The 115,343-nt window shown below is 64.2% G+C and carries 103 protein-coding genes and 1 riboswitch (1 of these 104 only partly in view); of the genes, 53 read left to right on the forward strand and 50 right to left on the reverse strand.

All coding sequences use genetic code 11. The annotated features are described in order from the left end of the window. The first annotated feature begins 233 nt into the window (after positions 1-233). On the forward strand, positions 234-2,105 hold the full coding sequence (locus GQA94_RS00315) for a di-heme-cytochrome C peroxidase (protein ID WP_158186179.1): 1,872 nt from the start codon (positions 234-236) through the stop codon (positions 2,103-2,105). A 21-nt stretch (positions 2,106-2,126) separates the two neighbouring features. Then, the gene (locus GQA94_RS00320) at positions 2,127-3,266 is read left to right on the forward strand and encodes a catalase family protein (protein ID WP_158186180.1); all 1,140 of its coding nucleotides are present in this window, start codon (positions 2,127-2,129) and stop codon (positions 3,264-3,266) included. Positions 3,267-3,318: 52 nt separating this feature from the next. On the opposite strand, the gene GQA94_RS00325 is transcribed toward GQA94_RS00320, so the two are convergent. From GQA94_RS00325 to GQA94_RS00350, 6 genes are all read right to left on the reverse strand, one after another. Continuing rightward, the gene (locus tag GQA94_RS00325) at positions 3,319-4,053 is read right to left on the reverse strand and encodes a sulfite exporter TauE/SafE family protein (RefSeq protein ID WP_158186181.1); all 735 of its coding nucleotides are present in this window, start codon (positions 4,051-4,053) and stop codon (positions 3,319-3,321) included. Between the two features lie 213 nt (positions 4,054-4,266). Then, positions 4,267-5,418 carry an ABC transporter substrate-binding protein gene (locus GQA94_RS00330; RefSeq protein WP_158186182.1) on the reverse strand — a complete coding sequence of 384 codons (1,152 nt, stop codon included), beginning with the start codon at positions 5,416-5,418 and terminating at the stop codon, positions 4,267-4,269. A 28-nt stretch (positions 5,419-5,446) separates the two neighbouring features. Next, complete coding sequence (locus tag GQA94_RS00335; RefSeq protein WP_158186183.1) at positions 5,447-6,154, reverse strand: ABC transporter ATP-binding protein; 708 nt, start codon at positions 6,152-6,154, stop codon at positions 5,447-5,449. After that, positions 6,141-6,908: an ABC transporter ATP-binding protein gene (locus tag GQA94_RS00340; protein WP_158186184.1), complete on the reverse strand. Its 768-nt coding sequence runs from the start codon at positions 6,906-6,908 to the stop codon at positions 6,141-6,143. Before GQA94_RS00340 ends, GQA94_RS00335 begins: the two co-directional genes overlap by 14 nt. Then, complete coding sequence (locus GQA94_RS00345) at positions 6,901-7,929, reverse strand: branched-chain amino acid ABC transporter permease (protein ID WP_158186185.1); 1,029 nt, start codon at positions 7,927-7,929, stop codon at positions 6,901-6,903. The genes GQA94_RS00340 and GQA94_RS00345 overlap by 8 nt, the downstream gene beginning before the upstream one ends. Next, positions 7,929-8,792, reverse strand: coding sequence for a branched-chain amino acid ABC transporter permease (locus GQA94_RS00350; RefSeq protein WP_158186186.1), 864 nt, complete (start codon positions 8,790-8,792; stop codon positions 7,929-7,931). The genes GQA94_RS00345 and GQA94_RS00350 overlap by 1 nt, the downstream gene beginning before the upstream one ends. A gap of 569 nt (positions 8,793-9,361) precedes the next feature. Here GQA94_RS00350 and GQA94_RS00355 point away from each other — a divergent pair. The 7 genes from GQA94_RS00355 to GQA94_RS00385 all read left to right on the forward strand — a co-directional run bounded on the left by GQA94_RS00355 (position 9,362) and on the right by GQA94_RS00385 (position 16,532). Further along, positions 9,362-10,195: an urease accessory protein UreD gene (locus tag GQA94_RS00355; RefSeq protein ID WP_158186187.1), complete on the forward strand. Its 834-nt coding sequence runs from the start codon at positions 9,362-9,364 to the stop codon at positions 10,193-10,195. Between the two features lie 134 nt (positions 10,196-10,329). After that, the gene (gene ureA / locus GQA94_RS00360) at positions 10,330-10,632 is read left to right on the forward strand and encodes an urease subunit gamma (RefSeq protein ID WP_158186188.1); all 303 of its coding nucleotides are present in this window, start codon (positions 10,330-10,332) and stop codon (positions 10,630-10,632) included. A 65-nt stretch (positions 10,633-10,697) separates the two neighbouring features. Further along, positions 10,698-11,207 carry a GNAT family N-acetyltransferase gene (locus GQA94_RS00365; protein ID WP_158186189.1) on the forward strand — a complete coding sequence of 170 codons (510 nt, stop codon included), beginning with the start codon at positions 10,698-10,700 and terminating at the stop codon, positions 11,205-11,207. Further along, the gene (locus tag GQA94_RS00370; protein WP_158186190.1) at positions 11,204-11,509 is read left to right on the forward strand and encodes an urease subunit beta; all 306 of its coding nucleotides are present in this window, start codon (positions 11,204-11,206) and stop codon (positions 11,507-11,509) included. Before GQA94_RS00365 ends, GQA94_RS00370 begins: the two co-directional genes overlap by 4 nt. Before the next feature lie 149 nt (positions 11,510-11,658). After that, on the forward strand, positions 11,659-13,359 hold the full coding sequence (gene ureC / locus GQA94_RS00375; RefSeq protein WP_158186191.1) for an urease subunit alpha: 1,701 nt from the start codon (positions 11,659-11,661) through the stop codon (positions 13,357-13,359). A gap of 416 nt (positions 13,360-13,775) precedes the next feature. Next, on the forward strand, positions 13,776-15,248 hold the full coding sequence (locus GQA94_RS00380) for an NCS1 family nucleobase:cation symporter-1 (RefSeq protein ID WP_158186192.1): 1,473 nt from the start codon (positions 13,776-13,778) through the stop codon (positions 15,246-15,248). Between the two features lie 105 nt (positions 15,249-15,353). Beyond that, complete coding sequence (locus GQA94_RS00385; protein WP_158186193.1) at positions 15,354-16,532, forward strand: GAF domain-containing sensor histidine kinase; 1,179 nt, start codon at positions 15,354-15,356, stop codon at positions 16,530-16,532. 35 nt (positions 16,533-16,567) lie between these two features. Here the strand turns inward: GQA94_RS00385 and GQA94_RS00390 are convergent, their stop codons facing one another. Beyond that, positions 16,568-16,834, reverse strand: a complete 267-nt coding sequence (locus GQA94_RS00390) for a DksA/TraR family C4-type zinc finger protein (protein ID WP_158186194.1) — start codon at positions 16,832-16,834, stop codon at positions 16,568-16,570. 302 nt (positions 16,835-17,136) lie between these two features. Here GQA94_RS00390 and GQA94_RS00395 point away from each other — a divergent pair, with 302 nt between their 5' ends. Next, a complete protein-coding gene (locus tag GQA94_RS00395; protein ID WP_158186195.1) occupies positions 17,137-17,859 on the forward strand; it encodes a TorF family putative porin in 723 nt (240 codons plus the stop codon). Positions 17,860-17,878: 19 nt separating this feature from the next. On the opposite strand, the gene GQA94_RS00400 is transcribed toward GQA94_RS00395, so the two are convergent. The 3 genes from GQA94_RS00400 to GQA94_RS00410 all read right to left on the reverse strand — a co-directional run bounded on the left by GQA94_RS00400 (position 17,879) and on the right by GQA94_RS00410 (position 20,905). Next, complete coding sequence (locus GQA94_RS00400) at positions 17,879-19,030, reverse strand: MFS transporter (protein WP_158186196.1); 1,152 nt, start codon at positions 19,028-19,030, stop codon at positions 17,879-17,881. Between the two features lie 42 nt (positions 19,031-19,072). Then, on the reverse strand, positions 19,073-19,936 hold the full coding sequence (locus tag GQA94_RS00405; RefSeq protein WP_158186197.1) for an isocitrate lyase/PEP mutase family protein: 864 nt from the start codon (positions 19,934-19,936) through the stop codon (positions 19,073-19,075). Positions 19,937-20,032: 96 nt separating this feature from the next. After that, positions 20,033-20,905 (reverse strand): DMT family transporter, encoded by an 873-nt coding sequence (locus GQA94_RS00410; RefSeq protein WP_158186198.1) that lies wholly within the window; start codon positions 20,903-20,905, stop codon positions 20,033-20,035. Positions 20,906-21,209: 304 nt separating this feature from the next. Between GQA94_RS00410 and GQA94_RS00415 the strand changes: the two genes are divergently transcribed. The 5 genes from GQA94_RS00415 to GQA94_RS00435 all read left to right on the forward strand — a co-directional run bounded on the left by GQA94_RS00415 (position 21,210) and on the right by GQA94_RS00435 (position 24,335). Further along, positions 21,210-21,692, forward strand: a complete 483-nt coding sequence (locus GQA94_RS00415) for a GNAT family N-acetyltransferase (protein WP_158189986.1) — start codon at positions 21,210-21,212, stop codon at positions 21,690-21,692. A 161-nt stretch (positions 21,693-21,853) separates the two neighbouring features. Further along, on the forward strand, positions 21,854-22,354 hold the full coding sequence (gene ureE, locus GQA94_RS00420) for an urease accessory protein UreE (protein WP_158186199.1): 501 nt from the start codon (positions 21,854-21,856) through the stop codon (positions 22,352-22,354). After that, the gene (locus GQA94_RS00425; RefSeq protein ID WP_158186200.1) at positions 22,351-23,028 is read left to right on the forward strand and encodes an urease accessory protein UreF; all 678 of its coding nucleotides are present in this window, start codon (positions 22,351-22,353) and stop codon (positions 23,026-23,028) included. The genes ureE and GQA94_RS00425 overlap by 4 nt, the downstream gene beginning before the upstream one ends. A 90-nt stretch (positions 23,029-23,118) precedes the next feature. Next, positions 23,119-23,733: an urease accessory protein UreG gene (gene ureG, locus GQA94_RS00430; RefSeq protein WP_158186201.1), complete on the forward strand. Its 615-nt coding sequence runs from the start codon at positions 23,119-23,121 to the stop codon at positions 23,731-23,733. A gap of 29 nt (positions 23,734-23,762) precedes the next feature. Continuing rightward, positions 23,763-24,335, forward strand: coding sequence for a HupE/UreJ family protein (locus GQA94_RS00435; protein ID WP_158186202.1), 573 nt, complete (start codon positions 23,763-23,765; stop codon positions 24,333-24,335). 104 nt (positions 24,336-24,439) lie between these two features. Here the strand turns inward: GQA94_RS00435 and amn are convergent, their stop codons facing one another. After that, positions 24,440-25,912, reverse strand: a complete 1,473-nt coding sequence (gene amn, locus GQA94_RS00440; protein ID WP_158186203.1) for an AMP nucleosidase — start codon at positions 25,910-25,912, stop codon at positions 24,440-24,442. Positions 25,913-25,926: 14 nt separating this feature from the next. Then, on the reverse strand, positions 25,927-27,330 hold the full coding sequence (locus GQA94_RS00445) for a PLP-dependent aminotransferase family protein (RefSeq protein ID WP_158186204.1): 1,404 nt from the start codon (positions 27,328-27,330) through the stop codon (positions 25,927-25,929). An 80-nt stretch (positions 27,331-27,410) separates the two neighbouring features. Between GQA94_RS00445 and GQA94_RS00450 the strand changes: the two genes are divergently transcribed. From GQA94_RS00450 to GQA94_RS00485, 8 genes are all read left to right on the forward strand, one after another. Then, on the forward strand, positions 27,411-28,364 hold the full coding sequence (locus tag GQA94_RS00450) for a threonine dehydratase (RefSeq protein ID WP_158186205.1): 954 nt from the start codon (positions 27,411-27,413) through the stop codon (positions 28,362-28,364). A gap of 335 nt (positions 28,365-28,699) precedes the next feature. Beyond that, complete coding sequence (locus GQA94_RS00455) at positions 28,700-29,245, forward strand: fimbrial protein (RefSeq protein WP_158186206.1); 546 nt, start codon at positions 28,700-28,702, stop codon at positions 29,243-29,245. Between the two features lie 327 nt (positions 29,246-29,572). After that, on the forward strand, positions 29,573-30,109 hold the full coding sequence (locus tag GQA94_RS00460; RefSeq protein ID WP_158186207.1) for a fimbrial protein: 537 nt from the start codon (positions 29,573-29,575) through the stop codon (positions 30,107-30,109). A 363-nt stretch (positions 30,110-30,472) separates the two neighbouring features. Continuing rightward, positions 30,473-31,009 carry a fimbrial protein gene (locus GQA94_RS00465; RefSeq protein WP_158186208.1) on the forward strand — a complete coding sequence of 179 codons (537 nt, stop codon included), beginning with the start codon at positions 30,473-30,475 and terminating at the stop codon, positions 31,007-31,009. Positions 31,010-31,097: 88 nt separating this feature from the next. Further along, positions 31,098-31,814 (forward strand): fimbrial biogenesis chaperone, encoded by a 717-nt coding sequence (locus GQA94_RS00470; RefSeq protein WP_158186209.1) that lies wholly within the window; start codon positions 31,098-31,100, stop codon positions 31,812-31,814. Between the two features lie 17 nt (positions 31,815-31,831). After that, complete coding sequence (locus GQA94_RS00475; protein ID WP_158186210.1) at positions 31,832-34,483, forward strand: fimbria/pilus outer membrane usher protein; 2,652 nt, start codon at positions 31,832-31,834, stop codon at positions 34,481-34,483. Continuing rightward, positions 34,480-35,814, forward strand: a complete 1,335-nt coding sequence (locus GQA94_RS00480) for a fimbrial protein (protein ID WP_158186211.1) — start codon at positions 34,480-34,482, stop codon at positions 35,812-35,814. Before GQA94_RS00475 ends, GQA94_RS00480 begins: the two co-directional genes overlap by 4 nt. Beyond that, entirely contained in the window at positions 35,811-36,536 is a 726-nt protein-coding gene (locus GQA94_RS00485) for a fimbrial biogenesis chaperone (protein WP_158186212.1), read from the forward strand. Before GQA94_RS00480 ends, GQA94_RS00485 begins: the two co-directional genes overlap by 4 nt. 4 nt (positions 36,537-36,540) lie before the next feature. On the opposite strand, the gene GQA94_RS00490 is transcribed toward GQA94_RS00485, so the two are convergent. From GQA94_RS00490 to GQA94_RS00515, 6 genes are all read right to left on the reverse strand, one after another. Next, a complete protein-coding gene (locus GQA94_RS00490; RefSeq protein WP_158186213.1) occupies positions 36,541-37,197 on the reverse strand; it encodes a response regulator in 657 nt (218 codons plus the stop codon). Between the two features lie 60 nt (positions 37,198-37,257). After that, on the reverse strand, positions 37,258-40,482 hold the full coding sequence (locus tag GQA94_RS00495) for a hybrid sensor histidine kinase/response regulator (RefSeq protein WP_158186214.1): 3,225 nt from the start codon (positions 40,480-40,482) through the stop codon (positions 37,258-37,260). A gap of 95 nt (positions 40,483-40,577) precedes the next feature. Further along, positions 40,578-41,777 carry an EAL domain-containing response regulator gene (locus GQA94_RS00500; protein WP_158186215.1) on the reverse strand — a complete coding sequence of 400 codons (1,200 nt, stop codon included), beginning with the start codon at positions 41,775-41,777 and terminating at the stop codon, positions 40,578-40,580. Next, a complete protein-coding gene (locus tag GQA94_RS00505) occupies positions 41,774-44,578 on the reverse strand; it encodes an ATP-binding protein (protein WP_158186216.1) in 2,805 nt (934 codons plus the stop codon). Before GQA94_RS00505 ends, GQA94_RS00500 begins: the two co-directional genes overlap by 4 nt. A 159-nt stretch (positions 44,579-44,737) precedes the next feature. After that, a complete protein-coding gene (locus GQA94_RS00510) occupies positions 44,738-46,387 on the reverse strand; it encodes an acyl-CoA dehydrogenase family protein (protein WP_158186217.1) in 1,650 nt (549 codons plus the stop codon). Positions 46,388-46,639: 252 nt separating this feature from the next. Next, entirely contained in the window at positions 46,640-48,586 is a 1,947-nt protein-coding gene (locus GQA94_RS00515; protein ID WP_158186218.1) for a sensor histidine kinase, read from the reverse strand. Between the two features lie 250 nt (positions 48,587-48,836). Between GQA94_RS00515 and GQA94_RS00520 the strand changes: the two genes are divergently transcribed. The 10 genes from GQA94_RS00520 (at position 48,837) to lnt (ending at position 58,552) form a co-directional block, all read left to right on the forward strand. Then, positions 48,837-49,631 carry a hydroxymethylpyrimidine/phosphomethylpyrimidine kinase gene (locus GQA94_RS00520; protein ID WP_158186219.1) on the forward strand — a complete coding sequence of 265 codons (795 nt, stop codon included), beginning with the start codon at positions 48,837-48,839 and terminating at the stop codon, positions 49,629-49,631. A 14-nt stretch (positions 49,632-49,645) separates the two neighbouring features. Continuing rightward, positions 49,646-50,284 (forward strand): thiamine phosphate synthase, encoded by a 639-nt coding sequence (gene thiE / locus GQA94_RS00525; protein ID WP_158186220.1) that lies wholly within the window; start codon positions 49,646-49,648, stop codon positions 50,282-50,284. Between the two features lie 49 nt (positions 50,285-50,333). Further along, positions 50,334-51,617: a glutamate-1-semialdehyde 2,1-aminomutase gene (hemL, locus tag GQA94_RS00530; protein ID WP_158186221.1), complete on the forward strand. Its 1,284-nt coding sequence runs from the start codon at positions 50,334-50,336 to the stop codon at positions 51,615-51,617. After that, complete coding sequence (locus GQA94_RS00535) at positions 51,614-52,252, forward strand: hypothetical protein (protein WP_158186222.1); 639 nt, start codon at positions 51,614-51,616, stop codon at positions 52,250-52,252. The genes hemL and GQA94_RS00535 overlap by 4 nt, the downstream gene beginning before the upstream one ends. 119 nt (positions 52,253-52,371) lie before the next feature. Beyond that, the gene (locus tag GQA94_RS00540) at positions 52,372-52,914 is read left to right on the forward strand and encodes a tetratricopeptide repeat protein (protein WP_158186223.1); all 543 of its coding nucleotides are present in this window, start codon (positions 52,372-52,374) and stop codon (positions 52,912-52,914) included. A 182-nt stretch (positions 52,915-53,096) separates the two neighbouring features. Beyond that, entirely contained in the window at positions 53,097-54,437 is a 1,341-nt protein-coding gene (gene miaB, locus GQA94_RS00545) for a tRNA (N6-isopentenyl adenosine(37)-C2)-methylthiotransferase MiaB (RefSeq protein ID WP_158186224.1), read from the forward strand. Between the two features lie 144 nt (positions 54,438-54,581). Next, complete coding sequence (locus GQA94_RS00550) at positions 54,582-55,589, forward strand: PhoH family protein (protein WP_158186225.1); 1,008 nt, start codon at positions 54,582-54,584, stop codon at positions 55,587-55,589. Next, the gene (gene ybeY, locus GQA94_RS00555; RefSeq protein ID WP_158186226.1) at positions 55,582-56,049 is read left to right on the forward strand and encodes an rRNA maturation RNase YbeY; all 468 of its coding nucleotides are present in this window, start codon (positions 55,582-55,584) and stop codon (positions 56,047-56,049) included. Before GQA94_RS00550 ends, ybeY begins: the two co-directional genes overlap by 8 nt. Before the next feature lie 38 nt (positions 56,050-56,087). Beyond that, positions 56,088-56,936, forward strand: a complete 849-nt coding sequence (locus GQA94_RS00560; protein ID WP_158186227.1) for an HlyC/CorC family transporter — start codon at positions 56,088-56,090, stop codon at positions 56,934-56,936. 104 nt (positions 56,937-57,040) lie between these two features. Continuing rightward, entirely contained in the window at positions 57,041-58,552 is a 1,512-nt protein-coding gene (gene lnt, locus GQA94_RS00565) for an apolipoprotein N-acyltransferase (RefSeq protein ID WP_158186228.1), read from the forward strand. Between the two features lie 34 nt (positions 58,553-58,586). Here lnt and GQA94_RS00570 read toward each other — a convergent pair whose 3' ends face one another. Together GQA94_RS00570 and GQA94_RS00575 are read right to left on the reverse strand one after the other, a co-directional pair. Beyond that, positions 58,587-59,360, reverse strand: coding sequence for a YdcF family protein (locus GQA94_RS00570; RefSeq protein ID WP_158186229.1), 774 nt, complete (start codon positions 59,358-59,360; stop codon positions 58,587-58,589). Between the two features lie 68 nt (positions 59,361-59,428). After that, positions 59,429-59,884 (reverse strand): hypothetical protein, encoded by a 456-nt coding sequence (locus GQA94_RS00575; RefSeq protein ID WP_199270083.1) that lies wholly within the window; start codon positions 59,882-59,884, stop codon positions 59,429-59,431. A 256-nt stretch (positions 59,885-60,140) separates the two neighbouring features. Between GQA94_RS00575 and leuS the strand changes: the two genes are divergently transcribed. The 6 genes from leuS to lipA all read left to right on the forward strand — a co-directional run bounded on the left by leuS (position 60,141) and on the right by lipA (position 67,464). Next, positions 60,141-62,747, forward strand: a complete 2,607-nt coding sequence (leuS, locus tag GQA94_RS00580) for a leucine--tRNA ligase (RefSeq protein WP_158186230.1) — start codon at positions 60,141-60,143, stop codon at positions 62,745-62,747. A 44-nt stretch (positions 62,748-62,791) separates the two neighbouring features. Further along, on the forward strand, positions 62,792-63,397 hold the full coding sequence (lptE, locus tag GQA94_RS00585) for an LPS assembly lipoprotein LptE (RefSeq protein ID WP_158186231.1): 606 nt from the start codon (positions 62,792-62,794) through the stop codon (positions 63,395-63,397). Positions 63,398-63,440: 43 nt separating this feature from the next. Next, positions 63,441-64,469 (forward strand): DNA polymerase III subunit delta, encoded by a 1,029-nt coding sequence (gene holA / locus GQA94_RS00590; RefSeq protein ID WP_158186232.1) that lies wholly within the window; start codon positions 63,441-63,443, stop codon positions 64,467-64,469. A gap of 142 nt (positions 64,470-64,611) precedes the next feature. After that, the gene (gene arfA / locus GQA94_RS00595) at positions 64,612-64,770 is read left to right on the forward strand and encodes an alternative ribosome rescue factor ArfA (protein ID WP_158186233.1); all 159 of its coding nucleotides are present in this window, start codon (positions 64,612-64,614) and stop codon (positions 64,768-64,770) included. A 60-nt stretch (positions 64,771-64,830) separates the two neighbouring features. Beyond that, positions 64,831-66,120, forward strand: coding sequence for a lytic murein transglycosylase (locus GQA94_RS00600; RefSeq protein ID WP_158186234.1), 1,290 nt, complete (start codon positions 64,831-64,833; stop codon positions 66,118-66,120). A gap of 291 nt (positions 66,121-66,411) precedes the next feature. Then, positions 66,412-67,464: a lipoyl synthase gene (gene lipA, locus GQA94_RS00605; protein ID WP_158186235.1), complete on the forward strand. Its 1,053-nt coding sequence runs from the start codon at positions 66,412-66,414 to the stop codon at positions 67,462-67,464. Between the two features lie 95 nt (positions 67,465-67,559). On the opposite strand, the gene lipB is transcribed toward lipA, so the two are convergent. The 11 genes from lipB to GQA94_RS00660 all read right to left on the reverse strand — a co-directional run bounded on the left by lipB (position 67,560) and on the right by GQA94_RS00660 (position 77,653). Further along, the gene (lipB, locus tag GQA94_RS00610) at positions 67,560-68,216 is read right to left on the reverse strand and encodes a lipoyl(octanoyl) transferase LipB (RefSeq protein WP_158186236.1); all 657 of its coding nucleotides are present in this window, start codon (positions 68,214-68,216) and stop codon (positions 67,560-67,562) included. 13 nt (positions 68,217-68,229) lie between these two features. Next, positions 68,230-68,514: a DUF493 domain-containing protein gene (locus GQA94_RS00615; RefSeq protein WP_158186237.1), complete on the reverse strand. Its 285-nt coding sequence runs from the start codon at positions 68,512-68,514 to the stop codon at positions 68,230-68,232. Between the two features lie 60 nt (positions 68,515-68,574). Next, positions 68,575-69,732, reverse strand: coding sequence for a D-alanyl-D-alanine carboxypeptidase family protein (locus GQA94_RS00620; protein WP_158186238.1), 1,158 nt, complete (start codon positions 69,730-69,732; stop codon positions 68,575-68,577). A 71-nt stretch (positions 69,733-69,803) separates the two neighbouring features. After that, positions 69,804-70,799, reverse strand: coding sequence for a septal ring lytic transglycosylase RlpA family protein (locus tag GQA94_RS00625; protein WP_158186239.1), 996 nt, complete (start codon positions 70,797-70,799; stop codon positions 69,804-69,806). Next, a complete protein-coding gene (mltB, locus tag GQA94_RS00630) occupies positions 70,796-71,680 on the reverse strand; it encodes a lytic murein transglycosylase B (protein ID WP_233270238.1) in 885 nt (294 codons plus the stop codon). The genes GQA94_RS00625 and mltB overlap by 4 nt, the downstream gene beginning before the upstream one ends. 148 nt (positions 71,681-71,828) lie before the next feature. Then, the gene (gene rodA / locus GQA94_RS00635; protein WP_158186241.1) at positions 71,829-72,974 is read right to left on the reverse strand and encodes a rod shape-determining protein RodA; all 1,146 of its coding nucleotides are present in this window, start codon (positions 72,972-72,974) and stop codon (positions 71,829-71,831) included. Beyond that, a complete protein-coding gene (mrdA, locus tag GQA94_RS00640) occupies positions 72,971-74,860 on the reverse strand; it encodes a penicillin-binding protein 2 (protein WP_158186242.1) in 1,890 nt (629 codons plus the stop codon). Before mrdA ends, rodA begins: the two co-directional genes overlap by 4 nt. 16 nt (positions 74,861-74,876) lie before the next feature. Continuing rightward, positions 74,877-75,344, reverse strand: a complete 468-nt coding sequence (gene rlmH / locus GQA94_RS00645; RefSeq protein ID WP_158186243.1) for a 23S rRNA (pseudouridine(1915)-N(3))-methyltransferase RlmH — start codon at positions 75,342-75,344, stop codon at positions 74,877-74,879. A gap of 10 nt (positions 75,345-75,354) precedes the next feature. Next, positions 75,355-75,714 carry a ribosome silencing factor gene (gene rsfS / locus GQA94_RS00650; RefSeq protein WP_158186244.1) on the reverse strand — a complete coding sequence of 120 codons (360 nt, stop codon included), beginning with the start codon at positions 75,712-75,714 and terminating at the stop codon, positions 75,355-75,357. 14 nt (positions 75,715-75,728) lie between these two features. Then, the gene (gene nadD, locus GQA94_RS00655) at positions 75,729-76,388 is read right to left on the reverse strand and encodes a nicotinate-nucleotide adenylyltransferase (RefSeq protein ID WP_158186245.1); all 660 of its coding nucleotides are present in this window, start codon (positions 76,386-76,388) and stop codon (positions 75,729-75,731) included. Further along, positions 76,388-77,653: a glutamate-5-semialdehyde dehydrogenase gene (locus tag GQA94_RS00660; protein ID WP_158189988.1), complete on the reverse strand. Its 1,266-nt coding sequence runs from the start codon at positions 77,651-77,653 to the stop codon at positions 76,388-76,390. Before GQA94_RS00660 ends, nadD begins: the two co-directional genes overlap by 1 nt. A 261-nt stretch (positions 77,654-77,914) precedes the next feature. Between GQA94_RS00660 and GQA94_RS00665 the strand changes: the two genes are divergently transcribed. Further along, positions 77,915-79,234 carry a bifunctional DedA family/phosphatase PAP2 family protein gene (locus GQA94_RS00665; protein ID WP_158186246.1) on the forward strand — a complete coding sequence of 440 codons (1,320 nt, stop codon included), beginning with the start codon at positions 77,915-77,917 and terminating at the stop codon, positions 79,232-79,234. A 27-nt stretch (positions 79,235-79,261) separates the two neighbouring features. On the opposite strand, the gene GQA94_RS00670 is transcribed toward GQA94_RS00665, so the two are convergent. The 3 genes from GQA94_RS00670 to GQA94_RS00680 are packed head-to-tail and all read right to left on the reverse strand — an operon-like array spanning position 79,262 to position 80,940. Next, positions 79,262-79,852: an LON peptidase substrate-binding domain-containing protein gene (locus tag GQA94_RS00670; RefSeq protein ID WP_158186247.1), complete on the reverse strand. Its 591-nt coding sequence runs from the start codon at positions 79,850-79,852 to the stop codon at positions 79,262-79,264. Between the two features lie 9 nt (positions 79,853-79,861). Further along, complete coding sequence (locus tag GQA94_RS00675; protein ID WP_158189989.1) at positions 79,862-80,572, reverse strand: LrgB family protein; 711 nt, start codon at positions 80,570-80,572, stop codon at positions 79,862-79,864. A gap of 5 nt (positions 80,573-80,577) precedes the next feature. Continuing rightward, a complete protein-coding gene (locus tag GQA94_RS00680; protein WP_158186248.1) occupies positions 80,578-80,940 on the reverse strand; it encodes a CidA/LrgA family protein in 363 nt (120 codons plus the stop codon). A 185-nt stretch (positions 80,941-81,125) separates the two neighbouring features. Here GQA94_RS00680 and GQA94_RS00685 point away from each other — a divergent pair, with 185 nt between their 5' ends. From GQA94_RS00685 to GQA94_RS00695, 3 genes are all read left to right on the forward strand, one after another. Next, positions 81,126-81,581, forward strand: a complete 456-nt coding sequence (locus tag GQA94_RS00685) for a MaoC family dehydratase (RefSeq protein ID WP_158186249.1) — start codon at positions 81,126-81,128, stop codon at positions 81,579-81,581. 77 nt (positions 81,582-81,658) lie between these two features. Next, positions 81,659-83,338 (forward strand): C13 family peptidase, encoded by a 1,680-nt coding sequence (locus GQA94_RS00690; protein WP_158186250.1) that lies wholly within the window; start codon positions 81,659-81,661, stop codon positions 83,336-83,338. 18 nt (positions 83,339-83,356) lie between these two features. Beyond that, entirely contained in the window at positions 83,357-83,998 is a 642-nt protein-coding gene (locus tag GQA94_RS00695) for an oxidoreductase (protein ID WP_158186251.1), read from the forward strand. A 3-nt stretch (positions 83,999-84,001) separates the two neighbouring features. Here the strand turns inward: GQA94_RS00695 and orn are convergent, their stop codons facing one another. Beyond that, complete coding sequence (orn, locus tag GQA94_RS00700; RefSeq protein ID WP_158186252.1) at positions 84,002-84,544, reverse strand: oligoribonuclease; 543 nt, start codon at positions 84,542-84,544, stop codon at positions 84,002-84,004. A 50-nt stretch (positions 84,545-84,594) separates the two neighbouring features. Further along, positions 84,595-85,383 (reverse strand): class I SAM-dependent methyltransferase, encoded by a 789-nt coding sequence (locus GQA94_RS00705; protein ID WP_158186253.1) that lies wholly within the window; start codon positions 85,381-85,383, stop codon positions 84,595-84,597. A 125-nt stretch (positions 85,384-85,508) separates the two neighbouring features. Between GQA94_RS00705 and rsgA the strand changes: the two genes are divergently transcribed. Further along, positions 85,509-86,540, forward strand: a complete 1,032-nt coding sequence (gene rsgA / locus GQA94_RS00710) for a small ribosomal subunit biogenesis GTPase RsgA (protein ID WP_158186254.1) — start codon at positions 85,509-85,511, stop codon at positions 86,538-86,540. A 48-nt stretch (positions 86,541-86,588) separates the two neighbouring features. On the opposite strand, the gene motB is transcribed toward rsgA, so the two are convergent. Beyond that, positions 86,589-87,578, reverse strand: a complete 990-nt coding sequence (motB, locus tag GQA94_RS00715) for a flagellar motor protein MotB (RefSeq protein ID WP_158186255.1) — start codon at positions 87,576-87,578, stop codon at positions 86,589-86,591. A gap of 8 nt (positions 87,579-87,586) precedes the next feature. After that, positions 87,587-88,438, reverse strand: a complete 852-nt coding sequence (gene motA / locus GQA94_RS00720) for a flagellar motor stator protein MotA (RefSeq protein ID WP_158186256.1) — start codon at positions 88,436-88,438, stop codon at positions 87,587-87,589. A gap of 164 nt (positions 88,439-88,602) precedes the next feature. Here motA and GQA94_RS00725 point away from each other — a divergent pair, with 164 nt between their 5' ends. The 6 genes from GQA94_RS00725 (at position 88,603) to GQA94_RS00750 (ending at position 97,203) form a co-directional block, all read left to right on the forward strand. Then, positions 88,603-90,117: an HDOD domain-containing protein gene (locus GQA94_RS00725; protein WP_158186257.1), complete on the forward strand. Its 1,515-nt coding sequence runs from the start codon at positions 88,603-88,605 to the stop codon at positions 90,115-90,117. A 44-nt stretch (positions 90,118-90,161) separates the two neighbouring features. Then, on the forward strand, positions 90,162-90,977 hold the full coding sequence (locus GQA94_RS00730) for a rhodanese-like domain-containing protein (protein ID WP_158186258.1): 816 nt from the start codon (positions 90,162-90,164) through the stop codon (positions 90,975-90,977). Between the two features lie 11 nt (positions 90,978-90,988). After that, the gene (asd, locus tag GQA94_RS00735) at positions 90,989-91,891 is read left to right on the forward strand and encodes an archaetidylserine decarboxylase (RefSeq protein WP_158186259.1); all 903 of its coding nucleotides are present in this window, start codon (positions 90,989-90,991) and stop codon (positions 91,889-91,891) included. A gap of 156 nt (positions 91,892-92,047) precedes the next feature. After that, positions 92,048-93,865, forward strand: a complete 1,818-nt coding sequence (locus tag GQA94_RS00740; protein ID WP_158186260.1) for a molecular chaperone — start codon at positions 92,048-92,050, stop codon at positions 93,863-93,865. A 65-nt stretch (positions 93,866-93,930) separates the two neighbouring features. Continuing rightward, positions 93,931-95,997 carry an EAL domain-containing response regulator gene (locus GQA94_RS00745; protein ID WP_158186261.1) on the forward strand — a complete coding sequence of 689 codons (2,067 nt, stop codon included), beginning with the start codon at positions 93,931-93,933 and terminating at the stop codon, positions 95,995-95,997. A gap of 132 nt (positions 95,998-96,129) precedes the next feature. Then, the gene (locus GQA94_RS00750) at positions 96,130-97,203 is read left to right on the forward strand and encodes an NAD(P)-dependent alcohol dehydrogenase (RefSeq protein WP_158186262.1); all 1,074 of its coding nucleotides are present in this window, start codon (positions 96,130-96,132) and stop codon (positions 97,201-97,203) included. A gap of 171 nt (positions 97,204-97,374) precedes the next feature. Here GQA94_RS00750 and serB read toward each other — a convergent pair whose 3' ends face one another. Then, positions 97,375-98,589, reverse strand: a complete 1,215-nt coding sequence (serB, locus tag GQA94_RS00755; RefSeq protein ID WP_158186263.1) for a phosphoserine phosphatase SerB — start codon at positions 98,587-98,589, stop codon at positions 97,375-97,377. A 205-nt stretch (positions 98,590-98,794) separates the two neighbouring features. On the opposite strand from serB, the gene GQA94_RS00760 reads away from it, so the two are divergent. Beyond that, complete coding sequence (locus GQA94_RS00760) at positions 98,795-100,345, forward strand: AhpA/YtjB family protein (protein ID WP_158186264.1); 1,551 nt, start codon at positions 98,795-98,797, stop codon at positions 100,343-100,345. A gap of 220 nt (positions 100,346-100,565) precedes the next feature. Here the strand turns inward: GQA94_RS00760 and GQA94_RS00765 are convergent, their stop codons facing one another. The 9 genes from GQA94_RS00765 to nudF form a co-directional block, all read right to left on the reverse strand. Then, the gene (locus tag GQA94_RS00765; RefSeq protein WP_233270203.1) at positions 100,566-101,255 is read right to left on the reverse strand and encodes a PqiC family protein; all 690 of its coding nucleotides are present in this window, start codon (positions 101,253-101,255) and stop codon (positions 100,566-100,568) included. Between the two features lie 214 nt (positions 101,256-101,469). After that, positions 101,470-103,728: a DNA topoisomerase IV subunit A gene (gene parC / locus GQA94_RS00770; RefSeq protein ID WP_158186265.1), complete on the reverse strand. Its 2,259-nt coding sequence runs from the start codon at positions 103,726-103,728 to the stop codon at positions 101,470-101,472. Then, entirely contained in the window at positions 103,725-104,252 is a 528-nt protein-coding gene (locus GQA94_RS00775) for a retropepsin-like aspartic protease family protein (RefSeq protein WP_158186266.1), read from the reverse strand. Before GQA94_RS00775 ends, parC begins: the two co-directional genes overlap by 4 nt. Then, a complete protein-coding gene (locus GQA94_RS00780; protein ID WP_158186267.1) occupies positions 104,249-105,232 on the reverse strand; it encodes an esterase-like activity of phytase family protein in 984 nt (327 codons plus the stop codon). Before GQA94_RS00780 ends, GQA94_RS00775 begins: the two co-directional genes overlap by 4 nt. Then, complete coding sequence (gene parE / locus GQA94_RS00785; protein WP_158186268.1) at positions 105,229-107,115, reverse strand: DNA topoisomerase IV subunit B; 1,887 nt, start codon at positions 107,113-107,115, stop codon at positions 105,229-105,231. The genes GQA94_RS00780 and parE overlap by 4 nt, the downstream gene beginning before the upstream one ends. 18 nt (positions 107,116-107,133) lie before the next feature. Beyond that, positions 107,134-107,751 carry a YqiA/YcfP family alpha/beta fold hydrolase gene (locus tag GQA94_RS00790; protein WP_158186269.1) on the reverse strand — a complete coding sequence of 206 codons (618 nt, stop codon included), beginning with the start codon at positions 107,749-107,751 and terminating at the stop codon, positions 107,134-107,136. Positions 107,752-107,864: 113 nt separating this feature from the next. Continuing rightward, positions 107,865-108,680, reverse strand: a complete 816-nt coding sequence (gene cpdA / locus GQA94_RS00795) for a 3',5'-cyclic-AMP phosphodiesterase (RefSeq protein ID WP_158186270.1) — start codon at positions 108,678-108,680, stop codon at positions 107,865-107,867. A 173-nt stretch (positions 108,681-108,853) separates the two neighbouring features. Then, entirely contained in the window at positions 108,854-109,300 is a 447-nt protein-coding gene (locus GQA94_RS00800) for a DUF1249 domain-containing protein (protein ID WP_158186271.1), read from the reverse strand. Then, positions 109,297-109,914, reverse strand: a complete 618-nt coding sequence (gene nudF / locus GQA94_RS00805) for an ADP-ribose diphosphatase (RefSeq protein ID WP_158186272.1) — start codon at positions 109,912-109,914, stop codon at positions 109,297-109,299. The genes GQA94_RS00800 and nudF overlap by 4 nt, the downstream gene beginning before the upstream one ends. Positions 109,915-110,142: 228 nt before the next feature. On the opposite strand from nudF, the gene GQA94_RS00810 reads away from it, so the two are divergent. After that, positions 110,143-110,871, forward strand: a complete 729-nt coding sequence (locus GQA94_RS00810; protein WP_158186273.1) for an RsiV family protein — start codon at positions 110,143-110,145, stop codon at positions 110,869-110,871. Here the strand turns inward: GQA94_RS00810 and cytX are convergent. Next, positions 110,843-112,138 (reverse strand): putative hydroxymethylpyrimidine transporter CytX, encoded by a 1,296-nt coding sequence (cytX, locus tag GQA94_RS00815; RefSeq protein WP_158186274.1) that lies wholly within the window; start codon positions 112,136-112,138, stop codon positions 110,843-110,845. The two genes, GQA94_RS00810 and cytX, sit on opposite strands and share 29 nt — an antisense overlap. A gap of 249 nt (positions 112,139-112,387) precedes the next feature. Further along, positions 112,388-114,283 carry a phosphomethylpyrimidine synthase ThiC gene (gene thiC / locus GQA94_RS00820; protein ID WP_158186275.1) on the reverse strand — a complete coding sequence of 632 codons (1,896 nt, stop codon included), beginning with the start codon at positions 114,281-114,283 and terminating at the stop codon, positions 112,388-112,390. A gap of 102 nt (positions 114,284-114,385) precedes the next feature. After that, positions 114,386-114,492: riboswitch (TPP riboswitch) on the reverse strand. A 194-nt stretch (positions 114,493-114,686) separates the two neighbouring features. Here thiC and GQA94_RS00825 point away from each other — a divergent pair. Then, positions 114,687-115,343: the 5' portion of a TolC family outer membrane protein gene (locus GQA94_RS00825; protein ID WP_158186276.1), read on the forward strand. It continues 807 nt past the right edge of the window; only the first 657 of its 1,464 coding nucleotides appear in the window; the start codon lies at positions 114,687-114,689; its stop codon lies beyond the right edge, outside the window.

The following is a 115,343-nucleotide window of genomic DNA, read 5'->3' on the forward strand; positions in this document are numbered from 1 at the left end:
CGCCGGAGAAGGTGCGCATTATAGGCCCTCAGAATCACACGTCAACGCTTGTTTTCGGATTTATGAAAACAAACTTCCCTCTGCTTATATAAGACAATTCGATGTAACGAGACGCGCCCGTCAGGAGCCTGTCCCGTCCAGGCATATGCCGGCCCGCCTTGCAGGCGTATTGCCATTACATCAAGACCCTGCCATAAAGCGGCATTCGCCATTAGCGCTATAAGGATGTACCTATGCGATTGCTGCGACGAGCCTTGCTTGGGCTGTTGCTGCTGGCCGTGCTGGCGGCCAGCGTCGGGTTGTATTTCGTGGCCTATCCGAACCTGCCGAGCTACGACGCGCCCGAGGGGTTTCGCTACCTCGACCAATGGAGCGAGGCAGACCGGCAGACCTACTACTACACGCCACAAGGCACACAGGTCAAAGGCCTGGAGTACGACTGGTTCCGCGCGCTGGAGCTTCCCTTTGGCCGCAACAAGTTCTCCACGCCCGAATACCTGGCGCGATTCGGCTTTCTGGTCGCTCCCGGGCAGCAGGCGAGCGCACTGAACCCCGGCAATCTGCCCGTTGGATTTGCCCGTCATGTCGATGACGAAACGGGTCGGGCCTATCTCGACGTAAGCTGCGCAGCCTGTCACACCGGTGAACTTCGTTATAAAGGGCAGGCCATCCGCATCGACGGCGGCGCCGCGATGCATTCGCTCGCCTCCACGGTGCCGACGCTCCGTGGCGGCTCTTTCGGCCAGGCTCTCGGCATGAGCATGGCGTTCACCTACTACAACCCCGTCAAATTCCGACGGTTTGCCCAGGAAGTTCTGGGCGAACGCTACGAGCAAGGACGGGAGTCGCTACGCAGGGACTTCAAGCAGGTCCTCGACCGGCTGCTCGGCACTGCTTATAACGATTGGCATCGCGGTCTGTACCCAACCGAGGAAGGATTCGGTCGCACCGATGCCTTTGGCCGTATCGCCAACAGCGTATTTGGCGATGCCATCGATCCCGCCAACTACCGTATCGCCAACGCACCGGTGAGTTATCCGCAGCTTTGGGATATCTGGAAATTCGACTGGGTGCAATGGAACGGCTCGGCGATGCAACCAATGGCGCGCAATATCGGAGAAGCGCTGGGGGTCGGCGCCACGTTGCATCTGCTTCAGGAAAATGGCCAGCCGGTGCCCGAGGCCGAACGCTATGGCGCCGGTGTTCGCGTACGCGATCTCCATACGTTGGAAACCACGCTCATGCGGCTGACGCCTCCGCGCTGGCCCGAAGAGGTACTTGGCAAGATCGATCTCGATCAGGCGAGCCTTGGCCGCGCGCTGTATGCAGAGAACTGCTCGCACTGCCACGACGCCGCGCCCAAGGCGATCGGCAAGCGTTTCGCCCCGAACCGCAATCCGGAGTGGCGCATGCAGGTGGTACCCACCTCCGTTGTCGGCACCGACCCAACCACCGCCGACAACATCGCCGACCATCGCTTCGATCTGACTCGCCTGGGCTGGACCCAGGCCGAGCTCGACCGGCTGAATGTGCGTCTGTTCGGCAAGTCGCCCGGCCCGCTGGACCTGAGCGAGATGTCCAGCGCCACGGGTCTGGCTTATATCACCGCCTACGTCCAAGACCGTGCCTACCGTGACGCGGGCATCGGCCCGGATGAGCGCGCCGAATTCGACGGTTTCGGCCTGCCAATCGGCGTGCAGGCCCTACGCGGCTACAAGGCGCGCCCACTCGACGGCATCTGGGCGACACCGCCTTATCTGCACAACGGATCGGTACCGACACTGTTCCAGCTGCTGTCACCCGTGGCCGAGCGACAGACGACCTTCTGGGTCGGCAACCGTGAATACGATCCCAAGCACGTGGGCCTTCGCACGGAACAGTTCAAGGGTGGTTTCCTGCTCGACGCCTCGATCATTGGCAACGGCAACCGTGGCCATGAATTTCGAGCCGGCTGCCGCGGCAACGGGGTGATCGGACGGGCACTGGAGCCGCACGAGCGGTGGGCACTGGTGGAATACCTCAAGGTCCTCGGCGATACGCGTTTCGAATCCCGGTTGGCAGATATAGAGCCTCACCCCTACAACCCGGGCCCTACCTGTCACTGACCTGCGCAAAAGGACTTCTGTATGCTCAAGACATTCTGGCTCTGGCTCGGCCGCTTTCTCGGTCGTTTGCTCATCGCCGTGTCCGCCTTAGCACTGGCTGCCTGGGGTGTCGGCGTACTGGTTTACCACTATCAGTACAGCGGACCTGTTTCCACCGAAGAAGTGATCGCCCCAACCGAGGCCGCCGACACCCAGGCGATCATCGAAAACGCAATCGCCGTTGTCGAGCAGCACAATGAAAACACCCGCGTGCTGCGCGACGCACATGCCAAGGCGCACGGGTGCGTCAAGGCAGAAGTAACGGTTCGTGATGACCTGGACGTGGCGCTGCGCCAGGGCGTGTTCAACGAGCCTGGCAAGACCTGGCACGCCTGGGTACGGCTTTCCAACGGCAATGCGTATCCGCAGTTCGATAGAATCAAGGACGCCCGGGGCATGGCCATCAAGCTGCTCGACGTGCCGGGGGAAAAGCTCACCCGCGATCCTCGCCATGCCCGCGAGCAGGACTTCGTGATGTTCAACCATCCCGTGTTCTTCGTGCGCGACGTGGCCGAATATCGGCGCAATTTCGCGGCGCAGGCCGAGGGAAAGAAAATCCTGGCCTTCTTTCCGGACGCCGACCCACGTAGCTGGGAATTGCGCCATCTGCTCATCGCGCTGGAAACCCTTGCGCCGGCACCGGAGAGCCCTGTTGCCACGACCTACAGTTCGGTGGCCCCGTACAAGCTGGGACCACACAATATCAAGTACCGCGTGATCCCGACGCCCGAGCAGTGCCCGGCTTATCAACTGCCGGAGCAGAACCGCGACCTGCCCAATTTCCTGCGCAGCGCGCTGTACCGCCAGTTATCGCTGGACCGCGCCCCGGCCTGCTTTCAGCTTCAAGTGCAGCGTCAGAATCCGGCCTACTACATGCCCATCGAAGACACCAGCATCGAATGGGACGAGTCGGTCTCGCCATTCGAAACGGTCGCGGACATTCGCCTGCCGGCCCAGGATTTCGACAGCCGCGGCCAAAACCTGGCTTGTGACAACCTGTCCTTCAACCCTTGGCATGCGCTGCCGGACCACCGCCCGGTAGGCGGCATCAACCGGCTGAGAAAATCGGTCTACGAGGCGATCAGCGCGTACCGAGCAGAGCGCAATGGCGCCGCTCAGTGAAGGCCCGCCTCCGGAGCACCAGCCAGGACCGACCCGATTCGGTCCACAGAGATCATGCCGCCGCAAGCGCCCGAGCCAGGCTTCGCCACAGCATGGCGGTCGAGGTCAGCACCAGGATGACCCCCATCACGATCCGCATCGGCAACGGTTGCCAGTAGCGGTGCAGCAGTTGTCCGGCAAGGTTGCCGGCGAGCGCTGGCAACACTAGAGACGCAGCCAGCGCCACGTGCTGATACCCGACAACGCCGAACAACCACAGCCCGAGCAGCGCGCAGCCGCTGCTCGCGACAAAGAACAGGATCGCCGTGCCTCGCAGATGCGCCGCGCTCAATCCGCTACGCAGCAGATAGAGAATCAGTGGAGGACCACCTGCCGATGCCATGGTCATCGCCAGCCCCGAGGCAAGCCCGGCGGTCAGGGCGCCCTTCGTACGGGGTCCGTCCGCAGGCGCCACGGATGGCCGATAGAGCACCATGAGACCACCTGCCAGGCACAGCAGGGCGATGATCGGTGCCATCCACTGGGCCGGCACCATCCGCAGCAGCCAGGCGCCCAGCGGCACGGCGATAAGCATCCCGATGATCAAGCGGCTACCGATCGCCACGTGAAAGCCGCGCAGGGCTGCAGGCCAGAGCGTAATCGAGCAAACCAGATCCAGCATCAACGCGACCGGCACCACCTGCCCCGGCGGGAGGCGCGTCAGCAACCCCAGCGCCAGCAGCATCGCGAAACCGAAGCCGCTATAGCCTCGCACCAACCCCGCGCCAAAAGCGATCCATACGAACATTCGGCGGCTCCACCGCGTAACGACCCGTCAACCTATGCTCGCAGCGGCCCATGCGACAGGGCCAGCTGGCTCCTGCCGGCAAGCCAGCCACCGTAGCGGTAGGACGTCAAAGGGAAGAGCGTGGCCCACCGACTCGCCGGCGCGTCACCAGGGTTGCGTTCCCACGCGGCGCATGGGAACGCTCGGAGCGGCCGACATGGCGGCCTGAAGTGGCTACTCGCCGATCTGCTTGCGCACGATCTTGCCGTTTTCCACCACGGCCATGGTAGTTGGCGTGATGAAGCCGCCATCCTCGGTGATGCCCTGGATCGAGTAGAGGTTGAACTTCGGATCCATCTGCTCGATGGCTTCGGCCATTTTTGCGCGGACCTGCTGCGGCTCGGTACTGCCGGCCAACTCCATGGCCTTGGCCATGGCATGGAAGGCCAGATAGTTATAGGCGGCCTCGGAACCCGGCACCTTGCCGTGGGCTTTCTGATAACGATCCACGAAGACCTTGGCAATCTCGCTGTCGTACTCCGAAAGCGGCACGACGCCGATGGAATCTTCAAGAAGATCCAGGCCGCCCGTCACCAAGGCAATCTCGTCCAGCTTGGCCTGGTCCATGACGATAAAGCCGCCCTGGAAGCCCATTTGACGCGCCTGCTGCATGACCAGACCGGTGGGCTCCGAGGCGCCGCCGACGAACATCACGTCCGGGTTCGACGCAATCACACGGCTCACGCCGGTGTAGAAATCAGTCGACTTGTTGTAGTCCATGGGATTGCTGGCGACGATCTCACCGCCCTTCTGCTCCCAGGCCTTGGTCATCATGTCTGTCCAGATCTTGGCGTACTCGTGAGTCGCGCCGGCGATGCCGAGTTTGTTGCCGTAATGCTTGAGCGCATAGTCGGAAAAGGCATCGACGTAGCCGGTGAACTCCGGCGGGATGCGCACGGTCATCGGATTGCCCTGCTGGGTCACCGAGGGAACGCTGGTATAAGCCATGAGCAGAAAGTCGTCTGCGACGTTGAAGTCCTGCAAGGCGAACACCCCGCCGGTATGCGGAACGAACACCGCCGCGGTTTTGGACTCCTTCACAAGACGCTTGGCATTGGTGGCTGCCTGGCTCGGCGAATACTTGTCGTCCAGGCTGATGAGATTGACCCTGTAGCGTTCGTCGCCCACCTTGATGCCGCCCGCCTCGTTCACGTCCTCGACCGCCATGCGCAGGCCCGACAAGGTGTTTTCCCCGTAGAGCGCGGCGCCGCCACTGAGCGGGCCGGTAAAACCGATGTTCAGGGTCTGCTCGGCGTGAGCGCCGCCGACCTGGGCCGCGGCCAGGGTCGCGAATGCCGCCATGCCAAGCGCTTTGAGCGTTTTCATTGTTGTTTTCTCCTGGGTTACGACTGAATCAGGCGCCGATGTAGGCCTTGCGCACGGCTTCGTTGCCGAGCATGGCCTGCTGGTCCCCCTCCATCACCAGGCTGCCACCTTCGATGACGTAGGCCCGGTGAGCGATTTTCAACGCCGCGAATGCATTCTGCTCGGCCAGCAACACGCTGGTGCCGGACTGATTGATGCGCGTGATCACCTCGAACATCTGATTGACCACCAGCGGCGCCAGGCCGAGCGAAGGCTCGTCGAGCATCAGCAGGCGCGGACGGCTCATCAGCGCCCGGCCGATCGCGACCATCTGTTGCTGGCCGCCACTCAGCGATCCCGCCGGCTGGTGTCGCTTGTCGTGAAGAATCGGAAACAGATCGAGCACTTCCTGCAGATTGCGCTTGTTGCCCTCGCCATCGCGCCGATGCAGATAGGCACCAAGCGCCAGGTTCTGCGAGACCGACATCTGCGGGAAGAGCTTGCGGCCCTCGGGGCAATGCACCACGCCGGCAGCCACCAGGCCGGAGGGCTTGAGCCCATCGATGCGCCGCCCTTCCAGCGTGATGCTGCCCGCGGTCGGCTTGAGTAGCCCGCTGATGGTATTGAACAACGTGGTCTTGCCCGCACCGTTGGCGCCGAGCAGCACCACCAGCTCGCCCGCCCCGACGCTCATCGAGACTTCGGTCAGGGCCTTGAAACTGCCGTAGCAGACGTCGACACGCTCAAGCTGCAGCATCGTAGTCGCTCCCCAGATAGGCTTCGATGACGGCCGGGTTCGCCTTGATCTCGGCGGGCGTGCCTTCGGCGATCTTCTCGCCATAGTTGAGCACCATGATCTTGTCTGCCAGCCCCATGATCATGTCCATCTTGTGCTCGATCAGGCACACGGTCAGCCCATGCTCGGCCATCTTGCGGATCAGTCGGGCAAGGCCCTCGGTCTCCTCCGGGTTCACCCCGGCTGCCGGCTCGTCGAGCAACACCAGCTTCGGCTCAGTGGCCAAGGCCAGGGCGAATGCCACGCGCTTGCGCTCTTCCTGGGAGATGTCCAGCACCACGCGGTGTTCCAGGTGCGCCAGCCCGACGAAGTCCAGCGCGGCGCGTGCCTTCTCGCGGCACTCGCGCTCTTCGCGCTGCAAGCGGCGGGAATTGATCAGCACGTCCCACAACCCGGAACGGGTGCGCAGGCGATGACCGACGATCAGGTTATCCAGCACCGTGGCCTGCTCGAACAGATGCGTGGTCTGAAAGGTGCGGCCGACACCGAGTCGCGCCACGTGGTCGCAACGCATCCGCGAAACATCGTGGCCGTCGATCAGAATGCGCCCCGATGTCGGCTTGTGCACACCTGAAATGAGGTTGAAGAACGTGCTCTTGCCAGCGCCATTCGGCCCGATGATGGCGTTGATCTTGCGCGCCTCGAACTCGACGCTGACGTCATGTACCGCCGCCAGCCCGCCAAACATCTTGGTCAGGTTTTCGACCTTAAGCATTGTTGTTCACCTCTTTGGCTGGGGTGACCTTGACGGCTGCACGCGGCTCCATGGCCCGTGCCGCCTCGGCGTCCTTGCGCAGCTTCCAACCGAGGAAAGTACCGATGACGCCGCGCGGCATGAAGATCACCAGCACCACGATCAGCGGGCCGAAGATGATCATTCGGTAGTCCTCGAGGAACTGCAGGGACTGCGTGATCCAGACGACGCCCACCGTGCCGGCCAGCGGACCGAACAAGGTCCCGAAACCGCCCACCAGCAAGTAGGTGATCATGTCGAAGGTGTGATTGGGGTTGGCTTCTTCCGGCCCGATGAAACGGATCATCGAGGCATAGAGCGCCCCGGCGACACCGGCATAGGTGGTCGACAGGACAAAGGCCAGGAGTTTGTTACGCATCAGATCGATGCCCAGGGACTGCGCCAGGGCGTCGCCGTTGCGGATCGCCATGAAGGTCCGGCCCAGTAGCGAGGATGCCAACCGGCCTGCGAACCAGATCGCCAACACCAGGAACACCAGCGCCAGATAGTAGAACGGCACCGTCTGGCTGAAGTCGACCAAGCCCAGGCCGTCCGGCGCCGCGATTCCGCGAATACCAATGGCACCGTGCGTCAGCTCTTCCCACTTATCGATCAGCAGGTAAATGATGAAGCCGACGCAGAGCGTGAAGATGGCGAAGAAATGCTCCTTCAGCCGCAGCGAGACCAGCCCCACCAACGCACCGATGGCCGCAGCCACCAAGGCGGCGGCGACGAAGGCGGGCCAGAAATTCCAGCCGTGATCGGCAGTCAGGATCGCCAGCGTGTACGCGCCGATGGCGAAGAAGCCGCCGTGGGCCAGGTTCAACTGGCCGCAATAACCGGTGATGATGTTCAGGCCGTAGACCGCAATCGCCCAGATGAAGGCGCTCGCCATCACGTACACCTGATACTCGCTCTTGGCGAACAGCGGGAAGGCCAGTGCGCAGGCCAGCAGGAACAGCTTGCTGCCGCGGCTGGTGAGCAGGGATGCTAAGCGATGCATCAGTGGGCCCCCTTGGCGAACAGTCCGGTGGGTCGGAAGGAGAGGATCACCACCAGCAGCGTGAAGGCGATGATGTCCTTGTAGTCGGAGGACAGGTAGAAGCCGCCAAAACTCTCGGCGAAGCCAAGAATCATCGCGCCGAGGATGGCCCCGGGAATGCTCCCCATCCCGCCGAGCACAATGATTACGAACGCTTTCATGATCACCAGGTGGCCCATCGCGGGATACACCAGGTTGATCGGCGCATAAAGCGTCGCGGCGAAGGCGGCCAGCATCCCGGAGATGGCGAACGTCAGCATCGCCACGCGGTTGGCGTCGATACCGACGAGAAACGCGCCCTCACGGCTCTGCGCCATGGCGATGATGGTCGAGCCGATCATGGTCTTTCGCAGGAACAGGTGCAGCGCCAGCATCAGCGTGAAGGCGCCGACGATGATCAGCAGGCGCTGCTCGGGAATGATCAAGCCGTCGAAGTTGAGGATGCCGCCATAGGGCGAGGCCATGCGCCGGAAATCCGACCCCCAGAGCATCTGCACCACCGCTTCGAGAAACAGCAGAATGCCGATCGCGGCGATCTTGTCGTGGATGGGAGGCGCATTGCGCAACGGATGGAACACCAGCCGTTCGGAAATCACCGCCAGCGCCGCCACCACCAGCCCGGACAACACCATGGCGACCCAATAGTGCAGCCCGATGTCGGTCATGAAGTAGTACGAAGCGAAAGCGCCGACCATATACAGCGCGCCATGCGCGAAGTTGGGGATGTGCAGAATGCCGTAGACGAGCGTCAGGCCCAGGGCAACCAGACCGTAGATGCTGCCCAGGGTCAGGCCGTTGAGCACTTGCTGAAACAATAGGTTCAAATGCGGCGCCTCCATGGATCTTGTTGTTATGGGTACCACCTCTGGCGGGCTGCACCGGCCACCGCGATAACGCTGCCCGGCGCTTGCCTGCAGCCGCTCAGGCAAAGCGTCGGCGGCTCGCGGGATTGACATTGGCATCGACCGACAGGCTCGTCAAACGAGCCGTTCAGAAGAGATAGAGGTCCATAAAGCAGAGTGATGCTGGCGCATGGCCATATCTGTGACCCATCGGTCGGCCTGCTAGAAGGGGTATCACGGTAAGCGTCTCGCGATGCGGTGCGACTTGAGCGAAGACACGGGTCGCGCAAATGCGCATGGCAGCGACGGCGACGGCGACGGCGACGGCGAGCGGAACGGTACCAGGCACGCCGACGCACCAACTTAAGCCATTTATTTCCCCAACCTGTACATCCGCACCATAAAGGTGCATGGCGCGCCGAGCGCGCTATACCACCGGGGTCCCGCTGGCCCTCGTCAGCGAGCCAACGAAGGCCAAGGCGCACCGCCATAGCGCAAAAGGCACGGGAATTGCTCGGTCAGGCTAACGATCCCGCGAAGCCCTTTGACCGATGACCGCAGCGCCTTCTGTTTTCACGCCGTATTGGCACGCCGAACTCCAGCTCGGCTACGCCCGGCTGGGCGACACGACGCGGCCGGTGCTGAGACGCCACAGCGGCCCGCTGCGCGTTCAAAAGCACTTGTATGCGGAAGGGCCTGCCGTGTGCCAGCACATCATCGTCCACCCGCCGGGAGGCATCGCGGGCGGCGACCACTTGAATATCGACGTCCAGGTCGGCAGCCAGGCCTGGGCTCAACTGACCAGTCCCGGAGCGGCCAAATGGTATCGCTCGACGGGCCCGGCCCATCAGACGTTGACCCTTCGAGTGGACGCCGGCGCCACGCTCGAATGGCTGCCACAGGAAACCATCGTATACGCCGCGGCGCAGGCACAACTCGACACCCGAATAACGCTGCAAGGCGACGCCCGGCTGTTCTACTGGGACATCATCGCGCTGGGTCGACCCGCAAGCGGCGAACGCTTCGATGCCGGCCACTTCCAGGCTCGTCTGGATATCACGCGCGACGGAGAGCTGCTCTGGCATGAGCGCCAGCGCGTGATCGGCGACGACGGCTTGCTCGACTCGCCGATCGGGCTCGATGGCCAACCGGTGTTCGCCACCCTGATCGTCAGCGGGGAGATCGACGCACCGCTGATGGAACGCTGCCGTGCGCTCGGCGGCCAGGTACGAGGCGACTTGACCCAACTGCCGGGGCTGGTGGTCGGCCGCTGCCTGGCCAGCGAAGCGCTACACGCCCGCGCCTGGCTGATCGACCTGTGGCGCCTGTTGCGCCCGGCGCTGCTGGGCCGCGAGGCAGTGCCGCCGCGAATCTGGAGCACCTGATACCCGGTGGGCAAGGCGTCGCCGCCTCCCCGCCCACGCAACGCACCCGCAGGTGGAAACCTGCACCCGTTTTCACCGGACATTGACTGATTCGGTGGGCAGGATCACAGCCCACCTCACGAATGGAGCACGCGATGGACCTCACCCCGAGAGAGAAGGACAAGCTGCTGATTTTCACCGCCGGCCTGGTAGCCGAGCGGCGGCTGGCGCGCGGCTTGACGCTCAACTACCCGGAAGCCATGGCCTATATCTCCGCCGCGCTGCTTGAAGGCGCCCGCGACGGCCAGACAGTTGCCGAGCTGATGCACTACGGCACCACGCTGCTCAGCCGCGAACAGGTCATGGAAGGCGTGCCGGAGATGATCCCCGAGATTCAGGTGGAAGCGACCTTCCCCGACGGCACCAAGCTGGTCACCGTGCATCAACCAATCCCGTGAAAAAGAGGTCAATGTCTGTTGCGGCCAATGCCGTGACGACCCAAACCGCTTGAAGGATTTTCACCGTGCAGATACGTGACGCCCAGGACGCCGATCTGGAAGGCATCCTGCAGATATACAACGATGCCGTGCAGAACAGCACGGCCATCTGGAACGACAATGTCGTCGACCTGGACAATCGCCGCGCCTGGCTGGCCGAACGGCACGCCCAGCACTACCCCGTGCTCGTGGCCATTGACGACCAGCAGCAGGTAGCCGGCTACGCCTCGTTCGGACCATGGCGCCCCCACGATGGGTTTCGCCATACCGTCGAAAACTCGGTCTACGTCGGCCCCGGCCATCGCGGCAGCGGCATCGGCCGCAGTTTGATGCAGGCGCTGATCAAACGCGCCCGGCAATTGGAAAGGCACGTGATGATCGCCTTCATCGAAAGCGAGAACCGCGCTTCGATTCACATGCATCAGCAGCTTGGCTTCATCCACGTCGGACAGATGCGCCAGGTTGGCTGCAAGTTCGGTCGCTGGCTGGACCTGACGATGATGCAACTGACCCTGAACAGGAAGTCCAACCCATGATTCCAGGTGAGTACCAGATCCAGAGCGGCGAGATCGAGCTCAACGCCGGTCGCCAGACGCTGACGCTCAAGGTCGCCAACAGTGGCGACCGGCCGATCCAGGTCGGCTCGCATTACCATTTTTTCGAAACCAACGACGCGCTCACCTTCGACCGCGCCGCCGCGCGCGGCATGCGCCTGAACATTCCGGCCGGGACCGCCGTGCGCTTCGAGCCGGGCCAGAGCCGCGACGTCGAGCTGGTCGAACTGGCCGGAGATCGCCGGGTGTTCGGCTTCGCCGGACGGGTGATGGGGGCGCTGTAGCACTGCGCCGTGACGATGCCCGACGCACCCATTGGCCCCTGCGACAGCAAGGCCACTGCCGATGGCCGAAAGATCACCCTGGAGGCGAATCCATTCGCCCATGTACTACCCCAGGTGCGCGTGGCGCCCTATAGGAACAGGAACAGGTCATGAAAATTTCCCGCCAAGCCTACGCCGACATGTTCGGCCCCACCGTCGGCGACAAGGTGCGCCTGGCCGATACCGAACTGTGGATCGAAGTCGAGAAAGACTTCACGACCTACGGCGAAGAAGTGAAGTTCGGCGGTGGCAAAGTGATCCGCGACGGCATGGGCCAGGGGCAGCTGTGCGCCGCTGACGTTGTCGATACGCTGATCACCAACGCCCTGATCCTCGACCACTGGGGCATCGTCAAGGCCGATGTGGGGCTCAAGGATGGTCGCATCGCGGCCATCGGCAAGGCGGGCAACCCGGACATTCAACCGGACGTGACCATCGCCGTTGGCGCCGCGACGGAAGTCATCGCCGGCGAAGGCATGATCCTCACCGCCGGTGGCATCGACTCGCACATCCATTTCATCTGCCCGCAGCAGATCGAAGAAGCCCTCATGAGCGGCGTCACCACCATGATCGGCGGCGGCACGGGCCCGGCCACGGGCACCAACGCCACGACGGTCACGCCCGGTCCCTGGCACATGGCGATGATGCTCAAGGCCGCCGAGGCCTTCCCGATGAACATCGGCTTCACCGGCAAGGGCAACGCTTCGCTGCCCGAGCCGCTGATCGAGCAGGTCAAGGCCGGCGCCATCGGCCTCAAGCTGCACGAAGACTGGGGCACCACCCCGGCCGCCATCGACAACTGCCTTTCGGTCGCCGACCAGTACGACGTACAGGTCGCGATCCACACCGACACCCTCAACGAGTCCGGCTTCGTCGAAACCACCCTCGGCGCGTTCAAGGGCCGCACCATTCACACCTATCACACCGAAGGCGCGGGCGGCGGCCATGCACCGGACATCATCAAGGCCTGTGGTTTTGCCAACGTACTGCCAAGTTCGACCAACCCGACCCGGCCCTTCACGCGCAATACCATCGACGAGCACCTGGACATGCTGATGGTCTGCCACCATCTCGACCCGAGCATTGCCGAAGACGTCGCCTTCGCCGAAAGCCGCATCCGCCGCGAAACCATTGCCGCCGAAGACATCCTCCACGACCTCGGCGCGTTCTCGATGATCAGTTCGGACAGTCAGGCCATGGGCCGTGTCGGGGAGGTCATCACCCGCACCTGGCAGACCGCGGACAAGATGAAGAAGCAGCGCGGCGCCTTGCCGGGCGATGGCGCTGGCAACGACAATTTCCGCGCCAAGCGCTACATCGCCAAATACACCATCAATCCGGCCATCACTCACGGCGTCAGCCATGAAGTCGGCTCGATCGAGGTCGGCAAATGGGCGGACCTGGTGCTCTGGCGCCCGGCCTTCTTCGGTGTGAAGCCGACGCTGATTCTCAAGGGCGGCGCCATCGCCGCGAGCCTGATGGGCGATGCCAACGCCTCGATCCCGACGCCTCAGCCCGTGCACTATCGACCGATGTTCGCCAGTTACGGTGGCTCGCTGCATGCCTCGAGTTTCACCTTCATCAGCCAGGCCGCCTTCGATGCCGGCGTGCCAGAGCAACTGGGGCTGAAAAAGAAAATCGGCGTGGTCAAGGGCTGCCGCTCGGTGCAGAAGAAAGACCTGATTCACAACGACTACACCCCGGACATCCAGGTCGACCCGCAGAACTATCAGGTCAGGGCCGATGGCCAACTGCTCTGGTGCGAACCCGCCGAGGTGTTGCCAATGGCGCAGCGCTATTTCCTGTTCTGACACCCGCCAGGCGGAGCGACTTTCACCTCGCGCCGCCGCGCCCAACCGCTGCGCAGAACCCATCCGGCGCCCTGCCGGACGAACCTCGAGGCAGGTTTCGACCCACTCGGCAGCGCCCCGGAATCAGGGCAACCCGCGCCAACAAAGGCCTACCGGCGCACCTGTCTGGGGCATAACGATTTTTTGTGTCATCGACCGGTGCATACCGCTACCTGACCGACGCCGTGCACACGCCGCTCGCCTCGCTGCTTTGTATACAAATTTCCATAGCAGGCCGCCCCGAGGGGGCTATGCTTTCGGGATGTCGAGGGCTGATCTGGCGTTGCGAATCGCCTCGGCCTGCATGGGCTCTGCGCCAATGCGGAACAAGAACTGCATACAAAAACCAGCAACAGTCTTGCACCGAGCGCCCTCCAATGAATAACGACGACTTCCAGATCAAGCAGATCGACCCCAGCCTCTACAATGCCGACCTCGCCCCGCTCGCCCCCGCCAAGCGGAAATGGGGCTGGTTCGAAATCTTCAATGTCTGGTCCAACGACATCCAGAGCCTGTTCGGCTACACGCTTGCCGCAACGCTGTTCATCAGCTACGGCCTCAATGGCTGGGCGGTACTCGCAGGGATCGTACTGGCAGGCTTCATCGTCATGGGCCTGGTGCAGCTGACCGGCAGACCCAGCGTCAAGTACGGCATCCCGTTCCCGGTCATGGCTCGCGCCAGCATGGGTGTGCGTGGCGCAAACTTCCCAGCGGTGGTACGAGGCGTCGTGGCGATTTTCTGGTACGGCGTGCAGACCTACTTTGCCTCGACCGCAGTAGCGCTGCTGATCCGCACGCTGGTCGGGCCCGGTTCGGAGGCTACGTTGCTGGGCCTGACGACCATCGACTGGATCGCCTATGTGCTCGTCTGCGTCTTCCAGGTCGCGTTGTTCGTGCGCGGTGTGGACTGGGTCACGCGCTTCCTCAATTGGGCCGGCCCGTTGGTCTATCTGGTAATGATCGCGATGATGATCGCCATCTGTTACCAGGCCGGGCCGGGCCTGGCCGGCGCCCTTGGCAGCATCTTCAGCGGCACGGGCAGCTATGCCGGTGGCCCAGTCGCCGCCTTCGCCGCCGTGGTCGGCACGATGGTCGCGTACTTCGCGGCGGTGGTGATCAACTTTGGAGACTTCGCACGCTTCGTGAAAAACGAGCGGCAGATGCGCATCGGCAATTTTCTCGGTCTGCCGGTGAGCCTGGCGGTTTTCTCGCTGATAGCCCTGGTTATCACCGCCGGCACCGTGGTGGTGTTCGGCGAGACGCTGACCAACCCCACCGATATCGTTTCGCGAATCGACAACGTCGGCCTCACGCTGATCGCCGCGATCACCTTCTTCGCCGCCACCGTCGGCATCAACCTGGTGGCCAACTTCATCCCGCCCGCCTATGACATCGCCAACCTGGCACCGGCGCACATCAGCGCGCGGACCGGCGGTTACATCACCGCCGCCATCGCGTTTTTCATCGGCGCGTTGTGGGTGTCGTTCATCAGCGCGGTCGGCATCGCGGCCTTCGTCGATACGCTGGGCGCGGTGCTGGCGCCGCTATACGGCATCATCGTGGCCGACTACTACCTGGTCCGCCGGCAACGGCTGGACGTGCAGCAACTCTTCTGCGCCACACCCGGCTCGACCTACTATTTCAACGCCGGCTGGAACCGCAAGGCGATCATCGCGTTTGGCATCAGTTCGGTATTCTCCGTCGCCTCGGTCTGGACGCCGGGACTGGAAAGCCTGTCGGGCTTCGCCTGGTTGCTTGGCGCACTGTTCGGAGCCGTCGTGCATTACCTGCTGATGCGCAAGCACAGCCTGCCGACGAGCACGACGCCGCCGCTCACGACCCAGCCCTGACGCGCTCAACGAACGGGCCGGCGAGCTGGTCGGCCCGATTCGGTTTGGTATTTACGCCATGATAAAGTGCGCACCCGACATGACGCGCCGCCAAGATCCCTCCGCATGAGCCCATCGGTAACCGACGATATCTCGGCCATCAGCCGCATCAACGCCGTACCCGCCATCCTTCAGGTCATCTGCGAGACCACCGGATTACGCTTCGCCGCCGTGGCGCGGGTCACCGCGGACTCATGGACGGCGTGCGCAGTGCTCGACCGGATCGACTTCGGCCTTCAGGTCGGTGGCGAGCTGGACGTGACCACGACGCTGTGCCACGAAATCCACGCCTCACACGACACCATCATCATCAGCAAGGTGAGCGAAGACGCACGCTACTGCGACCACCATACGCCCAGGTTGTATGGGTTCCAGAGCTACATCTCGACGCCGGTATTCCGCACCGATGGCAGTTTCTTCGGCACCGTCTGTGCGCTCGACCCGCTGCCGGCCGATCTGGCGCACGTCACCACCCAGGCGATGATGGAGTCATTCGCGAAACTGTTGGCCATCCAGCTCGAGGCCGAAGAGCACTTCGAGGCGACCGAAGCGGCACTGCTGGACGCACAGCAGACGGCCGAAGTGCGCGAGCAATTCATCGCCCTGCTCGGGCACGACCTGCGCAACCCGCTGTCGTCGATCATGTCGGGTGCACAGCTGCTGCAGCGGCGCAGCCAGGACCCGGCCGTTCTGGGCATCGCCGACCATATGCTCACCGCGACGCGACGCGCGTCCCGACTGGTGGACGATGTACTGGATTTCGCCCGGGGTCGGCTCGGCAATGGCATTCCGCTGAACATTCGCCCGTGCGATACGCTGCACGAGACGTTGCGCCACATCGTCTCGGAAATGCAGAACGCCTATCCACAACGGTGGATCGAGGCCGACATCGCCCCGGTCGATCTGGTCCGCTGCGATTCGGACCGGCTGGCGCAATTGCTGTCCAACCTGCTGGCCAATGCGTTGACCCATGGCGCATCAGGCGGCCGAGTCCGGGTCTGCGCCTGCATCGAGGCTGGACGCTTCGTGCTGTCGGTGAACAACCAAGGCACGCCGATTCCGCCGGAACGTCTCGGCCAGCTGTTCAAACCGTACTGGCGCGGATCGTCCGATACCCAGTCCGGGTTGGGCCTGGGGCTCTTCATCGCCAATGAAATCGCGCGGTCGCACGGCGGCAGCATGCAGGCACGCTCATCGGCCGAAGCCGGCACCACCTTTGTATTCAGCATGCCGACCGGCGCGTAGCGCGAGCAGCCCGGTTCCGGCCGACCGCGCGGCGATCAGCGCAGTTGGCTGTCCTTGCTGCCGCGACGGTTATAGCCGCTGAATTGCGCATCCTGCCGGTCCTGTTCGGCCTGGCACTTCACGCACAGCCGCACGCCCTGAACCGCCTGCCGCCGCGCCTCGGGAATCCGGACACCACATTCCTCGCAGTGCGTCAGGCTCTCGCCCCGCCCCAATCGGCTACGCGCTCGCTGCACCGCGTCTTCGATGGTGCTGTCGATCTGCTCTTGTACGGCGCCTTCGTTTGCCCACCCCGTGGCCATCGCAACCTCCCGTCTGCCTGAAGCAGTGCTGGATCTCTGGATATTTGAACAGCGCGCGAGCGGGCCGTTCAGTACGCCAGAAGCCCGGCACCATTATGGGTCGCCAACAACCCGGCACCGCCTGTCGTTGGGCTGGCGTCAAAACGACGAACGGAGGTCTGCGCCGGGCCGCATCGACTACCCTCCCTCCGATTGATCAGGCCAGCAAGCAGCAGAACCGCCCTCAGGCGCTCTGGATCGGCCTTGCCCCAGGCGGTCGCCACCGAGCGGCTTGCATGACTAATCCATCCGTGACCCGGTGTATGAACAAAAAACTCCTCGCGACGGCCATGTTGCTCACCCTTGGTGGATGCGCCAGTCAACCGCAGGTCGTCGAGCGCGAAGTCGGGCAGTTCGACCTGAAGCTCGGCATGGCGCCCACCCGAAGCATGGCTCAAGGGCTGGTCAGCCCAACGGCTGGCAGCACCTTTCGGGGTGGACTGGACCTGACGCACACCAGCGGCCTGTACGTGGGTCAATGGGCGCCCAGCATGGGCATTCTGGAAGGTCGCCCGCTGGAGCTGAACACCTATGTCGGGTTCGCCCAGCCGCTGATCGACGACACCCCGGGCTTCGAATTGGGCGTGATCCGCTACAGCTTTCCCGAACTGGAAAACCGCGACCGCCATGAATACTACGCGGGCATCAACCTGGCCGGCAGCCGGCTGGGTGGCGCCCTGCGCAGCGCGCCGGGGCGCACTGACAGCACGCTGTTCCTGGAGCTGGGCTCGATTCAGCCATTGGATGTCGGGGTGCGCCTGAAGTACGCCAATCACTCGATGGACGATCCGCGCTTCCACCCTGGCGGCAGCGTGCGCGCATTCAACGACTGGTCGCTGAATCTGTCCCGTCCGCTGCTGGGCGTGCATCTGGACCTGACCTACACCGATTCCAGCCTGAGCGGCCCCCAATGCGGGGTCTACTCCGGACAGAACGCCTATTGCGAAAGCTTTGTCGTGTTCAAGGCCCAGCGCTCGCTGTTCTGACCGTGGCGCGCATGCGCCGCTAGCGGAACCGCATCCGCGCATGCAGCACGGCCAGCACGAACGCCACCGTCGCGAAGCCGTACAGCACACCCAGATTTCCGTCCTGGTACAACCAGGACCCCAGCACCGGGCCGACGGCCATGCCCATGAAGCGGAAGAAGTTGTAGCTGCCCACGGCAGTGGCGCGGTTATGCGGGTACAGGTCCATCAGCAGACTGGTCTGGACCGGCAGCGACAGGCCGAGGAACAGGCCGAAGGCGCTGGCCGCCAGCACCAGCAGCGCCAGCGACCATTGGGCCACACCCAAGAACAGCAGCACGCTCAGCGCATTCAACCCGGCCGTCACCACCAGCGCGGGCCGGGGTTTCCAGCGGCCCAGCAGCCGGCCGCCGACGAAGCTGCCGATCACCACAGCGATCGACAATGGCAAAAACACCAGGCCCTTCTCGCTGGCACTGAGGCCATACGTGGTATCCAGCACGCGGGGCATGAACACCAGATAGTTATAGAAGGCGTAGTACTGAACGAAGCTCAGCAGCATGATCGCCAACCCCTGGCGGTTGCGCAGCACGTCCCGGTATTCGGTCAGGTGAAACGCTCTGGGCGCCTCCCCGGCAGGGCGCGTTTCCTGTAGCCAGAGCGCGTTGGCCACCAATACCAGCGCGCCGACGGCGGCCAGCAGCAGGAACACATAGTGAAAATCCACGTGCTCGCCGATGAAGCCGCCGACCACCGGGCCGACGACCGGCCCCAGCGCCACCATCATCTGGAACGAGCCCATCGCCCGACCACGCTCGGCACCCTCGAAGCGGTCACCGATGACCGTGACCGCAACCACCGCGCCCGCGGCGATGCCCACCGCCTGCAGCGCACGGAACACCAGCAATAGCTCGATGTTCGGGGCCATGAAGCACCCCAGCGACGCACCGACGAAGATCGCCAGGCCCAACAGCAGGATGCGCTTGCGGCCCCGCCGATCCACCAGCGGCCCGTAGACGATCTGCATGAACGCCAGCACGAACGTGAAGATCGAGATACTGAGATTGATCAGCAGCGGCGTGGTCGCCAGCGCCGCCCCCAGCTCCGGCAGGATCGGTGCGTAGACCGTCTGGGTAAACGGCCCGAGGAACGCGGCGAACGCCACCATGAAGGTCAGCAGACGTGGATTCATCGGATCTCCAGAGGGCGGTGGAAGGCGGCGAGCCGGCAGCGGTTATTCCTTGACCTGCATGTAGTCCTCGGCCCAGACCATGTATTCCTCGGCGGTCGAATACTTGACCGAGAGTTGCGAGGCGTTGAGGTCCGAGGCATCGATCTGACGTTGCTCGCGCAGGCAGTCGTAGGTCGCCTTGATCGCGGCGAAGTAGGCGGCGTGGCCGTTGACCACGATGCGCACGCCGAGCGCAGCCAACCGCTCGTTGTCGCGCAGCCGCGGATTGCCGTAGGTAACCAGCATCAACGGCACGCTGAGCTTCTCGGCGACCCGCTCGAGCTGGTCGAAATCCTCGAGCCCTACCAGGCAGATGGCGTCGGCTCCGGCCGCCTCGTAGGCCTGAACACGCGCGATCACCTCTTCCAGCCCGATCACTCCGGCGTTGGTACGCGCGATGATGGCCAGCGCCGGATCGATGCGCGCCTCCAGCGCCGCGCGAATCTTGCCGACCGCCTCGAACATGCCGATCAGGTCGGTGGATTTGCGGCCGAATTTCGCCGGCAACAGGGTGTCTTCGATGGTCAGCGCGGCGATTCCGGCGCGCTCCAGTTCGACCACGGTACGCATGACGTTGAGTGCGTTGCCGTAACCGTGGTCGGCGTCGGCAATGATCGGCAGGCGTGTGACCCGTCCGATGCGCACCGCCTGCTCGACGAATTCGCTGAGCGTGATCAGAGCGAAGTCCGGCGCGGCCAGCACCTGCAGCGAGGCAACCGAACCACCAAGGATGCCAACCTCGAAGTCGAGATCGGCGGCGATGCGGGCCGACATCGGGTCGAATACCGATGCGGTGTGATAACAGCGATCCGAAGCCAGCAGTCGGCGGAATTCGTTACGCAGGGAATGATGAGAAATACGTTGCATGTGTTTTCCTGATAAAGCGCACGCAAGGGTCGAGTCGCCCTTGTTCGGTCAGTGTTGGAAGCTGCGCGGCGGGTCCGACGACACATCCGCGATGTTTCACGATTGCGGACGCGATTGGCGCCCTTGTACATAAGCCATGCACAGGCCACTGGCGATGATCACCGCCATGCCCGTGATCGCGCCAACGTCCGGCACATGGTCGAAGGCGAAGAAGCCCACCACCCCGGCGAAGATGATCTGCGCGTAGGTGAACGGTGCCAGCGTCGCGGCACTGGCAAACCTGAACGCATTGGTCAGCAGCAGATGCCCGCTCATCGCCATCGCCCCGAGCGCCGCCATCATCACGGCGTCGTGCAGGGTCGGCGTCTGCCAGTTGAAAACCACCAGCACGCTCATCACCAGGCTGCCGACCAGGCTGGTGATGAAATTGCTGGTCACCGGATGATCAGTGGCACTGAGCCGGCGAGTGATCAGTTGGTAAAGCGTAAAACTGACCGCCGCGCCGAAGGGCAGCAGAATCGCCGGGGTGAACAGCGCCCCGCCCGGCCGCACGATGATCAGCACGCCGAGCAGGCCGCAGCCCACCGCCAACCACTGGCTATAGCTGACCCGCTCGCCCAGCAGCGCCGAGGCGATGGTCACCAGCAGCGGCGTCAGAAAGATCACCGCCGTGGCTTCGGCCAGCGGAATGTGGGCCAGGCCGCTGATGAACAGCATGCTGACGCAGACCAGGCTCAGGCCACGACACACTTGCAACCAGGGCCGCAGCGTATGGAACACCCGACGCCCCATGCGCGGCGTGAACAGCGTGAACATCAGCACCGTCTGCGCCATGTACCGCGCCCAGATCACCAGGAACACCGGGTAAAGCTGCGTGAGGTGCTTGGAAAGCCCATCGTGCGTAGCCAGTATCAGGCACGACAGCAGAATGAGCAGGACGCCAAGCAGGGGATGATGTGAGTTGTTCAAGGAGGACGACCGCGACAATAGGTAGCAACCTAAGGAATTATGCCCGCAAAATCGGCTGGCGTCAGTCGCAACGTGACGTTGATCGACCAACCGCGCGCCAGCCGTACAGCGCCACGGCGCGCCGGAAACGCGGGGCTCCGTGCAGACGTGCTCGCAAGCGTCGACCATAGCGCACGGCGCTGCGCCTCAGCCCTCCGTCGGCGGGCTCACGCTTGTTTCGCCGATCGCGTATGATCGCCGGCCCGTTGCGGTCGTTCAGACGACCCGATTCCGTCGAGCGTTTCAGATGTTCAAGTTGAGAGCGATGCAGGTGCGCGACATACCTGCCGTGATGTCGATTCAGGAAGAATCCTATGCCGCCGAGGTTCTCGAAGACGAAGCGGTGATCCGTGCCCGTTTCGAGGCGTGCCCACAACTGGCCTGGGTCGCCGAAGATGCCCTCGGCGTCTGCGCCTACCTCTTCGCCTATCATTCGCGAGTCGGCAAGGTGACGCCGCTCGATGGCGAGTTCCAGCCCCACGCCGAAGCCGACTGCCTGTACCTGCACGACCTGGCCGTCGCCTCTCGCGCCGGCGGTCGCGGCATTGGCCCGGCACTGGTGCGCAAGAATCTGGAGCAGGCGCGCGCTCAGCAACTGCGTTATTCGGCATTGGTCTCGGTTCAGGATTCGGAAGCCTTCTGGGCCCGTCTCGGCTATGCCGCGCATCCCGAATTGGACCCGCCGCAAGCGAGCAACCTGGCCAGCTACCAGATCCCCGCCCTTTATATGGTGCGCCCGCTTCACTGAAACGCACCATAAAGGTGCATTCTCTCTACGAGTGCACCAGCAGGGGACAGATCGAGCCCCATTTTCATGCACGATGCCGCCGCAGCCCGCCTGTTGCGCCGACGCCCAGGTTGGCAAGGGCCTTGCTCTGCTTGTACCCATTGGTACAACCGGAACTTCCCATGCTGGTCATTCATCACCGCACCACCGCCTGCCCCAACCACGACGCCGAACTGGAATTGACCTACGAGGCGCGCAGCAAATCGCGCCTGCGCTGCTTCACGAGCCAGGGCGAAGAAGTCGGCCTGTTTCTCGAACGCGGCCAGCCGCCCTTGCATGACGGCGAATGCCTGCAAGCCCAGGATGGCCGCATCGTCGTGGTCCGTGCCCGCGCCGAAAAACTACTGCACGTCACCTGCAGCAGCGCGTTCGAGCTGACACGCGCGGCCTATCATCTGGGCAACCGTCATGTCGCGTTGCAAGTCGGCGATGGCTGGCTGCGACTGCTCGACGACTACGTGCTCAAGGACATGCTGCTGCAGCTCGGCGCCCAGGTCGCAGCCATCGAGGCGCCGTTCCAGCCCGAGCACGGCGCCTACGGCGGCGGTCATCACCACTCCCACGCCGGCGACGCCGAATTCAGCTATGCGCCGCGCCTGCATCAATTCGGCGTGCGTCGGTGAACCCGTCGGCCTTTGCGCTGCTGCGCCTCGCCAGCCCTCAACTGCCGATTGGCGGTTACAGCTACTCGCAAGGCCTGGAGCTGGCCGTGGAGCAGTGCCTTGTGCATGACGAGTCCAGCGCGCGTCGCTGGCTGACAGACCAGTTGCGGCTTAACCTCGCACGCTTCGAAGCGCCGCTGCTGCTGGCGCACTGCGAAGCCGCCGCCGCTGAAGACTGGGACGAGCTGACGCGGTTGGCCGACTGTCACAGGGCCAGCCGCGAGACGCGCGAACTGCGGCTGGAAAGCCGGCAGATGGGCTACTCGCTGAAGCAGCTGCTGAGCAACCTTCCGGAACTGGACGCCCCGGCTCGCGACGTTTTCGAGCGTATCGACGAACCCGGACTGGCGCTGGGCTGGGCGCTGGCCGCACGGGCCTGGGGCATTGCCCCACATAACGCGCTCGGCGCCTGGCTCTGGGGCTGGCTGGAAAACCAGTTGGCGGTGCTGATGAAGACACTGCCGCTCGGCCAGCAGGCGGCCCAACGCATGACGTCCGACCTGCTGCCCGTGTTGCAGCAGGCCCAGCACGCCAGCCGCACCCTGGAGCCGGCCCTTTGGGGCAGCGCCCCTTTCGGGCTGGCGTTAACCAGCATGACGCACGAGCGTCAATACAGCCGGTTGTTCCGCTCATGAACGGCCCGACCGTTTTGCGTCGAGCACGACCCGTTTCGAACGTCGGCGAAGCCATTCGCCCTCCTCTTCAACTGCCATAGGACAACATCGATGAGTACCCAACCCCTGCGCGTCGGCATCGGCGGTCCGGTCGGCTCCGGCAAGACCGCGCTGACCCTCGCCCTCTGCCTGGCCCTGCGCGAGCGCTACAACCTCGCCGTGGTGACCAACGACATCTACACCCAGGAAGACGCCCAGTTCCTCGTGCGCAACGAAGCCCTGGCGCCCGAACGCATCATCGGCGTCGAAACCGGGGGCTGCCCGCACACCGCGATCCGCGAGGACGCCTCGATCAACCTCGAAGCGGTCGATCAACTCAACCGGCGTTTCCCAGGCCTCGACCTGATCATCGTCGAATCTGGCGGCGACAACCTCTCCGCCACCTTCAGCCCCGAACTGTCCGACCTGACGATCTACGTCATCGACGTTTCCGCTGGCGACAAGCTGCCGCGCAAGGGCGGCCCCGGCATCTGCAAGTCCGACCTGCTGGTGATCAACAAGGTCGATCTGGCGCCCCTGGTCGGCGCCTCGCTCGAGGTCATGGACCGCGACACCCGCAAGATGCGCGGCGACAAGCCCTTCGTCTTCAGCAACCAGAAAGTTGGTCAGGGCCTCGACGAGATCATCGCCTTCATCGAGAAACAGGGAATGCTCAGCGCCGCCTGACCCCATTATTTTTTGAAAGGAGCCACACCATGAACCTGCGCAAAACCTTGCTGGCCATCACTCTGCTTGCCAGCCCGGCCCTGGCCTTCGCCCACGCCGGTCACGATCACTCCGGCGTCATGGCCGGCCTCGCTCACCCGGTGTTCGGACTCGACCATCTGCTGGCGATGCTCGCGGTCGGACTCTGGGCAGCCCAGCAGCAGGGCAAGGCCCGCTGGGCACTGCCCCTGACCTTCGTCGCAACGATGCTGTTCGGTGGGCTGCTCGGCTTCGCCGGGATCGAAATCGCCTTGATGGAGACCGGTATCGCCGGTTCTGTGCTCGCTCTGGGGCTGCTGGTCGCACTGGCGGTGCGTCCGCCGCTGGCGGTCGCGACGGCGTTGACCGCGCTGTTCGCCCTCAGCCATGGCGTCGCCCACGGCCTGGAGCTGCCTGCGCTGTCCAGTCCCTGGGGCTATGCCGCAGGCTTTGTCGTCGCCACGGCCGCGCTGCATGCGGCGGGCTACGCCGTAGCCCGCTACCTGCCCCACGCCGCCGCGCCCTTGGTGCGCCTGGCAGGCCTTGCCTCGGCCCTGACCGGCGCCTGGCTGCTGGCCGCATGAGGCATCGTCCCTTGCCACGTAGGCCTCACAGCACCTGAGTGCTGAACAAAAAAAAAGCCCGAACACGCGTCGGGCTTTTTTGTTCCAGCGCAGGGATCGCGAATCTACCGGAACGGCGGTTCGTCGAAGCTGCGCAGCTTGCGCGAGTGCAGCGAGTTGAGCTGGCTGCGCAACAGATCGAGCGCGGCAATACCGATCTTCAAATGCTGCGTAACGGCACGCTCATAGAACGCATTGGCCGAACCCGGCAGCTTGATCTCGCTGTGCAGCGGCTTGTCCGAAACGCACAGCAACGTCCCGTAGGGCACCCGCAGACGGTAACCCTGGGCGGCGATGGTTCCGCTTTCCATGTCCACCGCCACGGCCCGCGAGAGGTTGATCAACGGCCGTTCCTGCGCCCAGCGCAGCTCCCAGTTGCGGTCGTCGTAGGTCAGCACGGTGCCGGTGCGCAGCCGCTTCTTCAACGCCTCGCCCTTGTCGCCGGTGATCTGCGCGGCGGCCTCCTGCAGTGCCTGCTGCACTTCGGCCAGCGCCGGCAACGGGATATGCGGCGGCAGCACCCGATCCAGAATGCCGTCGCGACGCATGTAGGCGTGGGCCAGCACGTAGTCGCCGATCGACTGCGACTGCCGCAAACCGCCACAGTGGCCGATCATCAGCCAGCAGTGCGGTCGCAGCACGGCCAGGTGATCGGTGATGTTCTTCGCGTTCGACGGGCCGACACCAATGTTCACAAGGGTGACGCCATCGCCGTCGCCGGCAATCAGGTGGTAGGCCGGCATCTGGTAGCGGTGCCAGAGCACGCTGCCAATGATGGCCTGGGCTTCGCCCTCTTCCATGCCGCGTTCGATGATCACGTTGCCCGGCAGCACCATCCGCACGAAACGGGAGTCATCGCGCAGCATGTCGAGGCCGTAGCGGATGAACTGATCGACGTAGCGGTGATAGTTGGTCAGCAGGATCCACGGCTGTACATGCCGCCAATCGCTGCCGGTGTAATGCACCAGACGACGCAGGGAGAAATCCACCCGCGCGCCGTCGAACAGCGCCAGCGGATAGGGATCGGCATGCTCCCAATCGTAGAGCCCGTCGGCGATGTCGTCGGTGGCAGCCGACAGATCGGTGCTGGGGAATACCCGCGCCAGTTCCGCCGCGGTCACACCGGTGCCGGCCAGCTCATCGCCCTGCTCGATCACGTACGGATAGGGAATGTTGCGGTCGCTGATGCCCACCTCGACCTTGACCCCGAAGTCCTTCATCAACGGTCGCAACTGATCGAGCAGATAGCTGCGAAAGGCCTTCGGATGAGTCACCGTCACGCTGTACACGCCCGGCGCCTGCACCTTGGCATAGGCCCGCGTGGACGCCGGCACCTCGCCGTGGCATTCATAGGTCAGCCGTAGCTGAGGGTAACGGAACAGACTGCGCTCATCGGCGCCCGGCTCGGTGCGGCTGGTCACGTAACGCTTGAGCGCGCGATTGAGCGCCGTGGTCGCGCCCTGGTGCAGCTCGGCAAGGTAGTCCACGGCCGCTTCGGCGCTGGTGGCTATGCGAAAGGTTTCGCCTGCTGGAGTCATGCTGGGTTTCCTGTTCATTCGTTGCAAACATCTTGCCTGCTCGATGATGACAGCGATAGCGCTGTGGCCTCGACAATTGCGTGGCGAGCAGGACCAAGTTCGTCCGCCAACGCCTCCAGCGCACGCTTCAACACCGCCAGGCTGGGGGCGGCGGTCAGGCTCAGGCGCAGGGCGCGAGGGGCGTCGTGGCCGACCGCGAACGCGTCCGCCGCGGCGGCTTCCACGCGAGCGGCGCGGCAACACATCAGCAGGTCTTCATCGGCCCTGGCCTGCAGCCATCGATGCGGGGCGGCGGGTGACGGCACTGCGCCGAGCAGCTTCTGCGCCAGTCGCCAGCGACGTCCGACCTGCTCGCGCTGCCAGCTAAGGCGGCGTGCCGCCGTGCCGTCTTCCAGCCATTCACTGCCGATGCGCAGGCACAGCGGCGAAAGCGCCCAACTGGTGGCCTGCGCTTCGGGATCGATGCACGACAGCCATTGCGCCGCCCCGGCGATGAAACCCAGCCGCAACCCAGGCGCGACCGTCTTCGACAGGCTGCTGATCAGCAGGCTGCGTTCGGGCAACAGCGATGCCAGCGGCGGCTCGTCGCCGAGCGCGCCATACACGTCATCCTCGATGATCACCATGCCGTGCCGGCGCGCCACCGCCGCGATGGCTTCGCGACGGTCGGCGTCCATGCTGACGGCGGTGGGGTTCTGCATGCAGGGCGTCAGGACGGCCACGCGCGCCGAGGTGGCGCGCGCCACGCGGTCGAAGTCGTCCGGCAGGATGCCGTATCCATCCATCGCCACGCCGTGCAGAGGCAGCCGCAGCTGGCGGCAGGCCGCCTTGATGCCGGGCGATGTCAGCGCCTCCACCAGCACCGGCTCGCCGGGTTGGCACAAGCCAAGCAACGCCGCGAATACGCCCTGCTGGGCGCCAGCGCAGAGCAGCACTTGCTGCGGAGGGATTTCCAGTTGCCGCCCGCGCAGCCAGGCACTGATCGCAAGCTGGCCGCGCTGCAAGGCATGCGCGGAACAATAGCCCTGCAGACCGGCCAGCTCACCGCTCGCGCACAAGGCCGCCAGGCTGCGTTGCAGATCGTGATCGTCCGCGTCCAGCACCGGCAGATTGGTAGACAGATCGATCAGCTCAGGGTGTGCGTCGGGCCGTTTCAACCGGAACAGGCTGGCCTCGCGGCTGCTGGCCAGCACATAAGTGCCACGCCCTACCTCGCCGCCCACCAGATGTCGCCGCGCCGCTTCACGGTACGCCTGCATGGTTGTACTGGGGTTGAGGCCGAGCGCCCAGGCCAGCCGCCGTTGCGGCGGCAGCCGGTCGCCGGGCTTCAGCTCACCCCGTTCGATAGCGCAGGCGATGGCATCGACCAGGGCCAGGTAGCGCGGTTGATCATCGGTCTGGAGGTCAGGCGTCCACATTGCTTGCCATGCAATATAAATATTTACCCATACAATGCACCCGCCCTAGGATCGTCGTCAAACCCGACGAGGACTACCCGATGTTCGATCTCACCGCATTGCGCCAGGCCGCCGAATGGGTCGGCCGCAGCGTTCCACCGACGCCACAGCTTCGCTGGCCGCTGCTGGCCCAGCGGTTGGGCTGCGAGGTCTGGGTGAAGCACGAAAACCATACCCCCGCAGGCGCGTTCAAGGTTCGCGGTGGCGTGCTTTATGTCCAGCAACTGCTTGAGCGCGAGCCGCAACTGCGCGGCATCATCAGCGCCTCGCGCGGTAATCACGGCATCAGCCTGGCCATGGCCGCGCAGACGGCCGGCGTGCCGCTGACGGTTGTGGTCCCGGTGGGCAACTCCACCGAGAAGAATGCCGCGATGCGCGCCTTCGGCGCGCAGGTCATTGAATTCGGTCGCGACTTCGACATCGCCCGCGCACATGCTGCCGAACTCTCGGCCCAGACCGGCTGGCACTCGGTGCCCTCCCTGCATCCGGACCTGATCCGTGGCGTCGCCACCTATGCGCTGGAGTTGTTCGAGGCCGCGCCACCGCTGCGCCGGGTCTACGTGCCCATCGGCATGGGTTCGGGTATTTGCGGCATGATCCAGACCCGCGACCTGCTGGGCCTGGAGACAGAGATCGTCGGCGTGGTCACCCAGGCGGCGGACGCCTATGCCCAGAGCATCGAGCAAGGCCGCATCGTCTGCACCGAAACCGCCGACACCTTTGCTGACGGCCTGGCCTGCCGGATGCCCTCGCCCGAAGCGCTGGAGATCATACGCGCCGGAGCCGCACGCATCGTACGGGTCGATGACGAGGCGATTCGCGACGCCATTCGGGCATTCCACGAAGACACCCACAACACCGCCGAAGGTGCCGGTGCCGCCGCATTGGCCGCCGCCATGCAGGAGCGCGAGCGCAACCGGGGCGAGCGCATCGCCGTGATCCTCAGCGGCGCCAACATCGACCGTCAGGTCCTGGCCGGCATCCTCGCCGCATAGCCCGTGGCGGACGGCCGCTCGGCCATGCGCGCAAGCGCCATAGCTGATCGGCCACGTCCTGTAAACCGGGCGCGCCTCCGGCACCCACGCGTGGCACCTTTTCAGAATCGTCTTATTCACGCGAGCCATCGAAGACGGGGACACTGTCCGGGTTATTCGCAGAGGGCCGAGCGCGGCGCCACAGACGAGCCCGCCCGCACCGAAGGCGGCAACCCTAAGCCGGGCAACGTAATCGAGGTATTCCAGTACCGCCTCGAATAGTTTTAATACACCCCGCACGGCGCACCGCGACGCACAACCGTCGCACCATCCACGAGCTAAACCGAGGGTGATCCATGAAATCTGTGACACTTCTTTTTGCGATGGCCGCGCTGCCGGGCATGGCCCTCGCCGACAGCGAGGGCACCGTGAGCTTTTACGGCGAAGTGGCCGCGGCCACTTGCCAGGTTCGCATCAATGGCGAAGCCAATGGCGTGGTGCTGCTGCCCACCGTCTCCATCGCCGAGTTCAACGGTGCCGGCTCCACCGCCGGGCTGACGCCCTTCACGCTGGCCATCAGCGGTTGCGAGATGATGCCGGTCGGCAGCGACCTGAACCTGACCACCAACTTCATCGGGTACAACGTCACGAACGCCGGTAACCTGGGCAACGTCGCTGCCAACGGCGCGAGCGATGTGTTCATCCAGTTGACCACCGACGCCACCGGCACCGACACCGTACCGGTGCGGCTCAACGGCATCACGCCGACGCCCGGCCTGGTCCTGCAAGACGGCGAGACCAGCGCCCACTACCGATTCGGCGCCCAGTACGTCACCGAAGGCGGCGCGCCAGGCGCTGGCGCCGTAAAGGCGGTTGCCGAATACACCCTCAGCTACCTTTGAGCCACCAGCGCTACGGGTCGGCGCCGCCCACTCGAGCCGACGCAGCGAGGCCGGATCGCGCGGCGGCGAGTGCCTTATCCGGTGAGGCCGAGCGACTCCGCCGTTGCGATGCATTCGCCACCCGCGTATCCCGTCTGCCCATGCAGGCAACACAAACAGCCGCCCGGCGCCACAAAAACCGGCACTTTAGGATTCGTCTGATGTTCGCCGCCCAGCCCGGGCGCGAAGATGGTGGCTCCCCAGACAAGGGCCTTGCAGGAAGCGGAGGCAGAAGCCGATCCCGGCACGATCAGGGAGGACCTCAACGCTCAAGACCGGGCTGACCACATGAAACGCTTGACGCTTCTTCTCGCCATGGCCGCGCTACCCAGCCTGGCCCCTGCCGCCAACGCGTTGCCTGCGATGCAAGGCACCGCACCAACCTGCCAGGTCAGCATCGATGGCGCGCCCACGGGCGTCGTGCGGCTGGCCACGGTCGAGGCCGCCGACTTCGCGGGTGCCGGCTCCGTCGCGGGGCTTACGCCTTTTACCGTAACCATCAGCGATTGCCCGGCGCCGCAGCATGGCAACCTGAACGTGGTGGCCATCTTCCGCGACTACAACATCACCGCCGCCGGCAATCTGGGCAATCTCGCCGCCCATGACGCAGCCCTCGACGTGGCGGTCCAGTTGACCACCCATACCGAACACGGCGTCCGCCCGATCGACCTGGCCGTCACCCACCAGATCGTCGATCTGCTGGTGCTGCGCCAAGGCCAGACCAGCGCCAGCCACCAGCTGGGCGCGCGCTACATCACCGAAGGCGGCAACCCGACCCCAGGCGCGGTTACGGCTGTCGCCGAGTTCGCCATCGACTACCTGTAAAGCGACTGGCGGGTCGGCGCGGCACACCAACCACGCGAGCGGACAGGGCGCGAGTACACCACAGCTACCTCTAAAGCACGCCGGCCCGGCGGCCTGCTCGCCGGGCGGTCGGGCCTCAGACCTCGTCGATGCCCCACATCAACTCGACGGCCAAGATCAAGCACCAAAAGAACGCAAGCTTTTTTTTGCTCGGTCTGGAAAAAACAAGCCTTTAAGAATCGTCTTATTCACCCGGCCCATGCGCGAGCGGAACAATACACACGTGTTCCGGAAAGGCCTTGCGGGACGGCGATCATCACCCGCCCAACCAGCCAATGGCCCTGACGGAGAACACCCACATTGTCCGAAACTCAGGTGAACATCATGAAAATTTCTGCTCTCGTCCTCGCCATGGCCGCACTGCCGGGCGTCGTTTTCGCCGCGCCTACCGTGACCTTCCAGGGCGAGGTCACCGACCAGACCTGCACGGCCACCATCAACGGCGCAACCGACGGCACCGTGCTGCTGCCCACCGTCAGCACCGCCGAGCTGGCCGACCCGGGCGACACTGCCGGCCTGACGCCCTTCACCATCGAGCTCACCGGCTGCACAGACCCTGGGGTTGGCGGCCTGGAAGTGACCACCAAATTCATGGGTTATGACATCACGGCTGGCGGCGCCCTGGTCAACATGGCAGTCGGTGGCGCCGAAAATGTCGCCATTCAACTGACCGAAGACGCCGGTGGCCTCGCGCCCATCACGCTCGTCGCCGGCGTCGCGTCGGAGGTCGCAGGTCTGGAGCTGCTGGATGGCGAAACAGAGGCCAGCTACGAGTTCGGTGCGCAGTACGTCAGCGAAGACGGTAGCGCCACCGCTGGCGCGGTCACTGCGGTGGTCCAGTACACCGTCAGCTACCTCTGAGCCGCCCCGGCCCGGCGGCTCGCCCGCCGGGCTGGACCTCTACCCCAAACATTTCAATGCGTGCGCATTGCGCGCGCAGGAGCAACTCATGCCCATTAAATCGCTCGCCGTCCTGCTAGTCGCCCTACTGCTTGGCCACGGCCAGGCGCAGGCCAGCGTAGTCATGGGCGGCACCCGGGTGATCTACCACGCCGACGCCAGGGAAAAGACCCTGCAACTGAGCAACACGGACAACCACCCCAACCTGGTGCAAATCTGGCTGGACCGCGGCAATGCCGCCTCCACCCTCGAGACCGCCGACGCCCCCTTCGTGGCGAGCCCGCAGATTTTTCGCATGGAGCCCCACGCCGGACAAATGGTCCGGTTGATCTTCACCGGCGAAGCGCTGCCGCAGGATCGCGAGTCAGTGTTCTACCTGAACTTCAGCCAGGTCCCGGCACTGAAAGCGTCCGAGCACGACGCGAACAAGCTGGTGCTGATGTTCAGCAGCCGGCTGAAGGTGTTCTACCGGCCCAAAGGCCTGGCTGGCACGCCGAACGACCTGGCCAAACAATTCAATGTCCGCCGGGTCGGCAACGCCGTAGAGGTGGACAACCCCACCGGCTATCACGGTGTGCTGCGCGGCGCGAGTCTGGTGGTGAACGGCAAGGCCCTGCCGCTGGCGGAGTCGCAACTGCTGGACCCGGCCTCGCAAACGCGCTGGCCCCTGCCCGACGGCGTCGGCAATGCCCACGACGCCCTGCTGCGCCTGACCCTGGTCAATGACTACGGCGTCGACGTCATCCATGAACTGCCCCTGCACTGACCGGAGCGGACACGACCATGGCCTTCCCAATACACGCCTCGCCAGGCGGCCACATTGCCCGCGATGCCGACCCGCTGCGCGCGCCACTGTTGCTGCTCAGCCTGGCGATCGCCATGGCCGCCAACGGCGAAACCGCTCAGAACGGGGCGGGCGCTGACGCGTACACCTTCGACACCAGCCTGTTCCGCGGCGCACCCTTGAGCCAGGCAGCACTGGAGCGTTTCAACCAGGCCGACGTGGTGATGCCGGGCACCTACAAGCTCGACGTACACATCAACGGCCGCTTCATCGAGCGTTCCGACATACGCTTCGCCGCCGACGACGAGGGTGTGGTGCAGCTCTGCCTGGACAGCCAATGGCTCGAACGGGCTGGCGTGCTCCCCGATAATATTGCGGCGGGCCCCGCCTGCCGTCCGGTGGGCCAGGCCGTAACAGGCGCCACCCGCCATCTGGACATGAGCCGCCTGCGCCTCGACCTCAGCGTGCCGCAGAGCTTGATGCAACGCCTCCCGCGCGGCTACGTGAACCCCGACGACCTGGACGCGGGCGACGCCATCGGCTTCGTCAATTACCTGAGCAATTACTACCATGTGTCTTACAGCGGCGATAACGTCCGCACGCAAGACTCGGCCTACCTCTCGCTCAACGGCGGGATCAACCTCGGCAAATGGCAGTACCGCCAGCAGTCGAATATGACCTGGAACCCGGACAACGGCAGCCATTGGTCCAATATCCGCAGCTACGTGCAGCGGCCACTGCCGGAGTGGGACAGCCAGCTCACCATGGGCCAGACCTACACCACCGGGCGCTTCTTTTCCGGGCTGAGCTACACAGGCTTGAACCTGTCGAGCGACGACCGCATGCTGCCGGACTCCATGCGCGGCTATGCCCCCACCGTGCGCGGTGTGGCCCGCACCAACGCGCGGGTCTCGATCTACCAGAACGGCCGCGAAATCTACCAGACCACCGTGGCGCCGGGCCCCTTCGAAGTCAGCGACCTCTACCCGACCAGCTACAACGGCGACCTCGAGGTCGCCGTGACCGAAGCAGACGGCTCGGTCAGCCGCTTCAGCGTGCCCTTCTCGGCAGTGCCCGACTCGTTGCGCCCGGGCATTTCGCGCTACGCCTTTTCCCTTGGCCGCACGCGCAACGTGGGCGATGACACGGTGTTCAGCGACTTCACCTACCAGCGAGGCCTGAGCAACAGCATCACCTCCAACAACGGCCTGCGTCTCGCCGATGGCTACCAGGCGCTGATGCTGGGTGGCGTTTACGGCAGCAGCCTGGGCGCTTTCGGCGTGGACCTGACCTATTCGCGCGCCGACCTGCCCGATGTCGGCTACCTCGACGGCTGGATGGCGCACCTGTCCTACAGCCGCACCTTCCAGCCCACCAACACCACGCTGTCACTGGCCGGTTACCGCTATTCCACCGCGGGTTACCGCGACCTCGGCGACGTGCTCGGCGTGCGGGACGCCGCCCGCCATGGCGACACCTGGCAATCGAGCAGTTACCAGCAAGCGTCGCGCTTCGAGGTCACCGTCAGCCAGAGCCTGGGCCGCTACGGCAACCTGTCCATCTCTGGCTCAACGCAGAACTACCGCGATGGCCGCGACCGCGATACCCAACTGCAGGCCGGCTACGGCAACGCCTTCGCCAATGGTCTCAGCGTGAACCTTTCGGTGGCCCGCCAACGGATGGGCGGTTACGACATGGGTGTACCCGGCGGCTACGAGCAGAACGATCCGTCCAATCCTGGCTTCGGCTACGCGGGCGGGCGCGTCTACGGCGAGACCGACACCACCACGACGCTCTCGGTTTCCATCCCCCTGGGCAGCCCGACGCGCACCCGCGCGCCCACGCTGAACACCTCATACACGCACAGCACCAGCAGCGGCAGCCAGTACCAGACCACCGTCACGGGCATGGCCGACGAGGCCCAGACCCTCAGCTACAGCATGGGCGTCAGCCACACCGAAGAACAGAGCCAGACAGTCTGGAACGGCAACGTGCAAAAGCGCCTGCCCAAGACCAGCCTGGGCCTCAGCGCCTCGCGTGGGGAAGACTACTGGCAAGCCTCAGGTAACGCACAAGGCGCCGTGGCGGTGCACGGCGGTGGCGTCACGTTCGGCCCCTACCTGGGCGACACCTTCGCCCTGGTCGAAGCCAAGGGCGCCAGCGGTGCAAAAGTACTCAACTCACAGGGCACCACCATCGACGGCAACGGCTATGCGCTGGTCCCGGCCGTGACGCCCTATCGCTACACCAACGTGTCGCTCGACCCACAGGGCATGAACGGCAATGCCGAACTGAAAGATGGCGAGCAGCGCGTCGCGCCGTATGCCGGAGCGGCGGTGAAAGTGGTGTTCCGCACCCGCAAGGGCACCGCGCTGTTGATCCGCGCGCAACGCCCCGACGGCCAGGCCGTCCCGCTGGGCTCGGAAGTCTACGACGAGGACGGCAGCATGGTCGGCATGGTCGGCCAGGGCAGCCAGGTCTACGTGCGCAGCGAGAATCCCAAGGGCCAGTTGGAGCTGCGCTGGGGCGACGCCCCCAGCGAGCGCTGCCTGCTGCCCTACGACACCGAAGGCAAAGACCTGGATCAGCCGCTGGTCAGGTTCGAGGCCACCTGCAACCCTGCCCCTGCGGCACCCAGGAGTACCCCATGAAACGACGCGCGCCCCTCGCCACCGGGCTGGCCCTGTTGCTCGTCACGCTGACGCTGCCGCTGCTGAGCCATGCTACCTGCACCAAAGAACGTGCGCTAAGCTCAGACGCCTATGCCGCCATGATCCCGTTCGGCCGGATAAACATGACCGATACCTACCTGCAGCCGGTCGGCACGCTGCTGGCCAGCACGGTCGTCCCGCCGACCAGCTACACCCACGCATCCGCCAGCACGGTGCTCTGGGAATGTGACAAGGAGGACTACGACGCGGACCAGGTTTATTTTCTGGTCGCCACCAACGGCGATGAGCGTTTCGGCGGGTATTTTGACATAGGCGGACCCGACGGCCTGGAAGGGGTCTACGCCACCCGGTTCCAGTACGTCGGGATCAAGCAGAGCATGGCCGGGACCACCCTCAGCCGCACATGGACGAAAATCCCACTGACCACTTACGCTGAGGCCGGCGATAAGATCCAGATCCGCCTGCAGGACATTCCACCGCTCGTAGCCGAACTGTACAAAACCAGCACAAAGGAGCCCACAGGCAGCGGCCCGAGAAACACCAAATGCGGCACCGCCGGCTACGCGGCGACCGCGGCCGGCCGGACCTATGGCTGCACCGACCCCAACAGCTACATCCAACTGAGGGGCCCAGGCCTGCGCCACGACGAGGCTGGCCAGGATAGCAACGATGACTATAGGTTCTGGCCTAGCGACGCCATCGGCTACCGCATGTACAACGGCAGCTCCCTAAGCAATAACGCCACCTGCGTGGCCCGCAGCGCCACCCCGCTGGTGATGTTCCCGACCATTGCCGCGCAGCAGTTGAACAACGGTGTTACCAGCCAGGCCCACTTCAACGTCCAGATCGAATGCAGCAACACCGTTGCCTCCGGCACCGCCAGCAACCAGACGGCCATTGGCATCCAGGTGTCCAACGGTGCCTACAGCGCGGCCCAGCGCCTGGGCCTGGTCAACAGCGCGGGCGGTGTGACCGCGCTGGTCTCGGACAACTACGGCAACGACCCGACCCTGGCCCAGGGCGTCGGCATCACGTTGCAGAACGCCGGCACCGACAGCGACGTCGTCTTCGTCGGCCAGCCCGGTATGACCGGCAGCCGGCCCAGCGGGAACCCCAGCGGCCCGGACGCGGGCTGGTACCCGGTACTCGCAGGGGCCACCGCGCAGGGTACGACGCAAGCGGACTATACCCACTACACGCAGTCCTACACGGCTACCCTGAGGCGATTGACGGGGCTCGCCGCGAGCGACACCCCGGTTACCGCCGGCAAGGTACACGCCACCGCCTACGTACTGGTAAAAGTGCAATGAGCCTGAGGCGACTGTTCATTCTGCTGGCGCTGCTGGTCTGCACAACCCTGTCGCACGCCGGGCTGCTGGCCGGCTCGACACGGGTGATCTACAACGCGGGCGAGCGCGAACGGTCGCTGATGCTGGCCAATACCAATGACTATCCGGTGGTGGTCCAGACCTGGATCGATCAGGGCGAGGGCAACCCCGATAACGCCCAGGCGCCGTTCATCGTGCTGCCGGCGGTGTTCCGCCTGCAACCCAACGGCATCCAGGGGCTGCGCATCCTGTTCGGCGGCGATGCCCTGCCCGACGACCGCGAATCGGTCTACTGGCTGAACCTCTACGAAATCCCACCGACCGCCAGCGAAACCCGCGCGCCCGCGCAGATCGACATGGCGATGAATACCCAACTGAAGATTTTCTACCGCCCTGCCGGGTTGACGCCCGAACCGGCCGAGGCGCCTCCACGCCTCGAGTTCTCGCTGCGCCAGGAAGGCGAGCAATGGTTTCTGCAATGCCGCAACCCAACGCCATTCCACGCCTCGTTCGCCGGTTTGACGGTCGAGGGTGACGGGCGTGTACTGGAGGCGGAGCAGGAGATGGACATGATGACCAGCCCCTTCGCTGAACGCCGCTACCGGCTCGGAGCCGAGCCACCGCCCGCTGGCGCCCGGTTACGCTTCTGGCTGATCAACGACGCTGGCTTCCCGGTCGAGCATGAAGCGGCACTGGCCCGCTGAGGCCTCACTGGAACAGGTTGGCCTTCACGCAGAAGGTCAACAGCGCGTGGTCGTTGTCCACCTCCAGCTTGCGCATGGCCGCCATCTTCTGTGCGCTGACGGTCTTGATGCTGCGCTTGAGCACGTCGGAAATGTCCCTGACGCTGTGCCCGGAGACGAACAGCCGCAGCACTTCGGACTCTTTCGGAGAAAGGCGAGCAACGCGACCGTCCAGGTCGGCACCGCCGTCGTCTTCGAAGACGTCAACATCATTCAGCTCGGCGGCTGCACGGTAGACCCGCCCTTGCAGGACCTCGTCGATTGCCCGCAGCAACTCATCGAGGTCGCCGCTCTTGAGCACGATGCCGGCCACGCCCAGGTCGTACAGGCTGGAAAGGATCAGGCTGTTGTTGACCATGGTGAAGATCAACACACGCGTACGCGGAAAGTGGCGCAGCAGGTAGCCCACCAGTTTGAGCCCATCGCCGAAGCGGGCATCGCCCGGCATGTTGTAGTCGATGATGGCGATGTGCGGATCGGTCTCCAGGCACAGCGCCACCAACTCGCTGGAATTGGAGGCTTCCCCGGCTACCACGAACCGTTCATTGCGCTCGAGCATGTCCCGCACGCCCATGCGTACGATCGGATGATCGTCGGCTACCACTATCTTGGTTTTGCGCATAACGCTCTCTTGGTCCTGAACTGCTTCGCTGAACCGCCCACCTCTCAGGGGGGCCCTCCGTCAGCCTGTATCTTCCAATCGCTGCAACGCCTGGCCGATCCCGTCGAGCACTTGCGTCACCTCCTCGGCGGCGCAATCCAGACGGCCATCGAGCAGGCCCTCCTCTACCTCGCGGCAACCCGTTACCAACGCCCCGCCGCGCACCACCGCCAGGGCGCCCGCCATGCGGTGCACGCCCTGGCGCAGCCCTTCCGTGTCGTTTTCAAAGGCGGCCTGTCGCGCCGTTCCCAGGTCCTTGCTCATGCTTTCGAGAAAGAGTGTGCGCATGCGCTCGGGAACCTGCAACGGGGACACCGTAGGGCCTGTCGCGACGGCCGGCGCCGCCTCCGGCTCCTTCGGCGGCACCTTGGCGGCCAGGCCGACCAGCATGTCGTGCAGGGTTTGCAGGCTGATCGGCTTGACCAGCCATGCGTTCATGCCCACTGCCCGACAGCGTTCGCCTTCCTCACGCATGGCATTGGCGGTGACGCCGATGATCGGAATGTCCTCGCCGCGTTCACGCAGCGCCCGGGTCAGTTCGTAGCCGTTCATATTGGGCATATTGACATCACTGAGCAGCACGTCAAAGCGGCTCGCGTCGAATTGTTGCAAGGCTTGCAGCCCATCTCCGGCGACGCTCGAACTGCAACCCAGTTCCGCCAGTTGCTCGCACAGCAGCGCCTGGTTGACCGGGTTGTCTTCGACCACCAGCACGCGAAGCCCCAGGCGCCCCGGATGCACGCTGGTTTCCACAGGCATCGGCGCCTCGCCGTTCTGGGCCAACGCCAGCGCGTGAGCGATGCTGGACAGGCTGTACAGGCTCACGTACCAGCAACCGTTACGCAGCTCCGGTTGGTTGGTGGCCTCCGGTACGGCGCGCACACGGGGGCCCGGCCAGTCGCTCGGCGGCGTCTCCACCGGCAACAGCTCCAGTAACGCCATGCCCTCCGTGCAGTCTCGCGGCGGCTCGCCGTCCAGCACGTTGCACCCCCAGCCTTCCAGCCACGCACCGACACTGTCGGCCAACTCGCGTACCGGCGACTGCACGTAAACCTGCCCAGATCGCACACGAGGCGCCAGGATCGCCGGCCCTTGCGCGCCCACCTCCGGCAGCTCCAGAAACAGGCTGAAGCTGCTGCCAAGCCCGACTTCACTGACCACCCGCAGGCTGCCCCCCATCATTTCGGCCAGCCGCCAACTGATCGACAGGCCCAGCCCGGTGCCGCTGGTGTGATGGGTGCCGGCCACCTGGAAGAACGCTTCGAACAGGCGGCCCTGCTGGTCTTCAGGAATGCCTATCCCGGTGTCGGCAATCTGCCATTGCAGGCTGGTGCGGCCATTCTCGCGGCCCAGCACTTTCAGGCGCAGCACGACACGGCCGATGTCGGTGAACTTCAGCGCGTTGCTTATCAGGTTGTTGAGAATCTGGCGAATCCGCGCCACGTCGCCCAGCAGTTGCGCCGGGACCCGCGCGTCGATGCAGCCGTAGAACTGGAGTCGCTTGGCAGCCGCACTCGCGGCGTAATTGCTCAGCACTTCTTCGGCCAGCTCTGCCGGGCTGAATCCGGCGGGATTCAACGGCATCTGCCCGGCCTCGATCTTGGACACGTCGAGGATGTCGCTGATCAGTTGCAGCAAGGTCGCCGAGGAGCATTGAATGGTGTGCAGGTAGGCACGTTGCTGGTCCTTCAGGTCCGTCAGGCCAAGCAGCTCCAGTGTGCCGAGCACGCCGTACAGCGGCGTGCGGATTTCGTGGCTCATGTTCGCCAAAAACTGCGTCTTGGCCTCGCTGGCGGCATCCGCCGTGCGCTTGGCGCGGTCGAGCACGACCTCAGCCTCACGGTGCACGCTGATATCGTTGAACACGCACAATACGGCGTCCTCGCCCGCATAGCGGGTCGCCGCGAACGCCACTTGCAGGTAACGCTCGCCAACCAGGATGCACAGCTCGCCGCAGGGCGGGTCCTGGGACTCGAACAGCTGCCAACCCGCGGTGAGCTGGAGGATGTCTTGCGCGCCCCCCAGCCATTGCTCGGCCAGTTGGTTGTGGGTGACCAGTTGCCGCCCCTTGTGACCGAGGACCACCAGCGCCACCGGCGCGGCCTGGATCACGGTACGGCTGAAGGTTTCGCTTTCCATCAATCGCCGGTGCGCCTTGCGGACCGGGCCGACCACGCGCCGGCTATACCACCGCAGCGCAAGCCAGCCAGCCAGGACGGCGCCCGGCAACGACAGCAGCAAGCCGAGCAGTGGCCACTGGGCCTGACGGAAGAAATTGCCGTAACCAATCCGGTAGACGCCAACCCAGCCGCCGCCATCCTGGCTGCTCAGGCGAATCACCAGGCCCTGGCCGTCGAAGCTCAGCCCATTGTCCAGCCCCGTTCGCGGTGGCGGGCCACTGAGCAGCTCGCCTTCGGGCGACTGCAGGCTGAGCGAGGTGAAAATCGGCCGCTCCAGCAAGTATTCCAGATTGTTCAGACGGCTCAGGTCGAGCAGGCTGACGGCAACCACCGAATGCCCGGGATCGTCGCGCCACCACAGCGGCTCCGGCAGCTCGACACTGACGTAACCGAGCAGCTCACGCAGCGGGCCGGCGTCCTGATCGGCGCGCAGCCAGCGCACGCGCACGTCGTCGAGGGTCGGCAACAGCTCAGGCAAGCGCGCGGAAACACGTGCCACCTGCTCCCGGTAGGCGTCGCTCAGGCCGGCCCCGACGGGCGACAGGTCGATCGCGGGCACCGCCAGGCTGGTGTCCCCGCCCCGGTCAAGCACCAGCAACTGCGGCGACGGGACGGCCGATGTGCTCCAGAACGCGCCGTAGAAGTTGGTCAGCAGCACACCCAGGGAAAACGCCTCATGGGAGCTTCCGTCGGTCGGCGCATGGCTGGACGTCGCCAGGGTGAACGGCATGGCAAAGGAAAACTCGCGTCCCTCATAAAGTTCCATGCCGTTGCGCCGAACCAGTAGCCGTCGCTGCAAAGGCACGACATCGCTGTCTTTCGTGCGAGCGGCTTCGTCGCTCTCCTGCGCGATCTGGGTCAGGAATATTTCGTGTTCGCCAATGGCGCCGATCAGGCGGGTGAAATGGAAGGTGACCTTGTTCTTTTCTTCCTGGAGCACTCGGTCCAGCGCCCAGTAACAGATGCCCAGCAGCGATACCGCCAGCACCAGCATGCAGAGAAAGCCGATGCTCAGGCGCTGAGAGGTAGTAGCCCATTTACGCAGCAAGGCATTGTGATATTCCATGATGCAATCGAGCCCGCCGTGACCGCTTGTCTTCAACGATTAATACGCGTTGAATGCTAGCTGCCCAGCGGCGATTACGATAGGAAAACCTCGATCTAGCGGGCTACGCCGGGCCCGTCTTCACGCAACTGCTGGAGAAACGCCTGTGGCGTCACCGCTTCGGAGATCAGAAAGCCCTGCGCCCGATCACACCCCATTCGACGCAGCAGGCTCAGCTCTTCCGAGGTTTCGACGCCCTCCGCAACCACGTCCACGTGCAATTGACGCCCCATGTCGATGCTGCTGGCGACAGCGGCGGAAAGGTTGGCGTCCTCAACACAGCCATGCACCAGGCTGCGGTCGATTTTCAACTCGGTGAAGGGGGTCGACACCAGATTGAACAGCGAGCTGTAGCCTTGCCCGTAGTCATCCTGGGCCAACCCGAAGCCCTTCATGCGCAAACGGCAAGCGCCCGCGTAATAGCTGCTGAGATTCTTCGTGGTGCTGTTTTCGGTCAGCTCGAAGCACAAGGCGCAAGCCCGGGCGCCGTGGTCGGCGACGAATTTGGCAAGGCGGTCGGGCAGATCGGGGCTGTCCAGCAGTTGCGTCGGCAGGTTCACCGATACCGGTACTTCGTAGCCCCCTTCGCGCCATGACGCCTGGGCTTCGATGGTCTGCTCGAGCATGTGCCAAAGGAGGCGCTCCTGCAGGCCATGGTCTTCGAGGTCATCCATGAAACGTCCTGGAAGCAGAACGTCATGGGCGGGTGTCAGCCAGCGCAACAGCGCCTCGGCACCCACGATGCGACCGCTTGCGAGCGACTTCTTGGCCTGGAACCAGGCCTGCATCTGCCCCGTTTCAATGGCCTCGTGAAGCACGGCGCGGTCATAGCGATGCGGGTCGGCACCTGGCGTGACGACCTGGCGAAAGCTGTTGTCCAGGCGCGTCAGCAAGCGCCCGATCGATGCGGGCAAGACCGGCTTGGGCAATAGATCGATCATCGACATACCCAGACTCTGGGCCACCATGCCGGCACTGACCATCATCCGCCGGGAGGCCGAACTCATCAGCGCCAACCGCGGGCGGCGCTTCTGTCGCGACAGTTGCTGGATCATCTGCACGCCATCCATGCCGGGCATCATCAGGTCGCTGAGCACCAGATCGAATTCTTCCTGTTGAAGGCAGCGCAGCGCTGCGGCACCGTCGCTGGCACCCGCCAGATGCTCGACGCCTCGCTCGCGAAACAGGTTCATCAGGTATTCGCGCTGGAACGGCTGGTCATCGACTACCAGCACTCGGTAGGACTGCATCGTCATGTCCCCTCTATGGCGTCGGCCAGGCAGCGCTGCAACGATTCCAGGTCCACGGGCTTGAGCAGGCATTCATTCATGCCCGCCGTCAGGCAGCGTCCACGTTCCTCGCGCATGGCTTTGGCCGTGGCGCCGATGATCGGTTGCTGGCAGCCGCGGCGGCGTAGTTCGGTGGCCAGCTGGTAACCGTTCATGCGTGGCATGTTGATGTCGCTCAGCACGACGTCGAAACTCTCCGGTCGCCAGCGTTGCAGCGCTTCCTGGCCATCGGAAACCAGCTCGACCACGCAACCGAGCGCTTCGAGCTGGTCCTTGAGAATCAGTTGGTTGATGGCGTTGTCCTCGGCCACCAGTACCCGCAGGCCGAAGTCGCGCAGCGGCGGGGCCAGGCCATCCTGCTCGCAGGCGCTGTAGACGCAGCCCTGCGCGCGCGCCAATGCTCGACGCAGCCCGCCCAGGCCATGCAGGCCGACCAGCCAATCGCAACCTTGCAGGCGCGGCTCGGCGTAACCGTCCGGCGACATGATCACACGGCAACCGGGCCAGTCAGGCGGCGCCACGCAAGGGACATCCGGCAGTTGCAGTTCGACCAGCAGGGTATGTTCGTCGGCCTCGGCGAGCACGCTGGGGGTAGCCAGTCGGGCACGACCGCCCCAGCGGTTGATCCAGCCACAGAGGTTCTCCCCCAGCTCATGCACCGGCGACAGCACCTGCACCGTGCAACCCGCCAGTTCCTGAGGCTCGATCGGCGATGGGACGGATTCGAGGGGCAACCGCAGGCTGAAACTGCTACCCAGGCCGACCTCGCTGACCAGCGTCAGGCTGCCGCTCATCAGTTGCGTCAGGCGTTGGCAGATGGACAGCCCGAGCCCGGTGCCGCCGACCTGATGGGTGGAGCGATGCACCTGGTAGAACGGCTCGAACAGGTGAACCTGATCCTGCGCATCGATGCCCGGGCCCGTGTCGCTCACCTGCCAGGCCAGCATTCGACGCTCGCCGTCCGCCAAGCCGGCGCGCAACCGCACCACGATGCGCCCGTTGTCGGTGAACTTCACTGCGTTGCTCAGCAGGTTGTTGAGTATCTGGCGGATACAGGCGGCGTCGCCGCGCATGCGGGCCGGCAGGTCCGGGTCGAGGTAGGCGTAGATTTGCACGCCCTTGGCCTCGGCCGCGGCGGCGAAGGACTGCACCGCGTCCTCGGTAAGCTCCACCGGGGAAAACTCGACCAGTTCCAGGTCGAGCTGCCCGGCCTCGATCTTCGATACATCGAGCACGTCGCTGATCAATTGCAGCAGCGTCGAGGACGATCGGTGGATGGCCTGCAGGTAGCCGGTCTGCTGCAAGTCGAGGTCGGTGCGCCCAAGCAGTTCGAGGGTACCCAGCACGCCGTACAGCGGCGTGCGAATCTCATGGCTCATCGTGGCCAGGAACAGCGTCTTCGCCTCATTGGCGGTGTCGGCCAGCTGCTTGGCGCGCGCCAGCTCGGCCTCGGTCTGTTTGCGCGCGCTGATGTCGCTGAATGCGCAGAGCAGCACGTCTTCGCCCTTGTAACGGGTCGCCGTGTAGCACAGGTAAAGGTGGCGTCCGTCGCCGGCTTGCAGTTCCGTGCTGGCGGCGCCACCGGTTTCCCCGAACGCCTGGGCGATCCAGGCGGGGCCATCGCTCGCGAACACCTCACTGCCGCCGAGCCACTGCTGCGCCTGCTGGTTTTCGAGCACCACCGAGGCGTCGGCGCGACGCAGCACGCAGAGTGCCACCGGAGCGGTCTGGATCACCGCGCGGGAAAACGCCTCGCTTTCCTTCAGGGTCTCCAGGCGCTGTTGCGCGGGAACGATCAGGCGCTGGTCGATGCGCCGGTTCAGGCGTTGCAACAGCACATCGGCCACCAGCACCAGGAGCGCAGCGAGCAACAGCGGCAGCCACAGCGCCGACAGCATCTGACCGACGCCAATGGCATAGACGAGCGTCCAGTTCGAAGCCCCCAGATGCTTTCGCAGCACCACCTGGGGCGAGCTGAAGCCCGTGAAATCGAAGCTGTCGCCAGCGCGCCAGGCCCGCAAGGCCTCCATCGGCGCCTTGTCGAAATTGCTGGCGAAGGCTACCCGATGCCGGCTGTCGAGCAGCAGGTAATCGCCAGCGCCCGCTACGCGCAACACCGCGTCAAGGTCTGCGCCACGAATTTCAAGGCCCAGCCAGCCGTTGTTCATGCCTCCGCCCAGGCGCTCGAGCAGCAACAATCGGCGCTCGGCTTCGCCTGCATCGGACAGCCAGAGCACCCGCGGGGCCGTTTCCAACGGAGGCTTCTGGCTCAGTGCCTCGAGCACCGTCGGCGACAACGGTGCGCTGGGCGGGCCGCTTTGAATCAGACGCGTGACAACCGGGTACATGCCTGCTTCGACATGAAACAGGCCGAGGCGTTTGCTGCGCAGTTCATCGAGATCGCGCGCCGAGAGCAGCAGTCCCAGTTCGTCATCGCCCATCGGCAGCACCACCATGGCCAACCCGCGCTCCGCGGCCTGGGTGTCGTCGGCCAGCGCCGTGCTATCGGCGATGGGCAGCACCCGACGCGCCAGATGCTCGAGTAGCGATTCGCGCTGGCTGAGGTAGAGCTGCGCCTCGTACACGGCCGCGTTCATGGTGCGGCGACTGAGCGATACCTCGTGGTTGAAGGTCATGCTCAGGGCGAAGGCCAGGGTGCACAGCAGGCACAGCATCAGCGCGCCGCTCAGCAGGCGGAGCAACTTGCGCAGCGCGCGGGGGGTCGAGAAGTCAGCGTCGAGAGGCCGGAGGAACTGTTTGAGTTTCATGCCACTAGCTTGGCTGCCAGTGGGCGTCGCTTCTATCAGACAATTCTTATTGTGAAGCAACTCGCAGTTCAGGCTTGCCACAGCCTCCGTTTGATGCTCTCCGAGCGCCCCCACCCGATCCGGCTGGCTTGCTGTGCCCAGCCGCTCGAGCCCCCACAGTCACACCCGATGCGGCGCGCTTCGCTCCAGCACGGCGCCGATGTCCAGCCCACGCGGCAATGTCCCGAAGGCCCGTCCGCACCGCTCGAGACGACTGGCGATGAAGGCGTCCGAGACAGCGCTGTGTCCCGCTTCGAGCAACAGCTTGGCCTGTAGCGCGACGGCGATGTCTTCGGTCAATTGGCGGGCGCGGTACTGGATATCCCCGGTGTCGCTGAATGCCGCCTGCAAGCGGCCGATATGGGCCTTCAGACGGGCATCGCCATGCCCGTCGCCGAGTTCGGCGAACAACACCTCGATCACTCCCGGCTCTTTCGACAAGGCGCGCAGCACGTCGAGGCATTGCACGTTGCCGGAGCCTTCCCAGATCGAGTTCACCGGCGCCTCGCGGTACAGGCGCGGCATGATCGTTTCCTCTACGTACCCGGCTCCGCCCAGACACTCACTCGCCTCGGCAATCATTTCCGGGGCGCGCTTGCAGATCCAGTATTTGCCGATGGCGGTGACCAGCCGGGCGAATTTCACTTCGTGCTCGTCGGTGGGCTTGTCCCGTGCGCGGCCCATGCGCATGGTCAGCGCCAGCGCCGCCTCGCTCTCCAGCGCCAGATCGGCCAGCACGTTGCGCATCAGAGGCTGTTCGGCCAGCACCCGCCCGCTCACCTGCCGGTGGGCGCAATGATGCATGGCCTGGGTCAGCGCCTGGCGCATCAGCGAGCTGGAGCCGATCATGCAGTCGAAGCGGGTGGATGAGACCATTTCGATGATGGTCGGTACGCCGCGCCCTTCCTCGCCGATCATCCAGGCCAAAGCGCCGCGGTATTCGACTTCGCTGGAGGCATTTGACCAGTTGCCCAGCTTGTTTTTCAGCCGCTGGATATAGAACGGGTTGCGGCTACCGTCCGGCCGATGTCGCGGCAGCAGGAAGCAGGACAAGCCCTTGTCGGTCTGCGCCAACGTCAGAAAGGCGTCGCACATGGGCGCCGAGCAGAACCATTTATGCCCGACCAGCTCGTACGCTTGCCCCGGACCGGGCGCGGCCACCGCATAGGCGCGCGTGGTGTTGGCACGCACGTCGGTGCCCCCCTGTTTTTCGGTCATCGCCATGCCAATGGTCACACCCTGCTTGTGCTCCATGGACAGGTTTCGCGGGTCGTACTCCAGGCTGAGAATCTTCGGCAGCCAGTGATCGCTGACGCCGGGCTGCAGCCGCAAGGCGGGAACGCTGGCGTAGGTCATGGTCAGCGGGCAACTGGTGCCGGACTCGGCCTGGTTATGCAGATACATCAGTGCGGCGCGGGCGACCTGGGCGCCCGGGCGCGGGTCGGTCCAGGGCAGCGACGGGATGCCGTGGGCAATCGCGGTTCGCATCAGCTCGTGATAGGCCGGATGAAATTCCACCAGATCGATACGGTTCCCGTAGCGATCGTGGCTCTTGAACACCGGCTTGTTTTCGTTGGCGAGAAAGCCCGCCGCCATCAACGGCCCACCGGCCAGCTCGCCATAGGTGTCCAGCCGAGACTCGGCCCAGCCACCGTCGTAGCGTCGAACCCATTCCTGCAACGGCAGGTCGAGGCGATACAGGTTCGCGCCATCGATTGGCGGAACCTGGTTCAGCACCTCATGGGTTTCGGCGTATTGATGCAGGTTCATGGCGGGGCTCCTCGGCAGGCGAAAGCGATCTCGACCCGGCTGGCGTCCCCTGCGGCAAATGAACCATCGCTCGCCGCCAGGGCATCGCCGGGCCGATGCGAACCGCCGCTCGCGACGACCCGCGAGAAGAAGTGAAGCACGCATGATTGGCATGAAAAAGTGGGGTTTCGGCCAAATCCTGCACGGCGCGGCGGCGCCTTGACCGGCACACGCGGCGGTCCGCTCAGGTGATCGCGCGCACGCCAGGCCCGTTCAGGGCAGTTGAAGCGGCACGCGCACCTTGAAATGGCTGCCACGGCCGGGTTCGGAGTGATACGAGATATCGCCGCCCTGCAACTGGATCAGCTGTCGGCACAGCGACAGGCCGATTCCCAGCCCGCCGTACTGCCGGGTCATGCTGCCGTCCAGCTGACGAAAATGCTGGTACAGCGAATCGTCCGCAGGCGCTTCGAAGCCAATGCCGTCATCGATCACGTCCGCTTGCAGCACGAAGCGGGACTGATCCTCCCGATGCCCGCTCAGCGCCAGTGTCACGCGGCCCTGCGAGGTGAATTTGATGGCGTTGTCCAGCAGATAGCCGAGGCTCTGCTTCAGCTTCGCCGCATCACCCTTGAGCGTATCGGGCACGTCATTGGCGATTTCCAGCTCGAAGCCCAGCCCGCGCGCAGCCGCGTTCGCGCCGTGAATCCTGTAGAGCTCATCGACCACGGCGCGCAGGGCGAAGGGCTTGCTGTGCACCTGCAGCTTGCCGGCATGCAGTTCGGTCAGGGCGAGAATGTCGTTGACCAGTCGCATCATCTCGCGCGCCGACCCGTTCGCGATACGCTGGTACTGCTCCAGCTCGCCGCTCAGCTCCAGTGTCTGCATGAGTTCCAGGCTACCCAGGACGCCATGCATCGGCGTACGCAACTCATGGGTGACGTTGGCCAGGAACTGATCCTTGAGCCGGTTGCTCTCGGCGAGTTCGCGATTCATTTTTTCCAGCTTGCGGCCGGTTTCCTGCAGCATCATGGCGCGTTCTTCGCGCATCGCATTGATGCGATCAGCCAGCGCCAGCGACAACAGCGCGACCTCGACCGCCGAGCCGATCTGCCCGGCATACATGGTGAAGAAGTTGTGCGGCAGATAGCCGAGCACCATCAGCGTATTGACCTGCGCGCCGACCAGGAAGGTCGTCCAGGCGATCATGAAGTAGCGAGCCACCCGCATTCCGCGATACCAGGCGACGCTGCCGGCGACGAAGACCAACAGGATGAACACCAGCGCCAGGAATGTCGCCAAGCGCAGCGCCAGCGCGTAGCTGGAGGTGAACGACAGCACCATGGTCACTGCGCCGAGGGCCATCAACAGGATCAGGGCGCGGTCGATCCAGGGGCTGTGCTCGTAGGTATGCAGGAAGCTGCGCGCGAACTGACAGCCGAAAAGCCCTGCCGCACCGATCAGGAACGGCGTCGAGGTGTTGGCCCACCAGGGTGACTCGGGCCAGAAATACTGCACCCCCAGCCCGTTTACCGAGACCTGGTACAGACCGAACGAACCGATGTAGAGGATGTAGTAGAAATAGCTGCGATCGCGCACGCTGAGGTAGATGAACAGGTTGTAGACCAGCATCACCAGCAGCACGCCGTAGATCACCGCCAGTATATATATGTGGGCCGACTGCTCTTGCAGATAGGCCACCGGCGACCACAACGTCAGCGGAGCCTGGATCGAGCCCTGGCTTTCCAGCCTCAGATAGATGCGCTGTGGCTGGTCGGGCGTGAGTTGCAGTTCGAACAGGTGGTTGCGTTGCTTGATCTGCCGCTGGCTGAACGGTAGCGCGTCGCCACTGCGTTGAGCCAGGTAGTAGCCACCCTGCGCATCCGGCAGATAGAGCTCCAGCAGGTCCAGTGGCGGATACGCCAGTTCGAGCCACCAGCGGCTGCGCTGGCCCGGCTGGTCGGCACGGTAGAGCAGATCGATGCGCAGCCAGAAGGCCGAGCGCGAATAGCCGGCGTTGAGCACGTCATCGTCGTGATCGACGAAGCGTCCGGCCGCATCGAGCGCGAGGACGTCCTCGATCGTCGCGTCCCGGTCCGGGTCCTCCAGCACCGCCATGGCATGCCCGAGCGGCAGACGCTGAGTGTCCTGGTCGAATTCGACTGCATCGGCCAGTGTCGGAAGCAGCAAGCCGAGTATGAAGACGAGAAAGTAGTGCATGGCGATGTCGGACCTGCCGGGCCACGTCAGAAGATCCAGCTCCCTGAACAATCGCGGCCCGCAAATTGATGGCACTTTAGCATGCCTCGACGAACCCATACGGCAGGTTCTGCTCGGTGGCATGTTGGTTGCGCCGAGCGACAGCCCGCGCAAGCCGCCCAGAGCGATTGGTGATAAGCTCGCTCGCCAGAAAATCTGGCTGTGCTAGCCCCGGCCAACTCATTTCGCCACGCATTCGGGGAACTCATCGATGACCGGCCCTTGCTCCCGCCCTGTCGTACTCTGCCTGTCCGGCCACGACCCGAGTGGCGGCGCCGGCCTGCAAGCGGACATCGAAGCGCTGATTGCTCAGGGATGCCACGCCGCCCCGACCGTCACGGCGCTGACCGTGCAGGATACCGTCGATGTCAGCGATTTCCGCGTGCTCGATCGCGAGTGGGTGCTGGCCCAGGCCAATGCCGTCATTACCGATCTCCCGGTCGCCGCCGTCAAGCTGGGCATGCTCGGCTCGGTGAGCATGGTAGATACCGTGCTGGAGATCATGCAAAAGCTGCCGGGCGTTCCGTTGGTCTGCGATCCGGTGCTGCGCGCCGGCGGCGGCGGCGCGCTGGGCAAGGATGAAGTCGGCTACGCCATGCGCGAGCGGCTGTTTCCGGTTGCAACCATCGCCACGCCGAACCTGCCCGAGGCGCGTATTCTGGCCGGACTGCCCGAGGGCAGCGCCGATGAATGCGCGCAAAAGCTGCTGCCTTACCTGCGCCATCTGCTGATCACCGGCGGGCACGGCGACGAGACCGAAGTGCACAACCGCCTCTATTCGCGCGATGGCAGCCGCCACGATTTCAGCTGCCAGCGGCTGCCAGGCAGCTATCACGGTTCCGGCTGCACCTTGGCCAGTGCGCTCGCCGGGCGCCTGGCGCTGGGCGAAGGGCTCGCCAGCGCAGTGAAATCCGCCCTCGATTACACCTGGCGCACGCTGAGAGATGCCGAGGCGCCCGGACGCGGGCAATACATCCCCCGTCGCCTGCCGCTGGACCTGGCCTGACTGGAGCGCTGCATATGAAAGACAACCACTTGCGCGGCCTCTACGCCGTTACCGACAGTACCTTGCTGGCTGACGGACGCCTGCTGCCGTACGCCGAATCGGCCCTCAGAGGCGGCGCGCGCCTGCTGCAGTACCGCGACAAGTCAGACAACGAGGCCCGCCGTCTGCGCGAGGCCGACGCATTGCGCGAACTCTGCCACCGGCATGATGCGCACCTGATCATCAATGACGATGCCGAACTGGCGGCACGCCTTGGTGTCGGCCTGCATCTGGGCCAGGAGGACGGCTCGTTGTCAGTCGCCCGCGCATTGCTGGGCCGCCAGGCGATCATCGGCGCAACCTGCCATGCGCGCCTGGACCTGGCCGACCAGGCCATCGCCGAAGGCGCCAGCTATGTGGCCTTTGGCAGGTTTTTCGATTCGAACACCAAGCCCGGCGCACCCGCGGCCACCCCGGAGCTGCTCGAACGCGCACGTCAACGCTTCAGTCAGCCGATCACCGTGATCGGTGGCGTGACGCTGGACAACGCGCCCGACCTGATCGCGCGCGGGGCCAGCATGGTAGCTGTAGTGCATGCCCTGTTCGCCGCGGATTCGGCCAGCGAAGTCGAGCGCCGCGCCCGCGCATTCAGTGCGCTGTTCGCCGGCAACTGAGCCGCGCCGGCTCCCCCAACATCATTCCTTGTTTTCCGAGAGGCCCCGCATGTCCCGTTCCGAAACCCTCTTCGCTAGCGCCCAGAACCACATTCCAGGCGGCGTCAACTCCCCGGTGCGCGCTTTCCGGAGCGTTGGCGGCACGCCGCTGTTTCTCAAGCACGCCGAAGGTGCCTACGTCACGGACGAGGACGACAAGCGCTACGTCGATTACGTCGGTTCCTGGGGTCCGATGATTCTCGGCCACAGTCATCCCGAAGTGCTTGAAGCGGTACGTCGGCAACTGGTGCATGGCCTTTCGTACGGCGCGCCAACGGCCATGGAAACCGAAATGGCCGAGCTGGTCTGCAGCCTGGTCCCGTCGATGGAAATGCTGCGCATGGTCAGCTCGGGCACCGAGGCGACCATGAGCGCCATTCGTCTGGCCCGTGGCTACACCGGCCGCGACAGCATCATCAAGTTCGAAGGGTGCTATCACGGCCATTCCGACAGCCTGCTGGTCAAGGCCGGCTCGGGCGCTTTGACCCAGGGCGTACCCAGCTCGGCAGGCGTGCCGGCGGCGTTTGCCAAACATACCCTGACCCTGCCCTTCAACGATCTGGCCGCCGTCGAGCAAATGCTTGCGGAAGTCGGCAACGAAGTCGCCTGCATCATCGTCGAACCGGTCGCAGGCAACATGAATTGCGTACCGCCAGCGCCCGGCTACCTGCAAGGGCTGCGCGAACAATGCGACAAGCACGGCGTGGTGTTGATTTTCGATGAGGTGATGACCGGTTTCCGCGTCGCACTCGGCGGCGCGCAGGCGCACTACGGCGTCACTCCGGACCTGACTACTTTTGGCAAGATCATCGGCGGCGGCATGCCGGTCGGCTGCTTTGGCGGCAAGCGCGCCATCATGGAACGTATCGCGCCCCTGGGGCCGGTCTATCAGGCGGGCACGCTCTCGGGCAACCCGTTGGCGATGGCCGCGGGCCTGACCACACTGCGATTGATCAACCGCCCCGGCTTCCACGCCGAACTCACCGATTACACCACGCGCATGTTGACGGGCCTGAAGGAACGCGCCGCGGCAGCCGGTATTCCCTTCGTCACCACCCAGGTCGGTGGCATGTTCGGCCTGTACTTCAGCGAGGCGGATGACATCGTCACCTTCGAAGATGTCATGGCGAGCGATGCCGAGCGCTTCAAGCAGTTCTTCCACCACATGCTCGACGGCGGCGTGTACCTCGCCCCCAGCGCATTCGAAGCAGGCTTCACCTCTATCGCCCACGGCGACAAGGAGCTTCAACTGACGCTCGATGCCGCCGAGCGCGCCTTCGCTCGACTGACATGAACCCGATGCCCGATCTGTTGCAAGCCACACTGCTGATGCTGGCCGGACTCTCCAGCGCCGTCTGGATCGGTACGGCCCGTCGCGGTTACGGCGAACCGGACCAGCCCGCGCTGTTTTGCGCCCTGCTCGCCTTCAGCCTGGCGGCCGGAACCGGGGCCTGTGCTGCCGGGCGGCTCGCGTTCGGCCTCGACACGCTCGAAGCCGAACGCTGGCTGATGCAGGCGACGCTGCTGCTGGGGCTACCGTTGGTCGGCGTGGTGGCACTGACCTTGAGTCGCGCGTGGACCTGGAGCCGACCGACGTGGGGCCGGATCGTGATTGGCCTTTGCGCTTTTTTCGAGTTGGCTCGCCAGCTCGGCTGGAGCGCGCCTTATGCGTTGGCGCTGGGTCTGCTCAGCGCGCTGCTGGTCGTTTATGCGGGCGCGCTGCACTGGCCAGCACGGCTGCAGGCCAGTGCCGGCGCGGCGGGCGGCGTTCTGATGCTGATCGCGGTGCCCTGGAGCGGGCTGACGTTCGGGCCTAATCCGCTCGGCGGCTTTCAGCAGCTCTGGCTCGCGCTGGCATGCCCCATCATTGCCTGGCTGCTGCTTAATCTGCCGGGTAATCTTCGTGAGCGAACCACCGCGCCTGCATAAAAGGCGGAGATGCGTTATCAAAGCCTTTGTAAGCAGGCAGCGGCTTATCCATAATGTGAACGTCGGCTCGTTTTCGCCGGACCTTCAGTCACCGCCCTGCTCTTCGAGGCGCTCGATTCATGACTCGCACCGGTTGCAGCCTCGCCCTTGGCTGCCTGCTGCTTCTAACGCCCCTGCTGGCTACGGCGGGAGGCAATTCGCTGCTAATCCCGGCGACTTCCCGGTGTGCGCTTAATACCGCTCCGCAAGAGATGCGCGAGGCATTGCGTGCCTGCGAGCAAGCCGCCAGTGAAGGCGACGTGCAAGCGGCGTACGAGCTGGGTGAATACCACTACGATGGTCGCCGCATCCCTCGCGACCCGGCCAAGGCCCTGCACTGGTTCGAGCAGGCATCGCTGCAGGGGCACGCCCTGGCCCAGCACCGCCTTGGCGTGATGTTCTTCCGCGGCGAAGGCGTGCCGGCAAACAATGTCCAGGCGTACGTGGTGTTGAAAATGTCGGCGATCAACGGCGAGGAAGACGCCCTGGATACTGCCGACCGGGTTTCCGCACAGATGCGCCGTGACGAACTGGAGATCGCCACCCAGGTGCTCGGCCAGATATTTCGTGACTACCTGATGGACTTGCAAACCGCCGAAGGTCACGAACCGTTTCGTCCTTGACGGGGACCTGCGCCCTGCGGCACCGCCATTGCGCCGGGCCGCACGCCCCACTTTGCACGCCACCTTGTCCGTCGCTCCCGGCCACCTCCGTCATCGGGCCCGGCTCCGTCGACAGCGCTTTTATCGTCCACGTCCTGGCCGTATAATCGCCGGTCATTTTTTGCACAACGCCGGCCCGTCACATGACCCGCAAGCTTTATATCGAAACCCATGGCTGCCAGATGAACGAGTACGACAGCTCGCGCATGGTGGACCTGCTGGGCGAGCAGCAACCTCTGGAGATCACCACCAATCCGGCCGAAGCGGACGTGATCTTGCTCAACACCTGCTCGATTCGTGAAAAGGCCCAGGAAAAGGTTTTTTCACAGTTGGGCCGCTGGCGTGAACTGAAGCTGGACAACCCTCAACTGGTAATCGGTGTCGGCGGCTGCGTGGCGAGCCAGGAGGGCGCGGCGATCCGTGACCGTGCGCCTTACGTGGACGTGGTATTCGGCCCGCAAACCCTGCATCGCCTGCCGGAAATGATCGACGCGGCACGCACCACGAAAAAGCCGCAGGTCGATATTTCCTTCCCCGAGATCGAGAAGTTCGATCGGCTGCCCGAGCCACGCGTGGACGGTCCGACGGCGTTCGTCTCGGTCATGGAAGGCTGCAGCAAATACTGCACCTTTTGCGTCGTGCCTTACACGCGTGGCGAAGAAGTCAGCCGGCCGTTCGACGACGTGCTGGCCGAAGTGATCCACCTGGCCGAAAACGGCGTTCGCGAGGTCACCTTGCTCGGGCAGAACGTCAACGGCTACCGTGGCGCGACCCATGATGGGCGAATCGCGGACCTGGCCGAACTGATCCGCGTGGTGGCAGCGGTCGACGGCATCGACCGGATTCGCTACACCACCAGCCATCCGCTGGAGTTTTCCGACGCGTTGATTCAGGCCCACGCCGAAGTACCGGAGCTGGTGAAGTACCTGCACCTGCCAGTCCAGGCGGGCTCCGATCGCGTGCTGGCGGCGATGAAACGCAACCATACGGCGCTCGAATACAAGTCCCGCATCCGCAAGCTGAAGGCAGCGGTGCCCGACATCCTGATCAGCTCGGATTTCATCGTCGGCTTCCCCGGTGAAACCGAAAAGGATTTCGAGCAGACCATGAAACTGATCGAGGACGTGGGCTTCGACTTCTCCTACTCCTTCGTCTACAGCTCGCGGCCCGGCACCCCGGCAGCGGACCTGATCGATGAAACGCCCGAAGAGGTCAAGAAGCAGCGCCTGGCGATCCTGCAGCAACGCATCAACCAGCAGGGTTTCGAAAACAGCCGACGGATGGTGGGTACGCAGCAGCGCATTCTGGTCACGGACTACTCTAAAAAAGACCCAGGCATGCTTCAGGGCCGTACCGAGCACAACCGGATCGTCAACTTCCGTTGCGACAATCCGAGGCTGATCGGCCAGTTCGTCGACGTGTACATTGACGATGCGTTGCCGCACTCATTGCGGGGCACGTTGCTCGAACAGGTCGCGAGCTGAACAGACCGGCGCGGCGGCAGGCCCTCGACGAGTGCCCACCGCCGGTGCACCGAGCGCTTGCCTGGGCCGGCAGGTCGCTGCTTTTTTTCTTGCGCGGCGCTATTCTCACCCAATCTTCATGCAGAGCAGGTCAATCAAAAGCCCTTGAACGCCCCCATCGAACCTCATCGTTTCACCCTGGAACCCTTTGAAGCCGATCGCTTCGCCAATCTGTGTGGCCAGTTCGACGAGCATTTGCGCCTGATCGAACAGCGCCTGGAGCTGGAGATCCGCAATCGCGGAAACCAGTTCGAGCTGATCGGCCCGGCTGACGTGACCAAAGCCGCAGAGCATCTTCTGCGTCGCCTGTACCGCGAGACCAAGAACGCCGAACTCTCGCCGGACATGGTCCACCTGTTCCTTCAGGAATCGGCCATGGAGGAGCTGAACAACGCGTCCACCACGCCGAACATTTCACTGCGCACCCGCAAAGGCAATATTCGTCCTCGCGGCGCCAACCAGCAGCGCTACGTGCAATCGATCCTCGATAACGACATCAACTTCGGCATCGGCCCGGCCGGTACCGGCAAGACCTATCTGGCCGTTGCCTGCGCCGTCGATGCGCTGGAGCGCGAGCAGATCCGCCGCATCCTGCTGGTACGTCCGGCCGTCGAAGCCGGCGAAAAGCTCGGCTTCCTGCCGGGCGACCTGGCGCAGAAGATCGACCCCTACCTGCGACCACTCTATGACGCCCTCTATGAGATGCTCGGCTTCGAACACGTGGCGCGGCTGATCGAAAAGCAGGTCATCGAGATCGCACCGCTGGCCTACATGCGCGGCCGCACCTTGAACAACAGCTTCATCATTCTCGACGAAAGCCAGAACACCACGCTGGAACAGATGAAAATGTTCCTCACCCGCATCGGCTTCGGCTCCACGGCCGTGATCACCGGGGATATCACCCAGGTGGACCTGCCGCGCGGCACCAAGAGCGGCCTGGCACACGTGATCGAAGTGCTCAAGGACGTCAACGGCATCAGCTTTACCCACTTCAAGCCCAAGGACGTGGTTCGCCATCCGCTGGTGCAGCGCATCGTCGAAGCCTACGAGGCGTTCGAAGAACGCCAGCCCCTGCCCGGCAGACGCGGCGCATCGGACAGTCGCGATGATTGAACTCGATGTGCAGTGTGCCACCCGTGGCACGGTGCCTGACGAAGCGGACCTGCGGCACTGGTGCGAGCTGGCGCTGCGCCAGCGCAGTGCCGATTCCGAGCTGACCATTCGCCTGGTGGATGAAGAAGAAGGGCGCGAACTCAACCGCACCTGGCGACAGAAGGATTACGCCACCAACGTGCTGTCCTTCCCCGCCGATGTCCCGGACGGACCGGGCGGCGTTCCGCTGCTGGATATCCCGCTGCTCGGCGACCTGGTGATCTGCGTACCGGTCGTCGAACACGAAGCGGCCGAGCAAGGCAAGGCGCTGCCCGCGCATTGGGCGCACCTGGTCATTCATGGCTGCCTGCATCTGCTCGGCTATGATCACCTCGACGACGACGAAGCCGAAGAAATGGAAAGCCTCGAGCGTCAACTGATGGCCGAATTGGGTCACCCCGACCCCTACGCCACCGAATAGCCCGAACGGGCAACTGCAAGGACCATTGAGTCAAAGACATGAGCGAAGACCGATCGAGCAACGGGCAAAAGTCCTGGTTTGGGAAAATCACCCAGGCTTTTGCCCATGAGCCGAAAAATCGTGAGGAGCTGCTGGAAGTACTGCGCGGCGCCCATCAGAACAAACTGCTGGACAACGAAGCCCTGGCAATCGTCGAGGGCGCCATACAGGTAGCGGACCTGCAGGTCCGCGACATCATGGTGCCGCGCTCGCAGGTGATGAGCATCAGGGCCGACCAGTCGCCGAAGGAGTTCCTTCCGGCGATCATTTCCGCGGCGCACTCGCGCTATCCGGTGGTCGGCGACAGCCTCGACGAGGTGATCGGCGTGCTGCTGGCCAAAGACCTGTTGCCGCTGATCCTGCAAGGCGACCTGCAACCTTTCGACATCAAGGACCTGTTGCGCCCGGCCACGTTCGTTCCCGAGTCAAAGCGCCTCAACGTGCTGCTGCGCGAGTTCCGTGCGAACCACAGCCACATGGCCATCGTCATCGACGAATACGGCGGCGTCGCCGGCCTGGTGACCATCGAGGACGTGCTGGAGCAGATCGTCGGCGATATCGAAGATGAACACGATATCGAAGAAGACAGCTACATCCGACCGCTGCCCAGCGGCGATTTCCTGGTCAAGGCGCTGACGCCCATCGACAGCTTCAACGAGTTCTTCGGCAGCGAGTTCCCCGATGAGGAATTCGATACCGTGGCCGGGCTGGTCATGAGCATGTTCGGCCATCTGCCCAAGCGTAACGAGGTCACCGAGATCGATGGATTCCGTTTCCGCGTACTCAACGCCGATAGCCGTCGCGTGCACATGCTGCGCCTGAGCCGCCTGCAACCGGAACACCACTAGGCACCTGGCGGCCCCCTCGGCGGCCAAACCTTCGGTAGACTTGGCTCGCACTGTACCCACCCGCCGCCGTCATCCGTACCGCGGCGGTTCTCCAAGGAACCTCCATGCGCTGGATCACCCGCCCCGGCTGGCCGGGCAACCTGCTGGCACTTGCCGCCGGAGCCCTGACCACCCTGTCGCTCGCGCCATTCGATATCTGGCCCTTGGCCCTGGTATCGATCGGACTGATTTATCTGGGCCTGCGCGAGCTGGCGCCGAAGCAGGCGGCCGGTCGCGGCTGGTGCTACGGCTTCGGCCTGTTCGCTTCCGGCGTCAGTTGGGTCTACGTCAGCATCCATGATTTCGGCGCGGCGCCGCCGATCCTCGCGGGCGCGCTGACGCTGGGCTTCGTTGCGGGCCTGGCGTTGTTCTTCGCGCTCCTCGGCTGGCTCTGGTCGCGCTGGCTCCGGCCGTCCGGCGCGCCGCTGCACAGTGCGCTGGTGTTCGCGGCGCTGTGGCTTGCGCTGGACGCATTGCGTGGCTGGGTATTGACCGGCTTTCCCTGGCTGTATACCGGCTATAGCCAGCTCGACGGGCCACTGGCCGGCCTCGCGCCGATTGGCGGTGTATGGCTGCTCAGCTTCGTGCTCGTACTGACCGCGACCCTGCTGATAGAGCTGCCTCGCCTGCTGAAGAGCAAGAGTGCACTGATCGGCGCACTGGCCGCGCTGGGCCTGCTCTGGGGCGGCGCGCTGGGTCTCGGGCAGCACGCCTGGACGACATCCAAGGGCGAGCCCATTACGGTCGCGGCGATGCAAGGCAACGTCGCCCAAAGCCTCAAGTGGGACCCGAAAAAGCTTGAAATGCAGTTGCTGCTCTACCGCGACATGACCTTCGGTAGCCGCCCGGTCGACCTCATCGTCTGGCCGGAAACCGCTGTGCCGATCCTCAAGGACCATGCCGAAGGTTATCTGACGATGATGGGCCGCTTCGCCCAGGAACGGCAGTCGGCGCTGATCACCGGCGTGCCGGTACGTCAGCCCAACGCCGACGGCGAGCTGCGCTACTACAACGGCCTGACCACCGCTGGCGATGCGCAGGGCACCTACCTGAAACAGAAACTGGTGCCCTTCGGCGAATACGTACCCTTGCAGGATCTGCTGCGCGGGCTGATCGCGTTCTTCGACCTGCCGATGTCGGACTTTGCCCGCGGCACGCCAGACCAGGCATTGTTACAGGCGAAGGGCTACCGGATCGCGCCCTTCATCTGCTATGAGGTGGTGTATCCGGAGTTTGCCGCCAGCCTCTCGGCGCAGAGCGACCTCCTGCTCACGGTCAGTAACGACGCCTGGTTCGGCCATTCGATCGGCCCCCTGCAACACTTGCAAATGGCGCAGATGCGCGCGCTCGAGGCAGGTCGCTGGATGGTGCGGGCCACCAACAACGGGGTCACCGTGCTGATCGACCCGCAGGGACGCATCGCCGGGCGGATTCCTGCCTTCGAGGAGGCGGTGCTCTACGGCGACGTCACGCCGATGCAGGGACTGACGCCGTATCTGCAGTGGCGATCATGGCCGCTGATCGCGATCTGCCTGCTGCTGCTCGGCTGGGGCCTGCTCCGCCGCCGACGGGCCTGAGCGGTGAAATCCACGCCCACCGGCGGCTGGCCTCCTATTCGGCGTTGCCGCTGTAGATGAGCGGATAGACGAGCATCCCGACCGCCTCGTTGAGCAGCAGGCCGTTTTGCCAGACGGCCTGGGACTCGGGCAGCCAGCCGCCAAAGGGGCGCCCATTGGGCACGCCGCGAAACCCCATCGGAGCGGCGATCACCTGCAACCCATTGCGTTCGAAGCACCAGCGCGACCTCGGCATGTGCGAAGCCGAGGTTACCAACACGATCCGTTCGATCCCGGCAGCCTTGAGCTGCTGCGCGCTATACAGCGCATTTTCCCAGGTGGTGCGGCTGCGCTCTTCGAGCCAGCGCGTCGGCGTGGCGAAATCGCGCTCCAACGCCTCGGCGGCCAGCCAGGCCTCGCTCGGCGGCTGGCCGTAGTGCAGGCCGCCACTGGCCAGGATAGGCAGGCCCGAGGCCTTGGCCAGCCGCGCGGTGTAACGCAGCCGTTCGAGGGCGATGTGGCTGGGCTGATCCGATCCCCAACCGGGATCGGCCTGCTCACGTCCGGCGCCAAGCACCACGATCGCCTGAGCCTGCTGCCCGAGGCTGGACCATTGCGTCCGATCGAGGGCCGGTTCGCGCTCCAGCGCGCGCGCCGCCCACTCCACCGTCACCGGCAGGCTCATCAACCACAGTCCGCCGAATCCCAGTACGAAGCACACAGCAGCCAGCCGCGGCGCGCGGCGCCTGAGCCACCAGGCGGCGAGCAAAAGCAGTAACAGGCCGCCCGGAGGCAGCAGCAGTTGTTTGAAGAAATAACGAATCGGCATGTGCAGCTCCCACGTCTCGGTTGCTGCAACTCTACCTGTCGGTGCTCCGCTTGTCGGGGCGAATATCGTCAGTGCCTGGGGTAGGTATGCAGACGCTGACGGGCACGCAACAGCTGTGATCCACAAGCCGAGCACGCCACCGGGCCCGCACCTTCGGGCCAATTCACGCTGGCGCCACAGAGCGCACAGCTCATGGCCTGGTGAAGCGTCAACGGGGCCTGTTTGCTGCGCTTGGCCGGATGATGATGACGTAGCACATTGCGCAACGCCGGGCGTGTTGCTTGCCGAACCAGCTGCGCCTGCTCCTCCGCTGCCGCGTGCCACCCGGACAGCCATTGTGAATCCTGCTGCAGATAAGCGCGGATCAGGTCGAATTCGGCCGGGGTCAGCCCGCCGACTTCCAGCTCGGTCGTCGCACCTGCATCGCTGTCGGCGGTTCGCTCCGCCTCTTCCAACGCCACACTCAGCCGTTGCAGCACGCGTCCATAGAGGTTGCCCTCATCCGCTTGGCGCTCTCTACCCATGATTCACCTCGTCATTCGTCCCGCCCCCCGTACAAGCGTAGCTCACACGCGAACGACGACGCCCACATCGACCAACGGGGCCGTGCGGCGCCAGCAAATCAGGTTTCCCTCGGTCAGCGGGGGTCATGTATGCTACGGCGCTTCCATGCTGTCGCATTCAGCCCGTTGCGCCGCCGTTTTCGCCAGGTCTCGCCCGGCATTTCCGCAGCCCGTCGCCGCTACGCGAACAGCCAGCCCCTATTCAACGCCAGTAGCCATGCACGAACAGTATCAGCCCCGCGAAATCGAAGCCGCCGCGCAGTCTCACTGGGACGCGCAGAAATCCTTTGAAGTGAGTGAACAGCCAGGCAAGGACACCTTCTATTGCCTGTCGATGTTCCCCTACCCCAGCGGCAAGCTGCACATGGGCCACGTGCGCAACTACACCATCGGTGACGTGATCGCCCGCTACCAGCGCATGCAGGGCAAGAACGTACTGCAGCCGATGGGCTGGGACGCGTTCGGCATGCCGGCCGAGAACGCGGCGATGAAGAACCGGGTCGCCCCCGCCAAGTGGACGTACGAAAACATCGACTACATGCGCACCCAGCTGAAAAGCCTCGGCCTGGCGGTCGACTGGACGCGTGAAGTCACCACCTGCAAGCCCGACTATTACCGCTGGGAACAGTGGCTGTTTACCCGCCTGTATGAAAAAGGCGTGATCTACCGCAAGAACGGTACCGTCAACTGGGACCCGGTCGACCAGACCGTGCTGGCCAACGAGCAGGTCATCGACGGCCGCGGCTGGCGCTCCGGCGCGCTGATCGAGAAGCGCGAAATCCCAATGTACTACTTCAAGATCACCGCGTACGCGGATGAACTCCTGGAGAGCCTCGACGAGCTGGACGGCTGGCCGGAGCAGGTCAAGACCATGCAGCGCAACTGGATCGGCAAGTCGCGCGGGATGGAGATCAGCTTCCCATACGATGTCGCCAGCATCGGCAGTGAAGGCGTGATGAAGGTGTTCACCACCCGTCCCGATACGCTGATGGGCGCGACCTATGTGGCCGTGGCCGCCGAGCACCCGCTGGCCACCCTTGCCGCGCAGGGCAACCCCGAGCTGCAAGCGTTCATCGACGAATGCAAGCGTGGTGGTGTCGCCGAAGCCGACATCGCCACCCAGGAAAAGAAAGGCCTCGCCACCACCCTGCGCGTGCTGCACCCGCTGACCGGCGAACTGCTGCCGGTATGGGTCGCCAATTACGTGCTGATGAATTACGGCGAAGGCGCGGTCATGGCCGTGCCTGCCCATGACGAGCGCGACTTCGCGTTCGCAACCAAGTACGACCTGCCGATCAAGCCGGTGGTGCGCACCAGTGCCGGCGACGAGACACCTGCCCCGTGGAACGATGCCTATGGCGAGCACGGTGAACTGATCAACTCCGGCGAATTCGACGGCCTGGACTTCGATGGCGCGTTCGATGCGATGGAAGTCGCGTTGCAGCACAAGGGCCTCGGCCAGGCGCGCACTCAGTTTCGCCTGCGTGACTGGGGCATCAGCCGTCAGCGTTATTGGGGTTGTCCGATCCCGATCATCCACTGCCCGACGTGCGGCGACGTACCCGTGCCGGAAGATCAACTGCCGGTGGTGCTGCCCGAAGACGTCGTGCCGGACGGCGCCGGCTCGCCACTGGCGCGCATGCCGGAATTCTACGACTGCAGCTGCCCCAGGTGCGCACAGCCGGCCAAGCGCGAAACCGACACCATGGACACCTTCGTCGAGTCGTCCTGGTACTTCGCCCGCTACGCCTCGCCGCATTACGAGCAGGGCATGGTCGATCCCGCTGCGGCCAATCACTGGTTGCCGGTGGACCAGTACATCGGCGGCATCGAACACGCGATCCTGCACCTGCTCTATGCCCGTTTTTTCCACAAGCTGATGCGCGACGAAGGACTGGTCAGCTCCAACGAGCCATTCAAGAATCTGCTCACCCAGGGCATGGTGATTGCCGACACCTACTACCGCACCCTGGAAAACGGCGGCAAGGACTGGTTCAACCCAGCCGATGTGATCGTCGAGCGTGATGCCAAGGCCAAGGTCATCGGCGCCAAGCTGGCCAGCGACGGGCAGCCGGTGGAAATCGGCGGCACCGAAAAGATGTCCAAGTCGAAAAACAACGGCGTCGACCCGCAGGCGATGATCGACAGCTACGGCGCCGACACCTGCCGTCTGTTCATGATGTTCGCCTCACCGCCGGACATGAGCCTGGAGTGGTCCGATTCCGGCGTCGAGGGCGCGAGCCGCTTCCTGCGCCGCGTCTGGCGCCTGGCCCACGCGCATGTCAGTGCCGGCACGGTCGGCACGCTCGATGTCGCCAGCCTCGATGACGAGCAGAAGGCGGTACGCCGCGCGATCCACCTGGCCATCAAGCAGGCCAGCCAGGACGTCGGCCAGCACCATAAATTCAACACCGCCATCGCTCAGGTCATGACGCTGATGAACGTGCTGGAGAAAGCCGCTACCACGGAGGAACAGGACCGCGCCTTGCTGCAGGAAGGCCTGGAAACCGTCGCCCTGCTGCTGGCACCGATCACGCCGCACATCTGTCACGCGCTGTGGAACAACCTGGGCCGCGAAGGCGCGATCATCGATGCGCGCTGGCCCGAGGTGGACGAAGCTGCGCTGGTGCAGGACAACCTCACGCTGGTCGTGCAGGTCAACGGCAAACTGCGCGGGCAGATCGAAGTGCCGGCCAGCGCCTCCCGCGAAGCAGTCGAAGCCAGTGCTCGGGCCAACGAGAACGTGGTGCGCTTCACCGAAGGCCTGACGATTCGCAAAGTCATCGTGGTGCCGGGCAAGCTCGTCAACATCGTCGCTAACTGATTCGTCTTGGCGCGGCGCGCCAAGGCTGGCAAGGGGATAACAAGATGATCAAACGCACTCTCATGGTGGCCGGCCTGGCTTTGCTGCTGAGCGCCTGCGGTTTTCAGCTGCGCGGTACGGGCGACACCAGCTTCGCGCTGCAGGAAATCGACCTTCAGGCCCGCAACAGTTATGGCGAGACCGCCAAGCAGCTCGAGGAGTTGCTCAAGGACAACGGCGTGCGGGTCTATCCGGGGGCGCGCTACACGCTCGATCTGGTCCGCGAGCAGAGCCGTCAGCGCACCGCCAGCTATACCACCTCGGCACGCAGCGCCGAGTACGAACTGTCCAGCGTGCTCGACTATGAGTTCCGCGGCCCGCAGAACACCGTTCTGCTGCAGGACAGCGTCGAGGTACGCAAAGTCTACGTGCACGACAGCAGCAACCTCATCGGTTCCGACCAGGAAGCCGGTCAGCTTCGCGATGAAATGCGTCGCGAACTTCTGCAGCAACTGAGCATGCGTATCCGCGGTATCACGCCGGCTCAGCTCGACGAGTTGCAGCAGACCGCCGAAGCGAGGAAGCGCGCGGAAACCGAGGCCATCGAGGCGCAGATGCGCGAACAGAGCCAGCGGCCGCTGCAGTCTCCGATCGAACTGCCCATCCAGTGATGAAGCGGGTAGCCACCACCCGGTGGCTACCGTGCCCGAATTCATGAAGCTTTCCCCCGCCCAACTCGCCAAGCACCTGCAAGGCCCGCTCGCACCGGTCTATGTCGTCAGTGGCGACGAGCACCTGCTTTGCCAGGAAGCCAGTGATGCCATCCGCGGCGCCTGCCGCCAGCAGGGTTTCGATGAGCGCCAAGTGTTCAACGTCGAGACCGGCTTCGATTGGGGGCAGCTCATCGAAGCCGGGGCGAGCCTTTCGCTGTTTGCCGAAAAACGCCTGTTGGAACTGCGCATTCCCAACGGCAAGCCTGGCGACAAAGGTGCCGCCGCGCTGATCGAATACCTCGCCCGCCCCGCCGAGGACACCGTGCTGCTGATCAGCCTGCCCAAGCTCGACGGCAACACGCAAAAGACCAAATGGGCCAAGGCGCTGATTGACGGCAAGCACGTACAGTTCCTGCAAATATGGCCGGTGGATGCGCAGCAGTTGCCACAGTGGATTCGTCAACGCCTGGCGCAAGCTGGCCTTGCCGCCGACCAGCACGCCCTGGAGCTGATTGCCGCACGCGTCGAGGGCAACCTGCTCGCAGCCGCGCAGGAAATCGAAAAGCTCAAGTTGCTGGCCGATGGCGGCCAGGTGACCGTCGAGACCGTGCACGCCGCCGTGGCCGACAGCGCCCGTTATGATGTATTCGGCCTGATCGATGCCGCGCTGCTGGGCCAGCCGGAGCACATCCTGCAGATGCTGACCGGTTTACGCGGTGAGGGCGTCGAGGCGCCCGTCATCCTCTGGGCTGTGGCGCGCGAGGTTCGCCAACTGGCCAATATCGCCCAGCAGTACGCCCAGGGCGTGCCGCTCGACCGGGCCTTCAGCCAGGCCCGCCCTCCCGTATGGGACAAACGCAAACCCTTGGTCAGCAAGGCGCTGCAACGCCACGACGCGACAGGCTGGCAGCGACTGCTGATGGACGCCCAACGCATCGACGAACAGATCAAAGGACAGGCCGAGGGCGATCCCTGGATCGGGTTGACGGATCTCTGCCTCCAACTGAGCGGACGGCGGGTCGGGCTGTAGCTAAGCACGCCCTTTCGCACGCCGACCTGCCCGCCAGCCAGCCAAAGCGTGCCGCTCGCGGCCATTCGCTCATGGACTGGACATTTTTTGCACAGCCATTAAGATGCCCTCGCCTGATCACCGGCAACCTGGAGGGTAGATGATGAGTAAGCAACGCAAACGGCCCAACAAGGCCAAGACCCTGGTCGCGCAACCCCTGTTCCGCAGCCGCCAGGAACAACCGAAAAAAGGTAAAGGCAGCTACCGACGCGAAGCCTCCCAGTCCACAAACTGGGAGGCTTCGGTCCTTCTGGCAGCTTGAAAAGCCAAGCAAATCAAAGCGTGTTAATGTCACATGCCGATGACTTGCCGAGAGTGGCGCATGCTTTACACCTTCGTTCCCATACTTCTGCTGCGTAGCCTGATTGCCGGGTCCGCCTTGAGCATCATGGTCGCTTGCGCCGCCGAGCCCGTGACGCCGGATACGCCTGTCCAGCACGCGCCAGCCAGCCCCGAGCGCAGTGCGAACGAGCCGCCCGAAGCCGCAGCGTCCCAACAAAGTTTCAGCGAATGGCGCGATGCGTTTCGTCGCGAGGCCCTTGAGGCCGGAATACCCGCGCCGGTATTCGACCGCGCCTTCGCGGGGGTCACGCCTGACCCCAGCATTATCACGGCCGACCGCAGTCAGCCGGAGTTCACCCGGCCGGTCTGGCAATACCTGGAAGGCGCGCTTTCGCAACAGCGGGTCGACGGCGGCCGCCAATTACTGAGCCGGCACAAGGCCACGCTGGACGATATCGAGCAGCGCTACGGGGTCGATCGCAATACCCTGGTCGCGATCTGGGGACTGGAAAGCAGCTTCGGTCAGATCATGGGCGACAAAGGCGTGATCCGCTCGCTCGCCACGCTGGCCTACGAAGGACGCCGCCCCGGTTTCGCTAAAAGCCAGTTGTTGGCAGCCCTGGAGATTCTTCACCGAGGCGATGTCAGCGCCGACCAACTGCGCGGCTCATGGGCCGGGGCCATGGGCCAGACACAGTTCATTCCGACCACCTACAACACCCACGCGGTGGACTTCGACGGCGATGGCCGCCGGGATATCTGGCACAGTTCGGCCGATGCACTGGCATCGGCCGCGCATTATCTGCAGGCATCGGGCTGGAAGCCCGGCCAGCCATGGGGCCTTGAGGTCACCCTGCCGAAAGGATTCGACTACGCGCTGGCCGATAGCAGCATCCGCAAACCGATGGCCGAGTGGCGCCGGCTCGGGCTGAGCGGGCTGCCGGCGGGCATGGATGAAGCAAGCGCCAGCCTGTTGCTTCCGGCAGGTTATCGTGGCCCTGCGTTTCTGGTGCTGGACAACTTCCGGGCCATACTGCGTTACAACAACTCATCGTCCTATGCGCTGGCGATCGGCCTGCTGTCCGAGCGCTTCGAAGGTGCTGGCAAGGTCCATGCGAGCTGGCCTCAGAGCGAACAGCCACTGAGCCGCTCCGAGCGACTCGAGTTGCAGGAGCGCCTGACGGGCCAGGGCTTCGATCCGGGCGCCGCAGACGGCATCATCGGTGCCAATACGCGCAGCGCCATTCGCAGCTTTCAGCAGCAACTGGGCTGGCCCGCCGATGGCCATCCCACGCAGGAGTTGCTCGGCCGGCTACGCGCGGAGCCGTAGCGCGCATGGCCGAACCATTCGGCCATGCTCTACCCTGAGCCCATCATCTCCGCAGGCGGTCACGCAGCGTCGCAGCCCAGCCTGGTCGGCTCCAGATAACCACGTGTAGCGCCGGTCGATCGTTCCGCCGCGCCACACCTCGGGCAAACCACCAGCGCGACGCCTGCCGCGGCGGGCTCGGCAACCGATTGCACGCCCCGCTCGGGGACTGAATGGTCAGCGCCTGTGATAAACTGCGCGGCGGCCACGAGCCGCCTCGTCCCGGAGCCTCTAGCGGAGCCCAGAAAGCCGATGTCCGATACCTCCCAGCCCGAAACCATTGCCAGCGGCGAAAAATTCCGCACCACTCAGGGCATCACCGCGATCAAGGACGGGCAGAAGCGCCGCGCCTCAAGCGAACCCCAGGTGTTCGAACCCAAGCCCAAGTGGCTGCGGGTCAAGGCGCCCAGCGGAAGCCGCTTCGAAGCGGTCAAGCGCAATGTCGGCGAACACCGGCTGAGCACCGTATGCCAGGAATCCCACTGCCCGAACATGGGCGAATGCTGGTCCAACGGTACCGCCACCATCATGCTGATGGGCTCGGTCTGCACCCGCGCATGCCGCTTTTGCGCGGTGGATACGGGCAATCCCAACGGCTGGCTGGATCAGGAGGAGCCACAGAACACCGCCAAGTCGGTGGAGCTGATGGCGCTGCGTTATATCGTGCTGACCTCGGTGGACCGCGACGATCTGGACGACGGCGGTGCCGCACACTACGCCGCCTGTGTGCGCGCCATCAAGGAGCGCACCCCCCAGGTGGTGGTGGAAGCGCTCACCCCGGACTTCGACGGCGACCTGCAAGCCATCGAGCGTGTAGCGGACTCTGGCCTGGAAGTCTTCGCGCAGAACGTCGAGACGGTCAAGCGCCTGACCCGCGAAGTGCGCGATCCCCGCGCCGGCTACGAGAAGACCCTGCGCGTGCTGGAGCACGCCAAACGCCATCGTCCTGAGATGCTGACCAAGACCAGCCTGATGCTGGGCCTGGGCGAAACCGACGAGGAAGTGCTACAGACCATGGATGACCTGCGCGCCATCGGCGTGGACATCCTCACCCTCGGCCAGTACTTGCAGCCGACCCGCAACCACCTGCCGGTCAAACGCTGGGTCAGCCCGGAAGAATTCAACCGTTTCCGCGATATCGGTCTAGAAAAGGGCTTTATGGAAGTTGCCGCCGGCCCGCTGGTGCGCTCCAGCTACCGAGCCGATCGGGTGTTCGAGAAGAACAACCTGGGGCTGGCCGCGCCGGTGCCGGTGCCGGGCCAGCCATTCGAGAGCAGCCTGATTCCGACCCTCAATCTGAGCTGATCGGGCCGAACAGCGCCTGCTCCTAGGCTTCGCCTGCGGGCAGGCGTTTTCGTATCCGCCACGCCCCGCTCACACGGGATGAGCCAGCGTATGGCTTAGCCGTCGATTGCGCCTGTCAGCGTCTGTTGCTGCGCGTAGCCGAGGTGTTTGGCCAGCTGGTCACGCAGGCGGGCACTGACCTCGGAAAACGCTATCGGCCCAGCGATCAGGTCGGCCAACTGAGTCATTTGCAGCCCTGCGTAGCCGCAAGGGTTGATCCGCCTGAACGGCTCCAGATCCATATCCACATTGAGCGCCAGGCCATGGAACGACCGCCCGTTGCGGATTCGTAGGCCGAGCGACGCGATCTTCGCGCCGTTAACATAGACGCCAGGCGCGTCGGCTTTGGCCAAGGCCTGCACATCGTAGCTGGCAAGCAGATCGATCAGGCTTTGTTCGATACGGCTGACCAGTTCGCGCACGCCGATGCCCAACCGCCTGACATCCAGCATCAGATAACACACCAGTTGCCCTGGACCGTGGTAGGTCACCTGCCCGCCCCGATCAGCCTGGACCACCGGGATGTCGCCAGGCAACAGCAAATGCTCGGCCTTGCCGGCCTGCCCCTGGGTAAACACGGGCGGATGCTGCAGCAGCCAGATTTCATCGTCGGTGGTCGGCAAACGCTCATTGGTAAAGCGCTGCATGGCCTGCCAGGCCGTTTGATACTCCACCAGCCCAAGCTCGCGAATGCCGAGCATAACCACGCTCATTTTCGAGTTCTCATCAGAGAACCATATGCACGCGTCCGGTCGCGCGCAGATCGACGTGGATCGCCTGCAGTTGCTCGACACTGGTCGCTGTGATCAGCACCTGCACGGAGAGGAAGCGCCCGTTACGGCTGTCGCGCGTCACCAGCGTGGTCTCGTCGAAATTCGGCGCGTGTCGCCGAATCACTTCCACCACTGCCTGGCTGAAGCCCTCGCCCGCGTCACCGATCACCTTGATCGGATAGCGATCGCAAGGAAATTCTATTTTCGGCGGTGGTGTTTCGCTTTTGCTTTCGGTCATGGGACGGACTCGTGATCCGCAAGCGCGCCCGGCGGATAGCCAGAGCGCGCTCCACAGGTATCAGTTGAAGAGATTGAAGAAGAACAGCTGAATGCTATCCCAGAAACGGCGGAACAGCCCACCTTCTTCCACGCCTTGCAGGGCGATCAGGTCGGTGCTGTGCAGCACCTGGCCGTCGAGCGTGACCTCGACCTTACCCACCACGTCGCCCTGCTGGATCGGCGCGGTCAATTCGGGATTGAAGCTCAGACCAGCCTGCAGCTTGTCCATCTGCCCACGCGGAAGGGTCAGGGTCAGATCGTTCGCCAGCCCGGCGCTGACCTGGTCCTGCTGGCCTTTCCAGACCCGCGATTTGGCCAGCTCGACACCCTTCTGGTAGAAGGTCCGCGTCTCGAAGAAGCGGAAGCCGTAGGTCAGCAGTTTCTGGGTTTCAGCGGCGCGCGCCTGCTCACTGTCGGTGCCGAACACGACGCTGACCAGGCGCATGCCGTCGCGCACCGCCGAAGCGACCAGGCAGTACCCGGCCTCTTCCGTATGACCGGTTTTCAGGCCGTCGACGGTCTTGTCACGCCATAGCAGCAGGTTGCGGTTGGGCTGTTTGATGTTGTTCCAGAAGAACTCCTTCTGGGCATAGATGCCGTAATGCGCCGGATCTTCGTAGATGATCGCGCGGGCCAGCTTGGCCATGTCGGTCGCGGAGGAGTAATGCTCCGGATGCGGCAGGCCGGTCGCGTTCATGAAGTGGGTGTTGCTCAGGCCCAACCGTTGGGCGGTGCTGTTCATCAGATCGGCGAAGGCTTCTTCGCTACCGGCGATATGCTCCGCCATCGCCACGCTGGCGTCATTGCCGGACTGGATGATGATGCCGTGCAGCAGGTCGTCGACCGATACCTGGGTGTTGACCTGGATGAACATCCGCGAGCCGCCGGTACGCCAGGCTTTTTCACTGACGGTGACCATGTCGCTTTCGGAAATCTGGCCCTTCTTGATCTCCAGCGTGGCGATGTAGGCCGTCATCAATTTGGTCAGGCTGGCCGGCGGCAGGCGCTCGTCGCCTGCGCTCTCGACCAGCACCTTGCCGCTGGCGGCATCCATCAGGACGTAGGATTTGGCCGCCAGCTGCGGCGGTGACGGAATGATCGGCTCGGCCCAGGCTACCGGCGCTACGACCAGCACGGTTAGGAGAAACAGGCGATGCACGAAAGTGGTGATAGTCATTGCTCTCTCAGAAAATTGATGTTGGCGGGTTGGATGTTGATCGGCTTTCTATTGCGCACCGGTATGACGAGCTAATCGCCGGTCACACGCCGCGGGTTCCCCAGGTTGGCGAGACGAACGCTCTGTTCGAGTTGCGCCACTTCATCCGCCGAGGCAATCGGCCCGAGGCGTACCCGGTGAAGGACCTGCTCCTGATGAACCACGGAGCTGACGAAAACCGGCGCGGCGGTCATGCTGCTGAGCTTGTCTCGCAGCAGTTGGGCGGCGTCCGGGTTGGCAAACGCGCCCACCTGAAGAAACACCCCTGACTGGCCGGCCGCCGCCTTGTCACGCCCATCGACCTGGACCGGCAGAGTCGCCCCCGCATGTTGCGCCGGGGGCGGCGCGTATTGTTCGACCGGCTGTGAATACCCCGTGCCGGCAGGTGTGCGGGTGACCTTCTGCGGCTGCGCGAGCACCATGGGCGGCTGCTGACCACGCTCGGCCCACCACTGCTCGGGGTCGATGCCTTCGACCTTCACCCTTGCCGTCCCGGACTCCGCATAACCCAGTTTCTTCGCCGCGGCAAAGGACAGGTCGATGATCCGGTCCGAATAGAACGGGCCGCGATCATTGACGCGCAACACCACCGTCTTGTCGTTATCGAGATTGGTCACCCGGACGTAGCTGGGCAGCGGCAACGTCTTGTGGGCCGCGCTCATGCCGTACAGGTCGTACTTTTCACCATTGGCGGTCGGCTGGCCGTGGAACTTGGTCCCATACCAGGACGCCGTACCGGTCGCACGATAGTTGCGGCCATCGCCGATCGGATAGTAAGTCTTGCCCAGAACCGTGTAAGGGTTGGCCTTGAACGGCCCGTTATGCGGCGTAGGCGTCGCATCGGGAATGCCCGAAACGTCGACGTCCCACCAAGGCGCGCCGTCCTTGTGCGGGCGCGAATAGTCCGCCGGACCGCTGATGCCCGGGGTCGGGGTCGGGGTCGCAGCAGGCGATTTCGGCGGAGGCGATGAGGCGCAACCCGCCACGAGCGTAACGACGGCGGCTGCCGCCAACAAACGGACCATCATTGCGCGCCCCGCGCCTGGGCCAGTTGCTCAGCGAGCTGGTGCACCGCCATGGCATACATCACACTACGGTTGTAGCGCGTGATGACGTAGAAATTCGGCAGGCCCACCCAGTATTCATCACCTTCGGCGCCATCCAGACGAAAGGCAGTCACCGCGGTGTCGTCCGCCATCTCGGTTTCGGTCTGCCACTGCCAGCCCAGCTCACGCAACTGCGCGGCATTCTTGACCGGCTCCAGCCCCTCGGTCAGCCCTTCGCCGTGGCGCTCTCCACTGACCGTGGCCCGCGCCACCACCGGAGCACCGGCCACCCAGCCGTGCTGTTTGAAATAGTTGGCCGCGCTCCCGATGGCATCGACCGGGTTCTTCCAGATATCGATGTGGCCGTCGTCATCGAAGTCCACGGCGTAAGCGCGAAAGCTGCTCGGCATGAACTGCGGCAGGCCCATCGCACCGGCATAGGAACCGGTCAGCGCCAGCGGGTCGACCTGCTCCTCGCGTGCCAGCAACAGGAATTCCTTGAGTTGCTGACGAAAGAACGGCTGGCGCGGCGGATAATCGAAGCCCAGGGTGGACAGCGCGTCGATCACGCGATAGCTGCCGGTGTTGCGACCATAGAACGTCTCGACGCCGATGATCGCGACGATGACTTCGGCCGGCACGCCGTATTCCTGCTCGGCACGTGTCAACGCTGCCTCGTTTTCCCGCCAGAAATCGACACCCTGCGCGATCCGGGAGTCGGTGATGAAGATGGGCCGGTATTCCTTCCATGGCTTGACGCGCTCGGCCGGCCTGGAAATGGCGTCGAGAATCGCCTGTTTGCGCTCCGCCTGGCCCAGCATCTCGACCAGCTGCTCGCTGGCGAACCCGTAATCGTGTGTCATCTCACGGACGAACTCGGCGATTTTCTCGCCCTGGTAGTCCGCGGCGAACGCCACCGGAGCACCGAACACACCGAAACATCCCGCTCCGCAGAGCACTCGCGCCAACCAGCCACGTCGTAATGGATTCAAGAAATTCACTCTGATCAACTTAGACCTGTGCGATCCACTTGCGATGGGTGTGGATCGACATCAAAACCCCGAACCCTGATAGCAGGGTCACCAATGAAGTGCCACCAAAACTGATAAAGGGCAACGGCACCCCTACGACCGGCAGCAGCCCGCTGACCATACCGATATTGATGAAAACGTAAACGAAGAACGTCATGGTAAGCGCACCGGCCAGCAGCTTGCCGAACAGGGTCTGCGCCTGGACCGTGATGACCAGCCCCCGTGCAATCAACAGCAGATACACCAGCAACAGCAGGCAGACGCCAACCAGGCCGAACTCCTCCGCCAGAACCGCAATGATAAAGTCCGTATGGCTTTCGGGCAAAAAATCCAGATGCGACTGGGTGCCCTGCAGCCAACCCTTGCCGAACACCCCGCCCGAGCCGATCGCCGCTTTCGACTGGATGATGTTCCATCCGGTGCCCAGGGGATCGCTTTCCGGGTCGAGAAAGGTATGCACACGCTGCTTCTGGTAGTTGTGCAGGACGAAGTACCACATGCCCACCGCGATCGGCACCAGGGCGGCGACAGCGCCCAGCACCCAGCGCCAGCGCAACCCGGCAATGAACAGCACGAAGGCGCCGGAAACCAGTACCAGCAACGAAGTGCCCAGATCCGGCTGCTTGAGGATCAGTACGAAGGGCGTCAGGATCAAGCCCAGGCTGACCATGGTGTGCTTGATGCCCGGGGGCAGCGCGCGCGCGGACAGATACCAGGCGATGGTCATCGGCATGATGATCTTCATGAACTCGGATGGCTGGAAACGAATCACGCCGGGAATGCTGATCCAGCGGGTCGCGCCCATCGCCGTATAGCCAACGAACTCCACCGCGACCAGCAGCGCGACGACGGCCAGATAACCGAGCGGAACCCAGCGAGCCATGAACCTCGGCTCCAGCTGAGCGATGACCAGCATGGCGCCCAGGCCGATCCCGTAGGACGTCGCCTGCTTGATCAGCAAGTCCCAGTTCTTGCCACCGGCCGAGTAAAGAACGAACAGGCTGCCAGCGGCCAGCAGCAGCAAGATCAGCAGCAGCACGCCGTCGATATGCATGCGCTGCAGCAGCGTCGCGCGGCGGCGCATCACATCGGATGTCGAGAGCGTACGGTCGAATGTCCCGCTCATGGTCTGGGCCTCTCGGCAGTCAGCGGTTGCGCATATTCGGCCTTTAGCTCGCCCGCCTCGTTCAGCAACCAGGCGTCCATGACCTGTTTGGCGACCGGTGCCGCGACGCCGGAGCCGGACTCACCGTTCTCGACCATGACCGCCACTGCGATCTGCGGGTCATGCACCGGAGCGAAGGCCACGAACAGGGCATGGTCACGGTGGCGCTCGGCAAGCTTGCCGCTGTCGTATCGTTCGCCCTGCTTGATGGCGACCACTTGCGCGGTACCGCTCTTGCCCGCGATGCGATAGACGGCCGTATCGCCAACCTTCTTGGCGGTGCCGCGCGCGCCGTGAAGCACCTTTTCCATGCCGCTGATGGCCGCATCCCAGTAGTGCGGATCGCGCAGCTCGATATCGGGCAGCGGTTCGGGATCGACGGGGGCGGCACCTTCGATGCTCTTCGCCAGATGCGGCCGTATCCACTTGCCGCGCGTCGCCATCAGCGCCGTCGCCTGAGCCAACTGCAGCGGCGTCGCCTGCATGTAGCCCTGTCCGATGCCGAGGATGACGGTCTCGCCCGGGTACCACGACTGGCGATAGCGCGCACGCTTCCATTCCCTCGAAGGCATCAGGCCGGCGGTTTCCTCGAACATATCCATGGCCACACGCTGGCCGATCCCGAAGCGGGTCATGTACTCGTGCATCCGGTCGATGCCCATCTTGTGGGCCAGGTCGTAGAAGTAGGTATCGTTCGACCGCAGGATCGCGGTTTCCAGGTCCACCCAGCCGTCGCCGCCCCGGTTCCAGTTGCGGTACTTGTGCTTCACGTTCGGCAACTGGAAGAAGCCGGGATCGAACACTCGGCTGTCTTCGGTGACGACGCCGGTGTCAAGGCCGGCGACGGCCATCATCGGCTTGATGGTCGAGCCCGGCGGGTACAGGCCGCGCAGCACGCGGTTGAACAACGGCTGGTCGATCGAATCGCGCAATTCCCCGTACGCCTTGAAGCTGATGCCGGTGACGAAGAGGTTAGGATCGAAGCTCGGTTGACTGACCATCGCCAGCACTTCGCCCGTGCTCGGCTGCAACGCCACGACCGCACCCCGACGCCCGCCAAGCGCGGCCTCGGCCGCTTCCTGCAGGTCGAGGTCAAGCGTCAGCGTGATGTCCTTGCCAGGAATCGGGTCGGTGCGCTTGAGCACCCGCAACACGCGCCCACGCGCGTTGGTTTCGACTTCTTCGTAGCCCACCTGGCCATGCAACGAATCCTCGTAGAAGCGCTCGATGCCGGTCTTGCCGATATGGTGCGTGCCGCTGTAGTTGACCGGGTCGAGTTGCTTGAGCTCCGCCTCGTTGATGCGCCCGACATAGCCGACCGAATGCGCGAAGTGCTTGCCCTGCGGATAGTGCCGAACCAGCTGTGCCGCGACCTCGACGCCCGGCAGCCGAAACTGGTCAACCGCGATGCGCGCGATCTGTTCCTCTGACAGCTCATACATGATCGGTACCGGTTCGAATGGCCGGCGCCCCTGCAGGACGCGCTTCTCGAACAGCTCGCGCTCTTCGCTCGACAGCCCCAACACCTCGACCACGGTATCGAGCGTCTTGCGCCAGTCCTCGGCACGCTCGCGGGTCACCGTCAGGCTGAAGCTCGGGCGGTTGTCCGCGATGATCTTGCCCGTCCTGTCGAAGATCAGCCCGCGATTCGGCGGAATGGGCTGGACATGGACACGGTTGTTCTCCGACAGCGTGGAGTGGTGCTGGTATTGCACAACCTGAAGGTAATACAGACGAGCAATCAACACGCCGATGAGCAGCAACACCATCGCTGCGCCCACGAACACGCGCTGACGCACCAATCGGGCGTCCTTTTCGTGGTCCTTGAGGGGAATCGGCTGGGACATCTTGTGTTCGGCTGTACTACTTGTGGTAAGGGTGACCCGACAGCAACGTCCAGGCGCGATAGATCTGTTCGCCGATGAGAATGCGCACCAGCGGGTGAGGCAAGGTCAGCGGCGACAGCGACCAGCGTTGCTCGCTGCGCGCGCAGACCTCCGGCGCCAGCCCTTCCGGCCCGCCCACCATCAGGTTGACGTTGCGCGCATCGAGCCGCCAGCGCTCCAGCTCGGCGGCCAGTTGCTCGGTGCTCCACGGCCGTCCTGTCACTTCCAGGGTGACGATCCGCTCGCCGGGCTGCACCTTCGCCAGCATGGCCTCGCCTTCCTGACGAATCAACCGCGCCACGTCGGCATTCTTGCCGCGCGTGTTGAGCGATACCTCATGCAACTCCAGCGGCAGCTCGGCAGGCAGACGCTTGGCGTATTCCTGCCAACCGTCCTCGACCCAACGCGGCATCTTCGAACCCACCGCAATCAGCTTGATCCGCACGCAGCGTGCCCTATTCCTGCTCGCCTGCGTGTTGCGCGCGGCTCTGCTCCGCGCCCTGCCAGAGGCGCTCGAGGTCGTAGAACTGACGCGTCGGCACCTGCATGACGTGGACCACCACATCCCCCAGGTCGAGCAGCGCCCATTCGCCGCCATCGAGTCCTTCGCTGCCGATCGGGCGAACCCCCTGCTCCTTGACCTTCTCGAGCACGTTGTCGGCCAACGACTTCACATGACGGCTGGAGGTACCGCTGGCGATCACCATGAAATCGGTGACGCTGGTCTTGCCGCGCACATCGATAGTGGTAATGTCGGTGCCTTTGAGATCTTCCAGGGCGCTAACGGCCAGTTGGACCAACGAATCATTTTGCATAGTTTGAAACAACCTCAGTTCGACGCCCGGTAGAGTCCGTGCGCGTTGATATAAGCCAGTACGGCGTCGGGAACCAGAAAACGGACCGACCGGCCGCTGGCCAGAAATTGACGAATTCGCGTCGCTGACACCTCGAGGGGCGCCTGCCAGACGAAGGCGATCTGCCCGCTGTCGCCGGCAAGCGTCAACGGATCGTTCACGCTGCGTGCCGCCAACAGATTGCGCAGCGCTTCCGGCGCTTCACTGTCGGCATCCGGCCGCTGCATGACAAGGATGTGGCAGTACTGCAGCAGCTCTTCCCAGCGATGCCAGCTGGGCAACCCACAAAAGGCATCCCAGCCGACGATGAGGAACAGCTGATCATGTGAGTCCAGCTCGTCACGCAAGGAAACCAGCGTGTCGAGGGTATACGACGGTTTGTCCCGCTCCAGCTCGCGGGCGTCGACCGACAGCGGCGCCAAGTCCTCGACGGCCAACCGGACCATGGCCAGGCGGTGCTGTGCGCTGCTGCTGGGTGTTTCACGATGAGGCGGACGGAAGTTCGGAACCAGCCGAACCTCGTCGAGCCCGAGGGTCTCGGCCACTTCCAGCGCCCCTCGCAGGTGTCCGATGTGCACCGGATCGAAGGTGCCACCGAGAACGCCGATGCGACGAGGCGTGCCAGTCGCGCTCATCAAGTCCGCACGTGGCCGTCGCCGAAGACCACATATTTCTCGCTGGTCAGTCCCTCCAGGCCAACCGGTCCGCGCGCGTGCAGCTTATCGGTGGAGATGCCGATTTCAGCACCCAGGCCGTACTCGAATCCATCCGCGAAACGCGTCGAGGCGTTGACCATCACCGACGCCGAGTCGACCTCGGTGATGAAGCGGCGCGCATCGGTGAAGTTTTCGGTCACGATGGCATCGGTATGCTGCGAACCGTAGCGATTGATGTGGTTGATCGCCGCGCCAAGAGAGTCGACCACCCGGATCGACAGGATCGGCGCGTTGTATTCGGTGGACCAGTCGTCCTCGCTGGCCGCCAGCACGTCGCCGCCGAGCAGCTCGCAGGTCTGCGGACAACCCCGCAACTCAACGCCCTTGTCGCGGTAGATGGCAGCCAGCGGAGGCAGCACGCGCGCAGCGATGGCCTCGTGCACCAGTAGCGTTTCCATGGTGTTGCACGGCGCGTAGCGCTGGGTCTTGGCGTTGTCGGCGATCCGAACCGCCTTGTCGATATCGGCTGCGTGATCGATGTACACATGGCAGATGCCGTCCAGGTGCTTGATCACCGGCACCCTGGCATCGCGGCTGATGCGCTCGATAAGCCCCTTGCCGCCGCGCGGCACAATGACGTCGACGTATTCAGGCATCGTGATCAGCGCGCCGACGGCGGCCCTGTCGGTCGTCTCGACAACTTGCACCGCTGCCGCCGGCAGTTCGGCCTCGGCGAGCCCCAACTGGATGCAGCGGGCGATCGCCTGGTTCGAGTGAATCGCTTCCGAGCCGCCACGCAGGATGGTGGCATTGCCGGATTTCAGGCAAAGACTCGCCGCATCGATGGTCACGTTCGGCCGCGATTCGTAGATGATGCCGACCACGCCAAGCGGCACGCGCATCTTGCCGACCTGAATGCCGGACGGGAGGAAGCGCATGTCGCGGATTTCACCGATCGGATCGGGCAGGCTTGCAACCTGGCGCAGCCCCTCGATCATGTCATCGATACGTGCCGGGGTCAGGGCCAGGCGATCGAGCATGGCCTCATCCAGGCCATTGGCACGACCCGCCGCCAGGTCCTGGCGGTTGGCGACCACCAGTTCCTCGCGCGCCGCGTCGAGCGCGGCAGCGGCTGCGTGCAGCGCCCGGTTCTTCTGCGCGGTGGTGGCACGCGCGAGCACGCGCGATGCCTCGCGCGCGGCGCGACCGAGGCGGGTCATGTAGTCGAGTACGGACTCGGTCATGGTCTGGCTGGCCTGACTGAAGGGAAAGCGACTGATTATAGCCACCCACGCGCCTTACGCACAGCGGCGCCGGGCGAATGGCTGTAAAGCAGCGACATAAACAAACATTGCAACCTGCCCGCGCCCCAGACGCAGCCACCGCCCCCGGGTTCGGCGTCGCCGGCCGGTACGCTGCCGCTCCATCGGGCATTATCATGGCCAATCATTTGAAACCGGTCCGCCCGCGGCCGGGTCGAAACCGTCTCTATCCAGGAAAACCCCATGCCCGAATGGCTCACCGCACTCACCGGCTGGCTTGCCGAACACCCTCAATGGCTGGGTCTGAGCCTGTTTCTGGTGGCCTGTCTGGAATGCCTGGCCGTGATCGGCCTGCTGATGCCCGGAACGGTACTGGTGTTCGCCATTGCCGTACTCGCCGGCAGCGGCGTGCTGAGCCTCGGCGAAACCCTGCTGCTGGGCTATGCCGGCGGTCTGCTGGGGGACCTGCTGTCGTACGGACTGGGGCGGCGCTATCACCAGAACATCCGCAGCATGCGCGGCCTTCGCAGCCATCCGGAATGGTTGACTCGGGCCGAGTCGTACTTCGAACGCTACGGCATCGCCAGCCTGCTGGTCGGTCGGTTCATCGGCCCCCTGCGCCCGATGCTACCGCTCACTGCCGGCATGTTCGACATGCCATTCGGGCGCTTTTTCCTGGTCAGCCTGGTTGCCGCGGCTGGCTGGGCGATGGCCTATCTGCTGCCGGGATGGACGGCGGGCGCCGCCGTGCGCCTGCCATTGCCGGACGGTTTCTGGGGCGAGGCGGGATTGGTCGTCGGTGCGCTGTTGCTGCTCATTGGCGGCGTGGTGCATTGCAGCCTGCATCAGTTGCGCTGGGTCACGCCGCTGGCGGCCGGCCTCAGCGCCGCCATTCTCATCGGGCTGTTTTTCGGCTGGCCGTATCTGGTGGAATTCGACGAAGGCCTGATGACCGTCGTCCAGGGTGAGCGCAGCCCGCTGTTCGACCGTTTCATGGTCGTGGTCACACGCGCCGGCGATTTCCACACTCAGCTCTGGGCCGCGGTGTTGTTGAGCCTGCTGTTGCTGGCGATGAAACAATGGCGCGCGGCGGTGTTCGCGATTCTCACACTATTGGGTACGGCACTGGCCAACGGCGCGCTGAAAGCGGCGTTCGGGCGGGTTCGCCCGGAAATCCTCATCGAGCCCCTGCACAGCTTCAGCTTTCCCAGCGGCCATAGCTCGGCGGCCTTCGCGTTCTTTCTTACCCTCGGCGTACTGGCCGGCCGTGGCCAGCCGCCTCGCCTGCGCCTGGCCTGGGTGTTACTGGCTTGCTTGCCAGCCACCGCCATCGCGCTGTCGCGGGTTTACCTGGGCGTGCATTGGCCGACCGACATCATCGCAGGCGCGGTGCTGGCGGCGACACTGTGCGCCGCCAGCCTGACCCTGGTGCAATGGCGGGCACCTATGAGTGCACTCTCGCCCAGGATATGGTGGCTGATCCTGCCCGCAACGCTGGGCCTGATCGGAGCGTTCGCGGTCTGGGCGTTGCCTGGCGCCATGCTGCTGTATCGCTACCAGTAACCGCAGTCGCCTGATCGCGTGGCGCCGCTATTCGATGGCGTCGCCCTGCAACTGCTCCAGCCAGTGCTGGATGCGTTGCAGCTGCAATTGCGGGTCGTCGAGCTGCAACAGTTCGATCTTCTGCTCAGGCTGGAAAGGCAGCAGGTACGCCAGTTGGTTCGCCAGCGAACGCTGCCCCTGCGCAGCGCCGCCCATGCCCAGCGTTTCGACCAGAGGGTGCTGGCCGAGCGCCTCGAGCAGAATCGCCAGATCGGCATGCTCATCGCCCAGCGGCACATCGTCAGCCTCGTCGCGCCAACGGACATCGGCGACGGTCAGTTGGTCGCGCTGTACCTCGGCCGACAGCACATCGAAGCGACGCCCCCCTTCGACCCGAATTCCAAGCAACCCATTGGGCCGCTGCTGCCAGTCGCGAATCAACGCCTCGCAGCCGGTATGGGCGTATTCACTCGCCGCCTGCCCCACCTCGCTGCCTTCGATGATCCGCACGACACCGAAGCCATGCCCAGCCTTCATGCAACGGCTGACCATATCCAGGTAGCGTGCTTCGAATATCTGCAGATCCAGGATGCAACCGGGGAACAATACGGTATCGAGCGCAAACAACGGCAGCTTCATTGAGACTCCTTACGTCCACAGCAACACGGCCAGCGGCAGCAGCACCGCTGTCATCACACCCATCAGACTCATCGCCAGCGCCGCGAAGGCGCCGCACTCGTCGCCCTCCTGCAACGCCTGGGCGGTACCCACGGCATGAGCGGTCAGGCCCAACGCCATGCCTCGGGCAGCAGGATGCTGAACGCCAAAACGACGCAACAGTTCCGGACCGACGATCGCGCCGATGATGCCGGTGATCATGACGAACACCGCCGCCAACGCCACCACGCCGCCAATCTGCTCGGCCACCAGCATGGCAATGGGCGAGGTTACGGATTTCGGCGCGAGGGTCATCAGAATCATCGGATCGGTGCCGAAGGCCCAGGCCAGGCCCATGCCCAGCCCAGTGGCGCCGGTGCCGGCCAGCACCAGCGTGAGCATGATCGGCCCGAACAGCTCCCGGATACGCCGCAGGTTGAGGTACAGCGGTACCGCCAGCGCCACCGTGGCTGGCCCCAGCAATACGGTAAGCATCTGCGCACTGCCACGGTATTGGTCATAGCTGATGCCGCAGGCGAGCAGAATACCCACCACGACCAGCATCGATACCAGCACGGGCTGCAGGAATACCCAGCGGGTCTTTTCGTAGGCCGCATAAGCCAACTGAAACGCCGCCAGGGTGATCGCCACCCCGAACAGCGGATGGTGGATCACGGCCTCCCAGGCGGCATGCCATTGCATCCCGATCATGTCCGCCCTGCCCCGCGTTTCTGGCGGCCAATGAGCGTCTGCATGAGCCACCCGGTGAACACCAATGACACCACCAGCGACACCGTCAGCACGCCGACGATGGCCCAGAAGTCGTCGAGAATCGCCTCGGTATAGGCCATCACACCCACCGCGGGCGGAACCAGCAACAGTGGCAGATAACGCAGCAGACTCCGCGCGGCCAACTGCAGCGACTCACCGGCCTGGCCGCGCGCCAGCAGCGCGACGAACAGCAACAGGAGCCCGATGATCGGGCCCGGCAGTATGGGCAGGACCAATACGTTGAGCGCGGTGCCGAGCAGTTGAAACAGCACCAGCCAGGTTAGCCCGCGTAACAGCATGGACGCCTCCAACGCAAAGAAAGGCAATTATAGGCAGCTCACCACAACGAAACCCGTGACACGTGCCGGCCCGGACTATGACCCACCATTCGCAACGGCCATGCTTGGTTGATTCGTGGTCAGGCGCGTGCTGATCTATCGGTCCGCGCCTGTACCGAATAAAACAACAAACACCCGGAGGTCATATGCCGCAGGTACCCGTAGCAGAAATCAAGAACTACATTGGCAAGGAGCTTGGTCGCTCCGAATGGTTCACCGTCGACCAGCAGCGCGTCGACCAATTCGCCGATTGCACCGGCGATCACCAGTTCATCCACGTCGACCCGGAAAAGGCTGCGCAAACGCCCTTCGGCGGGACCATTGCGCATGGCTTCCTGTCGCTGTCGCTGATGCCAATGCTAATGGGCGACCTGATGGTTCGCCCCGAAGGCACCAAGATGGGCGTCAATTACGGGCTGGACAGCCTGCGCTTCCTCCAGCCGGTCAGGGTCGGCTCACGGGTGCGCCTGGCCGCGACGCTGCTCGATGCGTACGAAAAGAACCCTGGGCAGTGGCTGCTCAAATCCCGCGTCGTGATGGAGATCGAAGGCGCGGAGAAGCCCGCCTACATCGCCGAAACCCTGGCGCTGTGCATCGTCTGAAGTGAGCTGGGGTGCGCAGTTGTCGCACCCCGACGCGTTTGCGGCATACTGCCGGCATCGCCTTTCCGGATTGCCTCATGCGCCGCCTCGTCCCGTTCCTGTTCGCCTGTTCGCTGACCGCCTGCGGTGACGGCGAGCCGCTACAGCCCGCTGACGCCGTCCTGCCAGACGGTGGGCGCTACCGTGGCGAGATCGTCGACGGCTTGTTGCAGGGCGAAGGTCGCATCGACTACCCGAATGGAAGTCACTATCGAGGGGCATTCAAGGACGGGCAGTGGCATGGCCAGGGCGTCTGGCAAGGCGCCAATGGCGACCGCTACGAAGGCCAATTCAAGCAAGGGCTGTTCGACGGCCAGGGGCGATTCAGCTACGCCACCGGCGGTGTCTACGAAGGGCGCTTCCTGCGCGGCAGCCTCAACGGCGCGGGACGCTACAGCGAACCCGGATTGAGCTACGAGGGCGAGTTTGAAAACGACCTCTACCATGGCATCGGCACGCTACAGGGCCCAGGAGGCGTGACGTACGAGGGCGCGTTCGTTGCGGGCCAGCCCCACGGCGAGGGCACCCGACGCGACGCAAGCGGGGCGTTCAGCGGCACCTTCGTCAATGGCCGCCTGAACGGTGAAGGCCACTATCGCGGCAACGATGGCGAGCACTACCTGGGACGATTCCAGGACGATCAATTCCACGGCCAGGGCCGCTACGAAGACGTCACTGGCCAAGTCTGGAAAGGCCATTTCGAACACGGCGAACTGAACGGCCAGGGCGAACATACCGGCACCGACGGCACCCGTTACGACGGTGGATTCAAGCGTTGGCAGTACCACGGCGAGGGCCATCTGCAACAGCCGGACGGCAGCGATTACAAGGGCAGCTTTCGGGCGGGACGGTTCCACGGACCGGGAACGCTTACCCGCGCCGACGGCACGGTGCAGAACGGCACCTGGCACGCCGGGCGCCTCAGCCACGACGCCTCGGGCAAACGAATGGCCGATCCGCTGGAAATCGGCCTGCTGCGCCAGGGACAACTGCTCACCGAAGCCCTCGACGCGATACCCGCCTCGACCCCGGCGACCGAACTGTACAGCCTGACCGTGGCAGGCGATGGGCGTCAGAGCGTATTCCTCCGGGAAGTGGACTACGTGGACCGGTTACTGGCCGATCGCTTCGCCGCCCATGGCCAGATCAGCCTGGTCAATCACCGCGAACACTTCACTGATCGCCCGCTGGCCACTCGCGAGAATCTTTCGCGAGCGATCGACCGACTGTCCGAGCGCAGCGGCCCCGAAGACCTCATCTTCCTCTATCTGACCAGCCATGGTTCGGCCGACCATCAGCTGGTCCTGGCACAGCCCCGGCTGGCACTGGACGACCTCGCCGCGCCAGATCTGGCTGCGCTGCTAGAGCCGCTCGCCGAGCGCAACAAGGTGGTGGTGATTTCGGCCTGCTATTCGGGTGGGTTCATCGAGCCGCTGAAAAGCCCGAACACGCTGGTGATCACCGCCGCACGGGCCGACCGGGTATCGTTCGGCTGCTCGGAGCAAAGCGATTTCACCTATTTCGGTCGCGCGCTGTTCGCCGAGGCCCTGCAACAGACCACAGATATTGCGAAGGCTTTCACGCTGGCACAGACGAGTGTTGCCGAACGTGAGCAAGCCGACCACTATCAGGCTTCGGAGCCACAGATCTGGGCGCCGGAGCAGGTTGTCGAACACTGGCGGAGGCTGACCCAATCGCAGGCGACGCCGACCGACTGACTTACAGGAAGCCAAACCATGTATTTGACGCCACAGCGTATTTTGCTTGCCGGCGCCACCGGGCTGACCGGCGAACATCTGCTCGACCGCCTGCTCAACGAACCCACGGTGGAGCGCGTGCTGGCACCCAGTCGCAAACCACTGGCCGAGCACCCTCGGCTCGTCAATCCGGTCGGCCCGTTGCAAACCCTGCTGCCTCGACTGACCGGCGAGATCGACACCGCATTCTGTTGCCTGGGCAGCACCATCAAGGATGCCGGAACCCAGGAAGCCTTCCGCGCCATCGATCATGATCTGGTCGTGGCGTTCGCCGGGCGCGCCCGCGAGCTGGGCGCACGGCATCTGCTGGTGATCAGCTCGCTGGGCGCCAACCCGGACAGTTCGATCTTCTACTGCCGGGTAAAGGGCGAGATGGAAGAAGCATTGCGCGCGCAGGACTGGCCACAATTGACCATCGTCCGACCCTCGCAGTTGCTGGGCCCTCGCATGGTGGTGCGCCCGATGGAACGGCTGACGGCACCGCTCTCTTATCTGCTGCCCGGCAAGTACCGGGGCATCCCGGCCTGTACCCTCGCGCGCGCGCTCTGGCGCCTGGCACTGGAGGACGGCGACGGTACACGGGTGGTCGAGTCGGATGAATTGCGCAAACTCGGGCGCTGACCTTCAGACCTTGATGAAGTGCTCGCGATAATGGCGCAGTTCGGCAATCGACTCGCGAATGTCGTCCAGCGCCAGGTGGGTACCGCCCTTCTTGAAGCTGGCAAGCACATCGGGCGCCCAACGCGCGGCCAGCTCCTTGAGGGTCGAGACATCCAGATTGCGGTAGTGGAAATAGGCTTCCAGACGCGGCATGCGCCGGTAGAGAAAGCGCCGATCCTGGCAGATGCTGTTGCCACAGATCGGCGACTTGCCCTTCGGCACCCATTGCTCTAGAAAGGCCAGCGTCCGGGCTTCGGCTTCCTCGGTCGAAATTTCGCTGTCGCGCACCCGCTGAGTCAGTCCGGAACCGCCATGCTGGCGAGTGTTCCACTCATCCATGCCGGCCAGGATGTCGTCGCTCTGGTGAATGGCCAGAACCGGACCTTCGGCCAGCACGTTGAGCTGGCTGTCGGTGACAATCGTCGCCATCTCGATGATGACGTCGTTATCCGGGTCCAGGCCAGTCATTTCCAGATCGATCCAGATGAGGTTCTGCGGGTTCTGCATGGTGGGCTCCTTGGCTATGGCGCGCAGTTTAGCCGCTCGGGCGGTGGCCGTCAGGTCGCGTATCGGTCGCCAGGCCGCCAGATCAAAAGCCGCGAGTGTCGCCAGTCATCGACCGGCAGGATTTCCTGCGGCTCCACGCCCGGCACGCCGAAGCTGTTGCTGATCAGCAGCGCACCCGGACGCATTTCGGCACACGCCTTCTGCCACAGCGCGGGCATCGGCGCCGGTGACAGGAAGCAGTAGACAACGTCGTGCTCGCCCAACGGCTGGCGCCAGATGCTGCGAAACCGCACCCTGCAATTTCGCCGCAACAGACAGCGCAGCCAGCACAACACGAAGGTCAGCGGAGCGGTCTCGACACCGACGAAATGCGCCGAAGGATAAGCGCGTGACAATCGAACCAGGGTTCCGCCGAGGCCACTGCCCAGATCGATGAATCGAAAGTCGCCGGGCAACTGGGCCAACCGCTGGCTCAGCCGTTGTTCGGCTGCCGTGCCGGTCAGGTAGAGCGGCACCCGCTCGGTCAGGGCGTTCCAGTTCAACAGCAGCAGAGCAGTAAAGCCCGCCAACAACAGCCAAGGCGGTAGCGAATGACCCTGCATCAATACCAACCCAGGCACGAAGCAGAGATTGATTGGCAACCACCACCGTGACAGGCCGAACGAATGACCGATCAGCCCGGCGAGCACGCCCTGCACCCAGGCGGCGGGCAGCAGACCGATGGGCCAGTCGGTGGTTCGTGCCAGCGCCAGCAACAGCAGCCAGGTGATGATCGATGACGACACCTGGCTGAACAACGCCAACAGGACGGGAGATCGCGAGGGAGAAAGTGCCGGCATGGGGCGCGCCGCAAAAAAGAACAGTGGAAGAAGTCTAACCGCCCGATGGCGGCTCATACAGGCCCCAGACCGGGCTGACCGGCGTGCTAGACTCGCCTACTTTTCCTGCCTGGGCATCTTCGTTAATGGCCAAACGCCACCTCAACCGCCGACAAAGCTGGCGCATCGAGAAAATTCAGGAAGAGCGCGCCTCCCGCGCGGCTCGTCGGGAATCGCGCGCCATCGAGGAGCTCGAGGGCGGCGATCTGGGCCCGGAACAGACCGGTCTGGTGATTGCGCACTTCGGCGTTCAGGTGGAGGTCGAGGCGCAGGAAGGCGAGCATCGCGGCCAGGTGTTTCGCTGCCATCTGCGCGCCAACCTGCCGGCTCTGGTGACTGGCGATCGGGTGGTCTGGCGGCCCGGCAACCAGGGCATCGGCGTGATCGTCGCCCAGCTTGCGCGCCAATCCGAACTCTGCCGGCCCGACACGCGCGGCCAGCTCAAACCCGTGGCGGCCAACGTCGACCTGATCGTCATCGTTTTCGCCCCGCTGCCGGAACCTCATGCCAACCTCATAGACCGCTACCTGATCGCCGCCGAACATGCGGGCATCACCCCGCTATTGCTGCTGAACAAGGCCGATCTCATCGACGCGCAGAACGAGCGCGCGCTCAACGCGCTGTTGTCCGTGTATCGGACGCTGGGCTATCCGCTGATGGAGGTGTCCGCCCATGACGGCGCCGGCATGGAAGCGCTCAAGGCGAGACTCGACGGGCATGTCAGCGTGTTCGTCGGCCAATCCGGGGTAGGCAAATCGTCGCTGGTGAACAGCTTGCTGCCCGGTGTCGATACCCGGGTCGGGGCGTTGTCGGAAATGACCGGCAAGGGCACCCACACCACCACCACGGCACGACTGTTTCACTTTCCAGGCGGTGGCGAGTTGATCGACTCACCCGGTATTCGCGAATTTGGCCTGGGCCACGTAAGCCGCGCCGACGTTGAAGCCGGCTTCATCGAGTTCCAGGACCTGCTCGGACGCTGCCGCTTCCGCGATTGCAAGCACGACCGCGAGCCGGGCTGCGCGCTGCTGAAGGCGCTGGAACAGGGGCAGATCCAACCGCAGCGCATGGCCAGCTATCGGCATATTCTCAGTACCCTGTCGAGCACCGACTACTAACGAGTAGACACCCGCTGACAAGCCGCCACGCAGGCGCCCAGGCGGGAATCAGTTGCCGCCGGGCTGATCGAACTGCAGGACGCCGTCTTCGAAAATGTTCAATCGCTCGCGCACCTGTTCCGGCGGCAGCACGTCGGGTACCGCCGCCGGGGCTTGCTCCGGCGCTACCGCCGCAGGGTCCGCCGCATCCGATTGTTCACCTTCGATGGTGCGCTGGGCCTTTCTGGTCAGTACCAGGATATCGATGCGACGGTTGACTGGATTCAGTGGATCGTCCCGGTCGAACAGGGCGGACGAGGCGTAGCCGACCACGCGAGCAATCTGCTCGTCCGGATAGCCGCCGGCCACCAGCGTTCGCCGCGCCGCGTTGGCACGCCCCGATGAAAGCTCCCAGTTGCCGAAGTCGCCCTGCCCCGAGTACGGCTTGGCGTCGGTGTGACCGCTGATGCTGATCTTGTTCGGCACCGCGCGGATGGTATCGGCCATCGCCAGCAGGATGTCCTCGAAATAGGGCTGGAGCCGCGCGCTACCCAGGGCGAACATCGGACGATTGGCGGCATCCATGATCTGGATACGCAAGCCGTCCTGGGTGATCTCGAAGAGAATCTGATCCTTGAAGCGGGTCAGGTCCGGATTTTCGTCGACCTTGTTCTGCAGTTCCTGCAGCAGCAGCTCCAGTCGCTCGCGCTCCAGTTGCTCGGCGAAGGTTTCCGCCTGATCGGCATCGATCTTCGACTCGCTCTGCTGGACGGCCGGATCGACCTCCGCATTGAGGGTGCGGTCCGGCGACGGCGTCGGCGTGCCGCCGAGATCGATCACATGCGGGCTCGCGCTTTCGGTGAAGCCGATGGGGTCCTGGAAGTAGCCAGAAATTGCCCGTTTCTGCTCCGGCGTGGCCGAGGACATCAGCCACATCACCAGAAAAAAGGCCATCATGGCGGTCGCGAAGTCGGCGAAGGCAATTTTCCACGCGCCGCCGTGGTGACCGCCGGCAGTCTTCTTGACCCGCTTGATGATGATCGGTTGGTTGTTGTCCATGGTTGCTCTTAGCTACCACGCATGGCTTGTTCGAGCTCGGCGAAGCTCGGTCGGTGCGCAGACAGCAGCACCTTGCGGCCGAACTCCACGGCCAGGGTCGGAGGCATGCCGGAGGCGGACGAAACCAGGGTCGCCTTGATGCCTTCGTAGAGGTTCAGCTCCTCCTTGGCATCATGCTCGAGCGCCGCGGCCAGCGGGCCGAAAAATCCATACGAGGCGAGAATGCCGAGGAAGGTACCCACCAGCGCCGTACCGACTTTTTCGCCAATCTCCGCATTGTTCGCGTCGGCCAGCACCGACATGGTGATGACGATACCCAGCACAGCCGCGACGATACCCATCGCGGGCAAGCCGTCGGCAACGCGAGCGACCGCATGCGCGGGATGCTCCAGCTCCTCCTTCATGCTGTTCAGTTCCATGTCGAACAGACCTTCGAGCTCATGCGGGGCCATGTTGCCCGACGACATGATCCGCAGGTAATCGCAGATGAACGCGGTCATTCGCTCGTCTTTCAGAATGGCCGGGTATTTGCTGAAAATCGGGCTGGAGGCGGGCTCTTCCAGATCCGCTTCGATCGCCATCATGCCCTCCCGACGGCTCTTGTTGAGGACTTCGTAGAGCAGCCCCAGCACCTCGAGATAGTACGTGTGGGTAAACCGCGTGCTGAACATCTGCAGCGATTTCCTGAAGACGATCTTGATGGTGCTGCCAGGGTTCGCCTGCAAAAACCCTCCGAGCGCAGCGCCTCCGATGATCATCACCTCGAACGGGTGGATAAGCGCGCCGAGCTTGCCGCCGGACAGCACGAAGCCGCCGAGGACGCTGGCGATGACGACAATGATACCGATGATTTTTGCCATAAGAGGTACGTCTAAAACCTGATCTCAGGACACCTGGGTCAAGCCACGCGACGAGGCGCGCTCACTGGGTTACAGGCGGGGCGTATGAAAAGAATTGTTCTGGTTATCGGAGCTTTTGCGCCAGACTAAAGGCCATCCCGATGAAATGCTAGTTCGACGGCGCCATGACCACGACCCCACTCCCCCGCACGCTTGCCGCCTGGATCGAGACGCTGGATGCCGTTGTGCTGCCTGCCGCCGCCGAACCGTATACGCGCGTCCAGCGTGCGCTGCGCGACAGCAGCCTGTCGATGCGCCAGATCGCCGAGCTGATTCAGGAAAGCCCGGTCCTGGCGCTCGTCGTGATTCGCGAAGCCAACCGCGATGCGGCAGCCACCCACAAACCGGCCGAAAGCCTGGAAGTGGCGCTCAGCCGCATTGGCCTGAAGCGTGCCGAAACCCTGTTCGCACGGATTCCCGCGGCCCGGCCCCGCGACATCCCCGCCCCGCTGCGGCAGATGCTGCTCATCAGCCACCATGCCAGCCAGCAGGCCAACGGATTGTTCGCCTCCCGTCTCGCACGCCTCTGGCAGGAAATCCACTGGAGCAGCCTGCTGTTTCTCGCCCCGCTCTGGGCACTGGTCGCCGCTCACCCGGCATTGCTCGAGGCCTGGGAACAGCGGGTGCTGGTCAAGCGGGAGCCGGCGCGTCAGGTCGAACACGCGCTGCTGGGCGTATCGCTGCTCACGCTTTGCGCGGCGACGGCCGAACACTGGGGCCTGCCGGGCTGGATCGCCGAAGGCTATCGACTGCTCGACGAGCACCGCCGCCTGTTGGTCAAGGCGCTGCACATCGCCCGTGACAACGAGCATCCGCTGCACCAGCAGCAGCGACTCGATGCCGATCCTCCGCTGCGCCGCTGGCTCACCTTGCCGAGCAATACCATCCTGCTCGCCAACGGCCTGGCCCTCTCGGCACATCACAGCTGGAGCGGTGTCCACAGCCTGCGCTGGCAACAGCTCGCAGGACTCTACCTGCAAGTCCCGCTGGCCGAGCTGCAGCAACTGACACATCAGCAAGCGGTGACCAGCGCGCGAGCGATCGGGCAGACCGATCTCTGGCACCCCGCCCAGGGCCTGATCTGGCCATGGGACAGCGTTTTCCAGGCCGAGCGGAAGGCGAAGCTGCCCGATACCGGGACACTGGAACAATGGCGCGCGCACTGCCGTGAACTGCTCAGCGAACCGAGCCCGTACGACAACATCCTCCAGCTCACCGCGACCGCATGCAAAGCGCTGACCTCTGCCGGCATGCAACGGGTGTTGCTGATGCTTGTCGACCGCAAACATCAACGTCTGGTCAGCCAACAGGCCAGTGGCCTGCCGCGCGAGGCGGCCCGGCTGGTGCTCGACCCGGACCAGAGCCAGGTGCTGCGCAAACTCCTCGAAAAACCCGTGCTGCTGCGGCTCAAGCCAGACAACCTGGCCCAGTTCTCCGCGCTGCTGCCAGGCACGCTGAAGGCGCTGTTTCCCAGCGAGCACATCCTGTTGCGCTCGGTCGGCCACGAGGGCCGCGCGGTCATGCTGCTGGTGGCTGACCAGGGCAACAGCGCATTCAGCGAGACGGGCCTGCAGGCCTTTACCAGAACCGTGCAATGCATCGAGCGCGCCCTGGCAACGTTCAGCAAACGCGGCCGCTGATTTTTTCGCTAGACTTGGCCCTTTCCGACCCACCGAGGCTTGCCGTGTCCGCCTTTGCTACCCTGCCGCTGGTCATCGAACCCGCCGATCTGGCCGAACGCCTGAACGCACCCGAGCTGATTCTGGTCGACCTGACCAGCGCCACCCGCTACGCCGAAGGCCATCTGCCCGGCGCGCGGTTCGTCGATCCCAAACAGACCCAGCTGGGCCAACCGCCGGCGCCCGGACTGCTACCGGGCAAGCCGCAGCTGGAGGCCTTGTTCGGCGCGCTGGGGCACCGTCCCGATGCGGTCTACGTCGTCTATGACGATGAGGGGGGCGGCTGGGCAGGCCGATTCATCTGGCTGCTGGATATCATCGGGCACCGGCACTATCACTACCTGAACGGCGGCTTGCACGCCTGGCTGGCCGAACAGCGCCCCCTGTCACGCGAGCGCCCCGCCGACGCAGGCGGGCCGGTGGCACTGAAACTCGACGAGGCGCCCAGCGCAACCCGCGAATACATCGAGAGCCGGCTCGGGGCTGCCGATCTGGTTATCTGGGACGCACGATCGCCCGAGGAATACCGCGGCGAGAAGGCACTGGCCGCACGCGCCGGCCATATACCCGGCGCAATCAACTATGAATGGACCGCCGCGATGGACCCGGCCCGCGCGCTGCGCATCCGCGAAGACATCGCCGAACGGCTGGAGGCGCTCGGCATCACCGCCGACAAGGAAATCATCACTCACTGCCAGACGCATCATCGCTCCGGCTTCACCTACCTGCTGGCCAAGGCACTGGGCTATCCGCGCATCAAGGGATATCCCGGCTCCTGGGGCGAATGGGGCAACCTGCCCGACACCCCGATCCAGCAATGAAAAGGTCATCCATGAAAGATCGCTTGTTCGTACTCAGCCAGTACCTGCTTCCGCATCATCTGATTTCGCGTCTCGCCGGCTGTCTCGCCGAGTGCCGCCTGCCCTGGTTGAAGAACGCCTTCATCAAAGGGTTCATTCGGCACTTCCAGGTAGACATGCGCGAGGCGCAGATCGAAGAGCCCACCGCCTACGAGCATTTCAACGCCTTCTTCACCCGCGCCCTGAAAGACGGTGCCCGGCCGCTGGACCCGACCCCTGGCGCGATACTCAATCCGTGCGACGGTGCCATCAGCCAGCTTGGCCGCATCGAGCAGGGGCGGATCTTCCAGGCCAAGGGGCACAGCTACAGCGTGATGGAACTGCTCGGCGGCGACCATCAACGCGCGGCGCCCTTCATGGGCGGCGATTTTGCTACCGTCTACCTGTCGCCCAAGGATTATCACCGGGTGCACATGCCGCTGGCCGGCACCCTGCGCGAGATGGTGTACGTGCCAGGCCGCATCTTCTCGGTCAACACCGTGACCGCCGAAGGCGTACCGGAACTGTTCACCCGCAACGAGCGTGTGGTTTGCCTGTTCGATACCGAGCGCGGTCCGATGGCGATGGTACTGGTCGGCGCGATGATCGTCGCCAGCATCGAGACCGTCTGGGCCGGGCTGGTCACGCCCCCCAAGCGCACACTCAAGACCGTCCGCTATGACGAAGCCAGTCGAGCCCCCATCCACCTCGAAAAAGGCGCCGAGATGGGCCGTTTCAAGCTGGGCTCCACGGTGATCCTGCTGTTCGGGCCCGACCAGGTTCGCTGGGCGGAACAGCTGGCCGCGTTGACGCCGGTCTGCATGGGCGAAGGGCTGGGCCAGGCCAAGCCGGCGTCGCCGATCGTTACCGCGGATTCCGCGCCGACGCAGCCGTAGCGTTCCAACCAATGGTCGGTTGGCACTAGCCAACTTCTCCATGATCGTTATTATGTCGCCCGAAACGATTTCATTTTGACATCACTGGGGCGATTGCCTGAACGCACCGCCGAATGACAGGCGATGCGTCAGCGACACGGTCACGGAGTTCATTGCTTGGAAAACCAGAGCCAACCCTTGCTGTTGCGCGTACCTACGCCGGATCGCCAGGAGTTATCCTTCTGCGACCCCAGCGTGCGCGGGGTCAAGCACTGGCTTTCCGGGCTGCCCAAGGCCAACCTCGGCGAGACTGCAAGGCAGCTGTACCAGGCCATGCTGGAACTCAACCAGCTACGCACGACCGCGCCGGTCCGCCTGCAACTGCTCGAACTGCTGCGTCCGGAGATCCATTTCGTCTGTCGTGAGCTGGAGCGCTACTTCATCAATCAGCCGATCGTGCTCGGCGAACGCCCGCGCAAGGTCGCCAGCCTATGCCAGGCGCTGCACAATCATTTGGCCATCGGCTACAAGCTGATCGCCGTCGAGCTGGCGCCGCAGACCGGGCGCGATCGCCTGCAACTACTCACCATTGCGCTGCAACGGTCGATTCGCAGCCTTTGCGCAATACTGGTTCGCTCGACGCAACTGTACAGGCCCACGCCCGACGGCTTGTGGCTCGAGCTTCATCAACTGCACAGCCTCGCCGTGACGCATGCCGTTCAGCGCACCCTCGTTCGTGACGAGCTGGCCTATCAGGTCAAGGGCCTGAGCGCCGAGCAGAGTTATATCGTCGCACTCATGATCGGCAGCGCCCGCTGCAACCAGATGCGCCAGCAGAACATTGCCCAGCTGGCGCAACTGCTCGAGCCCTGGAGCGCGCTGGTCCGCCTGCAGACCGCGCAAGATCCCTCCAGCCTCTTCGGTGTGTCACCCCGCATCGACGGTCCGCCGCGCTATCGCTCGATGTTCGCGGCCAACGAGCCCGCGGACCTGCTCGGCATCGACCCGCATGGGCTGGTCAAGGCCATCCAGCGTCATCTGCAGTCGCCGTCAAACGGTTCCGAACAGAACGGGCTGGTCATCCCCGACGGCTTGAGCCTCGATCTGCTGCAGCATGTAAGTGCCGCCTGGGGCGACATTTCCGAGCGTAGCTTCCAGCGCGCGCCCGCACAGGGGACGATGACCCTGTGCATCGGAATGAGCGCGCTGCACTACTACCTGGCGGGCCAGCGCCAGTTCGGCGAGCTGTTGAAACGGCCCGATGCGGCTCGATCCGCCGTGTTCAAACTGAACAACGCGGCGCCGGACATCTGGGCCGTCGCCTTCGACGCGCAGGCGATCAACGGAGACGGAATCCTTCCGGACGAGCACATCGAATTCGTCCGTCCGGTCATGCCGGAACAGGCAGCCGAGGCCGAGACCGTGACGCCGCCGGCGGACAGTGGCTTTCGGACATTCGAGGTGCAGCGGGTCGACCACAGCCCGGGCGGCTTCTGCCTGTCCTGGCCTGGCGAGGTGCCGGCACAGCTGCAGGCGGGCGAACTGCTCGGCCTGCAGGACCCCGCCAGCCAGACCTGGAGCGTGGCGGTGGTGCGCTGGATTCGCCAGGTTCGCGGTAGCGGGCCACAGATGGGCGTGGAGCTCATCGCCCCGTCTGCCCAACCTTGTGGCCTGCGCCTGCTGCGCAAGACCGAGCAAGGCAGCGAATACCTGCGAGCCCTGCTGCTGCCGGAAATCAGCGTGATATCCCGGCCCGCCGCGCTGATCGTTCCGCGCCTGCCCTTTCAGGAAGGGCAGAAAGTGCAGATCAACCAGAATGGCGAGGAACATCGCGCCATGCTCCGTCGACGCCAGACCGGCACCAGCAGTTACAACCAGTTCGAGTATCAACTGGCGGGACTGGTAGCCGTTTCCCGGGAGACGCCGATCACAGCGCGGGGAAACCAGTCTGCTCCTCGCGGTGAAGATTTTGACTCGCTCTGGAACACACTGTAGATTGCGGCTCACCGATTTTTAGCCTTCACGTCCCCTCCAAGGGTCGTTCCAAAGCTGCTGCTGCCATGGCCTCGCAAAAGAAAACCATCCGTCTGCTGATCCTCGAGGACTCGCAGAATGAAGCTGAGCGACTGGTCAGCCTGTTTCGCAACGCGGGCCAGGCGACGCGGGTGCACCGACTCACCTCGAGCGAGGACCTCGCCGATGTGCTTCAACAGACCTGGGACCTGCTGATCAGCGCGCCGGCCAGCGTCAATCTCGAGCCCAGCGAAGCAATCGGCGCCATCCGCAAGCAAGCCAAGGACATTCCGGTCATCCAGCTGATCGATGGCAACGACCCCGATGCGATCACCGAAGCCCTCACCCTGGGCGCCCAAGGCGCGCTTCCGCAGGGCGAAGACGAATGGCTGATCCTCATCGCCAATCGCGAGCTGGCGAACCTGGACGAGCGCCGCGCCCGTCGCTCCGCCGAGCTGGCGCTGCGCGAGGCCGAGAAGCGCTGCCAACTGCTGCTCGAAAGCTCGGTGGACGCCATCGCGTATGTCCACGACGGCATGCATATCTATGCCAACCGCGCCTATCTCGAACTCTTCGGCTACGAAGATGTGGAAGAACTCGAAGGCATGCCGATGATCGACCTGATCGCCTCCTGCGACCAAGGTGAGTTCAAAGGATTTCTGAAGAATTACCAAAGCCTGCAAGGCAGCGCCGAGCTGGTCTGCGGCGGCATCCGCGCCGATGGCGGCAACTTCAAGGCACGCATGCATTTTTCGCCCGCCAGCTACGACGGCGAGTCCTGCATCCAGGTCGTCATTCGCGCGGAGAATGACAACGCCGAACTGGAGAAGCTGCGCGAGATCAGCAACCAGGATCCGGTGACAGGCCTCTACAATCGCAACCACTTCCTCGAGTTGCTGGACGGCGCGGTCGAACGCGCGGTCAACGCCGGGCAAGGTTCGAGCCTGGCCTACATACGGATCGATCGCTTCGCCAGCCTGCAGACCGAGATCGGCCTGGGCGATTCGGACCGCTTGCTGGCCGAGCTGGCCCAAGTGCTGCGCGAGCAATTCGAGGACAAAGCCGAGCTGGCACGTTTCGGTGACGACGCCTTTGCGATGTTGATGTCCGAAGCCTTGCCCCAGCAATTCGAACAACCACTGGTTCAATTGCTGCGAAAAGTCGAAGGGCATTTGTTCGACATTGGCGGCCGTACCGTCCAGACCAGCCTGAGCATTGGTGTCGCGGCGCTGGACGAACGCACCGCGAAGGCGCGCGACGTGATCGACCGCGCCCACCGCTGCGCCGAAGAACTCGCCGACGGCAATGCGCTTCGCATTTATGACCCGGCCGACGAACTCGCTGCCGCGGCCAGCCGCGGCAATATCCTGGCGATGCTGCAGCAAGCGCTGGAAAAAAACAGCTTCCGCCTGCTCTTCCAGCCGATCATCAGCCTGCGCGGCGACAGCCACGAGCACTATGAGGTTCTGCTGCGCCTGCTTGACCCGCAAGGGGTCGAAGTTCCGCCGGCAGACTTCCTTGACGCCGCCAACGAAGCGGGGCTGGCCACCCGGATAGACCGGTGGGTGCTGCTCAACTCCATCAAGCTGCTCGCCGAGCACCGCAGCAAGGGCCACAGCACCCGCCTCATGGTGCATCTGTCGGGTGCCAGCCTGCAGGACCCGTCACTGATCACCTGGCTTGGCGTCGCGCTCAAGGCATCCAAACTGCCACCCGACTCGCTGATCTTCCAGCTCGACGAGAACGACGCCGTCGCCTACCTGCGACAGGCGAAAGCGCTCTCCCAGGGACTCATCGGGCTCGGCTGCCGCATCGCCCTGGCCCAGTTCGGCTGTGTGCTCAACCCGTTCAACACGCTGAAGCACCTGAATGCCGAGTTCGTCAAGGTAGACGGCTCCTACACCCAGGACCTGACACGTCAGGAAAACCAGGAAGCGCTCAAGCAATTGCTCGCCGAGCTGCATGAGCAGCACCGACAGAGCATCGTACCCTTCGTCGAAAGCGCCACCGTCCTAGCCACGCTGTGGCAGGCCGGTGTCGGTTACATCCAGGGCCAGTATCTTCAGGGCCCAAGCCAGTCGATGGACTACAACTTCGCCTCGGACGAGGAATAACCGAGGCGCACGCCTGTCACCGGCTCGCTGCAACTGCCCGCATTCGCCCCGTGGCTTGATCAGCGTCAGGCCACATCCACACGATTGGACTAGAGTTTGCGCACGCCTTCCATTTGCGAGAGGAGTTGCGCCATGACCATGATGAAAGCTGCCGTGTTCGTCGAACCGGGCCGTATCGAGCTGCAGGACAAACCCATCCCCGAGATCGGCCCCAACGACGCCCTGCTTCGCATCACCACGACGACTATCTGCGGCACCGATGTGCACATCCTTAAAGGCGAATATCCCGTCGTGCCAGGTTTGACCATTGGTCACGAACCGGTCGGCATCATCGAAAAACTCGGAAGCAACGTGAAGGGCTACCAGGAAGGTCAGCGGGTCGTGGCCGGGGCGATCTGCCCGAGCTTTACCTCCTACGCCTGCCAGGACGGCCTCGCCTCGCAGGATGGCGGCTGCAGCTGTCACGGCTACAAACCCACGGGCGGCTGGCGCTTCGGCAACACCATCGACGGCACCCAGGCCGAGTATGTACTGGTGCCCGACGCCCAGGCCAATCTGGCACCCGTGCCGGATGGACTGAGCGACGAACAAGTGCTGATGTGCCCGGACATCATGTCCACCGGTTTTGCCGGTGCTGAGGCCGCCAACATCAAGATCGGTGACATCGTGGTGATCTTCGCCCAGGGACCGATCGGCCTCTGCGCAACCGCGGGGGCCAAGCTGCGCGGCGCCAGCACGATCATTGCAGTGGACGGCGTCGATACCCGACTGGACATCGCTCGGCAGATGGGCGCCGACGTCACCTTGAATTTCCGCAACGTCGACGTGGTCGAGGAAGTGCTCAAGCTTACCGGCGGACGCGGCGCGGACGCCTCGATCGAGGCACTGGGAACGCAATCGACCTTCGAAAGCGCCTTGCGGGTACTCAAGCCCGGCGGCACGCTGTCCAGCCTCGGCGTCTATTCCAGCGATCTGACCATCCCCCTCGGCGCCTTTCACGCAGGCCTCGGAGATAACAGGATCGTCACTTCGCTCTGCCCGGGCGGCAAGGAACGCATGCGGCGCCTGCTGAATGTAGTGGCCTCGGGGCGGGTCGATCTGGGGCCGCTGGTCACCCACCAGTACGCCCTGGACGCTATTACTGACGCCTATGACCTGTTCGCCAACCAGCGCGACGGCGTGCTCAAGGTGGCGATCAAGCCCTGAGTCCACGGCCGCGGCAACCGCCGAGGAAGAGGCCTGCTACCGCGGCCTCGAGCCGGCGAAGGCCGAGGCGCAACGTCGCCCGTTGCTTCGCTATGGGAGTTGCGCTGTGGCCTGCGCGCCCGGCCCAGGCGCTAAGCTGGGCGACGCACTCGCAGGCGCTCGTGGGTTGTTCTATTCCACGCCTTCCCTGTCCCTGAACCCGAGCAGGTAGAGAATTCCATCGAGCCCCAGGGTGGAGATCGCCTGCTTGGCGGACTGCTTGACCAACGGCTTGGCGCGGAAGGCGACACCCAGCCCGGCCAATCCGAGCATCGGCAAATCGTTGGCGCCGTCACCCACGGCAATCGTCTGCTCCAGGCGCAGGCCCTCACGCTCGGCCAGTTCACGAAGCAGATCGGCCTTGCGCTGCGCATCGACGATGGGTTCCTGGGCGACGCCGGTAAGCTTGCCATCGACGATTTCAAGTTCGTTGGCATACACGTAGTCGATTCCAAGCCTGGATTGCAGCTGACGCGCAAAGTAGGTGAAGCCACCCGACAGGATCGCAGTCTTGTAGCCCAGCCGTTTCAATTCCGCGAACAGCAGCTCGGCACCCTCGGTCAATCGCAGGCTGGCCCCGACTTCGGCCAGGGCGCGCTCCTCCAGGCCTTCAAGCAAAGCCAGGCGCTCTTTGAAGCTGGCGCGGAAATCCAGTTCACCGCGCATCGCTCGCTCGGTGATTTCAGCCACCTGAGGACCGACACCGGCCACCTTGGCCAATTCATCGATGACTTCCGCCTCGATCAGCGTCGAGTCCATGTCGAACACCGCGAGCCTGCGATTGCGACGGAACACCGAGTCGCGCTGGAAGGCGATATCGACGTTGAGTTCCTGCGCCACACTGAGAAACTCGGCGCGTAGGGCAGCCGTGTCTTCAGGCTCGCCGCGCACCGAGAATTCAATGCAACCCTTGCCCAGTTCTTCTGGCATATCCAGCGGCTGACGCCCGGACAGACGGTCGATGTGATCGATGTTGAGGCCGTATTTGGCGGTGATCGAGCTGACCCGCTGCAACTGCTCGGCCGTGACCTTGCGAGTCAATAGCGTGACGATGTGCCGAGGCTTGCCCTGCCCTGCGACCCATTGCTGATAATCGTGCTCGGCGACCGGCGTGAAGCGCACCTGCTGGTCGTGCTTGTAGCCCATGAACAACACGTCCTTGAGCACCGAAGAGGCGCGCTCGGTGTCGGGTATCTCCACAAGAATCCCGAACGACAAGGTGTCATGTATCACCGCCTGACCGATATCCAGGATATTCACGCCACCCTGAGCGAGCACGCCGGTGATGGCCGCGGTCAGCCCGGGGCGGTCTTCCCCGGTGATATTAATCAGAACGATTTCGCGCAAGGCGCAGCTCCTATGGGCAAAGAAGGCGGGCATTCTACAACAGCCGGCCTACTGCTGAGCGTCACCACATCCGCCCGATGCGAGCGGCCCGTCATCCAGGGGCGATGCTTGCTACATTTCGTCAGCTTTGGCCCTGAGTCTTTCGGCCCCCACCGCGCTTTCCGTATACTGCGCGGCACCTTCCTCAAGAGTAGAGCCGCGCTCTGTGAACCGGCCCGCATCCGTCAAACCCGATAATTTCTTTCTGCTGATCTATCGCGCACTGCGCCAGCGACGCGTTCCGCTGGTGCTGCGAGTGGCCAGCCACACCCTGCTGCTGGTCGCCCTGGCGTTGATCATCTATGCCTGGGTCATGGGCATGCAGTTCAAGCATGCCATGGAGCAGCAGGCCGATGCGCTGGGTCAGAGCCTGATCACCCAGACGGCAGCCTCGGCGACCGATCTGCTGGTGGCCAATGACATCCTCAGCCTCAACGTACTGCTGAGCAATCTGGTGAAGAACCCGCTGGTGGCTCACGCCGCGATCTACAGCGTCGACAACCGCGTGCTGGCGGAGTCGGGCGCGCGCCCGCAGCGTAATCTGCTGGGTGACGAAGAAGGCCTTTATTCCACGCCCATCAGCTTTCAGGAAGTGATCGCCGGGCACCTGCGCATCAGCCTCGACATGCGCCAGTTCCAGCAGCCGATGACCATCAGCCTGCAAAGCATGGGGCTGCTCAGCCTGATCCTGCTGGCGCTCGCGCTGACGCTCAGCATGCGCCTGGGGCGGCAGCTTTCGCTGCCGCTGATGCAGCTGCGGCTGTGGCTGCGCGATCCGGACGACCCGGCGCCCGGCGCGGGCCGGCAGGACGAGATCGGCGACCTGGCGCGTCAACTGCAGGCACGCCTGGTACCCGAGGCGCCCGAACCGGAAATCGAGCTGGACGACAGCATGCAGGACCTCTACTCGGCGCACTTCGACGTGCCCGCGGCGGGCCCCGCCAGGCATCACGACAGCCCGGCCATCACGCTGGACGAGCACCTCGACGACGAAGATGAATACGAGCCGCCGAGCAACAAAACACCCGAGGCGCCCATCGAGCCAGACGATCTCAGCCCCTTCGACGAGCGGCCTCCGTTCGAACAAGCCAAACCGGCGCCCGTGCCCGTGGCCATCGCACCGGCAACGCCAGCCGCAGCGGGGAAAAGCGGTGTACTGGCGGTCCAGCTCGGTGCGCAGGAGCAACTGCGTCGCCTGCCGCGTGCTCGGCTTACCGAGCTCTTGCAGCGCTACAGTGACTGCTTGCAGCAAGCGGCGACCCTTTACCAGGCCGAATTGCATACGCTCAACGACGGCAGCAGCCTCATGCTGTTTCACAGCCAGGACGACGAGCAGAACTACCTGACCCATGCCTTGTGCTGCGGCGAGTTGCTGCGCGCGCTCGGCCACGCGCTGCAGATCGAGGTGGCTGACAGTGGCATCACCCTGCAGCTGCAACTGGGGCTGACCCAGGGCGAAGGACTCTACGATCTCAGCCAGGGCGACCTGCTGCTCAGCGAACCGGCGCAGGCGGCGCTGGCCATGTCGCAGCACAGCCGCAATCTGCTGCTGGTCGAGCGTGGAATTGGCGAAGACAGCCTGATCCGCCAGCGTGCACGCATCCGCCCGATTGCCAGCCCGGAAGGTGCCTGCTGCGTCGAGCGTCTGCTCGAACCCTACCCATCCCTGCTCGAGCGCCAGCTGGCCCGCATGCACGAGTTGCGCAGCCGCGGCTGACCCCCTCGACAGCGTCGACGCGTTGTCGCCTCCTTGGCGGAACGGCGATTGACGCGACACTCGGCCAGAATGCGATGGAGAACGGCATGCCGCCTGATTCGCGGCGCAACGGCTGGGCAACACAGGCGAACGGCACGGGATCGACGGCCCGGCCCGGCCGTGACAGTCAGTTGCAAGCCCAGCCGGGTGTGATTGCCTGATCGCGGGGTCGCGCCAGCGCTCAGAAGCGGAACACTTCCAGGTCGGTCCGGATCGGCTCGGCCGCGGGTATGGCAGGCGGCGCTTCTGGCTTGGCCGCTGCCTTGCCGACGTTCTGCTTCGCACGGGCCCTTGCCATGGTCATCGGCTCGACCGCGGACGCCATCATCTCGCTAAGGCGCTGCAACAACACGCTCTGCGCGCGCACCTGGTCGGTCGTGCTGCCCTGATGCTCTTCCTGCAGCCGGACCAGACGGCTGCCCTGGCGCTTGCCCTGCTTGTCCAGCAAGCGCCACTGGGCTTCCAGCACAGCGGGATGCTGCGGACCGGAATCAAGCCGGGTGATTTCCAGTTCGATCTGGACATCAGGGTCGAAGCCTTTACTGCCCGGACTCAATTCGAGGGTCTGGGTCTTCAAGCGCCAGGCCAACTGGCGCAACAGAAGCTGATTGATGTCGCCTTGCAACTGTCCGGCCCAACGCGCCTGCTGGCCATTGGCCGCCAGGCTTCCATCCGGAAGGCGCTGCAGCAGTGCATCATTGTGCAGGTAGTCGGCCAGTGTCACCGGCCCAAGCAATATCGCCGCGCCATCCTTCGCCTGCGCGGGCATCTCCACTGTTCCGTTGTCGAGCCGGTACATCGGTACGGGCTGGGTGACGCAACCCGTAAGGCTGGCACAGGCGAGTAATAAAACAGTTGTGAGGCGCTGCACGTTCGTCTCTACCTTGGCAAAGGGCCCTGGCGACGCGATGAGCCAGCAGGTTCCGACCTGCTTCGCTGCATCGGCCACCCGGGTCGCCGTACCGATTGTCTTGCCCGCGAGGCGGCGGCTGATTGCAGCAATCGTCTCGCGAATGGATGAAATGAGAAGGCCGCTATCTTCCGTGAAACGTTCGCCGGATGCCAGCCTCCAATGAGGCTCGGCCTCAGTTCAGCGTCTCGACCAGCAGCGCATCCACACGCTGGAAGCCCCGAGGCAGCTTGTTTCCTCGCCTGCCGCGCTCACCCTTGTAATGTTCAAGATCATCAGCCTTGAGCGACAGGGTGCGCTTGCCGGCCTGCAGCACCAGCGTCGCTCCCTCAGGCAGCACGGCGAGATCCATCAGGTACTCCTCACGGCTGGCTACGCGGTCGCCAGCGATACCGATGATCTTGTTACCCTTGCCCTTGCCCAGTTGTGGCAGGTCGCGAACCGGGAACACCAACAATCGCCCTTCGGTCGTCACAGCGGCCAGCCAGTCCTGATCTCGATTGCTCAGCGGCCGCGGCGCGACCACGCGCGCACCGGTCGGCAGCGACAGCAGCGCCTTGCCTGCCTTGTTCTTGGCTTGCAGATCCTCGCCCTTGACCACGAAGCCATAACCGGCATCCGAGGCAATGACATACAGCGCATCGTCCTCTGGCAGCAGTACGCACTCGAAGCTGGCGCCCGGCGGCGGCGTGAGGCGTCCGGTAAGCGGCTCGCCCTGGCCGCGCGCAGAAGGAAGCGAGTGTGCCGGCAGCGAATAGCTACGACCGCTGGAATCGATGAACACCGCGTACTGGTTGGATCGGCCCGTCGCAGCGGCCCGGAAGCCATCTCCGGCCTTGTAGGACAGTCCGGTGGCGTCGATGTCGTGGCCCTTGGCGCAACGCGCCCAGCCTTTTTCCGAGATCACCACGGTGACCGGCTCGGAGGGCAGCAGTTCGTTTTCCGACAGCGCCCGCGCTTCGGCGCGCGCCACGATGGGGGAGCGGCGGTCGTCGCCATAGGTCTCGGCGTCGGCGATCAGTTCCTTGCGCACCAGTTTCTTCAGCTTGGCCTCGCTGCCCAGCAATGCCAGCAGCCTGTCCCGCTCCTTGGCCAGCTCGTCCTGCTCGCCGCGAATCTTCATCTCTTCCAGGCGCGCCAGCTGACGCAGGCGGGTGTCGAGAATGTAGTCGGCCTGTAGCTCGGACAGCTCGAAACGCGCCATCAGGACCGGCTTGGGCTGGTCCTCGGTCCGAATGATATGAATCACTTCGTCGAGGTTGAGGAACGCTACCAGCAAACCTTCCAACAGGTGCAGCCGCTTCTCAACCTTGTCCAGGCGGAACTGCAACCTACGGCGCACGGTACCGATGCGGTAGGTCAACCACTCACTGAGCAACACCTTGAGGTTCTTCACCTGCGGGCGGCCGTCGAGGCCGATCACGTTGGTGTTGACCCGATAGCTGGACTCCAGCTCGGTGGTCGCGAACAGGTGCTGCATCAGTTCATGCGCGTCGACCCGGTTGGAGCGCGGAATGATGACGATCCGGCACGGGTTTTCGTGGTCCGACTCGTCGCGCAGATCGGCCACCATCGGCAGCTTTTTCGCCTGCATCTGCGAGGCGATCTGTTCCAGCACCTTGGAGCCTGACACCTGGTGCGGCAGCGAGGTGACCACGATGTCGCCGTCCTCGACGCGATACACGGCGCGCATGCGCACCGAACCGCGGCCCGTTTCATAAATCTTCAGCAGGTCAGCGCGAGGCGTGACGATTTCCGCCTCGGTCGGATAATCCGGGCCTTGTACGTGCTCGCAGAGCTGCTCCACGGAGGTACTCGGCTCGTCGAGCAGGCGCACGCAGGCGGCGGCGACTTCGCGCAGGTTGTGGGGCGGTACGTCGGTCGCCATGCCCACGGCGATACCGGTGGTGCCGTTGAGCAGCAGATTGGGCAGGCGCGCCGGCAACGTCGCCGGCTCGTCGAGCGTGCCGTCGAAGTTCGGCACCCAATCGACCGTGCCCTGCCCCAGCTCGGACAGCAGCACTTCCGAATAGCGGGACAGGCGGGCCTCGGTGTAGCGCATGGCGGCGAACGACTTCGGATCGTCCGGCGCACCCCAGTTGCCCTGGCCGTCGACCAGCGTGTAGCGGTAACTGAACGGCTGGGCCATCAGCACCATCGCTTCATAGCAGGCCGAATCGCCGTGAGGGTGGAACTTGCCCAGCACGTCACCGACGGTACGCGCCGACTTCTTGTGCTTCGAATCGGCGTTCAGCCCCAGCTCGCTCATGGCGTAGATGATCCGCCGCTGCACCGGTTTGAGGCCGTCGCCAATGTGCGGCAGTGCGCGATCCATGATCACGTACATCGAATAATTGAGGTAAGCCTGCTCGGTGAAATCAGCGAGGGAGCGACGCTCCACGCCGTCCAGGCTCAGGTCGATAGTTTCGCTCATGGTCGATCCGTGGCATGTTGGCGCAGCACCAGAGTGCCTGCGCGCTGGGTGAATTCGAGTTGTTTCAGGGCACTCATGCCCAGCAGAACCTGTTCGCCGCCGAAGCCGGGCGCAATGAGCGCACGCACGTCATGCAGGACGATATTTCCAAGCGTCAGGCTCTCGAGCACCGTACGGTAGCCCGTCGTCACGCCATTGGCGGTCTGCAGCGCCACCGGCGCACCACGGGCCAGGTCGAGGCGCTCCGCCTGCTCGGCGGGTATCGCCACATCGGTCGCCCCGGTGTCCAGCAGGAAGGTGACCGGCTCACCGTTGATCAGTCCGTCGGCGACGAAGTGCCCCTGGCTGTTACTGTCCAGCCGCACCTCGATCTGGTCGCCCTGCACCACCGAAACCGGTTCACGATTGGGATTGAAGCGACTCTGTTCCCAGTCGGCAAAAAACTGCGTGGCCAATAGCAGCCCCGCGCCCCAGGCCAGCACCAGCATGACGCGGCCGGCGCGGCGGCCGGCGGGCTGCGTCACTGTTTGGCACCCCAGCCGCCCTTTGGCGCGGCAAATCGCCAGACCACCGGACGCGTTTCACCGTCGGCGCGCGTCAGACCATTGTTGTCGACGCCGATCCAGGCGCCCTCTGCATCCACCCACAGCGCTTCGGCATTGCCGAACGGGGTGTCATAGCGGCGTCCGTCCGCCAATGCCGTGGCTGCATAGGACCAGCACAGCTCGCTATCGCCGGACGCCGGGTTGCGCCGACAAATCCGGTTGGAAACGGGTTCGAGGGTGAACAGTTTGTCCATGTGGAAAGCCAGGCCGGAAAACCTCCGGGGCTGATCGCTTTCGGCCATCGCTGGCGGTGGTGGTTCGCTCCCCCCCTCGGCCAGTAACACACAGCCACCCGTGCACTGCCAGACGCTCTGCTTGCGATGCATGACCATCAGGCCCCGGCGACTGTGTTCGGCCGCCAACCACAGGCGATTGGCCTCCGGATCAACCGTGATGCCCTCGAACATCGCATTGAACTGCAGCAGCATGCCGCTCGCGCGTGCCTGGCGCACCAGGCTGTCAGGCAGGTTCAGCCATTCGGCCGTGCCTGCCGGATTGACCCGCAGCACCGCCGCGTGCGCTTCGCTGACCAGGTAGCGGTTGCCCAGGCTGTCGCAGCTCAGACCCTCGAAATCCATTTCGCCGCCGCGCACCAGGCCGGTGATAGCGGCCCGCATGCGCACGCCCCACGACAAACCGGTGTTCGGCACGGGCGGTAACTCGAACTGCTCGGCTTCGGCTTGCCAGACGGTTTCACTGGCATCGAGGCGGTACAACCGGTCGTCCTCACGGTCCGAGACGGCCCAGAGCCCATCACCGCACCAGGCCAGTCCGGAAAGGTTGCCCTGGGCGATCCCTTCCACCGGGTGTTCGCTCTCCAACGCCAGTTCCGCAACGTCCTGCGCTCCCCACGCCGGGGCCGCCAGCGCGGCCACCAGTGCAACCCAGCGAGCGTTCAAATCAGCACCTCGGCGAGGTTGCCCTTGGATTCGAGCCAGCTTTTGCGATCGCCCGCGCGCTTTTTGGCCAGCAGCATGTCCATGATTTCACGGGTGCCGTCGAAATCACCAAGCGTCAGCTGCACGAGCCGTCGCGTGTTGGGGTCCATGGTGGTTTCGCGCAGCTGCGGCGGATTCATTTCACCCAGCCCCTTGAAGCGGGTGACCTGCGGCTTGCCGCGGCGCTTCTCGGCCAGCAGGCGATCGAGAATGCCGTCGCGCTCGGCTTCGTCCAGCGCATAGAAGATGTCCTTGCCCAGATCGATGCGGTACAGCGGCGGCATCGCCACATAGACATGACCGGCGTCGACCAGCGGACGGAAGTGCCGAACGAACAGGGCGCACAGCAGCGTGGCGATGTGCAGGCCGTCCGAATCGGCGTCGGCGAGGATGCAGATCTTGCCATAACGCAGCTGGGAGATGTCCGCCGCGCCGGGGTCGACGCCGATGGCGACCGCGATATCGTGCACCTCCTGGCTGGCCAGCACTTCGCTGCCGTCGACTTCCCAGGTGTTCAATATCTTGCCGCGCAGCGGCATGATCGCCTGGAACTCCTTGTCACGCGCCTGCTTGGCCGAGCCGCCGGCCGAATCGCCCTCCACCAGAAACAGCTCGGAGCGCGCCGGGTCCTGGCCAGCGCAGTCGGCCAGCTTGCCGGGCAGCGCCGGCCCTTGGGTAATGCGCTTGCGCTCGACCTTCTTGCTGGCCTTGAGACGACGTCCGGCGTTGCTGATCGCCAGTTCGGCCAATTGCAGGCCAAGCTCGGGATGCGCGTTGAGCCACAGGCTGAACGCGTCCTTGACCACGCCGGAGACGAACGCCGCCGCTTCACGCGAGGACAACCGCTCCTTGGTCTGGCCGGAAAACTGGGGTTCCTGCATTTTGGTCGAAAGCACGAAGGCGATCCGCTCCCAGACATCCTCCGGGGCCAGCTTGACGCCGCGCGGTAGCAGGTTGCGGAACTCGCAGAACTCGCGCATGGCATCCAGCAATCCCTGGCGCAGGCCGTTGACATGCGTCCCGCCCTGCGCAGTGGGGATCAGGTTGACGTAGCTTTCCTGGACGCTGTCGCCACCTTCGGGGAGCCACAGCAACGCCCAGTCGACCGCCTCCTTGCTGCCAGCCAGACTGCCGCAGAAGGGCTCGTCGGGCAGGCGGGCAAAGTCGCTGACAGCATCGACCAGATACGAGCGAAGCCCGTCCTCGTAATGCCATTCGACTTTTTCGCCGCTGCTCTTGTCCTCGAAACTGACGTTGAGCCCGGGGCAAAGCACGGCCTTGGCTTTGAGCACGTGCTTGAGGCGGCTGATGGAGAACTTCGGCGTATCGAAATACTTCGGATCGGCCCAGAAATGCACGCTGGTGCCAGTGTTGCGCTTGCCGACCGAACCGACGACGTCCAGCTCGCTGGCCTTGAACCCATCGGCGAAGGTCATGCGGTATTCACTACCGTCCCGCTTGACGGTCACCTCGACGCGGGTCGACAAGGCATTGACGACCGAGATGCCGACCCCGTGCAAACCGCCGGAGAACTGGTAGTTCTTGTTGGAAAACTTGCCGCCGGCGTGCAGTTTGGTGAGGATCAGCTCGACACCCGAGACACCCTCTTCCGGGTGGATATCCACGGGCATGCCGCGCCCGTCGTCGATGACCTGGAGAGAATTATCCTGGTGCAGGATCACCTGGACGGAACTGGCATGACCCGCCAGCGCTTCGTCCACGCTGTTGTCAATGACCTCCTGCGCCAGATGATTGGGCCGAGAGGTGTCGGTGTACATACCCGGACGCTTGCGCACCGGATCCAGGCCGGAGAGGACTTCGATGGCTTGTGCGGTGTAAGACATGGGCGTCTCGTGATGTCCTTATGAATCGGAGAAATCGACGTCTGCGAAAATCGCCGGGTCGAAGCCGGCAAACGCCAGCAGAGCGGGAAGCCGCTCGGTGAACCCCTGGAAGCCATGATCGCCGCCAGCCTGGATGCGCACAGCGCAACCCTTATAGAAGTCGGCGGCATGCCGGTAATCGAGGGTTTCGTCACCCGTCTGCAACCAGACCTGGTAGCGCTCGGCGTCTTGCGGCGGCGGCACTTCAAGCTCGGCCAGGGCCACCACGTGGTCCTCGGTCAGCTCCCACGCCTCGCCCGTGTACAGATTGGTCTGTGTACCGAGGTAACCCTCGAAGCGACGATGCGGCGTCACGGCCGGATTGATCAACAAAGCCTTGAGCCCGTGGCGCTCGGCGAGATGCGTTGCATAGTATCCGCCGAGGGAGCTGCCGACCAGCAGCGGGCGCCCCAGCTCGGCCAATGCCGATTCAAGCTGCGCGATGGCCTGGCGAGGATGATGGTGCAAGGCCGGTACTCGCAGCCATGCCCCCATGCCGATGCGCTCCAGCGCCGCGGTCAACTGGCTGGCCTTCTGCGACAACGGAGAGCTGTTCAGGCCGTGCATGTAGAGAATGGCGGGGTGCGTGTGGGTCATGCTGGTTCGCTGGGCTGGCAAAAGACCGAAAGGCTACTAGGCGAGGCGCGCTGGCTGCAAGCCACATGACACGAGCCGCGCCGGCCATTGCGTCAGTCGCCAGCGCTCGGGCTTCAATAGCCCTTGATGCTGTAATCCACCTCGAAGGTCGTACCGACCACTCGGGAAACCCCGGTGTCGAGACGCCCATCGGCGTGCAGACGCAGCCAGCGGTAGCCCGGGGCGCGGGTGTCGACCTGAAAATCCTCGCTGCCCGGCGCGAACTGCACGCCCGTCGACGGCGTTGCAAGCAGGCGGACGCCCCCACGCACGGCATCGAACTCTTGGTGTATGTGGCCCCAGAGCACTGCCTGCACACAGTCAAAGCGATCGAGCACATCGAACAGGGCGTCACGGTTGTGCAGACCGATGCTGTCCATCCAGCGACTGCCAATGCTGACCGGATGATGATGCAGGCAGACCAGATGATGACGCTGCGGTGCCTCGCGCAAGGTTCGCTCGAGCAGCGCCAGCTGGTCGTCGCGAAGCATCCCGAATACCGAACCCGGCACCAGCGTATCGAGCAGGATGACCCGCCACGCGCCGATATCCAGCACAGGCTGCATGAGCTCGCTGCCGCGAGTCGCTTCCTGCATGGCCGCCAGTTCGTCGTGGTTGCCGGGGCACCAGCGTACCGGCGCGTCGATACGCTCGGACAACTGACGAAAACGCTGATAGGAGGCCAGCGAACCGTCCTGTGAAAGGTCGCCGGTCGCCAGTATCAAGTCGACACTCGGCTGCTCATCGATGACCAGATCGACGACCCGTTGCAGGCTCTCGCCGGTGTCCATGCCCAGCAACTTGCCGCCCGCCTCGGCGAACAGATGACTGTCCGTCAGCTGCACCAGCAGTACCGAGTCTTTTTCAGCGATGAGGGTCGAAGCAGCCAAGACCCGTCTCCTTTGGCGAATGGCGGAGGAATTATGGTGGCTGGCGGTTGTGGGGGTAAACCACGCGATGCGGGCTTGCATCACAGAACCCACGGCGAGCGAGTCAGTGCGCTGGCTGCGTCACAGGACGGTCATGTTCTTGTTGCAGGGCCTGGTTGAACGCTGATAGCGGGCTACAGCACCGGCTCGAGTTCATGACCGCAGGCCAGGCAGTGACCGAGCCATTCGCCCAGGAACAGGTTGAGCTGGTTCTTCTCGTCGGGCTGGTGCATCTGCGCGTTGGGATAGCTGTAGATGCCGCGAAACCGTCGGGCATTCTCGGCGCTGATCACTTCAGCCATACGGGCATCGTGATAGACCCGCACGTCCATCTGGGGCACCGGCAACCAGGGCAGGCAATCCTGCTGGCTGATTTGCACCGTGGTGGTATAGGGGCAGCTTTCCACGACCTTCAGCACGAGTACGCCGAGCAGCCGGTCGCCCTGGCTCATGGCGATCCGACGTGTCTCGGACGGGTTGCGCATCTCTGGCAACAGACGCATCAGCCGCAGGTAATTCGCCTCGCAGGCCGCCTGCAACTCCAGCAGATCGACACGATACCGCTCGCGCGTTCGCCTCATGCCCATGCCCCCCTGATTTCATCGCGATTCAAGGCCAGCCACTGCAGCGCAATGATGCTCGCGGCATTGTCGATGCCACCGTCGCGCACCGCCTGCAGGGCCCTCTGCATCGACCAGACATGCACGCGGATGTCCTCGCCCTCTTCATCCAGCCCGAACACGCCCCCCGCATTGGAGCTGTCGCAATGCCCGACGAAAAGGTGCACCCGCTCGGTGCTGCCGCCTGGTGATGGAAAATAGGTGGTCACAGGCCACAGCTCGGCGATTTCCAGCCCCGCCTCTTCGACGGCTTCGCGGCGTGCCACCTCCTCGGGCTGTTCATCCTTGTCGATCAGGCCGGCGACCAGTTCGATCAACCATGGATTGTCGACCTTGCCTATCGCGCCGACCCGAAACTGCTCGATCAGCACGACCTCGTCCCGACGCGGATCGTAAGGCAGGACGCAGACCGCATCGTGCCGCACGAACAGCTCGCGCTCCAACTGCCGGCCCATGCCGCCGCTGAACAAACGATGGCGCAGCTGCAAACGATCCAGGCGATAAAAGCCATTGAAGCATTGCTCTCGCTCGATGATCTGGACATCATCCGAGCCGGGTTTGAACGTATCGGTCATGAAGCACTCACATATCGGTTTGTCCGCGCCCGCCTGGCGCTGGAAAGGCTGCAACCGTCACGGCGTGAGCGGTCTTTGAAGTGTCATCCTAGCGCGCCGTTTATTCAGGCGCAGCCCTTTGCAGACCACTCGCACGGTTAAAAATTGCTTGACGACGCCATACGAACTTCCCTATCCACTGGCACTCGAAACCGCACCGCAGTCACCATTAGAGCCATGAAGTCACTGATGCCTTTTCGCCAATCCCTCGTACTGATCACCCTCGCACTGCTGCTCAGCGCCTGCCAGCACTTTGGTGCAGGGCGCGCTGTCGACGTTCGACAGATCGTCAGCGAGCAACGTCCCGCCGGCTGCCCGGAGCAGGACGACAGCTGCCCGCTGGTCAACATCGATACCCAGCTGTTCGCCGATGAGCCTGCGTTGAACGCGCTGATCGACCAGCGGTTACGCAAGATGACCGTGAACAGCCCGGAGGCGGTGGTGCCGGCCACGCTGGAAGGCTACCAGCAGGATTTCCTGCACGATGCCGAGCCCGGCTGGAGCAGCTATCTCCAAGCGAAGTTGCGCGACCAGCATGACACGCTGCTGGTCGTCGAGCTGTCGAGCTACCTGTACACCGGAGGTGCACACGGCATGCCCGGGCGCGGCTTCATCAACTATGACCGTGAACAGGACCGCGAGCTGCAACTGGCCGACATTCTCCTTCCCGGCAAGGAGGGCGCCTTCTGGCGCGCCGCCGCACAGGCGCACCAGCGCTGGCTGGTGGCCAACGACCACGACGCCGCGTTTTCCCAGCAGTGGCCGTTCCAGCGGACCCCTCATGTCGCGCTGCTACGCGACAAGGTGCTGCTGAAATACGACGTCTACAGCATCGCGCCCTACTCGAGCGGCCATCCCGAACTGGAAATCCCGTACGAGGAACTCGCCGCTATTGTGAAGCCGGCATATCTGCCGTAACACGGCTGACGCGGCTCAGCAGCAGCAACAGTCCACCCGAGACGAAGAGCGCCGGCAGGCTGGCCCCGATCTGCGGCCAGGCGCTCGTCAGCCAGTGGTAGGTCATTACGCCGCAGCCCCACGCCAGCAGCGCCTCCCAGCGCAGCGCCACCAGCCGCGCCGGCTGCAGACCCCGCCGCCGCAGCAGGAAATGATCGACCAGCACCACGCCGAACAGCGGCGCGAACACCGAGCCGATCAGCAGCAGGAAGTTCTGATATTCGGCCAGCGGCGCGAGCCAGGCGATGAACGTGCAAAGCGCGCCGATGATCAGCGCCAGCCACTCGATACGAACCGGGAGCAGCACGCCCACCGAAACCGCTGCCGAATGGATGTCGGCGAAGGCATTTTCGGACTCATCGAGCAGAATCAGCAACAGCGGGATACCCAGCCCGGCGCCCGCCAATGCCAGCAGCAACGCGTTGACTTCGCCAGCGCTTGCAAATGCCAGGGTATAGGCCACGCCGAGGCTCATCAGCCAGACGTTGCCGACAAAGAAACCGATCACGGTGCCGCCGAACACACGCCGTGCCGCCTTGCCGAAGCGCGAGTAATCGGCGATCAGCGGCAGCCACGACAACGGCATGGCGATGGCGATATCGAAGCCCAGCGCGAACGGCAGCGAGCCATCGCCCTGCCGCGCCCAGAGTGCTGGCAGATCGGCTTTGTCCAGCAGGTTCCAGGTCAGCCACAGGCAGGCGCCCAGCAGCAGCCAGATGCCCCACTTGCGCAGTATCCGTCGCACGAACGTCAGCGGACCGGTGATTGCCAACAGCGTGGCCAGCACGCCAAACGACACCGTCCAGAGGATGGGACTGGTCAATCCGCTCTCTTGGCCAAACGCACGGGCGGCCAAGAGGCTCGCCGCGTCGCGCATGACGATGAGTTCGAATGCGCCCCAACCGACCAGTTGCACCAGATTGAGCAATGCAGGCAGTACCGCGCCGCGACCACCCAGCGTGAGCTTGAGGTTGGCCATCGACGACAGGCCGGTGTCGCAGCCGATCACCGCGACCGCACCCAGCAACAGCACGCCGACCGCGGTGCCGCTGAGGATCGCCAGCAGCGCCCCACTCATGCCGAGCCCAGGCGCGAGCAGGGCGCCCAGCTGCAGTACCATCAGGCCGATACCCAGCGAAAACCAAAGGGAGAACAGATCGCGTCCACCGAGAACGCGCTGCGTGGGGTCGATCGCATGATGCGGAGAATAAAGGCCAGGCGTATTCACGTAGGTAGTCTCGAAAAAAAAGCCGGTTGCCCGGCGCAAAGCCACGGAGCGAGACTGCTCGCTCGCGCAGACGAATCCAGGCGCAGCCGCTGACTGCGGCCGGACGGCGTTTGCTCACCGGAGCGAGCGCTTGAGGCTCGCCAGGGTGGACAGCGTCAGAGGTCATCCACGCCTCCGACGCCCCCATCGAGCCATGCCAGTCGCCAGGGAGCGAGGCGCACGAAGCGCTACGCCGCCCTGCGCGCACCCTCAGACCTGCTTGTAGATCACCGACCCTTCGTCCTTGAAGCGTGACGACTGCTCGGCAAAGCCAGCTTCGATGGCTTTCTGCTCATCGGTCAGGCCGTTTTGCGCCGCATAGTCACGGACCTCCTGGGTAATCTTCATCGAGCAGAATTTCGGCCCGCACATCGAGCAGAAATGCGCCACCTTGGCCGAGTCCTTCGGCAGGGTTTCATCGTGGTAGCTGCGCGCGGTGTCCGGGTCCAGCCCGAGGTTGAACTGGTCTTCCCAGCGGAACTCGAAACGCGCCTTGGACAAGGCGTTATCGCGAATCTGCGCGCCCGGATGCCCCTTGGCGAGATCGGCGGCATGCGCGGCGATCTTGTAGGTGATAATCCCGGTCTTGACGTCGTCCTTGTTCGGCAGGCCCAGATGCTCTTTGGGCGTCACGTAGCAAAGCATGGCGCAACCGAACCAGCCGATCATGGCCGCACCGATGCCGCTGGTGATGTGGTCGTAGCCCGGCGCGATGTCGGTGGTCAGCGGGCCGAGGGTATAGAACGGCGCCTCGTCGCAGCATTCGAGCTGCTTGTCCATGTTCTCCTTGATCAGCTGCATCGGCACGTGACCCGGCCCTTCGATCATGCACTGGACGTCGTGCTTCCAGGCGATCCTGGTCAGCTCACCGAGGGTTTCCAGCTCACCGAACTGCGCGGCGTCGTTGGCATCGGCGATGGAGCCGGGGCGCAGGCCGTCGCCCAGCGAGAAGCTGACGTCGTAGGCCTTCATGATTTCGCAGATTTCCTCGAAGTGCGTGTAGAGGAAGTTCTCCTGGTGATGCGCCAGGCACCACTTGGCCATGATCGAACCACCGCGAGACACGATGCCGGTGACGCGCTTGGCGGTCAGCGGCACGTAGCGCAGCAGGACACCGGCGTGGATGGTGAAATAATCGACTCCCTGTTCGGCCTGTTCGATCAGCGTGTCGCGGAACAGCTCCCAGGTCAGCTCCTCGGCGATGCCGTTGACCTTCTCCAGCGCCTGGTAGATCGGCACCGTTCCGATCGGTACGGGGGCGTTGCGGATGATCCATTCGCGGGTTTCGTGGATGTGCTTGCCGGTGGACAGGTCCATGACCGTGTCCGACCCCCAGCGAATGCCCCAGGTCAGCTTGGCGACCTCTTCCTCGATGCTCGACCCCAGCGCCGAATTGCCGATGTTGCCATTGATCTTCACCAGGAAGTTGCGGCCGATGATCATCGGCTCCAGCTCGGTGTGGTTGATGTTGGCAGGGATGATCGCGCGGCCTCGCGCCACTTCGTCACGCACGAATTCAGCGGTGATCTCTTTCGGTATCGATGCACCGAAACGCTGCCCGGCGTGCTGCTCGTTGAGTAGGCCGGCGGCGCGCGCTTCCTGCAATTTCATGTTTTCGCGGATGGCGACGAATTCCATCTCGGGCGTGATGATGCCCTGACGCGCATAGTGCATCTGGCTGACATTCCGGCCTGGCTTGGCGCGGCGCGGGTTGCGCACGTGGGCAAAGCGCATCCTGGTCAGCTCGGCGTCGGCAAGGCGCTGCTGGCCGAACCTGGAACTCAGCCCGTCGAGCAGTTCGGTGTCGCCTCGGTCGTCGATCCAGGCCGAACGCACGTCGGCCAGACCCTTTCGCACATCGATGGTCACGGCCGGGTCGGTATAAGGGCCGGAGGTGTCATACACCAGCACCGGCGCGTTGATCTCGCCAGCGCCGCCAGGCCCGGAAAAGGCCGTAGGGGTCGCGTCGAGGCTGATCTCGCGCATCGGCACGCGAATGTCCGGGCGCGATCCCTGCACGTAGATTTTCCGGGAACGCGGGAAAGGCTGGATCGATTGTTGATCGACCTGGGCCGATTCACTCAGGTTTTGTTGTTCTGCACGCATCAGACTGGCTCCTCGAGAATTGTCGGAGCGAACCTGAAAAACACGGCGGGGAAAGGGCATCGGGCGCGCCGGGGCTGGCGCCGAGAGACTCGCAGACAGGACCAGCGAGCACATCTTGTTCCCTACGCAGGCCTTAACCTGATCAGGTTCAACGGGATCCGGAACTTTCCGATCTCAGCCTTCGCTTCAAGGCACCCCGACAAGAACGCGATCGAGTGTAATCAAGACTCGCAAGGAAAGCCACGCCAGGCGCGCGATGCGCGACCGATGAGTCAGATTTCCATCGCACCCAGCCGGGTCGCCCCCTTTCAGCCGTGCGTTCACGTGACCTCACCAAGCACCTTGACCGCCCGCATGGCCGCGCATAGCCTTGCCCATCACTTCGCTTCAGGGAAAGACGCACATGCTGCGCAGACTCACGCTGGCACTCGCCGTGACCGCCGCCTCGTCGGGGCTGGCATGGGCCGAGACTGCACCTCCGCTTTCCAACCGCACCGATCTGGTCAGCGTCTATCGTCAGGCCGTCGAAAACAACGCCGACCTCGCAGCGGCCAGAGCCCAGTACCAGGCCATCCAGGAGGTGGTGCCCCAGGCGCGCTCCGGACTGCTGCCCAACCTGAGTGCCGGCGCGGAGACGAGCCGCACCCGCACCGACATCGACATCGACACCAGTGCCGGTTCGCGCTCGCTGTCGCGCAGCGGCACCGTCTACCAGGCGACCCTGAGCCAGCCGATCTTTCGCGCCGACCGCTGGTTCCAATTACAGGCCGCGCAGGCGATCAGCGAGCAGGCAGCGCTGCAGTACTCGATCGCCGAACAGGATCTGATCCGCCTCAGCGCCCAGGCTTATTTCGCGGTCCTGCGCGCACAGGACACTCTCGCCGCCGCCAAGGCCGAAGAAGCCGCCTTCCAACGGCAGCTCGATCAGGCCGACGAGCGCTTCGAGGTCGGTCTGTCCGACCGCACCGACGTGCTCGAGGCTCAGGCAGGCTTCGATACTGCCCGCGCGAACCGGATGATCGCGCAGCGCCAGGTCGACGATGCCTTCCAGGCGCTGTTC

Origin of the sequence: Stutzerimonas stutzeri, from assembly GCF_009789555.1 — a bacterium.
GTDB lineage: Bacteria > Pseudomonadota > Gammaproteobacteria > Pseudomonadales > Pseudomonadaceae > Stutzerimonas > Stutzerimonas stutzeri_R.

Excerpts from the sequence above, each read along its gene's own strand:
- GQA94_RS00315 (WP_158186179.1), top strand. The coding sequence starts at position 234 with ATGCGATTGCTGCGACGAGCCTTGCTTGGGCTGTTGCTGCTGGCCGTG.
- GQA94_RS00320 (WP_158186180.1), top strand. The coding sequence starts at position 2,127 with ATGCTCAAGACATTCTGGCTCTGGCTCGGCCGCTTTCTCGGTCGTTTG.
- GQA94_RS00325 (WP_158186181.1), bottom strand. The coding sequence starts at position 4,053 with ATGTTCGTATGGATCGCTTTTGGCGCGGGGTTGGTGCGAGGCTATAGC.
- GQA94_RS00330 (WP_158186182.1), bottom strand. The coding sequence starts at position 5,418 with ATGAAAACGCTCAAAGCGCTTGGCATGGCGGCATTCGCGACCCTGGCC.
- GQA94_RS00335 (WP_158186183.1), bottom strand. The coding sequence starts at position 6,154 with ATGCTGCAGCTTGAGCGTGTCGACGTCTGCTACGGCAGTTTCAAGGCC.
- GQA94_RS00340 (WP_158186184.1), bottom strand. The coding sequence starts at position 6,908 with ATGCTTAAGGTCGAAAACCTGACCAAGATGTTTGGCGGGCTGGCGGCG.
- GQA94_RS00345 (WP_158186185.1), bottom strand. The coding sequence starts at position 7,929 with ATGCATCGCTTAGCATCCCTGCTCACCAGCCGCGGCAGCAAGCTGTTC.
- GQA94_RS00355 (WP_158186187.1), top strand. The coding sequence starts at position 9,362 with ATGACCGCAGCGCCTTCTGTTTTCACGCCGTATTGGCACGCCGAACTC.
- ureA (WP_158186188.1), top strand. The coding sequence starts at position 10,330 with ATGGACCTCACCCCGAGAGAGAAGGACAAGCTGCTGATTTTCACCGCC.
- GQA94_RS00370 (WP_158186190.1), top strand. The coding sequence starts at position 11,204 with ATGATTCCAGGTGAGTACCAGATCCAGAGCGGCGAGATCGAGCTCAAC.
- ureC (WP_158186191.1), top strand. The coding sequence starts at position 11,659 with ATGAAAATTTCCCGCCAAGCCTACGCCGACATGTTCGGCCCCACCGTC.
- GQA94_RS00380 (WP_158186192.1), top strand. The coding sequence starts at position 13,776 with ATGAATAACGACGACTTCCAGATCAAGCAGATCGACCCCAGCCTCTAC.
- GQA94_RS00385 (WP_158186193.1), top strand. The coding sequence starts at position 15,354 with ATGAGCCCATCGGTAACCGACGATATCTCGGCCATCAGCCGCATCAAC.
- GQA94_RS00390 (WP_158186194.1), bottom strand. The coding sequence starts at position 16,834 with ATGGCCACGGGGTGGGCAAACGAAGGCGCCGTACAAGAGCAGATCGAC.
- GQA94_RS00395 (WP_158186195.1), top strand. The coding sequence starts at position 17,137 with ATGAACAAAAAACTCCTCGCGACGGCCATGTTGCTCACCCTTGGTGGA.
- GQA94_RS00400 (WP_158186196.1), bottom strand. The coding sequence starts at position 19,030 with ATGAATCCACGTCTGCTGACCTTCATGGTGGCGTTCGCCGCGTTCCTC.
- GQA94_RS00405 (WP_158186197.1), bottom strand. The coding sequence starts at position 19,936 with ATGCAACGTATTTCTCATCATTCCCTGCGTAACGAATTCCGCCGACTG.
- GQA94_RS00415 (WP_158189986.1), top strand. The coding sequence starts at position 21,210 with ATGCAGGTGCGCGACATACCTGCCGTGATGTCGATTCAGGAAGAATCC.
- ureE (WP_158186199.1), top strand. The coding sequence starts at position 21,854 with ATGCTGGTCATTCATCACCGCACCACCGCCTGCCCCAACCACGACGCC.
- ureG (WP_158186201.1), top strand. The coding sequence starts at position 23,119 with ATGAGTACCCAACCCCTGCGCGTCGGCATCGGCGGTCCGGTCGGCTCC.
- GQA94_RS00435 (WP_158186202.1), top strand. The coding sequence starts at position 23,763 with ATGAACCTGCGCAAAACCTTGCTGGCCATCACTCTGCTTGCCAGCCCG.
- amn (WP_158186203.1), bottom strand. The coding sequence starts at position 25,912 with ATGACTCCAGCAGGCGAAACCTTTCGCATAGCCACCAGCGCCGAAGCG.
- GQA94_RS00445 (WP_158186204.1), bottom strand. The coding sequence starts at position 27,330 with ATGTGGACGCCTGACCTCCAGACCGATGATCAACCGCGCTACCTGGCC.
- GQA94_RS00450 (WP_158186205.1), top strand. The coding sequence starts at position 27,411 with ATGTTCGATCTCACCGCATTGCGCCAGGCCGCCGAATGGGTCGGCCGC.
- GQA94_RS00455 (WP_158186206.1), top strand. The coding sequence starts at position 28,700 with ATGAAATCTGTGACACTTCTTTTTGCGATGGCCGCGCTGCCGGGCATG.
- GQA94_RS00460 (WP_158186207.1), top strand. The coding sequence starts at position 29,573 with ATGAAACGCTTGACGCTTCTTCTCGCCATGGCCGCGCTACCCAGCCTG.
- GQA94_RS00465 (WP_158186208.1), top strand. The coding sequence starts at position 30,473 with ATGAAAATTTCTGCTCTCGTCCTCGCCATGGCCGCACTGCCGGGCGTC.
- GQA94_RS00470 (WP_158186209.1), top strand. The coding sequence starts at position 31,098 with ATGCCCATTAAATCGCTCGCCGTCCTGCTAGTCGCCCTACTGCTTGGC.
- GQA94_RS00475 (WP_158186210.1), top strand. The coding sequence starts at position 31,832 with ATGGCCTTCCCAATACACGCCTCGCCAGGCGGCCACATTGCCCGCGAT.
- GQA94_RS00480 (WP_158186211.1), top strand. The coding sequence starts at position 34,480 with ATGAAACGACGCGCGCCCCTCGCCACCGGGCTGGCCCTGTTGCTCGTC.
- GQA94_RS00485 (WP_158186212.1), top strand. The coding sequence starts at position 35,811 with ATGAGCCTGAGGCGACTGTTCATTCTGCTGGCGCTGCTGGTCTGCACA.
- GQA94_RS00490 (WP_158186213.1), bottom strand. The coding sequence starts at position 37,197 with ATGCGCAAAACCAAGATAGTGGTAGCCGACGATCATCCGATCGTACGC.
- GQA94_RS00495 (WP_158186214.1), bottom strand. The coding sequence starts at position 40,482 with ATGGAATATCACAATGCCTTGCTGCGTAAATGGGCTACTACCTCTCAG.
- GQA94_RS00500 (WP_158186215.1), bottom strand. The coding sequence starts at position 41,777 with ATGACGATGCAGTCCTACCGAGTGCTGGTAGTCGATGACCAGCCGTTC.
- GQA94_RS00505 (WP_158186216.1), bottom strand. The coding sequence starts at position 44,578 with ATGAAACTCAAACAGTTCCTCCGGCCTCTCGACGCTGACTTCTCGACC.
- GQA94_RS00510 (WP_158186217.1), bottom strand. The coding sequence starts at position 46,387 with ATGAACCTGCATCAATACGCCGAAACCCATGAGGTGCTGAACCAGGTT.
- GQA94_RS00515 (WP_158186218.1), bottom strand. The coding sequence starts at position 48,586 with ATGCACTACTTTCTCGTCTTCATACTCGGCTTGCTGCTTCCGACACTG.
- GQA94_RS00520 (WP_158186219.1), top strand. The coding sequence starts at position 48,837 with ATGACCGGCCCTTGCTCCCGCCCTGTCGTACTCTGCCTGTCCGGCCAC.
- thiE (WP_158186220.1), top strand. The coding sequence starts at position 49,646 with ATGAAAGACAACCACTTGCGCGGCCTCTACGCCGTTACCGACAGTACC.
- hemL (WP_158186221.1), top strand. The coding sequence starts at position 50,334 with ATGTCCCGTTCCGAAACCCTCTTCGCTAGCGCCCAGAACCACATTCCA.
- GQA94_RS00535 (WP_158186222.1), top strand. The coding sequence starts at position 51,614 with ATGAACCCGATGCCCGATCTGTTGCAAGCCACACTGCTGATGCTGGCC.
- GQA94_RS00540 (WP_158186223.1), top strand. The coding sequence starts at position 52,372 with ATGACTCGCACCGGTTGCAGCCTCGCCCTTGGCTGCCTGCTGCTTCTA.
- miaB (WP_158186224.1), top strand. The coding sequence starts at position 53,097 with ATGACCCGCAAGCTTTATATCGAAACCCATGGCTGCCAGATGAACGAG.
- ybeY (WP_158186226.1), top strand. The coding sequence starts at position 55,582 with ATGATTGAACTCGATGTGCAGTGTGCCACCCGTGGCACGGTGCCTGAC.
- GQA94_RS00560 (WP_158186227.1), top strand. The coding sequence starts at position 56,088 with ATGAGCGAAGACCGATCGAGCAACGGGCAAAAGTCCTGGTTTGGGAAA.
- lnt (WP_158186228.1), top strand. The coding sequence starts at position 57,041 with ATGCGCTGGATCACCCGCCCCGGCTGGCCGGGCAACCTGCTGGCACTT.
- GQA94_RS00570 (WP_158186229.1), bottom strand. The coding sequence starts at position 59,360 with ATGCCGATTCGTTATTTCTTCAAACAACTGCTGCTGCCTCCGGGCGGC.
- GQA94_RS00575 (WP_199270083.1), bottom strand. The coding sequence starts at position 59,884 with ATGGGTAGAGAGCGCCAAGCGGATGAGGGCAACCTCTATGGACGCGTG.
- leuS (WP_158186230.1), top strand. The coding sequence starts at position 60,141 with ATGCACGAACAGTATCAGCCCCGCGAAATCGAAGCCGCCGCGCAGTCT.
- lptE (WP_158186231.1), top strand. The coding sequence starts at position 62,792 with ATGATCAAACGCACTCTCATGGTGGCCGGCCTGGCTTTGCTGCTGAGC.
- holA (WP_158186232.1), top strand. The coding sequence starts at position 63,441 with ATGAAGCTTTCCCCCGCCCAACTCGCCAAGCACCTGCAAGGCCCGCTC.
- arfA (WP_158186233.1), top strand. The coding sequence starts at position 64,612 with ATGAGTAAGCAACGCAAACGGCCCAACAAGGCCAAGACCCTGGTCGCG.
- GQA94_RS00600 (WP_158186234.1), top strand. The coding sequence starts at position 64,831 with ATGCTTTACACCTTCGTTCCCATACTTCTGCTGCGTAGCCTGATTGCC.
- lipA (WP_158186235.1), top strand. The coding sequence starts at position 66,412 with ATGTCCGATACCTCCCAGCCCGAAACCATTGCCAGCGGCGAAAAATTC.
- lipB (WP_158186236.1), bottom strand. The coding sequence starts at position 68,216 with ATGAGCGTGGTTATGCTCGGCATTCGCGAGCTTGGGCTGGTGGAGTAT.
- GQA94_RS00615 (WP_158186237.1), bottom strand. The coding sequence starts at position 68,514 with ATGACCGAAAGCAAAAGCGAAACACCACCGCCGAAAATAGAATTTCCT.
- GQA94_RS00620 (WP_158186238.1), bottom strand. The coding sequence starts at position 69,732 with ATGACTATCACCACTTTCGTGCATCGCCTGTTTCTCCTAACCGTGCTG.
- GQA94_RS00625 (WP_158186239.1), bottom strand. The coding sequence starts at position 70,799 with ATGATGGTCCGTTTGTTGGCGGCAGCCGCCGTCGTTACGCTCGTGGCG.
- mltB (WP_233270238.1), bottom strand. The coding sequence starts at position 71,680 with ATGACACACGATTACGGGTTCGCCAGCGAGCAGCTGGTCGAGATGCTG.
- rodA (WP_158186241.1), bottom strand. The coding sequence starts at position 72,974 with ATGAGCGGGACATTCGACCGTACGCTCTCGACATCCGATGTGATGCGC.
- mrdA (WP_158186242.1), bottom strand. The coding sequence starts at position 74,860 with ATGTCCCAGCCGATTCCCCTCAAGGACCACGAAAAGGACGCCCGATTG.
- rsfS (WP_158186244.1), bottom strand. The coding sequence starts at position 75,714 with ATGCAAAATGATTCGTTGGTCCAACTGGCCGTTAGCGCCCTGGAAGAT.
- nadD (WP_158186245.1), bottom strand. The coding sequence starts at position 76,388 with ATGAGCGCGACTGGCACGCCTCGTCGCATCGGCGTTCTCGGTGGCACC.
- GQA94_RS00660 (WP_158189988.1), bottom strand. The coding sequence starts at position 77,653 with ATGACCGAGTCCGTACTCGACTACATGACCCGCCTCGGTCGCGCCGCG.
- GQA94_RS00665 (WP_158186246.1), top strand. The coding sequence starts at position 77,915 with ATGCCCGAATGGCTCACCGCACTCACCGGCTGGCTTGCCGAACACCCT.
- GQA94_RS00670 (WP_158186247.1), bottom strand. The coding sequence starts at position 79,852 with ATGAAGCTGCCGTTGTTTGCGCTCGATACCGTATTGTTCCCCGGTTGC.
- GQA94_RS00675 (WP_158189989.1), bottom strand. The coding sequence starts at position 80,572 with ATGCAATGGCATGCCGCCTGGGAGGCCGTGATCCACCATCCGCTGTTC.
- GQA94_RS00680 (WP_158186248.1), bottom strand. The coding sequence starts at position 80,940 with ATGCTGTTACGCGGGCTAACCTGGCTGGTGCTGTTTCAACTGCTCGGC.
- GQA94_RS00685 (WP_158186249.1), top strand. The coding sequence starts at position 81,126 with ATGCCGCAGGTACCCGTAGCAGAAATCAAGAACTACATTGGCAAGGAG.
- GQA94_RS00690 (WP_158186250.1), top strand. The coding sequence starts at position 81,659 with ATGCGCCGCCTCGTCCCGTTCCTGTTCGCCTGTTCGCTGACCGCCTGC.
- GQA94_RS00695 (WP_158186251.1), top strand. The coding sequence starts at position 83,357 with ATGTATTTGACGCCACAGCGTATTTTGCTTGCCGGCGCCACCGGGCTG.
- orn (WP_158186252.1), bottom strand. The coding sequence starts at position 84,544 with ATGCAGAACCCGCAGAACCTCATCTGGATCGATCTGGAAATGACTGGC.
- GQA94_RS00705 (WP_158186253.1), bottom strand. The coding sequence starts at position 85,383 with ATGCCGGCACTTTCTCCCTCGCGATCTCCCGTCCTGTTGGCGTTGTTC.
- rsgA (WP_158186254.1), top strand. The coding sequence starts at position 85,509 with ATGGCCAAACGCCACCTCAACCGCCGACAAAGCTGGCGCATCGAGAAA.
- motB (WP_158186255.1), bottom strand. The coding sequence starts at position 87,578 with ATGGACAACAACCAACCGATCATCATCAAGCGGGTCAAGAAGACTGCC.
- motA (WP_158186256.1), bottom strand. The coding sequence starts at position 88,438 with ATGGCAAAAATCATCGGTATCATTGTCGTCATCGCCAGCGTCCTCGGC.
- GQA94_RS00725 (WP_158186257.1), top strand. The coding sequence starts at position 88,603 with ATGACCACGACCCCACTCCCCCGCACGCTTGCCGCCTGGATCGAGACG.
- asd (WP_158186259.1), top strand. The coding sequence starts at position 90,989 with ATGAAAGATCGCTTGTTCGTACTCAGCCAGTACCTGCTTCCGCATCAT.
- GQA94_RS00745 (WP_158186261.1), top strand. The coding sequence starts at position 93,931 with ATGGCCTCGCAAAAGAAAACCATCCGTCTGCTGATCCTCGAGGACTCG.
- GQA94_RS00750 (WP_158186262.1), top strand. The coding sequence starts at position 96,130 with ATGACCATGATGAAAGCTGCCGTGTTCGTCGAACCGGGCCGTATCGAG.
- parC (WP_158186265.1), bottom strand. The coding sequence starts at position 103,728 with ATGAGCGAAACTATCGACCTGAGCCTGGACGGCGTGGAGCGTCGCTCC.
- parE (WP_158186268.1), bottom strand. The coding sequence starts at position 107,115 with ATGTCTTACACCGCACAAGCCATCGAAGTCCTCTCCGGCCTGGATCCG.
- GQA94_RS00790 (WP_158186269.1), bottom strand. The coding sequence starts at position 107,751 with ATGACCCACACGCACCCCGCCATTCTCTACATGCACGGCCTGAACAGC.
- GQA94_RS00800 (WP_158186271.1), bottom strand. The coding sequence starts at position 109,300 with ATGAGGCGAACGCGCGAGCGGTATCGTGTCGATCTGCTGGAGTTGCAG.
- nudF (WP_158186272.1), bottom strand. The coding sequence starts at position 109,914 with ATGACCGATACGTTCAAACCCGGCTCGGATGATGTCCAGATCATCGAG.
- GQA94_RS00810 (WP_158186273.1), top strand. The coding sequence starts at position 110,143 with ATGCCTTTTCGCCAATCCCTCGTACTGATCACCCTCGCACTGCTGCTC.
- thiC (WP_158186275.1), bottom strand. The coding sequence starts at position 114,283 with ATGCGTGCAGAACAACAAAACCTGAGTGAATCGGCCCAGGTCGATCAA.